The sequence below is a fragment of the Helicobacter cinaedi CCUG 18818 = ATCC BAA-847 genome (assembly GCF_000155475.1).
Taxonomy (GTDB): Bacteria; Campylobacterota; Campylobacteria; order Campylobacterales; family Helicobacteraceae; genus Helicobacter_C; species Helicobacter_C cinaedi.
Map to the genome: position 1 here is coordinate 621,038 of NZ_DS990391.1, position 115,343 is coordinate 736,380.

Below are 115,343 nucleotides of genomic sequence, written 5' to 3' on the forward strand. Positions count from 1 at the left end.
CTCGTTATGCTCAAAGATTCTAAGGATATTTATCGTGATGAGATCGACGAGTTTGTGTGCTCTTACACAAAAATTCCACTTGTGCATATAGAATCTTACACAACCCAAAACTTAGATTCTATTGCAAATAGACTTGCACATAAACTTAGACCTTATATTCAAGAGCTGTTGTAGTTTCTCTATCAAAATTCATTTTCTAAAATATTATCAAGCACACCACATACATATTCAGCAAGTTCAAGACTTATTATATAAGGTGGCATAAAATAAATCGTATTTCCTAAAGGACGCAACAACACACCCTTTTCAAGTGCTTGTTCATACACATACAATCCCGCCCTTGCAAACCTACACCCAATCAAATCAAATGCAAACACCATTCCACACACACGCACATTGCTTACCTTTTTATGCTTTGAAAGCATAGACCATTGCTTGGCTATGGCAGCACTTAAAGAACGATTGGAGAGTAGCGTATTGTCTTGCTCAAAAATATTGAGCACAGCATTTGCAGCAGCTATGGCAAGAGCATTACCCGTATAGCTATGGGAATGCAAAAAGCCTTTTTGTTCTTCATAAGGTGCATAGAATCCTTGATAAATACTATCACTTGTAACCACAACAGACAAGGGAAGATATCCACCTGTAATGCCTTTAGAAAGACAAAGAAAATCAGGCACGACATCACATTGTTCTAGGGCAAACATACTGCCTGTGCGACCAAATCCCACAGCAATTTCATCAAAAATAATATGAATATTATACTTTTGTGCCAACACACACGCCTCCTGCACATAAGCAGAAGGATACATATTCATACCTCCTGCGCACTGCAACAAAGGCTCAAGAATAAACGCACAAATGCGATGAGCGTGCTTTTTTAGAATCTGCTCCAATGCTTCAATCTCTCTGTGATAATCTCCATTTATTGTATTATCATTAGGATTCCACATACCCGATGGCACAGGCGTGTTTAAAGCTTCAAGTAAAAGAGGTTTATAAGCGCTTTTATAAAGCCCCACATCACCTACACTTAAAGCCCCTAAGGTTTCGCCGTGATAGGCATTTGCTAAGGATAAAAACGCATTTTTTTCTTTATTACCTGCGTTATAATGACTATGAAAACTCATTTTTAATGCCACTTCAACCGCACTTGAACCATTATCAGCATAAAAACATTTTTGCAAACTTTGTGGGAGCAAGGCACATAATCGCTTAGAATAAGTAATAATACCCTCGTGCGAGAATCCAGCCAAAATAATATGCTCCAGTTGCTCTAATTGCTGCACAATCGCAGTGTTAATAATAGGATTGCAATGCCCAAAAAGATTAACCCACCAACTACTGATACCATCAATAAATGACTTCCCATCAAAATCATACAAATACACACCTTTTGCTGATTGAATAGGGATAAGCGGTAATGTTTCGTGATCTTTCATTTGTGTGCAAGGATGCCAAATATGTGCCAAATCTAAAGCTTTTAAATCTAACATAGCTCCGCCTTATACAAAAATTTGGATATAATTTTACTCCACAATATCTAATTCCCCAATAAGGAATGCTATGCCCAACAAACCTTCGTTTAACCACGCTTCATCATTTGATGTGGGCTTAGATACACAATTAAAATCACTCAAAGATACACATAATTTCCGCACAATTACAGATTATCAACATAATGACATTTTTATCACTCCTTATGTCTCACACGCCTATCATTTACCACATAAACCCCTCATTAATTTTGCAAGCAATGACTACTTAGCTCTCTCATTAGATGCTACACTTGTCCAAGAATTTCTTAGCACACTTTGTGCCCAAGATATAGTTTTTTCTAGTGCATCTTCGCGTTCTTTAAGTGGAGGATTCCCTATTTATGACACTTTGGAATCTCATCTTAGCCAACTCTACGCACCCAAAAAAGCCTTGCTTTTTAACAGCGGTTATCACTGCAATCTTTCCTGTATTCAGGCATTAGGCACTCTTACACGCACGCTTTTTTTGCTTGATAGATTCTCTCACGCGAGTGTATTTGATGGGGTGCGTAACGCTCACTTTAAGCGCTTTAAACATAATGATATAGCTGCACTTGCAACGCTTGTTGAATCTTATCATCGTCATTATGAACGCGTGATTATTGTAACTGAAGGACTTTTTAGTATGGAGGGAGATTTTTGTAAAATTAACGACATAATACAACTCAAAAAAACTTACCCTAATGTATTTTTATATATTGATGAAGCCCATAGCGTGGGTGTATGTGGCAAAGATGGACTTGGGATAGCCTATGAATACATTGAGGAAATTGATTTCCTTGTGCTTACTTTTGGCAAAGCTTTGGCTTCTGTGGGGGCTTGTATGCTTTGTAATACAGCTCAAAGAGACTTTTTTGTCAATACTTCACGAGGGTTGATATACTCCACTGCCCTGCCACCAATTAATGTTGCGTGGAGTAGCTTTATATGGAGCAAAATACCTACCTTAAACCATAAGCGTGAAAAATTACAGCTTTTGAGTCATCATCTGTGTTTATCCTTGAAAGAAAAGGGCTACACAATAAGGGGTGAAGCACATATTATTTCGCTTATGTGTGGAGACAATCACTCCGCAATTAAGCTCTCTAAAAAGTTGCGTGAGCGTGGATTCTTTGCTCCTGCCATCAAAGAACCTACGATTCCTAAAGGAACAGCAAGAATCCGATTCTCTCTCAATGCCAATTTAGAATTAGAACACATATTTCAACTTGCAGAGGCACTATGAAATATAAATGGCTTCATAAAACCGCAAAAGATTCTTTCACAAAAGACTTAGTAATATGTATGGGTGGTTTTGGAAGTGAGCCTAGCCATTTTCAACATCTTTGTGCTTATGAATGTGATGTTATTATGTTTTATGATTATAGAGATATAAATATACTTAAATCCTATGATACACACGAAATTTTGTATCTCTTCCACAATCATTTTAGGCATATTTATCTTATCGCTTTTTCACTTGGCGTATGTGTGGCAAATGTTATTTTTGCACCGATATGGGGACGATTCACACGCACATTTGCTATTAATGGCACACCTCTAGGCATTGATAAAACTTATGGCATTCCTCCTACACTCTTTAGATATACAATCAAGCATTTTGATGCACAGCAATTTCGCACAGGATTATTAGGACATAGGCTAGAATCTCATTTTATCTTGCGTGAAAATCAAGCCTTACGCAATGAACTTGAAGTGCTTTATGAGTTTTCTCAATCAATACCATCACATCAACTACAAAAGTGGGAATATGCACTCATATCACATAATGATGAGATTTTCCCACCAGAGTCAAATAAACAATATTGGCTTTCTCAAGCTCTTCAAAACACGCGGATTCTATGGAGCAATGAGCCACACTTTGTTTTCTTTGGATTTAGCTCATGGGAAGAATTATGCCAACTATAAAAAAACCAAGAGTCGCTTCCAACGATTTTAATCTTATCTCCTTTTACAAAGCCCGATGCACCTATAATCAAAATAGCCCAATACAACACGCTATGAGATTTCATCTTCTAGACTTGCTTAAAAAGCACACAAATCGCAAATATTTTGATTCTATCTTTGAATTTGGTGCAGGAATGGGTGAGCTTACGACACTTGTATGCAAATCATTTGATTTTCAACGCTACATAACAAATGATTTTTACCCTTACGATATGGGTGCAGTGCTACACGATGAGAGAATTTCACACTTTGCTTTTGATATGACACAACTTTGCACTCATTCTCTTGCAACAGAGCAATTTGAACTTATCATCTCTAATGCTTGCCTACAATGGCTTGATTGCATCTCTACACTCACTACTTTAAAATCTATGATTGCTCGCGGTGGGATATTGGCATTAAGTAGCTTTGGACAAGACAATATGCACGAAATACGCAATATTACAGGCGTAGGATTACAATATGAAAGCTTAGATACAATACACACATTACTAGCACAAGATTTTAAAATCCTTGCTTTAGAATCTACCCATCATTATTTGCATTTTGATAATGCCCTTGAGGTTTTTAGGCATCTAAAATTAAGTGGTGTTAATGCTTTTGGCACAAGTAAGCCTTTTGCTCTCACAAAGACTATGCTCAAAGACTATTCCAAAAAATTTAATAATACACTCACTTATGAGCCTCTTTATATCCTTGCTCTCAAGCGTTAAGAAATAGCACATAAACGAAACACTATTGCCTTAGCAATAACCCTATAAAGTAAAAACCAAAATGTTTGAAAAAGAGATTAAAAAATGGGCTTAAGATTCTTAATGCTTACTAGCCTAGCGATAAAGTATGCCAAAAGACTTTAAAAGTTCATTCCCACACTTGCATTGATATTCAAAAGCGTATAAGCCCGCTCACTTCACTGCTTAAGCCAAAGCGTCCAAAATAGTCTTTATATTACATTTGGGCATTTACTCCGCCATAAAAGCTATGGGTATCTAGCATTGCTTATTGAGTAAAAGATGAGTTGGCAAAATCACTGAAAGATGATTTTGCTTCCACAGAATCTGTAAATCTTACATTATAAAAACCAAATCCAGAAAAACTAAAATGCAAAGATTCTAAAGACAAAGTGTAGCCTATATGTAAGCCCAGAGATGTGCCAAAGGTATTATACATACTTGCAGAATTAGCACAAGCAAACACTTCTCCGCTCTCTTTATATGCACCATGCATAACACCACTATAAGAGGGTAGCATCATAGGCTTGAAAACAACCTTGCTTACTTGAAAATCCTTGCTTATCCCACCTTGAATATATAAAATCGTTGTGTTGTAATCTGTATTAATGTTGTAATTTTGCCCTCCAATGATAGTTTTATTTGTCGTATTCAGTCCCATACCCACACTTGCTGTGCCAAGGATTGAACAATGTTTGAAGTCATAGTTTCCACTCCCACCCAGCGTGAAAGTGTGGCTATTGCGTTGCGTATAGGTATCATTAGCACCGACATAAGCATAATCCAAAAATCCCCCTAAAAGCAAGGAATTGCTTAGGCGATTTTTATAATGAAAACTCGTGCCTGTGCTTGAAGCTTTGTAGCTTTTGTGAGAAAATAAGGTATAGTTTACATTCATTATCATTTGTTGTTTTGCATTTTGGGTTAAAGAGAGTATGTCGGCTAGAATCTTGCTACTTATGGCGTTATCCACACTTGCAACTTTCACGGATCGTTTATAAGCCCTTAAAGCATTATAGCTTGGCATATCCTGCATAGGAGTAAGAGCAAAAGAGAGTGAGCTGAAACCTAGTGATTGTTGTGAATTAAAAGTATCCTGCACAGAATCGAGCGGGGCATTTTCAGCAAGGCTATCAATACTTGCTTGATATGAAGAGCTATTGGCATTTGTGATAGTCTCAAAGTAGTCTTGGTAGTCTTTTGAAAGGTTGGGGTCTTGGAAAACTCCCATAGTAGAATCCCCACTGTCACTTGGGCTAAACGCATCATTTTTAAGCGTCGTGCTATCATAAATAAAATCTAGGACATTGTTGCTCTTTGGCAAAATAGTGTCAAATTTACCAGTATAATTTTTAAGTGAGCCTAAATCAAGCTGTATGGTTTTACCCGCCGTAAGTAAGCTTCCCTCTCCACTATATAGGGACAAACTCTAGCGTGTCGCCTTGTATGTCATAGCTATTTGCTTCTAACTTGGAGTTGAGACTCCCGCTAAAGGCAATTTGCAGCTTTGCATTAGAATCTTGCGTGTAAGAGCCATTGATTGTAAGGGTATTTTGCGAAAGGTTAGTGATGGGCATAGCACCAAATCCCGCCATAACGATACCGCTTTCATTTTTGACTTGAGGGTTGGTGCTTATTTCACTGCCTCTTTCGATTATCCCTGATACTACGAGAATCCCACCATTTTGCAAGGTTATAGAGCTTGTGGCAAGTTTGGCATTGCTCGTGTTGCTACCACTCTCTACTTTGCCTAGCTGAATAATACCGCTATCCTTAGCTGTGATACCACCTATAATCGTGCCTAAATCTAGAATCTGCACTATGCCACCAGATTCTGCTGTGGCGTTTTTCTCTACTTTCGCAGTGCCACTTAGCTGTGCTAATCCACCATTTTTGGCTGTGAGATTATTACTGACTTCGCCTTTGAGAGGCATTTGATTTGCTAAGTTTGCTATTTTGAGCTACTTCTAATACGCCTTGCAAAACGCGTATCGCTCCATGATAGGTGTTATCCTTACCACTTAGCGTAAGTTTGCCTTGTCCTGTTTTTATTAAACCTGCTTTTTTAATGTCTTTTAGCTCTTCTTTAGGCGAGTTCCACGCACCCTCTATATACCATTTATCCTCCCATAATCGCTGATATATGTTGTTGCTAAACTCGCCACTTAGCCCCCCCCTTTGTATCAATGGTATAAAAGGCTTGATTCTCTCCCTCAAAATGCTCTACACTATTTTTATTCATACAATTGACATCAAGCCGTGCCAAGCCTTTTAGAGCCTTTTGCACATCTAAAATCCCCTGCTCAAAGACTTCTTCTTTGCTAAGTTTGATAATCGCTTCAGCATCATCGTGAGATTGATCTGTTTTGCTAAGATTATTGAACATGTTAGCAATCTCGCTTTCAGTATAGCCTAGCTTTTTCAAATCCGCTTTTACCTGCTCTCTATCTATCTTGCCATTTTTCATAGGTGGTTCATTATCAATATAAATGATATTATAGGAAGTGTATTTACCGCTTGGTGTTGGCATAGCTTTAATGGTAAGTTTTGGAGCGGTGTAGTTATTGTTTGCTGTGGTGAGTAGCACATCGGCAAGTCGCGATCCGCCTAAAAAGCCAAATTTCTGCTGCACGAGCATTGCCGCGCCGCTTACCATAGGCGTAGCTTGTGATATCCCACTCATCGCACAAAAATTCATCGGTGCTAGTCCCATTCTTATCCTGACAACAAGAAGTAGGGCTTTGCCCTGTGCCAAAATTCGCATTTGCAGAATCTATTTGACTCCCCGGAGCAGTGATTGCATAAAGTGCCGCACCTTTAAAAGCATTGCTAAAACTTGCCAATCCATTACACTCTGCTTGATTATTGCTTGAGCATTTCCCACTTAATATAGTCATATGCTTTGTTTTTTCATCAATGGTTATCCCCTGTGCGTCTAAAGCCCCCGCCACAAGCCACGCGCGGACGGCTTCATCATAGCTTGGGGCCACCGCTGTGGCAGCAGGGGTCATCTTGCCCTCATTCCCAGCTGCCATAACATTTAAAATGTCTTTTTCTTTAGATAAACGGATAAGGTGCAAGGTATCGTGTGGGGCTCTTCTGCCTGTGGAAGTTGCTTCTTGGTTAATTCTCCATTCTAAAAGCGTGTTGAAATAATAATCCGCACTAATTGTCTCGCTATTTTTATCAATGACAGCATAGCCAGAATCTGTATAGTAGCGATTATTGAGCGGATACCAATAGCCACCCAGCTATTATTAATAATTTTGACATTCCAATTCTTTACATCTTCATACAAATTGCCTGTGTAGCTTAGGCTTGGATTTTGTTTGCCAAGTCCATAATACTTGCCATTATACGCAATGCCGTGTGGATCTCTATCACCTTTCATCGCACCAATGGCGATACCAGCCACGTGTGTGCCGTGCTGTTCTAATATGCTAGAGCTACCATTGACTAGATCCACATCTTTACCGGCTAGACTTGGGTGAGTTGTGCTAAAGGCAGAATCTATGACGCCAAGATTCACGCCACTGCCATCTATGCCCGGACTATGCCCGGATTTTCCTTATAGGCTTCATCAAGGTTAATGAGCTTCCACGATTTTTTAAGGATATACATTATATCACTAGCACTTAGCCCAAATGGCATAAAGCTACACAAAAGGCTAATATATGCTTTTTCATTGATAAACCTCTAATTTTTTGCGAGATTCTAATCAAAAAAAAAAAAACGCCTTATCTACCAACACAACAAATCAGCAAGGTGCTTAAAGGCTACTAAAATCAACATATAAAAAGTATTTAGCAAAAAGTATAAAATAATTTAGCCCATTTGTGCGTATGCAGATTCGCAATCTTTATGAGCGTGTTCCACAATACGCACATAAAGGGCTAGTTCTTATCCTTATCCACAAGTTTATTTGCGCCAATCCAAGGCATCATCGCCCTTAGCCTACCGCCGACTTTTTCAATCTTGTGAGCGTTTAGATTCTTTCTCTCCGCATTCATTCTAGCATACCCAGCCTTTCGCTCTAAGATAAAGTCTTTAGCAAAGCGACCTTCTTGTATATCTGCTAGAATCTCTTTCATCGCCTTTTTAGATTCTGCGTTTATCACTCTAGGACCACTTACCATATCGCCGTATTCTGCGGTGTTTGAGATAGAGTAGCGCATATTTGCTAAGCCGCCTTCATAGATTAAATCCACAATGAGCTTTAGCTCGTGCAAACACTCAAAATACGCCATCTCTTCAGGGTATCCCGCTTCTACGAGCGTTTCAAACCCCGCTTTTACAAGGCTAGTTACCCCACCGCAAAGCACAGCTTGTTCGCCAAAGAGATCTGTTTCTGTCTCGTCTTTAAAAGTTGTTTCTATAATGCCACTTCTGCCACCGCCAATCGCACTTGCATAGCTTAGGGCAATCGCTTTAGCATCACCCCTACTAGTATCTTGCTCTACTGCGATTAGATCTGGGATTCCACCACCTTTTACAAACTCGCTTCTAACCGTGTGTCCGGGAGCTTTGGGTGCTACCATTATCACGCCTACACCTTTTGGAGCTTGAATCTGCCCGAAATGGATATTAAAGCCGTGTCCAAAGGCGATGATTTTATCTTCACTCAAATTTGGTTTAATATCTTGTGTGAATACATCAGCTTGCAATTCATCTGGGATTAGAATCATAATCACATCGGCTTCTTTTGTCGCCGCAGCTACTTCTAGCACCTTAAAGCCCTTTGCTTCAGCCTTAACCCAGCTAGAGCCGCCCTTATACAGCCCGATGATGACTTCTACGCCTGAATCTCGCAAGTTTTCCGCGTGTGCGTGCCCCTGACTCCCAAAGCCAATCACGGCTACCTTTTTCTTTTGAATAAGTCCTAAATCGCAATCTTTATCGTAATATACTTGTAATGCCATTTCATATTCCTTTCGTGGCAAACCACTTTTAAAGTTTAAGACTCAATTGTAGTTAAAACAAACTTAGTTATAATTAATACCGCAGCAAGTAAGCAAAGCCAAAACTCACAAGGGGGTAAATATGCAACACTCTAGCACGACACATACAATATCACAAGATTCTATAATAGCTCATCACGCACATTCTGCCGCATTACAACCTAGCCAAATGGACTTTGTATCAAGTATGATTTTACAACTCCTTGAAAGCGTGGATAAAGAGCTAAAAGATGCATTTATCGCGATTAAGCACAGCCTTGAAAATGCCGATAACGCTACACTCACACAGACGCTTTCTCACATTTCTAGCCAAGATAAAACACTATCCATTATCAAGGCTTTTACGCTTTATCATATGCTTTTAAATATCATTGAAGAGCTAAATCTAAGCGATTCTGCCACGCTTAATGCCCTGCCCCAAACTTTGCTAGATTTAAAAAATGAAGGCTATGATAAGCAAGATATTCTAAAAGTTTTACAAAATATCGCCTTTTACCCCGTTTTCACCGCTCACCCCACCGAATCTCGCCGCCGCACATTCCTTGAAGCCCATCACAAAATGAGTAAAAACATTAGAGATATTTTTAGCTCTAATGATTCTCAAGCACGATTTGAGCTTCTCTATCGCTTAAATCTATTATGGCACACACATTTGGTAAGAAGCGAAAAAATGGAGATTCTTTTTGAGCTTGATAACCTACTTTATATTATTGAAAGCTCCATTGTAGAATCTGCCACGCAAGTGCTTAGTGATATTCAAACCCTTATAGGTACAAGCTTGAAGCACTCTCCTATTATTCTAGGCAGCTGGGTAGGGGGCGATAGAGACGGGAATCCTTATGTCAGCAATGAGATTATGACAAAGGTGATGAAAACCGCCCATAGAGCGATTATAGAGATGTATATCAAAAAATGTGAAAAACTTATCCGTGAGTTATCGCTTTCAAGTGATTTAAAAGAGCCTAGTGCCGAGCTTTTGCAGTCATTACAATTAGAAAAAGAGCAGCTCCCGAGCACAGAATCCACACTCTATGCCAAGGAGCCTTTCCGTGCGAAGCTCTACCTTATCAAAAAGAAGCTCCAAAACCGCCTTATCGCCATTAACACCACAGATTCTGTGGACTTTACTTATAGCAACTCTAAAGAGCTTTTAGGCGATATTGATATGCTGATACGCTCTTTAGATTCTCTTTCAGCAAGTGGCTTGGTGGAGTTTTATAATCTCGTGCTTTTAGGTGGATTTCATCTTTTAAGGCTTGATTTTAGAGAGCATCGCGATGTGATTTTGAGTGCTACGAGTGAGATTTTTTGCCTGATTGGACTATGTGATAGCGATTTTAAGGATATGAGTGAGCAGAAAAAATACGAGATTCTAAACCTTGCTTTGAGTGCCAAAAAGCTTGATTTAAACACGATATTAGAAGAGCTTTCAGATTCTACAAGGCGGTTTGTGGGAGCGTTTCTAAGAATCGCGTGGGCAAAAAAGCATATTTCGGAATCTATCCTGCAAAGCTTTATTATCTCTATGAGCAGTGAGCCTAGCGATTTGCTCTGTGTGCTGTGGTTTGCTAAACAAAGTGGCTTGTGGAAGCCGGGCAAGAAAAAGGAATCTAAAAAAGGCAGGGCGAAAATCTCCATTGCTCCGCTTTTTGAGACGATTGATGATTTACAACACGCTAAACACACCATCAAAACACTCTATGCTAACGCCCATTATCAGCAATATTTACTTGATAATGACAATATACAAGAAATTATGGTGGGCTATTCGGATTCAAGTAAAGATGGAGGGATTTTTGCAAGTAATTACAATCTCTACTTTGCAATTGCGGATTTAATCAAACTCCAAAATGAGCTACCGCTTACCATCGCCTTTTTCCACGGACGCGGTGGGAGTGTGAGCCGCGGAGGAGGAAGCCTTGAAGAAGCCTTGCTTTCTGCTACTCCACAAAGTGTGTGTGGGGTGCTTAAAACAACGGAACAGGGTGAGATGATAAGTGCGAAATATTTAAATAAAAACATTGCTACAAAAAACCTTTCGAGTACGATAAGTGCGTTACTCAAAAAAAGTATGAATGATACATTTTGCATAGGCGGAGCTTGTGAGATAGACCCGCAGATGATGAAGCTCCTTGAGCCTATCTCACAAGTCTCTTGTGTGGCGTATCGTAAGCTTGTGTATGAAGACAAGGGCTTTATGACATATTTTAAACACGCCACGCCTATTGAATTTATACAGAATCTTAATCTTGGCTCACGCCCTAGCAAACGCAAGGATACACAGAGTGTGGAGGATTTACGCGCTATTCCTTGGGTGTTTGCTTGGACGCAAAATCGCTCCATTCTCCCGGCGTGGTATGGGCTAGGCAGTGCATTAGCCAGCGGGGATAAAAACGCACTCAAAGACTGCTATGCTAACTCGCTATTTTTCAAAACCACGATTGATAATATCTCTCAAGCTTTTTTGAAAGTAGATGTAGAGATAGCTAAGCTATATAATGAGTTTGTGCCAGATAAAACGATAGGGGATAGAATCTGGGAGCTTATCTATACGCAGTATCAGCTGACACTAGAGCATTTGCTCTATCTTAGAGGGGAGAATGCCCTGCTTGATTCTGAAAGTGAGATTAGGGAATCTATCCTGCTACGCAAACCATATTTAAGTGTGCTTAATCTCACGCAGATTGAGCTGATTAAGAAATACCAAACCTGCCATTATCCACAAGCACAAGAGCGACTGATGGAGCAGATTCACGCTACCATTGTAGGCATAGCTCAAGGCTTACGCAACACGGGGTGAAAGGATTATTTCCACATATCCCCAAACTTTTTATCCCATTCTTGTGGTGTGAATCTGCCCGTGCCACCTTCTGGGGTAAAAGTAAGTTCCCCAACCACAATTCTACCTTGGATATTATACAAATCAACTCTTAGATAAGGCGACATTATTAACATACGGGCAATCTCAAGCATAATGTTAAGGTGTTCGGGCTTATTTGGAATGATATTTGGAGGCTGATAAAGATATTTTATCGGCATAACATTCCAATTCTCATCAAAAATACTTCTTGTATGCTCCACAAATCTATCGGTATCCACTTGTATGTATTGTGTTTTACCAAAGCAGTGGATTTTATAATCACTTGGCACTTTAGCTTCCCCATCTGCGTTAGTCTCCAACAACATCTCCTCCACAAAGATTCTAGGCTCTATGTCTTTATAATGCCATTCTCTATAAAGTGTGTAAAAGTTTGTGTTTAAATGTGTTGTGAGTTTAGTCATAGCTTCATTAAAGCTTTTAGAATCTTTTAGAAAAGCAACTTTATCTTTGACTAAGACTACACCACCGCTATCGTGATTTGTCTTTAATACAAAGCTTTGTGGAAGTTTAGAGAAATCAATCTCATCTACACTTTTATAGATTCCATAGAGTTTTGGTAAGTATTGACATTCATTTGTATTAAAGAGTTCTTGTGTGAGTGTGTCAATAGGTTGGAAAAGCAGAGAATCTTTAGCAAGAAGTGAGTTTAGAATCTGTGTTGCTTGGTTAGGTATAGGATTTTGTGGTGTGTTTTGTGTGGTTTCTAGAATCTTGTCATATTGAGTGTGTAAGCACGAAATATCTTTGCTTGAATCTTGTTTGGATTCTAAAGTTTTAGATACTTCACCTAAAGGCTCAGCATGACAAATGGAAGTAGAATTTATGTTTTCATTTTCTTTATATTGTGTTGCTTGTGAAGTTTTATTGCTAGATTCTGTGTTATTTTGATTTGGATTGTAACATTCTTTATTTTGTGTTTGTGGGGAAATAGAAGTTGTTGTGTTTAAAGTAGGATCATTTTGTAAATCTATATTGTTTTGATTTAGGCTATAAGGTTGCCCCCCCCCCCCATAGTATAAGTAGTATTATCCTGTGTATTGTGAGTTGGATTAAAGTGTTGTAATGTGGTGGCAATGTAGATTCTAGCTTTGAGTTTATCTGCTAGGGCTGTATATATTGGATTTCTATCAAACAAGATTCTATGAATGATTTTTTCATTATTTTAAAATCTGGTGTATAGCCAAATATTTTTTTATGTCTTTTTATAAAGTAACTTTCATCATCTAGTTTAGCTAAAGCTTTTTCTTTTAACTTAACACGCATAGGGTGGATAAAGTCTTTATAAAGTGGATTGTTTTTAATAAGCTGTTTGAGTGTAGATTTTATTTGCATAGGGGGACTCCTTCGGGTGTGAAGTTGTGGAATGATATAGACTCTGCCCCATAAGGGAGACAGAATCTTGCAGCCAAAAAAGGGGTTGGGGGGATTACATCATTCCGCCCATACCTCCCATTCCACCCATATCAGGCATTGCAGGGACTGGCTTATCTTCTTTAATCTCATTAATTGTCGCCTCTGTTGTCAAAAGCAGACTTGAGACAGAAACCGCATTTTGCAACGCTATACGAGTAACTTTCAATGGATCAATAATGCCTTCTTTAAACATACTATCCACATGCTCACCCTTACTTGCATCAAAGCCATAGATACCGCCACTACCTTCCACTTCTTGCACTTTATTGACTACCACGCCCGCATCATATCCTGCGTTTGTAGCGATTTGTGCCAATGGAGCTTTAATCGCGCGTTTGATAATATCATAGCCAATCGCCTCATCGCCGCTAAGCTTTAGATTCACTTTCTTAGCCGCATGGATAAGGGCTACACCGCCTCCTGCTACAATGCCTTCTTCAACCGCTGCTTTTGTCGCTGCAAGCGCGTCATCTACGCGATCTTTTTTCTCTTTCATCTCTACTTCACTTGGTGCACCTACCTTAATAACAGCCACACCACCGCTAAGCTTTGCCAAACGCTCTTGGAGTTTTTCTCTATCATAATCACTTGTTGTGTTTTCAATCTCCATTTTGATTTGTGCGATTCTATCTTTGACATCTTTTGCTTTGCCTTTGCCATCAACGATTGTCGTATTATCTTTATCAATCACGATTCTTGCCGCACTTCCTAAATCAGCGATAGTAGCAGCCTCCAGCGTTTTGCCAAGCTCTTCGCTAATCACTTGCCCACCTGTAAGGATAGCAATATCTTGTAGCATTGCCTTTCTTCTATCGCCAAAGCCCGGAGCCTTAACTGCTGATACATTCAGCACACCACGGAGTTTATTGACTACCAAAGTTGTAAGTGCTTCGCCCTCAATATCTTCAGCAATGATAAGAAGTGGTTTGCCACTTTGCATAGTCGCTTCAAGCAAAGGCAAAATCTCTTTCATATTTGAGATTTTTTTATCTGTTAAAAGCACATAGGCATTTTCAAGCTGTGCTGTCATTTTATCTGTATTTGTTACAAAATATGCCGAAAGATAGCCCCTATCAAACTGCATACCCTCAACAACACTTAGCTCATCATTAATACCCTTAGCTTCTTCAACAGTGATGACACCATCTTTGCCGACTTTTTCCATTGCTTCTGCGATAAGTGAGCCAATGTTTTCATCAGAGTTTGCGGAGATTGTCGCTACTTGTGCGATGTCGCTTTTGCCACCAACTTTTTTGCTAATCTTTTTCAGCTCATCAATAATCGCCGCCACCGCCTTATCCATACCGCGTTTTACGGCAATAGGATTAGCCCCAGCTGTAATATTTCTTAAACCCTCTTTGTAAATGCTGTATGCAAGCACGGTTGCCGTAGTCGTCCCATCACCTGCCGCATCAGCGGTTTTACTCGCTACTTCTTTTACAAGCTGTGCACCCATATTTGCAATAGGATCAGCTAGCTCTACTTCTTTTGCCACAGACACGCCATCTTTTGTAATTGTAGGCGCACCATAGCTTTTTTGAATAAGGACATTTCGCCCTTTTGGTCCCATTGTTACCTTAACGGCATCGCTTAACTGCTTAATCCCTTCATACAATTTGTTTCTCGCTGAATCTGAAAAGTGAATTTCTTTTGCCATTTGCTACTCCTTATGTGTGATTTATTTTTCAATAACGCCCAAAATATCTTCTAGCTCTAAAACGATATATTCTTTAGAATCTAGCTTGATTTCAGTGCCTTTATATTTGCCAAACACGATTGTGTCATTCTCTTTCAATGCCTTGTCATCTTTGACTTTCGCACTTACAGCCTTTACAAGACCCATAAGCGGCTTTTCCTTAGCATTATCAGGAATGATAATACCTGAACTTGTCTTTGTATCTTCCTCGAGACGCTCTACAAGCACCCTTTCACCTAGAGGTTTAAACTTCATATCAAACTCCTTGTCATTATAAAATTATCAAAAATTTAGCACTCAATTTTTGAAGTGCGATAATTTTATATTAACTTGTTAAACAAGTCAATACTTTATATAATTTTTATAAAAAAACTTTAGTCTATTAAACTAAATTTAGTTATCATAGATTCTATAAACTATCACTTGTAAATCCCCAATCTCAACATAAAATTAAGAACTTAATAGCAAATATTCCTGTGCTTTTTCCCGTTCAAGCGGTGTGAGTGTATGCACCATAGAGCCGATTTTAACTTGATAGGATTTGTGAGATTCTGTTCTAGCATAGCTTAAGGCAATGCGTCCAGCTAGAATCTTATCTTCCGCACTTGCATTGCTCTCCACAATCCCAAGCGGTCCTACGCAATCAAGCAAAGTAATCTGCTCCATTTGCGGATTTGGCGTGGCAAGTTTAGCATTTTCCTCTTCATTCCTTGCAATGACACATCTCGCACCATTTTCCAGCACGAGATACCGCCCAACCTTTACCATCTCTATATCTTCAAACTGCATTTGACGATGCGAGATGAGATCCTTAATCTTTAACGCCACAGAATCTTGAGTGAGCAGACAGCCACCTCCGGGCTTTTCAAAATACTCAAACCCATACGCCTTAATCATTTCTAGCTGCCTTGTGCGTCCCCGCCCACTCACATCAAGCAATCTCTCTCTATCCACCCAGCCCATTTTTTCAGGGAAACTTGGCTCCAAAAGTTTGGCACTCATAGGACGCAAAAGCAGCTCATCAAGGGTTTGTGGCTTACTCTTATCGCTCCCATCACGGCTTAAGATTCTATCAAATTTAGAATCTAGCCCTATTTTTCGCACAAGAGACCTAACTTGATCTAAGGCTTCCTTGCGTTGGGATTTTGGACGCTGTCCTAGCACCTCACCACTAATGACAAAGTCCGCATTAACCTTAAGTAGATAATCAAAGGCATTGGCAAACATATTGGCGTGGCAATCAATGCAGGGGTTAAAATACTTGCCATAGCCGTATTTTGGCTTAAACAACACATCATTAAAAAAACTGCTGCCTTATATCAAGGACTTGTAGTTTCACATCAATCTGTGCTGTGGCGTTTTGAAAATATTCTAGCTTATCCTTATTCCCGCCAAAGCCGATGTTAAAATGCAGTGCAATCACATCAATGCCTTGATCTTTTAATAGTTTCATAGAGATGAGGCTATCACAACCTCCGCTAAAAAGTGCTAAAGCTAACATAGGGCAATAATTCTCCTTTTTTAAGTTGTAAGATTTTGGTTTTTACTTCCTTGATGAGTGTGCCTTTTTCCTGCAAACTCATCGCTTCAAAACGCGGTATTTGAGACAAAAACTGCGTATAAGCTTGAATAATGAATAATCTCAAATGTTCTTTAAGGGAGGGTAAATCATTTAAAGGCTTAATTTTTTCATTAATGGCAATGGCAATAAGCAGTGGGTGTTCTACCTCTTGTTGCAAAAGCTTGGCAAACTCTTCTCTTTTGTAAGCAAACAACGATATATCAATATATTCTAATGTAAAATCAATCCATCTAGGCTTTTCAAGCAAGGTTTTCACAAGCACAGATTCAGCAATCTCTTGCGTTGGGGCGGTAAAAGCAGGGGGAGTATGCAACACAGGGCGTTTTGAGCCGATAAGATGTGTAGGCAAAGATAGCAAATGTGCGAGTGTGGGCTTATACTCCTCTTGCAACACGGGGCTAAGTGTGTGAATAAACTGCGTAGATTCAGTTAATGCCTTCTCTTTCTCCAAAGGATTATTGAGATCATAACTTTTAGCAATATGGCTTAGGATAAAATCCACAAAACGCATAGGGTTAGCAAACATATCGCTAAGTTCATTTACCTGCTTATTTGCCACCATATCAGCAGGGTCAGCTCCATTAGCAAAAATCACAACACCCCCATCTTTGCCACTTGCGGCTAGAATCTTAGCTGCTTTAAAAGCTGCATTTATCCCTGCCTTATCGCCATCATAGCTTAAAATCACCTTTGGCTCCCCCTTGCTTAAAAGTGGCAAATGATCCTTTGTCAAAGCCGTGCCAAGTGTCGCCACGGCGTAGTCAAACCCCACTTGATGCAACATAATCACATCAAGATACCCCTCACATACAATGATTTTCTTTTGCTTATAAATCTTATCCTTTGCGATGTAGTAGCCATAAAGCAGTTTTGATTTATTAAAAATCTTGCTTTGTGGGGAGTTTATATATTTCGCATTTGCCCCACTCATCGTGCGTCCGCCAAAGCCCACAACCTTGCCACTAGGGGAATGAATGGGAAAAATAATCCTATCGCTAAACCTCGCATACTCCCTTGTAGAATCTTTGCCAATCACGCCATATTCCAAGGCTTCAGCCTTATTCAGCATTTTAGCATTAAGAAATTTGAGCGTTTCAAAGCTCGCCCCACAATAGCCCAAAGCAAACTTTTCAATGCTTGAGTTTGCCACACAGCGAGAGCTAAGATATTCTAACGATGGCTTATGATTTAAGAGATTCTTTTGATAAAAGCGTGCTATCTCATCAAGCAAAGTAAAATCGGGTTTTTTCTCATAGCTCTTTTCGTATTCAAGCGTGAAGTTCATAATCGCTGCGATTTTTTCCACACTCTCTACAAAACTTAGCTTTTCATACTCCATAAGAAACTTTATACTATCACCGCCCACACCGCAGCCATAGCAGTGATAGAATCCTTTTGCTGGGCTCACCACAAAGCTAGGCGTTTTCTCATCGTGGAATGGACAACACGCCACATAATTGCTTCCAACTTTTTTTAACTCCACAACCGAGCCGATAACATCAAGAATATCTATTGTTTGTTTGAGCGTTTCAATGGAATGTTTGCTAATCATTTTAGTGCTTTTCCTTAGAATCTTATAAATGCCAAAATCAGCAAAATTGTATAGAAAAAAGGCTTAGATTCTAAATTTTTTGAGCCAAATTTACAAGGCAAACATAATATCAAGTTATAAAATAAATGCTACCTATCCGCCCTTATCACACCAAAAGTTTAAAAAAATCTTGCCTATTATTCCAAAAATAATGATTTTTGCTATACTAAAGACACTTTTAATTTCACGACAAAAGGACACACAATGAAAATCACTTACACACTCACAGATGAATCCCCAGCCCTAGCGACCTACTCATTTCTGCCTATCGCAAAGGCTTTTCTTAATCACGCAGATATTCAAGTAGAGACTGCTGACATTTCGCTAAGTGCTAGAATCTTAGCGCAATTCCCGGAGAATCTAGCTCTAAATCAACGCGTAGAAGACGCCCTAAGTCAGCTTGGTGAGCTTGTCAAAACGCCAAATGCAAATCTCATTAAAACCCCAAATATCTCCGCTTCAATTCCACAGCTTAAAAACGCCATTAAAGAGCTTCAAGCAAAGGGCTATAATGTGCCAGATTTCCCCGATGAGCCAAGCAACGAGCAAGAAAAGGCAGTGAAAGAGAAATACCAAAAAGTGCTAGGCTCAGCAGTCAATCCTGTTTTACGACAGGGCAATTCCGATCGCCGTAGCACCAATGCGGTCAAATCCTACGCACAGAAAAATCCTTACCGCGTAACACCCTTTGATAAAAACTCAAAAAGCTGTGTGAGCTATATGAAAGAGGGCGATTTCTTTGATAATGAAAAGGCGGTGCTAATCGAATCTCCCACGACTGCTAAGATTATTTTCAAAGATTCTAGCGGGCAAAAGGTGCTAAAAGATGGGCTAAAGCTAGAGGCAAATGAGATTTTGGACGCCACCTTTATGGACGCACAAAAGCTAGGTGAGTTTTACACAGAGCAGATTGAATCTTGCAAAAAGCAAGGCATACTCTTTTCACTGCATTTAAAAGCTACGATGATGAAAGTAAGCGATCCAATCCTTTTTGGCTATGCGGTGAAAGCGTATTTTAAGGAGCTTTTTGATGAGTTTAAGGACGAGCTAGAAGCACTAGGTGTGAATGCCAATAATGGCGTGAATGAGTTGCTTACAAAGATAGAATCTAGCCCCAAAAAAGCGGCAATTCTAGCTAAATACAATGAGATTTTAGAGAGAAGTGCCAAAATTTCCATGGTAAATTCCGACAAAGGCATTACAAATCTACATATCCCAAGCGATGTGATTGTAGATGCCTCAATGCCTGCTATGCTAAAAAATGGTGCGAGATTATGGGATAAAGACGGCAAGGAATGCGATGCGAATGCTGTGATTCCTGATAAAACTTATGCGACTATTTATGAAGCCGTGATTGAAGATTTAAAGGCTAATGGAGTGCTAAACCCCGCTACGCTAGGCAGTGTTAGCAATGTAGGCTTAATGGCGAAAAAAGCCCAAGAATATGGCTCACACGACAAAACCTTTGTAGCCCCAAATGATGGCGAGTTTATTATTGTGGATTCTAATGACACAACTTTGCTTTCTCATAGCGTGAAAAAGGGCGATATTTATCGTGCTAATCAGGCAAAATTTGATGCGGTGCAAAACTGGATTGATTTAGGGATTGAAAGAGCGGATTTGACAGGGGATAAGGCGATTTTCTGGCTTGATGAAAAGAGGGCTAGTAATAAAATTATGATTGATTTAGTCAAAAAAAGGCTACAAGAAAAGGGCAAGGACATAGCTATTTTAGCCCCAAAAGAAGCGTGTTTAGAATCTTTACGCCTTATCCGCGCTGGTAAAAATGCCATCTCTATCACAGGCAATGTTTTGCGTGATTATTTGACTGATCTTTTCCCCATTTTGGAGCTTGGCACAAGTGCGAAAATGCTCTCAGTCGTGCCTATGCTAAATGGTGGGGCGATGTTTGAAACCGGAGCTGGAGGCAGTGCGCCAAAGCAGGTAGAACAGCTTGTGGAAGAAAATCATTTGCGTTGGGATAGCTTGGGCGAGTTTTTAGCCTTGCAAGCAAGCCTAGAGTTTTACGCGCAAAAGCAAAATAGCCCTAAGGCAAAGGTGTTAGCAGACGCGCTAGACTCGGCTACTTCACAATGGCTTGATAACAACAAAGCCCCTTCACGCAAAGTGGGCGAAGATGACAACCGCACAAGCCATTTTTACTTGGCGATGTATTTTGCTAGAGCGTTGGCAAATCAAAGCACAGATTCTAGTATTGCAGCATTCTTTACGCCTATTGCTAATGAGCTAGAATCTAAGCAAGATTCTATTAGGACTGAATTTAACTCCGCTCAAGGTGTGAAAGTAGATCTAGGCGGATATTATAAATTTGATGACAGCAAGGCTGAAAGCGTTATGCGACCAAGCAAGAGCTTTAATGCGGTGATTGAAAGGATTGCTAAAAAATAGTTTTTTTTAGCTAAAAAGCAATGCTAGATTTTACCTTGTTTGGTGCGTATTTGGGTGCTGTTATTACACTCATCATCACGCCCGGACCGGTTGTTGCCCTTGTGCTAAAAAATACGCTAAAAGGGCAAGATTCTAAAAGCAAAAGCACACAAGCCCTAAAGACAATCTGCGGGACAAATCTAGGCTCACTCATACTTATCGCTGTAAGCATTGTGGTGATTTTAGGTGTAGCTAAAGTTTCAGAATCTATGCTTGGGATTGTGAGTATTATGGGCTGTGGCTTTATAATCTATCTTGGCTCTAGCTCACTTTTGGGATTTTTTAAGCAAAGGAAATGTGGAGTTTCAGGACAGCCTTGCCATATTGAGCCTTTTCATATTGAGCGTAGCGAAATATCCCACAAATCTCATCAGGATTCTAAACCCAAAGGCTCTCAAAGCGAAGCCCCTTTAGAAAACGCAGTAAGCGGTAGTGAGCAAGCACGAAAAGCAAACTCCCTTAAAAGCACCAAAAAGACAACGCAAAACAAATATAGCCCTTTCTTACAAGGCTTATTCCTAAGCCTATCAAACCCCAAAGATATTTTATTTTTTATCGCCTTTTTTCCGCAGTTTTTGGGTATAACACACTCCATTTATCTTAGCCTTACAATCCTTACACTATCGTGGATAACCCTTGATTTTAGTTTGCTTCTTCTTATAAGCTACATTTCTCAAAAGATACAACTAGAGCGATTTGAAACACTCATAACAAAGCTTAACGACATCGTGCTTATAATGGTTGGAATCTTTGGTATTGTGTATGGAGTAATATCTTTGCAAAACTAGCATAAGCCCTAATCTCTATTTGTTTTACGCCAAAATATCAAGCAAATGCACCTCATCGCCCACACACGCAATATCATCAGCCACATCATATTCTACCACTGCCAAGCTCTCGCTCTCTTTAACAGATTCAGAATCTTTATGCGATTCTTGCTCGTTTTTTTTCTCCTGTTTATCATCAGGATCAATGGCTTTTGTCTCTTGTGCGGGGGCGACTTCTTGCACAGCTTTAAGTTTATCTACAAACTCTTGCATATTTGCATTGAGTGCAAAATCCACCTTTTGCATCGCATTTGCGTGTTGCATAGAGCCAACTTGGGAGTTTTGATTGATATAAGTAACATTTCCAATGGGACTAAGTGCCATATCCTCCTCCTTAGCTTTAAGCTATACATATCGTCTTTATGTCCTAACACATTAGCATTTATACGGCTTTTAAGCAAGGGTTATGCTAAGCATTCTTATTTTTCCTTGCAAATATGCACAAAAACGCTTATAATACCACTTCAAATTGAGCATATTTTAAGATTCTAAGAGGATAGAATGGCAAAAGATTCTAATGGCACAGAGCTAAACGCTGGAGATAATGTAAGCGTTATTAAAGATTTAAAAGTCAAAGGGGCTTCAAGCACCATTAAACGCGGCACGACAATTAAAAACATCAGGCTCACAAACAAAGATGATGAGATTGAAGCTAAGGTTAATAAATGCGGTGTGGTCGTGCTAAAAACCTGCTTTCTTAAAAAGATATGATTGAAAAATTCCACTCTATGACTCCCGCCACCCACCACAGCACAAAAGCCACAATACAATCTTTGTGTCTTTTTTTGTGTATAGGCTTATTATGTTTTGCTTTTCTTGGCTGTGATTTACACAAATCCCCGCGAGAAAAGGCTCAACAAGAGGCGATAGAAGGCTATATGCAAGGGCTATTTGGTGGAGATTTAGACAAATATCTACATTATTCTAGCTATGGCTTTGCCCTTCAATCTATGGGAAATGCCAACCTAGCCAATCTCTTTGTCGCAGCAGAATCCACGCGTGCAAAAATGCTAGGTGGTTATAAGCGTGTGGAGATTTTACACATTACACCAGATGAGATTGAGACGCAAGATTCTAAAGCTCAAAAACCCCAAGATTCTAGCTCCATAATGCCTACCGCAACCGCCCTTGTGAAAATCCACTTTGACAAAGTAGTAGTAGAATCTCAACTTCATCTTGTGAATTATGAACAAAATAGATGGATTATAAACTCCCAACTTAGCCTTGCTGATACCATAAGCTCACAGCTTCAACATTAAGATTGCTTCCCAACCTCCCACTTTAAACCCCTACTTTCTCATCAATTTGAGATTTTCTAAAGAAACTTCGCTTTGCTTGTTAAAATTCAAAATCCCCTAAAATCTCCCAGCAAGTGAGACAAAAAACGCCCTGCCACTCGCACGATAGTAGCTATAATAAGTGTGGTTAAAAAGGTTTGTGATATTTGAGCTTACATCAAAATGCTTATTTATCCGCCACCCTAAACGCAAATCCACAATAGCATAGCTATCTGTCGCTCCATATACACCACTTGGCGTAGGTGTATTGTTTGCGTTTTTATAGGGCTTACTTGCATATTCCACGCCAAAAGAGCCATAAAAAGCCTCCTTATCATAGTTAATCGCCCCATACGCTAAATGCGATGGAATCCCAGCGACCTTGTTACCAATCGTGGCAGATTCCACACTTTTTAAAATCTTAGAATCCATAAAAGTATAGGTTAAATGCACACTCAAACCATAGCCAAAAGGCAACATAAGAGAGCTTTCAATCCCTTGTATGCGATTTTTTCCAAGATTATCATACATTCCTTGCAAATTTTTATCCGCATAAGTGGTAGAATACTGCATAATCGCATTTGTCGTTGTATTATTAAAATAATACATTTTAAACGCTCCATAATCTTCACCCAAAACAATGTCCTGCTCAAAGCCCACATCAAAACTTATGACATTTTCAGGCTTTAAGCGCGCATTTCCCTTCACAGGTGTGCCATCCGTCAGCTTTCTATTACTAAACATTTGTGAGAAAGTCGGTACTTTAAAAGCCTGCCCAAATGATGTCTTAAACCGCGTTATATCGCTTGGAGCGTAGTTTAAAGATACCTTAGGGCTAAAGCTTTGCTTGGTATTTGTAGCGTAATTATTATCTTTATATATGCCATAGCCCCTCCAATAGTCATATCTCGCCCCGATATTTGTGCTAAAATGCTCCCCAAAGCTCCCTTGCCACTCGCTAAATACTCCCACACTTGCACTTTTTCCGCCTTGCGAAGTCGCCCTGCCCTGAAGTGCGGAGTTAAAATCTTTCCAATTTGCTATGTAGTCTTTTGTCTGCGTGTAAATATTGTGCCGATACTGCACACCGCTTAAGATTCTGTGATTTTCACTCACACTTGCAAGGTAGAGTAAATCAAGGTTATTTGTCTCATATTTATGATTTGTTTGTGAGCCTGCACCGCCATTTATGGTTGTATTGGCACTGTTAGGGGTTTGACCGCCATCGGGATTATTAAACTTATCCCACCCATCAATGCGTGAAAACTTCACTTCTATATGACTATCATTTGGTAGATAATGCTTATAGCCCACCGCACTCACTAGCTGATGATACTGCTCTTTGCCGATATGTCGCCCATAGAGAATAGGAGCTGGTTTGTTGTCATTCACATCGCTATTTTGCCCATAGCTTGGCTTGCCATCTTTGGTTAGAAATGTGCGTTGATTTTTATGATTATAGCTATACATATTCCACCGCACATAGCCACTCAATGTCCCCACATCGCCAATGTCATACTCCGCTTTCAAAGCACTATCATAAGTTTGATACGCCTGATTCCCCATATCGCCGATATTATACTTCATCGCTCCTGTGTTAGAATCTAGCGTAGGCTTCCCACCTTGATAGTCATTTATATTACTGACTACGACAGAATCTGCCGCATAGCCTTGTGAATTTGTCGTGCCAAAAGAGAGTTTCACTCGTAGTTTTTTCTCTAAAAACGCATCGCCCACACTCGCATATCCACGGAATGTATTCTTTGGGGCAAACTCCGTGCCTAGTGCGCTCCCATAGCCAAAACTCGCCCTTGTCTCAAAGGCTGTTGGCATACTTGTGATGAAGTTAATCGCCCCAGCAACCGCACCACTGCCATAAATATTTGAAAACGCCCCTCGCACCACCTCCACCTGCTCTATATCATCAGCACTCATCGCTGTTAGCATTTTGGTGTTGTTATTTATGTCATTTAGCATAATGCCATCAACCATTATCGCCGCACCGCTTAATCCGCGAATCTTCACGCCATCAAAGGTATCCATACCACGCGATTTACTCTGTTGCAGTCCCTCAAATCCACGCAATGTATCGCTAAATTTGTAATTTGGACGAAGATTGATTTGCCTTTGTGTAACTACGCTGACATTGCCCGGAGCCTCGTTGATAGGCGTATCCACACGCGAAGCACTCACTATGCTTTTATCCAATTTCACAGGGATTTCATCTTGTGCTAAAGATACACCTATCACGCTTAGTATCACAAATACTTTTAACTTCATCGTAATATCTTTTATGTAAAAACTAAAAAAGATATTACCACAATCATACTTTATTTACAATAGTAATACTAAAATGAGTGAGATTCCGCGGTAGCAATGACTAAAACACAATGTGTTAAATAATAAAATCTTAAATCACAAATTTGAAAAGATTCAAATTTTTTAAAAATTTTTAGGGCGAAAATGGCGGAGGATTAAAAATCCCACAAACGCACAAGAAAGCACCACAACAATTCCGCTAAAAGCCTCAAAATACCCAAATGGCTCACTCAAATTCCACACCTTTAAGCCAAAAAACTCAAATCCCATTACAAGCCCCCAAAGCCTATCACGCTTCAAAGTGTCGCCACCACAGCAGAGCAACGCTCACATAACACTCCATTTTCTACCACAAACTGCCAACACCGCTCACACTTAGCCATTTGTGCCTTGCGTATAGCAAAGCTATGTCCCTGCACTTCAAACTTCCCTAGCACATTCACATCTGCTCCATCTACACACCCCGCATATACACGTGAAACAATCAGCCACTTATCAAGCAGGGCAAAATCTTTTGGCAAAATAGGATCTCTACAATACACAATCTCCACTTCAAGCGAAGACTTAATACTTTTTTGCTTTTTAAGATTATCAAGCACTTCCCCAAAGCTCTCTCGCACATTTAAAAGCAAGGCAAAATCCACATCTAGATTCAAATCATACATATCTTTACACGCAAATCTTTTTAACTCAAAAATATCCTTGCATTCGCCCCCCAAATGATTATGTTTGATAGCTAAACTCGCGTGGCTAAAGGCTTCATTTGCCGTGTATGTCAGCACAGGGGCGATAAAATGTAGTAGCCTTTGAGAAAGTAGCACCATAGAGCTTAAAATCGCTCTCCTACGCACAGAATCTGCCCTGTCACAATACAAAATATCCTTACACAAATCTAAGTAGATTCCACTTAACTCATTGCTTAAAAAGTTCATCACCACTTGAAATGCCTTAGCAAAGTCATAGGTATCAAAGTAGCTATATGCGTCTTCAAACACGCTATCACAAGTTTGTAAAATCCATCTATCAATCGCCCCTAGCTCATCAAAACCCACCATTACACTTGGCTCAATGTCCGCATTAGCAAGTAAAAAGCGGATAGTATTGCGAATCTTGCGATACTGCTCTCCTACTTGCTTTAAAATCTCATCGCTTATATTTTGATCGCTTTGATACTGACTTAAAGCTACCCATAGACGCAAAATCTCACTGCCCTGCGTTTTTATAATCTCACTTGGGGCGATGACATTCCCCTTACTCTTACTCATTTTTTCGCCATTTCTATCAAAGGTAAAACCGTGGGTTAGAATCTGCTTGTAAGGTGCGATTTTACTCACCGCACAAGAGAGTAACAAAGAGCTTTGAAACCACCCTCTGTGCTGATCACTCCCCTCAAGATACATATCCGCTGGGTGTTCCCCCGCGTCATAAGCATTCTTAGTTTGATAATTATTTTTCAATACCGCACTCCAAGTGCTACCGCTATCAAACCACACATCAAGGATATGTTTGCTTTTGCTTAAGTTTTGTGCTAAATGCTTATGGCTCTGCGGGAGTAAGTCTTTAATCTCATAGCTCCACCACGCATCACAGCCCTGCTTTTCAAAAATCTCTGCCATAAACTCAAGCACTTCTATATCAAGCAAAGGTGCGTTTGTGTCCTTATCTACCAAAAAGGCAATAGGCACACCCCAATCTCTCTGCCGAGAGATACACCAATCGGGGCGATTTTCAATCATAGAGTAGATTCTATTTTTGCCATTTTGCGGATAGAATCTTACCTTGTCAAGCTCGCTTAAGGCTAATTCTTTTAATGTTTTACCTTGATAAAAAGGCTTATCAAGCAAAATAAACCACTGCGTTGTCGCGCGATAAATCACAGGCTTGTGCGAACGCCAACAATGCGGATAGCTATGCGTAATCACACTTTTTTTCAAAAGATTTGAACCTAGAATCTTAAAAATGCTCTCGTGTGTTTCAAAGATATTTTTCCCTACAAACTCTCCCGCATATTCCTTTGGCACAAGTCCCATAGATTCAACAAGTGGGCTAAAATTTCCCTTATCATCAACAGGCATAATCACAGGCAGATTATATTTTAGCCCGATATAGTAGTCATCTTCGCCGTGCCCGGGGGCTGTATGCACCGCTCCACTGCCCTCACTCATACTCACGTGTTCGCCTAAAATCACAAGTGAAGTCCTGCCATTTAGCGGATTAATGGCTTCAAGGTTTTCAAAAGCTTTAGCACTAAATTCTTGTGCGATTTCGCCAATACCTAGATTCTCCTTGCATTTGCTATGCAGGGCTTTTGCCACGATATAGCCATCAAGAGTAAGCACATAAGATTCATTTGGATTAAGTGAGATAGCCACATTTGCTGGGAGTGTCCAAGGTGTAGTCGTCCAAATGATAAGTTTGCCCTGTGGGATTCCAAGCTGGGATAATGCTGAATCTGCCAAGTTAAAAGATACAAAAATAGAATCTGATTGCTTCTCTTGGTATTCCACCTCTGCATCGGCTAAGGCACTCTCACAAGCCCAGCTCCAATAAATAGGCTTAGATCGTTCTGCCAAAAGCCCCTCTTTCACAAGGGCTATAAGCAAACGATAAATCTGTGCTTCAAAGGCAAAGTCCATTGTCTTGTAAGGATTGCTAAAATCCCCCAAAACACCCAAAGCTTGAAACTCTTCACTTTGAATCTCAATAAATTTTTGTGCGTGATTCCTGCATAGCTCTCGCAATTTCGTTTTTTCTAAATTATCTTTTTTAGTCTTGCCTATTTTTTGCTCCACTTGCTGCTCAATAGGCAGCCCGTGGCAGTCCCAGCCGGGCGTATAGCGGATATTTTCGCCCTTAAAATAATGATATTTCACAATAATATCTTTGAGAATCTTGTTTAATGCGTGTCCTATGTGAAGATGTCCGTTTGCATAAGGTGGTCCATCGTGAAGAGTAAAGCTTTTTGCACCCTTATTGGCATTTTTTAATCGCTCATAGAGATTATTCTCTTTCCATTGTGCGTAAGTTTGTGGCTCATTTTGAGGGAGATTCCCTCGCATTGGAAAAGTCGTTTGGGGTAAAATTAAAGTCTCTTTGTAGTCCATTGCTACTCCCTATTCATAAAAATACAAAAAGTAAAAATAAAGCTAGGATTGTAGCAAAAAATCCTAATTTTTGCCCCCTTTGTGTTAGAATATGCCACTTGCCGATGCTAGATTCTGCACTAGATTCTAAAAATATTAAGAGAAAGGATTAAAAATGAAATTTGTAAGCTTTGTGCCTTATGTGTGTGATTTGTATGCTAAAGATTCTGCCCTAGATGCGTTTGCCCTTTTTACCCAACCTTGTGAGCTTGGACTACTCATAGAAGATAGTAAAAATGGCGATAGAATCTACCCCTTTTCTAAACTCTTTGTGAGCGATATTCCTAGAATCTACACTGATATGCTGACATTTATTCAGTTTCACACACAAGAAATGCTAGATTCTATGCGGGAATATCACACCTGCCCTTATGCGTTTTCTATGTCGCAAGTTACACTTCTAGCCCCCATTCCTATGCCTAGACAAGATGTGATTTGCCTTGGCATAAACTACCTTGATCACGCTAGAGAATCAGCAGCTTTTAAAAAGGAGGTTTTTGATGAAAAGCGTGAAAATGCGGTGTATTTTAGCAAACGCGTGAATTACACCACGCCTCATAATGCCCCCATTGCAGCCCATAGCCATTTAACCCAAAAGCTTGATTATGAAGTAGAACTAGGTGTGATTTTAAAATCCCATCTCTATCAGCCTAAAACCAAGCAAGAAGCACTAGATTCTATCTTTGGCTACACAATTATTAATGATATTTCTGCTAGAGATATTCAACAAAGGCATAAGCAATGGTATATGGGTAAATCCCTGCAAGGCTCTCTGCCTATGGGACCTTGTGTGCTTTATGCTAAAGATGTGAATCCGCAGAATCTCACCATAAAAAGCTATGTCAATAATGAACTAAGGCAGGATTCTCACACTTCATTGATGATATGCGATGTAGCAAGTGCGTTGTATGAGCTATCGCATTATTGCCTATTACAAGCGGGAAGTATTATCTCTATGGGGACGCCAAGCGGTGTGGGTATGGGCTTTAACCCGCCAAGATTCTTACAAAAGAGCGATGAAGTGGTATGTGAGATAGAATCTGTCGGGAGTCTTAGAAATGTTATTGTATAGTGCAAGGCTCTTTTTGAAGTGGCATTTGCTCTAAAAGCTCTATGAGCGTATCGCGGATTTTTTGGACATTTTGATTGAGATTTAGCTCCAAAGCAGCGATGTGGGAATTTTGCTTCTTTGTGCTTATCTCTTCTGTGCTTAGGGCATTTAGGGCGTGAGCCATAGAATCTAGGCTAAAATCACTTGAGATAATGGCGTTATCATATTTTTCCGTAATGCTTTGCAAACTCTCAATGGGTGGCAAAAACAAGGCTAAACGCGATTGAATATATTCAAAAAATTTATTTGGGATTGTGGCAAAGAGATTGTGATTGTGCTGTGGAATGTATATAAAACCTATGTCATAATCATTCCCAAATGGCACTATTTGCTCCAAACTCACCGCGGGCAATACCCTGACATTACACCCCTGCTTTTGTAGCCTTAAAATGGCAGATTCTATCTTTTTACGATAAGGCTTTGTCCCACCTGTGAAAATAAAGTCCATACAAAACCGCTTATCAAGCTTTTGACACAAATAAATAATCTTATGAATATCGCGGTTTTTGTTTAACGCTCCGTGGTAGAGAATCTTAACCTTTTGGGGATTTGTGGGTGTGGGCTTAAGCTCATAATATGGGGGCAGTGAGAGTAAAAGCTCGGCTTTTAAGCCAAAATGTGTGCTGTATAGCTCACAAAATCGTGGCGATACGCTAAAGATTCTATCCGCCCTTTTAGCATAAGTTTCGCATAAATAAGTGTTAAATGCCTTAAAAAGTAGCCGCCAACGCAGTGAGCTTGTATTTTGCAATGGATAAAACTCCCTTGCGTCAAAGATAACGCGTGTAGATTGTGCTTCCTGCCTGTTGCTTTTAGAATCTAGCCGTTTAGAATCTTCTCGCTTAGAATCTAGTCCCGCAAACAGCACCGGCAAAAGTAATAAATCGTGGCAGATAATCACATCATACCTATGCGTTTTGATATGCTCCTTTACCACAAGGCGATTTTTGATAAAGCTTAGTCTATCCCACCGCCCACACATCACATCAAGCCATAATCGTAGCTCACCAAAAAAATTTCGCTTTTTATAGTAAGGATAGCTAAAGGTCGCAATATGTGGAATCTTAGGCATAGCACTGCCATCTTCATTATCAATCCCCATAACGCTTACTTCATACTTGCCCTGCTTTATCTCATCTTTGAGTGCTTCTAAGATTCTCATAGGACGCGGACAGGTTGAGATATTTGCCGCCGCTAGAATGAGAATATGCCTTTTCATATATTTTTGGTTTTGCTTATCGCTTTAGCTTTGAGTTTGCGTAATGGCGTCCATAAATGCCAAGATTCCTTCATACTCTTTCATCTCATCGCCCACTGCCCTAGCCTTTGCCCCAAGCTCTCTAAGATTCTCAATATATGCCCTATCCCCTGATACAAAATGCTCTAAAAGTGCTGTTGCTTTTTCTACATACTCTTTGAGCGAAAAGGCAAGGAGAGGGAGTTGGGATTCTTTAATAAGTGCAAATGCATTATCAAAGTCCGCCCGTGTTTTAAGTGAGCCATCTTTATTAGGGATACTCTGCCAAGCTTTAAGTGAGGTTTGAATGCCTTCAATGCGTTGCTCTTGTGGAATCTTACTTAAAGCGATACTTAGCCCACCTTTTGCCACATATTCTATGCGACTTTCGCCCTGTTCAAGCGGAAAGCTATCAAGCCATATATCAATGATATGCCCATAGATTCCACTATCTATATAGCCTGTGAAATGCATCCTTTGTAAAAATGCTTGAGCCTCTGCCTCTTGTGTAAAACAGCTTGTGATACACTCGCTTATAAGGCTTTCATTCCCCCCACCACAGGCTAGATAAATGCTTTGCGGATAGCGTTGCATTATCTCAATCACGCATTGCCAATATTCCTTAGAGTTGAGCTTTGTTAATCGCCCGATACTCCCTAAAATCACGCTATCTTGTGGAAACTCACTGCGGATTTGAGCGATTTTTTCTTTAGCTTGTGAATCTAGCTCGGGATTATAGAATCGCTCTAGCATTTTCACCGGCACACCATAAAACTCATAGCCCTCGTGAGAAATATGGCGTTTATTTTGACAAATATGTGTCATTTTAGAATCTACACAAGGCACATCATAGACAAAATTCCCGTGGGAATAATAAATCTGGCTCTTTGCACTGCGTGAAGCAAGGATAAAATCGCTTATACCATAGCCATTATTTGGGCTAAGGAGAATACTGATATTATCGGTATTTAACGCCTCTTTGATAGCAAGGGCTTTTTGCAAGTGGGAGTTATAAAAGCCTTGCGTATGAAAGCCTGATACTACATCAATCACAGGAATGCCAAGATTCTCATAAGATTGCACGATTTTTTCATCATCTACACTTTTTTCAAATAGCTTCATCGCATAGATTCTTATCTCATAACGCTCCTTAAAGGCTTGATTGCTTAAAAGGTTGCTTAAAAGGCTAAATTCCACTTTATAAGGGGAATTTGCAACCAGCCTATCACGCAAGATTCCTATGCGGATTTTATCCGTTGGCTGATGATTTGATACGCCATAAATGCCTTGATTTTTGGCAAAGCTCTCATAATGCCTAACTGCCACCCTATCAATATCCTTACAAAATCTAGCCCATTGCTCCTGCGTGTGAAAGTTATTCCCACATAGATGATACATAAAAAACTGCATATACATCGCCTCATCAATGCCCTCTATGCTACCTTTCTCAAGCATAGTATAAAACAGCTCTTTCCACACTTCATAGAGTTCTAGCCACGCGTGATGATTAAAAAAATGTGAAACATTCCAAAAACAATGCAGTTGCCAATTTAAAATACTGCGTCTGCGTTGGCTAGGGTAGGCAAAATATACTTCTTTGTTAAGTTGATTTTTTAGGGCATTAAGCATTATTGACATATCTACACCTAGATTCTCAAAATGCTTGATTATAAAATTTGCGTGTTCTAGTGAAAGCGGAAGGTTTATATCCACAAGGCAGATAAGTGAAATATATTCAAGTATAAGCCTATCAAAATTGCCCATATCTCGCAGAATTTTCGCCACCATATACAGCTCAATAAACAAAAGATTTTCAACATCGCTATTACCATCAACAAATAGGCTTTTTTGTGCCATTGTGATAAACACATCAAAACGCGTATCTTGTGATATATTCTCAAACTTTGTATATGTAGAAATATGCGTAAAAAGCAAAAGAGAGAGATACTCCACCCCACACAACACCCCCTGTGTCAGCAAAGTATAGATTCTCTCCCGCAAAAGCGTGATAAGCTCGGCTAATACAATCCTGCCATTTGAATGATTTGCAAGGAGCTTTATATCTGTATGCGTAAGGGAGCTAAATTCTTGCATAAGGGAATCTAAATGGGCTTTTGTAGAATCTTGCTGTATTGAAGCGATAATGATATGCAAAAACTCCATAAGCCTATCAAGCCGCTCTGTCTCATTTTGCTGTGTTTGGCGTGGCTCTATATTACTTGGCGTGGAATGTGGGGAGCTAGAATCTTGTGTTGCAAAATGGGCTTTTGTAGATTCTGCGGAATTGTGAGAGATGTGCTTTTTCATTCTTTAGCCCCTATGTCTTAAAATCCTTACTCTTTATCGCCACTTGATATTGTAAAGTTTTGCTTTATGTATCCGTGCCTTCATTGCTACATATTAGATTCTATATTTTCTTGTGGCTCTTTTTGTGAATCTTGGGGCTGATTGCTGTGAATCTCATCTTGTAAGAGATGAAGCTGTGGAGTTTCCCTATCAATAATCCACACATAAGAAAGCTCACCCAAACTTGCATAGGGCTTAACCTCAACGCTCAAATATCCATAATTTTCACGCACATTTTCCACCACACCCACAGGAATATTTTCCAAAAAGATTCCATCAAGTCCGCTTGTAAAGACCCTATCCCCTTTATGAATCTCAGTCCAGGGGATATAATCCACAAGCAAATTTCCACCTGAAGAGCCAGAGACTATCCCCATAACCCGATTCTGCCCAATATACACATCATAGTTACAATTCGCATTGCCGTTCAAAAAGCCCTCAACGCGTCCATTCTGCACCACTGCTACACCAAGGGCTGCATTATCTTTTACTATGCCAAAGATTCTATCTTCCAACGCCTCGCTCTTGCGATAGTTTGAGAGATTTGTATCAAGCCATACTCTATCTTTTTCCCCAAGCGTGGCAAAGGATATAATTCTAGCTAAGTGAAAATCACTCAAGCCGTGGATAAAGCCATCTTGTCCCACAATTTTTTGATATTTAACAAGTTCGTTTTTGAGATTTTGATTTTCAAGGGAAAGTTTGTCGTAGTCTTGAAGCTTTTGATTTAAAGATTCTATCTGTGCGGCTTGATCAAAATGCCTATTGTAGGTATCAGCTATGCTCTCCCCTGTGTTTAAAAAGAAAGTTTTAATATAATCGCTCACACCTAAAATCTTTGCCTGAATCCCCCTATCCACCTCCATAAGCACCAAAATAGAAGCAATAAAGATAATCCCAAAGACAAGGATTTTATACCGCATAATCCGCCTTAGTCAAAAGCAAGTTGCGTAAGTAGGTCTAAATCCTCCATTGCCTTACCTGTGCCTTTTGCCACACAAAGCAAAGGCTCTTCGCCCACATACACAGGCAATCGTACAATGTCTGAAAGATACTTATCAAGTCCGCGTATCAACGCACCGCCACCGGTTAGCACAATGCCATTTTCCACAATATCTCCTGCCAAGTCTGGCGGCATAGATTCAAGCACAGATTTAAGTGCATTGCTTATCTCTCGCAATTGATCTTTCATCGCCTCTCTCACATCTTCGCTTGTTAGCTCAATAGTGTTGAGTAAGCCACTCACCTGATCGCGTCCTCTCACCTGCATTACAAGGGGCTTTTCCATAGGGGAAGCAGAGCCAATTTCAATTTTTATCTCTTCACCCGTTCGCTCCCCAATTAAGAGATTAAATTTCTTTCTCACATAATCCATTACCGCCACATCAAGCTTATCTCCGGCAACCTTGATTGACTTGCTTATCACCAAACCACCAAGTGAGATAACGCCAATTTCTGTTGTCCCACCGCCGATGTCAATCACCAAATTCCCTTTAGATTCTTGAATCTGCAATCCCGCTCCAATAGCCGCTGCCATAGGCTCTTCTATCAAAAATACTTCTCTAGCCCCAGCACTCATTGCCGATTCTTTTACCGCCTTTTTTTCCACACCGGTTAAGCCATAAGGGACACAGACCATAATGCGAGGACGGATAAGGCTTTTTCTTTTATGAGCTTTCTCAATAAAATAGCGAATCATCTTTTCTGTCATATCAAAATCCGCTATAACGCCATCTTTCATCGGGCGAATGGCTTGGATTCCATCTGGCGTTTTCCCTAGCATATCCTTAGCCTCTTTTCCCACAGCAAGAATCTTGCCTGTGCTAAACCTGTCTGCCTGCACCGCAACCACAGAGGGTTCATTGATGATGATACCCTCTCCCTTAACCAAAACCAAAGTGTTTGCTGTCCCTAAATCAATTGCAATGTCTTTGGAAAAAGTCCCAATGAGTCTGTCCATCAACATAAAAACTCCTTAAAATTTTGCAAAATTTTGTGGCGATTATACTCTTTAACACCTTTGCTTAAGCTTTTATTTTTCTTAATTTAAGCTCCTTTTTGCAGATTCTTTCTTTTTTTTACCATAAGTGGGGCTTGTTTATCTGTAATACACTCTTTTGAAATGCTAATCTCATAGCCCTCAAGCTCTGGCAATTCATACATTAAATCAATCATCGCTTCTTCCATAATCGCTCTTAAGCCCCTAGCTCCCGTTTTCCTACTGATAGCAAGCTCCGCAATCGCCTCAATCGCCCCTTTGTCAAATTTCAAATTCGCACCATCAAGCTCAAAAATCTTTTGATACTGCTTCACAAGTGCATTTTTTGGCTTTGTGAGAATCTCAACCATTGCTTCTTTGGTAATAGGGGATAATGTGCTTATCATATGCAATCGTCCAATGAGTTCAGGAATAAGCCCATAGCTTATAAGATCATCAGGCTCAACATACTCTAATAATGCACTCTCTTCACTCTTACCCTTTTTCTCCCCGTGGAATCCAAGCACATTGCCACCTAAACGCCTTTTAATAATATCGCTCAAGCCATCAAATGCCCCGCCACACACAAACAAAATATCTTTTGTATCAATTTGTATAAAATCTTGATTTGGGTGCTTTCTACCCCCTTTTGGTGGAATATTCACCACACTACCTTCTATAATCTTAAGCAATGCCTGCTGCACACCTTCACCAGAAACATCACGCGTAATAGAGCGATTTTCTGAAAGCCTTGAAATCTTATCAATCTCATCAATAAACACAATACCTTTTTCTGCTTTTTTCACATCGCCATCAGCGGCTTGAAGCAAGCGTGTAAGGATATTTTCCACATCTTCGCCCACATATCCAGCTTCCGTCAAACTTGTAGCATCTGAAATAGCGATAGGAATATCTAAAAACTTTGCCAAAGTCTGTGCCATTAGCGTTTTTCCACTCCCTGTGGGACCGATGAGTAGAATATTTGATTTTGACAACTCTACTTCACGCAGAGCATTGCTTATTTGCTTTTCTCCTTGCAAGATACGCTTATAATGATTATATACCGCCACAGAAAAGACCTTCTTAGCAGAATCCTGTCCTATCACATATTCATCAAGCCTTGCCTTTAGCTCTTTGGGACTTGGAGCCACCACATCAAAGCCCTTGTCCTCGCCATTTTGCCCATCATTTTGGGTATTTTCTGCCATATATTCATTGATGATTGTGTTGCCTGTTATCAAGCAGTTCTTACAAATATACACTTCAGGTGTAACACCAGAGGCTATAACCGGATTATTAATGCTTTCTTTTGCTTTACAAAAACTACATTCTTTTACATTCATATCACTCACTTTGTGTTCCTTTATTAAGAGGGATACCGCGTGTATTTGAGAGGATAAACTCACAAATAGAGCGGCTTATTGGGTTTGGATTCTTATCTAGCTCCTGCTGGGCTAGTTCGCGTATTGGGGCAGTATGTGAAAATAGAATCTTATACAAATGGCTAATCTCATCAATCTCTTCACGAGTAAAAAGCTTACGCATACGATGTTTGTTTAATCCTCTAATATAAGCCCTATTTCCTTCTGCAAGGCAATAAGGTGGCAAATCCTGCGTCAAAACAGAGCCTCCTGCAACCATACAGCCAGAGCCGATTTTAACAAACTGATGCACAGGTGTTAGTCCGCCAATATTCACATAGTCTCCAAGCTCCACGTGTCCACCGAGCGTAGCATTATTTGCCAAAATGCATTCATTTCCAATCACGCAGTCGTGTGCAATATGCACATACGCCATAAAGAGATTCTTGTTGCCGATGATTGTTTTGCTATGTCCGCCGATCGTGCCGGGATTGAGCGTAGTAAATTCACGGATAAGATTCTCATCGCCAATAATGAGCTCTGTTTTTTCCCCTGCATATTTTAAATCTTGTGGTGGGACACCAACAGCGGCATTGTTAAAGACCTTATTGCCCCTGCCTAAAGTCGTCCAACCCGCAATATGCACATAATTGCCTATCACGCAATCATCGCCAATAACGACATTTTCATCAATAATGCAAAACTCGCCAATAACGACATTTTTGCCTATTTTTGCACCCTCTTTTATAATGCTCGTTTTACCAATGTTACTCATCTCTTCACCTCTTAGCTTTGGGCATCTGCAATCATCGCCTTGAGTTCAGCTTCAGATACAAGCTTATCATCAACAAAGGCTTTCGCTCCAAGCTGCCACACACTCCCTTTGTGCTTCAGCACTTTGAGTTCATACACAAGTCTATCACCGGGCACCACGGGAATGCGGAATTTTACATTATCAATTGTCATAAAATATACAATCTTATTTTCAGCTTCAGCAACATTATCGCCAAACATACTTACAAATGCGAGTAGTCCACCCGCTTGAGCCATTCCCTCAATCTGCATAACACCCGGGTAAATGGGTTTGCTTGGAAAATGCCCCAAAAATACCTCTTCATTAATCGTTACATTCTTATAAGCTTTAATGTAGCCATCTGGCTTTGTGTCATTACTATTACGGACAAGCTCCACCACCCTATCTACAAGCAGCATTGGATAGCGATGGGGCAGAATCTGACGGATCTTTTCAACATCCATTATTGGATTTTGTGTTTGCATTGACACTCCTTTTTGTGAAAAATTATTCGCTATTCTACCAAATTTTTTTAATATGTGGCGATAGCAAAAATACTACTTTCTTGAAAATACGCATCAATAAAAAGCTTCAAACTCCGCTCTATATGAGAATCAATCACAATAATGGGATTAAGACTATCCGCTCCACATAGCAGCCCACGCAACATAAGCTCATCTTCATAAGGTGGCGGATTATACACCATTTCTTGCGTGTTGGCATAGCTTGTTTTTAGTAAAAGATTGAGCGTTTGGATACTGATAAACACGCTATCATCGCGTTTAGCATAGCCCATTTGTATGCTTTGCATTTGAGAATGTATATCTTTGACATTTTGTTTGATATAAGTAATTGCCGCGGTTTTCACCATATTTTTGCCCCGAGATTGTGTAATCACATAAGAGCTTATGACTTTATCTCCATCAATACACACACTTCGCAAATTACGCCAAATAATCTTAGACTGCTTGTATAACGCATATTCCCTGCCCTGTGCTTCGCACTCATCACGGATTTCAAATACACGCTTTCTTTGCTCATTGCTCCCGGGGGCGATTTGTTTGCCAATATTACTCATCAGTTCAAGGGCGATTTGTTTTTGTGAATCTCGCTGTTTTATCAACGCATACTGACAGCCACAATATGTTTGTTTATACAATCTATCTTTGTTTGCCAACTCACTTTGGGCTTGTGTGCCGCCATTACTCCGCACATCAACCTTGATAAAATCCAGCCCATACCGCGAAGCAATCTCATCACCCTCTGCATAGAGAATCTGCTGCTCTTTTAATGGACTTGAAAGCAAGGTAGAAGTGAAAGATTCTATATTCATTTTATGAGCGACTTGAGCAGTTTTTTCTAATCGCATATCAAAACATTTCACACATCGCTCCCCTTTTTCTGGCTCATTTTCAAGCCCCTTAATATCAACAAACCACTTCTTTATCTCATATTCCCCTTCCAAAAGCGGAATATTGAGCATTTTACAGCTCCGCTCCACATCAAGCAAACGCAAATCATACTCACTTTTTGGGTGGATATTTGGATTATAAAAATACCCAACCATTTCGTGTTGCGGATAAATCTTTCTTAGCTCACTCAAAAAATAATGACTATCAACAGAACAGCAAATATGCACGAGCATTTTTTGAAGCACACTCATTTTCTATCCTTTGCCAAATACCAAAATGTCCCCACACCAACAACCGCCACAACAGCCAAAAATAATATCAAAATAATATCAAGCTCCATTTCTATCCTTTATCAAAAGTTTCATCATAAATCTAAGGGCGTATTATAGAATCTCAAGCGACAAAACGCCATTCCACCACTTAGATTCTAAATGTTTCATATGAAACATTTAGAATCTAAGTATCCACACACAACTTTTCAAATCCTACCTATAACAAACCATCTCAAACTTTCGCTTTTTTAGACTTTTGCGTTATCTCGCCATTTTCACGCTTGATTTTCTCTCGTAATTGTCCGCACGCCGCACTAATATCAATCCCCTTAGATTCTCGTATCGTGCAGAGCAATCCTTTTTTGACTAAAAAATCAGCAAAAGCCCTTACATCTTCCATAAGTGGGCGTTCAAATTCACTTCCCTCGTGCGGATTAAACAAAATAAGATTCACCTTTGCCTTAATCCCATTCAACAAAGCAAGGAGTTTTTTTGCAGCCTTTATATCATCATTCACACCCTTTATCATCAGGTATTCAAACATCACCCGCTTCCTGCTATCCACAGGAAAGGCTCTTACTTCATTCAAAACTTCAGCGATATTATATGCCTTGTTAATAGGCATAAGCTTGGAGCGGAGTTCATCGCTCACAGCGTGAAGAGAAATGGCAAGTTGCACACCAAGATTCAGCTCTCCTAGCTCTTTAATCTTTGGGGCGATGCCACTTGTAGAAATCGTCTGCCGCCTAGCAGAGATACTTAGCCCATCTAGCTCGGCTAGAATCTTGATAGCTTGAGACACATTAGCAAGGTTATGCAGCGGTTCTCCCATTCCCATATACACGATATTTACTCGCTTATTTGGGGCAATGTTTGAATCTCTTTTCATCATCACCACCTGCTCTACTATCTCCCCCGCATTCAAATTCCGCACAAACCCGCCCTTTGCGGTAAAGCAAAACGCACAGCCCACCTTACAGCCAATTTGACTAGAAAGGCACATTGTCCATTTTTCACCTTTCACAATTTCGCCACTCTCATCAAGCTCTTTACTCTTCATTTGGATAAGCACAGATTCAAAGGTATGCCCATCTTTTGTTTGAAACAAATATTTCTTACTCCCATCGCTACTTTTTTCAATTTGCACAGGTGTGATTTGTGAGATAATAAAATGCGATTGCAAATGCTCCTGCATAGCCTTAGAAATATTATCCATTAGAGCGATATTATTTTCATAGCGATGATAGAGCCAGTGATACACTTGCTTGGCACGAAACGAGGGGGAAAGCAAAGATTTTAGCTCATTAAGCGTATAAGCATAAAGACTTGGCTTAGATTCTAGAATCCCCACTACAGTCCCTTATGTTTAGCAAGATTTATAGAGATTTGTTGGATTAGCTCACTATGATGGGATAAAATCTCCTTGACTTTGTGATGATTTGCCATAAACTCATTATGTGCATTTTGATGTGTGTAATTACTCACGCAAAACACACCAAAACAAGGAATATTAAAATATTGAGCGACTTTCATAATGCTAAAAAACTCCATATTTTCAAGCAAGATTCCAGCTTTAGCAAATCGCAGGGCAAGATTCTCATCTGTGGTGATGTAATTTGAGCTATTGATAATGGCTTTGTTTGCAAATGTTTCATATGAAACATTTTCCTGCAAGATTCCACTTTGGATATGATTATCTAGCGGCGTGTAAGCTTTATCCTGCAAAAAGCTCAACTCGATTTGTGTCGCACTATCAGCAATATACAAATCAAAAAGCTTCACTTCCTTGCTATACGCCCCAGCACTGCCTATAAACACGAGAGAATCTACACTTTCCTTTTGACAGATTTGCATTAGCCCTATGGCACTCTCCACAAGCCCAACGCCTAATGACTTCGCAAAGCTAAAATCTTCTCCATTTCCAGCACAGACTATCATACGCCCACCCCCTATACTCTCACAGGAATCTTGCATTCAACAAGATATTGTTTCAAATCTGCTATGGCAATTTCTTTGTAATGAAACACACTTGCAGCTAATGCCGCACTTGCTCCAGATTCAAACACATCGGCAAAGTCCTGCATCTTCCCCGCTCCGCCACTTGCGATTAACGGCACGGGGATACTATCCGCCACAGCTTCTATCATCAATCTATCATAGCCATTTTTTGTCCCATCAGCGTCCATACTTGTAAGCAGAATCTCCCCTGCTCCCCTATCGCACACTTCTTTTATCCATTCAAGCAAGTTTTTTCCGCTATCTATCCGCCCACCATTAAGATAGACATTCCACGAGCCACTTGGCGATTTTTTCGCATCAATAGCCACCACGATACATTGAGAGCCAAACTTCTTAGCCCCTTCATTAATAAGAGCAGGATTCTTAATCGCCGCACTATTTAAGCTAACCTTATCACACCCCGCATACAACAAAGCCGATATATCCTCAAGCGATCCCACTCCGCCACCAACGCTAAAAGGGATAAATGTAACTTGAGCGATTTTCTCCACCACATCAAGCATTGTTTTGCGTTTTTCATAACTCGCAGAAATATCAAGCAGCACCAGCTCATCAGCACCCTCATCATTATATGCTTTTGCAATCTCCACAGGATCGCCCGCATCTTTTAAATCCACAAAATTCACACCCTTCACCACGCGTCCATCTTTGACATCAAGGCAGGGGATAATTCTTTTCGCAAGGCTCATTAAATTTAACTCCATTATCAATCAAAGAAATAATCAAATAGCAGATTCACATCTCACATAAAATCTTAAAATGTAGCATTTAGCGTGTATCATAGCCAAATACTCCTTAATAAAATAAAATATTTGCATATTTTTACTATAATTGATTTTTCTAAAATAAAGGTTAGGGCTTTGAGCAAATGCAGAATCTTGCACATCACGCCAAAAAGCGTTTAGGACAGAACTTTTTGCAAGATTCTCACTATATTCATAAGATTGTCCAATCCATTCCCACTTTGCCTATTCAGTGCGTTGAAATTGGGGTTGGCTTGGGTGATTTGACACAAGAGCTATTGAAAATAGAATCCTTGATAGCCTATGAAGTCGATTTAGACTTATGTTCTTTACTTAATGAAAAATTTTCTAAGCAAATAGAGAGTGGGCGATTACACATCATTTATGAAGATGTTTTAAATCGCCCATCACAACAAGCGTGGTTACACACACAAGAGTATAAGGTTGTCTCAAATCTTCCTTATTACATCGCCACACATATTATCGTGCGTCTTTTGCATGATAGATTCTGTCGTGGCTTTATCGTAATGACACAAAAGGAAGTCGCACAAAAGTTCTGTGCCAAAAGTGGTGAAAAAGAGTTTTGTGCTTTAAGCGTTTTAGTTGAGAGTTTAGGCACAGCAGAATTGCTTTTTGATGTGCCAAAGGAAGCATTCTCCCCTATACCCAAAGTAACCTCATCAGTCTTTGTGATACATAAAAATCCATTACAGGGAAATGCGGATTTCTCTCTCTGTGATTTGGAAGCTTTTTTAAAACTTGCCTTTTGCTCACCACGCAAAACACTTGCTAAAAATCTTTCTTTATCCTTTGATAAAAAAAGCGTTGAGTTAGCTTTAGAATCTGCAAATGTGAAGCCAAATGCAAGAGCACACGAAGTAAAGACAGAAAGTTTTCACCATATTTTAAACACTCTCAAAAAAGGAAATGATAATGGAGGACAAGAAAATGCAGGAGAAAGAAACAATGGAAAAAAAAACACCAGAGCAGAGCAGCCAAGTCAGCAGATTCAGTAAATTCACAGATAGATTCAAGAAAAAAAGCCCAGAGGAACAAGCCAATGATATGACTTCGGATTCTACAGAATCTAGCCAAAATCAAGCAAAGAATTTTCACAATCGCTTCAAGCAAAGAGATTCTAAAAATTACGCAAACACGCAGGGCAATGCACAAACTGACACGCAAAGCAATACAAATCAAGGGCAAAAAAACTTTGAAAAAAGACGATGGCAAGGCAAAAATCCCCACGCTCAACACAACAAAGCCCAAAATGATGAAAGCATAAATGGAATCCGCGAAGTAAGAGATGTAAATGAAAAAGGCAATCTAGGCTTACACAAAGATTTAAAAAGGGGTGTGGAAGCAAATGAGAAAATCCAACGCCAAAGCCTTAATGCCCACAACAAGCTTAATCTCAACACAAAAGCAAGTGTGCGTATCACACCACTTGGTGGGCTTGGCGAAATTGGTGGAAATATCACCGTGATTGAAACACAAGATTCAGCTATCGTCATTGATGTGGGTATGAGCTTCCCTAATGAAGATATGCACGGCGTGGATATTCTCGTGCCAGATTTTAGCTATCTTTTTGCGATTAAAGACAAGATTGCTGGAGTTATCATCACTCACGCACACGAAGACCATATAGGTGCTGTGCCTTATCTTTTTAAACTCTTACAATTCCCTATCTATGGCACACCACTGCCACTTGGTATGATAGGAAGCAAGTTTGATGAGCACGGGCTAAAAAAATTCCGCTCATTTTTCAAAATTGTTGAAAAACGCAAACCCATAAAGATCGGTGCATTTGAAGTAGAGTGGATTAATATCACGCATTCCATTATTGATGCTTCCGCCCTTGCCATACGCACAGAAGCAGGTGTGATTATCCACACCGGCGATTTTAAGATAGACCACACCCCTGTGGATAATCTCCCCACCGATTTACACCGCCTAGCTCATTATGGAGAAGAAGGCGTTATGCTCTTACTTAGCGATTCTACAAACTCCCACCGCAGCGGAGTAACGCCCAGCGAAGCAAGTGTAGGACCGACATTTGAGACATTATTCAAACAAGCCCAAGGGCGTGTAATTATGAGCACATTCTCTTCAAATATTCATCGCGTGTATCAAGCCATAACTCACGGGCTAAAATACAACCGCAAAGTCGCCGTCATTGGGCGATCAATGGAGAAGAATCTTGAACTTGCTAGAGAGCTAGGCTACATTGACTTGCCGCAAAATATTTTTATTGAAGCACACGAAGTGGAAAAATACCCTGATGAAGAAGTATTGATTGTAACAACAGGCTCTCAAGGCGAGACAATGAGTGCGTTATATCGTATGGCGACAGATGAGCATAGACATATTAAAATTAAGCCAAGCGATATGGTGATTATCTCTGCTAAAGCCATTCCGGGCAACGAAGGCTCTGTTTCCACCGTGCTTAATTTCCTTATGAAAGCCGGAGCGAAAGTGGCTTACCAAGACTTTAGCGAGATTCACGTAAGCGGACACGCCGCACAAGAAGAACAAAAGCTAATGCTACGACTTGTGAAGCCAAAATTCTTTCTGCCAGTGCACGGAGAATACAATCACATCGCTAGACATAAGCAAACTGCCATTGCTTGTGGGGTAATGGAGAAAAATATCCTGCTTATGGAAGATGGCGATCAAATAGAAGTCAATCCCAGCTATATGAAAAAAATCCGCAGTGTCAAAAATGGCAAAACATTTATTGATAATCAAATCAACCGCCAAATTGAAAATGATGTCGTGCTTGACAGACAGGCTTTAGCAAGTGATGGCATTGTGATTATTTCAGCTAAAATTAGCAAAGATCGCAAGATTTTGGAGACAAAAATCACAAGCTACGGACTTGTAGCGGACAAGGAAGATAAAGGCTTTGAAAAAGAGATGAATGACACACTTGAATTTGTGGTGAAAAACTTCAAGGTAGAAGGCTTTAATGCGAAGAATCTTGAAAATGAAGTGCATAACACATTCAAGCGACATATTTTCAAAAAAGTCAAAAAATATCCAACCATTGTGCCGATGATTTATGTCATCTAAATCCTTGAAATACTTAAAGGACGCATAATGAAAAGTCTCAATTACGCAGAGATTGCAAAAGAAGTGCTAGAGATAGAATCTCAAGCCCTGCTTGAAGCTATAAAACGCATAAATGGAGCGGAACTTGAAGCGATTGTAGAAAAGATTTTTCATTCTCGTGGGAAGCTTGTCGTATGCGGTGTAGGCAAAAGTGGGCTTATTGGTGTAAAAATCTCTGCCACGCTTTCAAGCACAGGCACACCAAGCGTTTTCTTACACCCCACAGAAGCACTGCACGGGGATTTGGGAATGTTACAAAAAGATGATATTCTCCTTGCCATTAGTTATAGTGGGAAAAGTGAAGAACTCCTTAGCATTATTCCGCATATCAAACGCTTTGGTAATACTATCATCACAATGAGCAGAGACAAGCTCTCGCCCTTATCCGCTTTGGGCGATTATTTTTTAGACATTAGCATTAAGCGTGAAGCCTGTCCACTTAATATCGCCCCTACAAGCTCCACAACGCTTACCCTTGCCCTTGGCGATGTGTTAGCCGTGTGCCTTATGAAAAGACGAGCATTTAAGGCGGAAAATTTTGCCTCTTTTCACCCCGGCGGAGCGTTAGGCAAACAGCTTTTTGTCAAGCTTAAAGACTTAATGCAAACGCAAGATTTGCCTATTATCCCGCCAGAAATGCCCCTATCTCAAGCTATTATCATTATGAGCCAAAAGCGACTTGGCAATGCCATTATTGCTAAAGATAATGTGATTTGGGGGATTTTAAGCGATGGGGATTTAAGACGCGCAATGATGAAGCAAGACTTTAGCTTAGAATCTCAGGTCGGTGCTTACGCTACACAAAATCCAAAAGTATGCGATACGCCCGATATTCTAGCCTATGATGCGCTCAAAATGATGGAAGATAATAAGATTCAGCTCCTTGTCATCACAGATAAGCACAGACACATACAAGGTGCAATACACTTGCATACGCTCATCAGTGCAGGACTGAAATAAGCCTAAACCAACAAAAAGGAGTGAAAATGTGGGAAAAAATAGATGAAATTTTTAAAAGCATAGAAGATATACGCGATGACATTAATATCTTGCTTAATATTGCTAAAATCTCGCTTGTGGATTATATTATGATTAAACGCGGCTCACAGGATATGCCCGAACATCTTAGCTTTGATTTACTCGCACAAATTGATGTTGAGATTGATAAACTTAAGGCACAAATTGATTCTCTTAACCGCTTAAAACGCGAACTGCTTGTATTCTAGATTCTAGGCTTTTAGGATTTGCAATACCCACAAAAACACCACTGCGAAAGTATTTTTGAGTTAGAATCGGGACTTTGCGAGACTTGTGCGAGAAGCTTACTTTAAGTAAGTGCCGAAACACAAGGTGAAGCAATCGCCGATTCTAGCCAAAAGACAACGCAGAATCTAACACAAAGATTCTATAAAACTCATCGGCAGCATTACTGAACTCCTTTGCGTGTAGAATCTATGTGGCACATACAAATGCTTCCATTGCAGATTCAAAGTATTAAATAAAATCAAATCCACATCTAATGTGCGGGGTGCGTTTTTAAATGCCCTTTTACGCTCACGCCCAAAGCGTCTTTCCATATAAAACATAAGCCCAAATATTTCTACCAAACTTAAATTACTCTCACACAGCAACACTACATTATAAAAGTCATTTTGCAGGGCAAAGCCAAAGGGCGGATTACGCCAAATAGGAGAGCTTTGCAAAACACGAATGCGTGAGTGTGAATCTAGCCAAGCAAAAGCAGATTCTAAAATCTCCACACTGCCCCTATTTTTCAAAGCCATATTTGAGCCAAGCCCCAAGACAAATACATTTCGACACGCCTTGTAAGAGCTAGATTTAAAATTTTTGTGTTTAAAAAACTTATATGTATAAGGATAGTGCTTTGAGCTTAGAATCTTCACGCCTTTCGTTACACCTTTCATTTCTTTACGCCTTGCCTTTGTATTTGTGAAAACATTATAGAATCTTAGCCCAAATTTACTTCACAAAGGATATAGATGAAAAAGATTCTTCTCTCTCTTAGCCTTATCTCTAGCTTTATTTCTAGTCTTGCTTTGGCGGCGAATTTTGAGCAAACCCTGCAAGAGACAATCAAATATAGCACCAAACAAAACGCAAAAATCCTAAAAATCCAAGATCTTAAATCCACGCCAAACATTAAACTCGTGCTGATTGAAGTAGGTAAAATGCAAGTGCCGATTTTTGCAAGTAGCGATGGACGGGTGGTTATAGGTGTGTCAAATGTCTTTTTCTCTAGCAATAATGAGGATATGGGAGCGGTAGGCTCACTCATTAAGCAAACGCAAAACGACACCCCCGATGATGAAAAGCTAAGCAAATTTTTTAAGCAGATTCCAAAAGATGACTACATCATTTTAGAATCTAAAAACAAAAATAGTAAAAAAATCACCTACATTATCTCCGATCCCAACTGCCCAAGCTGTCAAAAAGAGCTAAAAAACATTGATAAACACCTAGCAGATTCTAATGTCTATATGCTGATTGTGGGCTTTGTGGGTAAAGATTCACCTTTGAAGGCAAGTATGCTACGAGAAAGGGCAGCTGATATGAAAGATAATAAGCAAAAACTCGCCCTTTTGCAAGAAGTCTATACACCAAATTCCAAAGTGCCTTCAAGCTTTATTAATATTGATATCAAAGACACAATGCGTCTTAATCAAAAGACTATGGAAGCAGGCATTAAAAGTGTGCCTTTTATTTTTGAGAGTGAAAAATAAGGCTTAAAGCCCCAAAAACTCACCCCTACAAGATTCTATGCTTTTCACATTTCTTAGATTCTAAACTAGAATCTAAGCTTTTTGCCACAAACTTACCCTTGCTTTACACTTTTTATTCCAAGATTTAAAAGTTGTTTTTTGTAGGATTGATTTACCTTTCTACCAAAGGAATTTACACAAAAAAGACACTTATGAGAAAGTTATTCGTCAGTTTATTGATGATTGCAGGAATCAGTGTGAGCTGCTACGCTTTTGGCTCTGTGTTTGCTAATTTAAATCAAAACAATACTATAGATGGGTATGATGAGTTTGTTAAGATAGCTGAAGGTGGATATGAAGGGCGAGGTGATGGTCAAAGAGTGTTTGATGAGTGATATAGCAAATCGCTTAAAAAAATGAAAACTAAAGATTTTATCAAACTCATCAACGAACTAACAGCCACATACACGGAAAATATGGGAGCAAAAGCAGGGGAAGAAGCTTGCAATATTGTAGCGATGAAATATGTAAAAAAAGAATATGCTTACTACTTTGAACAATTTGATCATGAGCCTGATTCGTGGGCTTATACTATCTGCGATGGAAAAGACCCAATTGCAAAGTATATAACTGGCGAAGATGTTGATGAGTAAGTAACTGGTCTAATATCTTGTGATTCTAGCTTTTTCAAGCATAGAATCACAACCCTTTAGCTTTAAAATCGCGTAAAAATAAAATGGCAATATTACATAAAATTTTATGGGAGAATCTTATGCGGTATAAATTGATGATGTGCGGATTTAGCGCAATGTGTGAGGATATGCAGGAAATAAAAGATAGGCTTAAAGTCATTCCGGTAGAGCGAAGCAGACTTGAAAGCAGTGAATGCTATGTCTTTGACTTACACACTGCGGAGCGATATGCCATACTTCCAAGTGAAAAAGGGTGGATTATCAAAAAGGCAGAATCTAGCCAAGAAAGCTAATAAACCTAAGCAAGATTCTATAAAAACTCGCTAGAAAGATTCCAAATTTTCTATTCTTTGCAACTTTTGCTGATTTTGTAGAAAATTTTTATTATTTTTGTATTTTTTATTGCTACAATCAAAGGGCTTTTTAAGCCTTTGCAGCATTTTTTACAAGGAGTTTTTATGAATCATACAAAATACAAACGAGGCTACTTTATGCCCCCAGATTCTAACAAAGATTCTAAATCGTATTTAGAATGGAGCAAAAAAGAGCATATACAATCCGCACCTTTGTGGTGTAGCGTGGATTTACGCGATGGGAATCAAGCCCTAATCACCCCTATGAATTTAGAAGAAAAAATCACATTCTTTAAACTCCTGCTGCAAATTGGCTTTAAAGATATTGAGGTTGGATTCCCCGCAGCAAGTGAGACTGAATACCGCTTTTTACGCACCTTAATAGAGCAGAATCTCATTCCAAAAGATGTGCGTTTGCAAGTCCTTACTCAAGCAAGAGAACACATCATCAAACGCACTTTTGAAGCATTACAAGGCTGTCCTAATGCGGTGGTGCATTTTTATAACTCAACTTCCTACGCACAAAGGGAGCAAGTCTTTAGAAAGTCAAAAGAAGATGTGAAAAAGATCGCCATTGATGGGGCGTTGTGCGTGAAGCAAATCGCACAAGAGACAAAGGGCAACTTTGCCTTTGAATACTCGCCGGAGAGTTTTAGTGGCACGGAGATTGACTACGCCCTTGAAGTCAGCAATGCTGTGATTGATATTTTTAAGCCCACAAAAGAGCAAAAGTTTATTTTGAATCTTCCTGCCACAGTTGAGATGAGCCTGCCCCATATCTACGCACAACAAGTGGAGTTTATGAGTAAGAATCTTTTACATAGGGAAAATGTGCTTATATCCTTGCACCCGCATAATGACAGGGGCTGTGCGGTGGCGAGTGCGGAGCTTGGAATCTTAGCAGGGGCGGATAGGATTGAAGGCACACTTTTTGGTAATGGCGAACGCACAGGCAATGTGGATATTATCACCCTAGCGTTAAATCTCACCACACACGGGATAGATTCTAAGCTTGATTTTAGCAATCTCCCCAAAATTTGCGATGTGTATGAATCTGTAACCAAAATGCAAGTGTATGAACGCCAACCCTATGCCGGAAAGCTTGTCTTTGCTGCCTTTTCTGGCTCTCATCAAGATGCTATTGCAAAAGGTATGGCGTATCACAGAGAGAAAAATCTTAGCACTTGGAGTGTGCCTTATCTCCCGCTTGATCCGCAAGATGTGGGGCGAGTGTATGAAAGCGATGTGATACGCATAAACTCACAGAGTGGCAAGGGCGGCATTGCCTACATTTTGCACGAGCATTATGGGGCGAACTTACCGCCACTTTTTAGAGAGGAATTTTCCTACTATATTAAGGACATTTCGGATAAAGCACATAAAGAGCTTAGCCCAAGTGAGATATGTGCGATTTTTGAAAAGGATTTTGTGAATGTTGCGGAGTTTTTAGAGATAGGCGAGTTTGCTTTTGAGACAAAAGAAAATGAATGTGAAGTGCGTATAGAGCTAATAAAACCGCAAAAAATGAGTATAGATTCTAAAGGGAATGGGCGGCTTGATAGCGTGGCAAATGCGTTAAGAGAGCATTTAAATCTAAGCTTTGATATATTAGATTACAGCGAACACGCTTTGAAAAATGGCTCAAATGCTAAGGCGATAGCCTATGTGCAGATTGAATCTAATAGCAAGAAATACTTTGGTGCAGGGATTGATAATGATATTATCAAAGCTTCAGTGTATGCGTTAGTCAGTGCGTTAAATCGTGCGTATAAATCAAATCAACTTTAAAAAAAGGAGTTTCTATGCAAACACTACTTATTTTTTCACACACATTTTGGAAAGATTCTAAAGTCAATAGGGCGTTATTAGAATCTGCGAAGACACTTTCAAATGTGAAGATTCACAATCTCAATGAGACTTATAAAGATGGCGTGATAAATGCCGAAAATGAAGTGGCATTACTCAAAGATTCACAAAAAATCATCTTTCAATTTCCGCTATTTTGGTTTAGCACACCTGCGCTTATGAAAGAGTGGCAGGATAGGGTTTTAACACATATTTTATATGGTAAAGATTCTAAGCTACTGCAGGGCAAGAAGTTTCAAGTCATTACGACTTTGGGTGGGGCAAAAGAGAGCTATGATGGGCATCACGGATATAGCCTTAATACGATTTTAAGTCCGCTTACAAGTGCGTTTAAGTATTGTGGCTGCGAGATTCTAGAATCTTTTGCTATCTTTAGCGCGAAGGTAGATACACTGCCTATGCAAGAGTATTTAGAGACATTACAAAATGACAAACAACAATCAGTAAGGAGCAAAATATGGGAATGACAATGAGTCAAAAAATCTTAGCTGATAGAGCGAGATTAGAATCTGTCAAGGCAAATGATTTAATAAGAGCCAAGCTAGATATGGTGCTAGGCAACGACATCACCACGCCTGTGGCAATCAACGCCTTTAAACAAGCAAAATTCACGCAAGTTTTTGATAAAAATAAAATCTCACTTGTAATGGATCACTTCGCACCAAATAAGGACATAAAAGCCGCCACGCAAAGTCAGCAATGCCGCTGTTTTGCCAATGACTTTGATATTAAGCATTACTATGATGTGGGAAATATGGGGGTAGAACACGCCCTTTTGCCTGAACAAGGCATTGTAACAATCGGTGATTTGATTATAGGTGCAGATTCTCACACTTGCACTTATGGGGCGTTGGGTGCGTTTAGCACGGGTGTGGGCAGCACAGATATGGCTGTGGGTATGGCAACAGGCGAGGCGTGGTTTAAAGTCCCAAAGGCGATGAAGTTTAATCTCAAGGGCAAACTCCGCCCTTATGTGAGTGGCAAAGATGTGATTTTGCATATTATTGGTAAAATCGGCGTTGATGGGGCGTTGTATAAAAGTATGGAGTTTAGCGGAGAGGGGCTAAAAAATCTAACCATTGATGATAGGCTTTGCATTGCGAATATGGCGATTGAAGCGGGGGCGAAAAATGGCATTTTTGAAGTAGATGACATTACGATTGAATACGCTAAGGGACGCACGAGCAAGGAGTTTAGAATCTACAAGGCTGATGAAGATGCCGAGTATGAAGAAGTCTTTGATATTGAGCTAGATTCTATAGATCACACCGTGGCGTTTCCGCATTTGCCTGAAAATACCAAAGAAAGAGAGCAGTGGGGCGAGATAAAGATAGATCAAGTTGTCATCGGCTCTTGCACGAATGGTAGGCTAAGTGATATGGAAGTAGCAGCAAATATTCTAAAGGATAAAACAATAGCAAAAAATACGCGTTGCATTATCATTCCTGCTACGCAAAATATCTATTTAGAGTGCATTAATCGTGGGTATTTAGAGACTTTTATTAAAGCTGGAGCGGTGGTATCTACGCCTACTTGTGGTCCTTGCCTTGGCGGACATATGGGAATCTTAGCAGCAAATGAAAAATGTGTCTCTACTACAAATCGCAACTTTGTAGGCAGAATGGGACACACCACAAGCGAAGTGTATCTTAGCTCCCCTGAAGTGGCAGCAGCAAGTGCGGTAAGGGGGATTCTAAGCTCCCCACAAGATGTTATGTAATGTGGATTACTCGCAAAAGGAGATTAAGAAAATGAAAGCACAAGGATTTATCCATAAATATGGCGATAATGTAGATACTGATGTGATTATTCCCGCAAGGTATCTAAACACCGCAGATCATAGGGAGCTTGCAAGTCATTGTATGGAGGATATTGATAAGGATTTTGTGAAAAAGGTAAAAGTCTGCGATATTATGGTCGGCGGGTGGAACTTTGGCTGTGGGAGCAGCAGGGAACACGCACCTATTGCGATTAAGGCAAGTGGGATAAGCTGCATTATCGCAAAAAGCTTTGCTAGAATCTTTTATCGCAATGCGATTAATATCGGCTTAGCAATTATTGAATCTCAAGAGATAGCAGACTTCCTGCAAGAAGGCGATAGTGTAAGCATTGACTTTGATAAAGGTGAGATTATAGAATCTAAAAGCCAAAAAAGCTTTAGCACAACGCCCTTTCCGCCTTTTATACAAGAGATTATCAATGCAAATGGGTATTTGAACTGGATAGCGAAGAATAAGAAGTAGGGTTTGGGTTTTGTGGGTAAATTAGAATCTAGATTCTCAAGCAAATTCCGCACTTTGTCATTTTTGCAAGTGTGGGCAAGAGCTTCACTCGTGTGAGCCGTAGGCGAAAAATCTTTTTTGATTCTAATATTTTAGATACTTCAGCTAACGCCTCAGTATGACAATTTATAGATTCTAGATTCTAGTAATTGCTGTTAGGCTTTGTGAGTTTTTTATATTTTTTAAGGCAGGAGTTAGTTTTTTTAAACACACAAAAATACCAATGCGGAAGTATCTTGTGATGATTTTGTGGGTTGTCAAAGTGGAGGCGAAGGGAGTTTGCTGAACGCAAATGACCGAGCCAACACTGCAGACTCCCGCAAAAGCACACAAGAGACAACGCAGCAACAAAGGAGAGAGAATGAAAAAACAAATAGCAGTAATACAGGGCGATGGTATCGGCAGAGAAGTCATCACACAAGCCCTAAAGGTGTTAGATTCTATATCAAAAGTGTATAAGCACGAGTTTGTGTATAAGGAAGTCTTAGCGGGTGGCTGTGCGATTGATGCTTGTGGGGAGTGTTTGCCTAAGGAGAGTTTGGAAGTTTGTAAGAGTAGTGATAGCGTTTTGCTAGGGGCGGTTGGCGGTCCAAAATGGGATAAAGAGCCAAGCTATAACCGCCCAGAATCTGCCCTTTTAAGACTTAGAAAAGAGCTAGGTGTATTTGCTAATATCCGCCCAGCCACACTTCTGCCGGAGCTAAAAAATGCTAGTCCGCTAAAAAGCGAAATATTGCAAAAAGGCATTGATTTTGTTATCGTGCGTGAGCTTGTGGGTGGAGCGTATTTTGGTAGGCATTTGTGTGAGGAGAAAAATGGCGAAAAAGTCGCTATTGATGAGATGAGCTATACGCAATCTCAAATTGAATCTATCGCAAGAGTGGCGTTTCAAATCGCACAAAAACGCAAGAAAAACCTTGTGTCCGTGGATAAGGCAAATGTGTTGAGCTCATCGCGTTTATGGCGTGAAGTGGTGGAAAATGTGGCAAAAGACTATCCCGATGTAAGTCTAAGCCATATGTATGTGGATAATGCGGCAATGCAGATTTGCCGTGTCCCTAGTGCGTTTGATGTGATTTTAACGGAGAATATGTTTGGGGATATTTTGAGCGATGAAGCAAGTGTCATCACAGGCACCATTGGCGTAATCCCCTCTGCCTCACTCTCTCAAGACACTTTAGGGCTATATGAGCCAATCCACGGCAGCGCACCGGATATTGCCGGGACAGACAAGGCAAACCCCATCGGCACGATTTTATCCGTGGCGATGATGTTAGAGCTTTCATTTGGACTAAAGCAAGAGGCACAAGCGGTGCGGAATGCGGTGAATCTTGCTTTGAAAGAAGGCTATCGCACAGGCGATATGATGGATAAAGATTCAAAGCTGATAGGCTGTGAAAAAATGGGAGATATTATCAGCGGGTTTGTGGGCTAAATGAAACTTGATAGAGAATCTTAAACGCAAGAATCTTCCTTTTTGGGATTTAAGATTCTGCAAGTTTAGTCCAAAGCCTTATCTTGTATGGCCTTATATATCATCGTATTTGTCTTATGTGTGAAAAATGTATCATTACCCTTATGCGTATCGCTTAAAATCGCTAGAATCTTGCCCGGATAGGTCAAATCATCGCGTTGATAAAACATCTCTAAAAACTTCCCCTTGCTGACTTTGATATTACCTAAACTCGGATCAGCCAAATACACATAATGAGAATCTGCCCCTTTATACACGCTAAAATGCTCCATATCTCGCACATTGACATAAATAATCACTGGAATTTGCAATTTTGTCAATGTTTCAAAGTCTAAAGCCAAGCCCTGTGTGCGAAACCCCTTGCTTTGTGCAAAAAGTGCCAAATCGCTAAAAGAAAGATGAGCTTTTTCCCTTAGCTCATTATCTACTTCAATCTCACGCTTCTTATCTACGCTAATGCCCTTATGCGAAAGTAAAAAGTCCAAAATCTCACGCTCACTTACCTTAACATCATAAAAATAACTCATAACACTTGAGAGTGAAGCCGCCCCGCAACTATAATCATACTTTTGACGCGTGAGATTTTCATCTCTTAGTTCAATCCAAGAATGCAAAGGCTTTGTGATATAAAAGGGTTCATTATAGAGTGAGTGAGCCTTTGCCCCACTTGCAAAAAGCCACAAAAACAGCAAGATTCTAAAGTAATACATTAGATTCTATATGAAAGCATAAGCGAAAGCGTATCGCTTGAATAAAACGCACTCTTAAAACTCTCCGCACTTGCAAAAAGAATAAGACGGGATTTTATCTCATACGCCACACCAAAAATATAGCCCACAGATGAGCTTTGAGCTTGGATTCTATCATTGGCATAAGCTCTTGTGCTATATTGATACCGCACTCCAGCATTAATCGACACAAAGGGATTTATCGCAAAATACACCATTGGACTAAGAGAATACATATCAGCAAGGTTGAAATGAATATTTTCAAAATCTTGTGGAAGATTGAATCTTGCATTAGCTTGGAGCAAAAATACAAGCGAGTCAATCGTGTAAAAGCTAAGGGCAAAAGCCGAATATCCCTTGCCATACTGCCACATATTTTGTGTTTGGGATAAGTATGTTTTGTTTGCTACATCAGCACTTCCTCCAAGAAGTAAGGCGGGAAACTTTCCTTCTTGCTTTGCTTGAATGATAAAACCTAGTGCAAATGAGTTAAAATCTGCCCTTTGCTGTGTGCTAAAGCTATGATTTATTTCAAAAAGGCTTTGCTGCCAAAAAGCATTTAAAGTGCTAAAAATTTCTACTCTTTTCATAATGCCATAACGAGCTTGAAGCGAAAAATTTAAATAATCTTGATGTAGTTTGCTATGAATAGGCACACTAATGACACTGCTATTTTGCTGTGGTATTTGCACGACATCAAGCTGTGAATGATGAATATTAATATAGCTAAGATTCCCTAGAATCTTAAATTGCGAAGTTTTGGTAAAAATTTCATCAACACTCACTGGCTTGGCACAAAGCAGCAATGGAGCAAAGCCAAAAGAGACGATACTCCCTATAACACGCCTAAAGTCAAGCATAGACATTTTATAATCCCCTAAAGCCAAACTCCAGCATTCCTACAATATTACTAGAGCTTGGATAGCCCTGTGTGCCATCGCTATAATATGCACCATTAAGATTTTGATACTTGCCGATGAGTTTAGTGTAAAAGCTTATGCTATCGCTTAGATTCCGCACAAAGCCCACACTCGCACTTAACACATAGCTTTGAGAAGGGTCTTTCTTAATGTATGAGATTTTCTCCGCAATGGAATATGATGAATCCCCTGTACTAAAAGCATAACCCACAGAATACTCTAGCTTTGCGACATTTCCTAATGGCAATGCCCCTTCAATCTCCGCTCCAAGCAAACTAAGATTACGACTTAAGCCACTTTTGCTGTTGTGATTATTTTGCTCTGTGAGAATATTCACATAAAGTGGTGCATTCACTCCTGCGATATTTATACCAACCTTAACATATTGATCAGAAATCACAAAACCAGCAGATTCTGCAACGCCAAGCACTTGCGATGCTTTGCTCTGCCCTCCACCAAGGCGAACGCCAAAGGTCGTATGCACACGATTGAAAAACTCCCAGCCAAATTCACCGCCTAGATACGCTCCAAAACTGCTGATATTCTCGCCCCAAAAGTCATAATACACCCCGCCAATACCCGCCTGTCCAAAGAATTTAGAATCTTGAGAATCTGCAAGGGCTATATTATGAGTGCAAACAAATACGCTTGTAAGAAACAAAATCTTAGCTACTCGCATTTGTTATTACTCCTTATGATTTGATAGTTATTTGATAAACGCATTAAAGCCAAATATCACGCCCCAAATACAGCTAGAAATTAAATTTAAGATATATTTAGGGCTTTGAGAAAAAAATTCTAAAAACTCCCTGCCATAAGCTAAGGACATTAACTAAAATCCCAGCCCTAGCTCAACTCCAGCGATGTATTGCTCCTGTGTTTTTTGGGTAAGTAATGGGGCGGATTCAAAGTTTTGAATCTTGCCTTGAATCTTCATATAATATGAAAGCTTCTCATTCAAAGCATACACATAGCCTACACTCGCCCTGATTGTAGAGCCATTATCAAACTTTGCTTTCCCTTGAGATGTTTTATACCCTCCGCTAAAGATATAATCATACCCCGCACTATATGTAAGCCTAAGCTTTGGATTTATAAAGATTAATCCCTCTAACTCCCCACCTACTGAATGATACAAAAGCTTGTATAAATCATATCGTGAATCGCCAACATTAGGATTATAGCCCTCAAATGTATAGGCGAGATTCAAAAAAAGTGGGAGATTTTGGCTTAAAATATTTACTCCCACCTTTGGACGAAGCTCAAAAAATACACTTGCTGTGGGATTTTGTGTCGCAAAAAGAGCTTGTGGATTTGAAGTGTGTTGTGCCGCTCCAAGCAGTATGTTAAGCGTGAAATTAAAGCGTTGCTTTGGTGAAAACTCACTAAAGGCAAATCTCACATATCCACCAGAATCTTTAGAATCAAAATCCTTAGATTGATTAAGGTAGATTCCACCTATGCCTAGAGTGTATTGCGTCTTAGGACAGGTTTTGCAAAAGCTACAATCATCACTCTTTAAACAATGATAATACAAAGCACCATTTGTTGCTGCCACATAAGCACCAACTCCCGCAAAAGCGGGAGCAGTAAATAAGACTAATAAAGCAATTTGTCGTAAAAATAGCATATTAACTCCTAATCAAACCAACTTTTAACACGATCATATACTTCAAATCCGGCTGCTACACCTCCAATAATGGTAGCTGTCAATACCAATCCATCAACAAACTCTCCCTTAGTCTCCTTCATCTCATTTTCACTTAACACTGCTACATTAACATTTTGTGCTGTGCCAAAAAGAAGTTTAGAATCTGTTTTATTTAATGTGCTAGATTCTGCGATAAGAGAGCTTATACTCAAACTAGAAACTAAAGCCAATGAAACCAAAAACTTGTTCATAAGAACTCCTTTAATGAAAGATTTTTGTTATATTAAAAATAAATATAACGAAGTTCATTGTAAGTATTGAAAGTAAATTATGTTTTGTATAAGTTTTTTTGTTATGGATAGAAAGGTAACAAGAAGATTCTAAAAAGCGTGAAAATAGAATCTTAATCGCTCTTTTTGTGGTTTTTCTTAGATTCTAAAGCGAGGATTCCATAGGCGATAAAGCCTTTTTAGCGGTTTTGAGATGTAAATCACACATCTAAGTGTTTTACATCTTTGGCATGTTCTTGGATATAGGCTCGTCTTGGCTCTACCTCATCGCCCATAAAAAGTGTGAAAATCTCATCAGTATCCGCATCATTATCAATCTTCACACGCAAAAGTGTGCGGTTTGCCGGTGTCATTGTAGTCTCCCACAGCTGATCTGGATTCATCTCTCCTAAGCCTTTGTAGCGTTGGATATAGGCATCTTTTTTCGCACTTTCTTCAATCTTTTCTAAAAACGCAATAAGATCTTCGCCTTTTAAAAAGTCTAAATCCCTATCGGCGATTTTTTGATAAATAAATCGTGCTTCTTGGAAGAAATTATCCATAAACAAGCTATCATTAATGCCCAGCTCCACAAGCCCTACTTTTGTTTGCACATACAGCGTGATTTGCTCTTCACTTGTAATTTTATTTAAAATATTGCATTCTTTGGCTTGGAGATAAGATTCTATATTTTGACTAAGTTCATTTAAAGTGAGATTATCAAAACTATCATTTTCCACAAGATAACGCACCACATCAATCATAGGGTAGCGTTTCTCAAGCTCTTTTAGGATAGAGCGATAATGGGCGATGAATTTCAGCACTTCTAAAAGCTCTTTATTCCCAATGCCCTCAAAGCTAAAATTCCCAATACCATTTTCTACAAGATATTCACTCAACGCCCTTTCATCTTTGAGATAAATTTCTGTCTTGCCCTTTTTGTAGCGATAAAGTGGTGGCTGGGCGATATAGATATGTCCATTTTCTACTAAAGGTTTCAAATAGCGATAGAAAAATGTCATTAAAAGCGTTTGGATATGGCTACCATCTACATCAGCATCAGTCATAATAATGATTTTATGATAGCGGAGCTTTTCTATATTAAACTCATCTCCTATACCACAGCCAAAAGCAGTAATCATATTTTTAATTTCATCACTTTTTAGAATCTTATCAAGGCGAGATTTTTCCACATTGAGAATCTTCCCACGCAATGGCAAAATCGCTTGAAACGCTCTATCTCGCCCTTGTTTCGCACTACCACCCGCACTATCGCCCTCAACTAAATAAATCTCAGATTCACTAGGATCTTTACTTTGACAATCTGCTAATTTGCCCGGCAATGTCCCCACTGAAAAGCTTTCTTTCTTGTGTGTAAGATCTCGTGCTTTTTTTGCCGCTTCTCGCCCACGAGCTGCCATAATGGCTTTTTGCATAATGATTCTAGCTTCCGTTGGGTTTTCTTCAAAGAATTTAGCGAGTTTTTCATAAGTGAGCTTTTGGACAATAGGTTTTACAAACGCACTACCTAGCTTTCCTTTTGTCTGCCCCTCAAACTGCGGATCAATGACTTTTGTAGAGATAATGGCTACAAGCCCCTCACGGACATCATCACCTGTAACTTTAGAATCTTTCTCTCGTGCGTTGGCGTTGGCTTCAATATAATTCATAATCGCACGGCTTAGCCCCGCTCTAAATCCCGCTTCGTGTGTCCCACCATCAGGTGTTCTAATATTATTCACAAAGCTTAATACTTTCTCATCATAGCCCTCATTATAAGCTAGGGCAATTTCTACTTCAGTTTCCTGCTCTAGGGCTTCAAAGCTAATGATTAAAGAGACTAAGGGCTTTGTATTCACATCTTGGATAAATTGCTTTAAGCCCCCATCAAAATGATAAGATTCTTCTTGTCCTGTGCGTTCATCTTTAAAATAAATTGTAATGTTGTGATTGAGATAAGCCATTTCTTTAAATCTACGAGTAAGGATTTGTGAATCAAACTCTAGCACTTCCATTACCTCATCATCGGGGTAAAATTCTATAATCGTGCCGTGCTCTTTTGTCTCACCGATAATCTCTAGCTCACTTTGTGGAATCCCTTGTGCAAACTCTTGGCGGTAGATATGCCCATTTTTCTTAATCGTCATAATAAGCTTTTTAGATAAGGCATTTACCACAGATACACCTACCCCGTGTAACCCTCCAGAGACTTTATAAGTATCTTGGTCAAACTTCCCTCCAGCGTGAAGTGTTGTAAGCACAAGTGTGGCAGCAGGGAGATTTTCAGTTGGGTGAATATCTACGGGAATCCCGCGTCCATTATCCTCAATAATGGCACTACCTTCCATTGTGAGTGTAATATTGATTCTATCGCAATGCCCTGCCATAGCTTCATCTACGGAGTTATCCACCACTTCATAAATCATATGGTGCAAACCACCAGAGTTTGTATCGCCTATATACATTCCGGGGCGTTTTCGCACCGCTTCTAAGCCTTTTAAAACTTTAATATTACTTGCTTGATATTCTTTTTTTTCCATAATAAACTCCAAAGACAGATAAAAGTTGAGCTGTGTTCTTAGAGAATCACAGGCATAATCACAGTTGAGAAGTTTTCACTCATTACGATAAATGGGGTGTTTGACTCATTGATACAAAAGGTAAATTCATTTCCATCAATTTGTGAGAGAAAATCAAGGATATACTTAGAGTTAATCCCCAAAGTTAAAGATTCTATGCCTGTTTGTGCTTCAATCTGTGTGGAAGCTTCACCGCTTTCTTCATTCAAAGATTCAAAAAGCACTTCATTTGGTGAAAGTGTGATTTTGATGTTATTTGCAAGGGATTTGACAAATTGCAGGGCATCAACAAATTTATCTTTTGGTAAAAGAATCTTATACTTAAATTCTTTAGGAATAATTTTCTCATAATCAGGGAATTTTCCATTAATGAGCTTTGTGTAGAAAGTGTATTCATTGTTTTTCAAAATAAGATGTGTAGGGTTGTGATAAATCTCAAGATGATCTATAAAGAGCCTAGAAATTTCACTGATTGCCTTTTTAGGAATGATAAGAGAAAGGGCGTTAATAGATTGACTTTTATATTCAATCACAGCTAGGCGGCGTGTGTCAGTGGCGACAAAATTAAATCCATATTCTTTAATATCAAGCAAAGAGCCATTAAGCTCGTATTTTGGATTATTTGTATCTACTGCGGGATTAATCCTTTTTAGCGAAGTCAGGAATTTTTGAGCTTCTATGTTGATTTGTGCGTTATTATCATATTCTGGGAATCTAGGGAATTCATCGGCATTAAACATAGGGAGTTTTGTGCGTGAGCGTCCTTGTGAAATGTGAAGTGTGTCTTCTTTTGCTTCAAGGTTTATATCACCATCTTTTAATCGTTTAATAATATCTAGAATCTGCTTCCCATTTGCTGTGGCATTCCCTTGAGCTTGAGGCTGGATATTAATATGAGATTCAAGCCAAATCTCATAATCAGTGGCTTTAAGGATAAGCTTATCATCTTTTGCTTCAAAGCAGATGTGAGATGTGATTTGTGATCTATCTCTTTTATCAAGGAAATTTTGGCAATTTGTGAGTGCTGTTTCAAGCAAACTTTTGGGAAGTGAGATTTTCATAAAATGTCCTTTAAAATATAGATTTAAAAGTAGGGGTAGTAGTAGAAGTGAAAATGTGAAAAAGCACTTCTAAACCGCCTAGAGCTTTATTTGAATGTGTGAATAATGCGTGTAGCTATATCACAAAATTTCCCGTTGATTATAGCTAAAAATCCTTATTTTTGCCTAATTTTTCATACTTTTGGCGTTTTTGGTGTGGATAAAGGAGCAGATTCTTATTTTGTGTAACCCAACATTACAAGCTTTTGTTATAATCTCTGGTTCAACTTAAGAGAGATTAAAGGGAAAGTATGGATTTTAAAGTGAGCTTTGTAAGTGGTAGAATGCTTATAAAGTTTCAAGGGGCGTGCGATTACTCACTTGATAAGAAGTCTAAAGATTTTCTTTCTAAACTCATTAGTGCAAATGAAAGAATCACCCTTGATTTTTTGGAGATTACAAAGGTAGATTTTGTATTTTGTGCTTTTATTTATGGGCTTTTAGAGGGGAAAGATTATGAGATTCTAAACGCAGATAGTCAAGTGAAAGAAATTTTTCAAAGTATGGTTGAATCTCTGCCAAAGCTTGAAAATTCTAAGTCTAAATCACATTCTATGTTTTATGGTGCTTTATTTGATTTTGGAAAATTTTGTGAGAGATCCTACCAAAGTAGCCTTGATTTTTTAAATTTTTTCGGAATGTGTTCATTTTACTTTTTTCGCTCTTGTTGGAATCTTAGGCATTTTAAGCTTGGCTCTATAATGTATCATATTAATGAATCTGGCTTTAAAGCTTTGCCTGTGGCATTACTCACAGCTTTTATTGTGAGCTATGCTATTGCGTTACAAGGGGTGTTGCAACTAGAAAAAATGGGTGTACCTTTAATGAGCGTGGAGATTGTGGCAAAGCTCTCTTTGCGTGAAATGGGACCTTTTATCTTGGCTATTGTAATAGCTGGGAGAAGCTCATCATCTTTTGCCGCTCAAATAGGTGTGATGAATCTCACTGAAGAAAATGACGCGTTAAAAACGATGAATCTTAGCCTGTTTGATTATATCATATTACCTAGAATCTTAGCTCTAGTCATTATTATGCCTTTGCTTGTGTTTTTAGCTGATGCGGTAAGTTTATTTGCGTGTTTTCTTGCGATTAATATGCAAACAGGTTTAGATTTTATGCAGTATTTGGAGCGATTTTATGAGTATGTGGGGATTAATAATTTTTGGGTTGGTGTGATAAAAGCTCCATTTTTTGGTGCGGCAGTGGCACTTGTAGGGTGCTTTCGTGGGCTATATGTCAAGGGTGATACGGAATCTGTGGGGATTGAGACGACTAAGAGTGTAGTCAATGCGATTTTTTGGGTGATTTTAATTAATGCGATTTTTTCAATTATCACCACGGGGCTAAATATATGAATATTATTCGTGTTGAAGAGCTTTATACGCAGTATGGGGAGAATATTATTCACAATGGGATTAGCTTTGCTGTGAAAAAAGGTGAAATCTTTGGAATCTTAGGCGGTAGTGGCAGTGGCAAAAGCACCTTATTAAAAAATATGCTTTTTTTGGAGAAGCCTAGAAGTGGTAAAATTGAATTTTTTAATGAAAATATTTTGGACATAGCAGAATCTAAACGCGATAGAATCTTAAATCGCTGTGGCGTGATGTTTCAGTTTGGGGCGTTGTTTTCTTCTATGAATGTTTTAGATAATGTCGGCTTTTTACTTACTCAGAAAAGTCATTATGATAATGCCACAATAGAGCGTTTATCAAGAATGTGGCTTGATTTAGTAGGATTAGATTCTAAAGTAGTGGATAAATACCCCTATGAGCTATCTGGCGGAATGAAAAAGCGTGTAGCTCTCGCTCGGGCATTGGCATTAAGCCCTGATATTTTATTTTTAGATGAGCCTACAAGTGGGCTTGATTTACAAAGTGCGGAGCGGTTTGATAGGCTGATTTTAAAGCTCAAGGAAATTTTAAAGATCACCATTGTGATGGTAACGCACGATTTAGATTCTATAAAAGATAGTGTGGATAGGCTAATTTTGCTAGAAGATAAGGCAATAGTGTTTGAGGGAAGTTTAGATGAGCTTTACACCCAAAAGAAGCAGGGCTTTACTCAAGCTAAGATATTCTCTGGCAAAAGGGGAGAGCGATTTTGGCAGGATTTTGATGAGCGGAATTTGCATAAGACTAAGTTAAACTAGGAGTGAGATATGGAAAGAAATGTGCGGTATGTGTGGATTGGAGCGATATTTTTTATAATTTTAATCTTAATGATTCTCTTTGTGCTGTGGCTTAATCGCTTTGAGCTAGATTCAGCAAAATATACGCGATATTACGCATATAGTGCCGATGAGGTAAGTGGAGTAGGCACAAATACGCCTATTCACTATAAGGGTATAAGTGTCGGCAGAGTGCAGTCTGTGGGCTTTAAAGATATAAAAAGTGGGGTTATTGCTATTGCTATGCTTATAGATTCAAAGCTTGAGATAAAGCAAAATGCTAAAGTCATCGTGGCTTCACAGGGACTAGCAGGGGCAAATTATCTTTCACTCATTCAGGGTGAAGGCGAGACATTACAAGCTAATGAGCAAGGAGATAGGGTGATTATGCTTGATAAGGGAGGGTTGGATAAGATTCTAGGTAAGGCTGGGGAGATTAGTGAAGATATGACCGCCCTACTTGCTAATCTTAATCGCACTTTTAATGAAGAAAATCTTAATAATCTTACAGAGATGATAAAGGAGCTAAGAAGTAGCACAAGCTCCCTAGCAAGTCTTAGCGCACAAATGGATAAAAATATGAAAAATGGCGAATATAATGTGCGTGAAATTCTCACTCCTACGCTGTTGCAGTTGCAGGGGAGTTTGCAAGATATGAGTAGGTTTTTTAACACAGCCACGCGTTTTGTGGATAAGGTGGATAAAAATCCTTATGATAGCCTTTTTGGCAAACAAAATGACAAATCTAAATAAGGGGATTAAATGAGTAAAAAATATAGAATCTTAGGGCTTGGAATAGTAACTATACTTACGCTTAGTAGCTGTGTAGATGTGAAAATCGCCTCACAGATTCCAAAGGTAACATACTTGAGTTTGCAAAAGCTTCAAACTCAAGCAAATGACGCAAAGTGCAAGGCTAATAAAGGCAAAATCGGGCTATTGCAAGTGAATGCTAATGCACCTTTTAATGATACGGCTATTATTTTACACAACACACAAACACTGCAAATAAGTGAATTAGAGCATAAAAAGTGGGTAGATTCCCCAAACAAAATGTTAGAATCTAATCTCTTACAAGCCTTAGAGCAAAACTGCTTTCAAGTGGCAATCTCGCCCTTTGGCACACAAAAATTAAATAAGATTCTAAAACTTTCTTTGCTTGGCTTACAAGTGGTAGAAGATGGCGGTAAATACAAGGCACAAATGAGTGTGTTTTATGAAGTGCTGAATACTTCAACGACACAAAGTAGCAAAAGTGGCATTATCACGCAAGAAGTGGCATTGCAAAGCCTAGAAGATGAAAGCTTTGCTAAAAATTTTGTGAAAGCAAATGAGCTTGTGATAGACAAGCTCTTAAAGCAACTCTAAGAGCTTTCACATAGAATCTAGCTTATAGATTCTGCCCTTTGCCTATTCAAGAATAGAATCTTAGCTATCTCCCATAACATACCAAAAAAGAGCAGGATAAAAAATACACTTAATCTTGGGAAAAATATAAAATCTGCTATTAAGCCCACAAAGCTTAGGGCAAATAAAACATTATACTGCCAAAATAGCCCCAAAAGCATAAGGCTAAAAAGAATGATAAAAAACACGCGGATTTCCATTGCCTCCCAATCCCGAATAGCAATGCCATAAACAATGCTATGAAGATAACCATTTAGGGTTATATCGAGATATTTTATACAAAATACAATCATAGCACTAAAACAAAGCACAAGACAAAGTCTAAGATGTGTAAGGCTTTGATACTTAGAATCTGCCCCCGTGAGCTTTGAGAGAGCAAACAAAAAAAGCAAAATAAAAGAGATAACAAAATAGCTAGATAGAAGTGTCGTGTAGTTAGCATTATATGCAGACTCGCCCCAAAAGTGCAAATAAGATAAAAAAGGATAAATGCCCATAAATATGTTAAATAATACAAGCAAAAGCAAGGAAAAATACTCCATTTTGAGCCTTTGTAAGCTTAAGCTAAGAAAGAAGCCAAGTAACGACGCTACAACAGCCTTGACTAACGCAAATGTAATGTCATTAAAGAAAAGAATGAGAAAGATTAGCCCACTGATACTTCCGCATATCCATAGTTTAGAAAATAGCCTTATAAACTTCCCAAAGAAGCTTTCACTCTCACCAAAAAATCTCACGCAATAAAAGCCAATCATCGCAAAAATATAAAATGTAGCAGCATCTAAATACATAGCAAAATGGCCATTCACCAAATAACTCACTAAATAACATATCCATATTATGCCAAGAACCCCCGCAAACGCCCTTTGCCTTATATGCCATATTAAAAGCGGCAAAAAACAGAACAGGGCAGGTATGAGCGTTGCCTCTTTTTCAATATTTTTAAGGCGATAAAAGCGATCTGGAGATACACTTAAAACTATAATCAAATATGTCAAAACAATATACGCCGCTACAACAAGCCAGATTTTCATATATGTCCCGCTATATTGCCATAACCCCAAAAGTAGTAGCCCCATTCCACCATAAAACATATAAAGAAAGCAAACAAAATCTTCATAAGTATAGAAGAGAGTACCTATTACCATAGAACTAAAGCCTACAAGCAAAAATCCCGCACAGAAAAGCACAATGCTTAAAAGCATTGTTTTAAAATCTAGGCTAAATTGCTTTATATCCAAAATTTTTGTGAGATTTGGCACAAGGATAATGCTATAAAACAAGCTTATAAAAGTCCCCACCACAACAAGAAAAATGACAACAGATTTTACTTCATATTTTACTTCATACTCTATATTTTCAAACATTACCCGCACACACGCCATAATGATGACAAGAATCACAAGAGAGATGTAAAAATATTTTGGCGTAATAAAGCGGATAAAAAAGCTTGAAAAGTAAGAGAAGTTAGAATCTACGGAATGAGCAGATTCTTCTATCAATTCCTTATGCAAAGTCTTTAGCCTTTTAGCTGTGATTCTTACATTGAGTGCAAAAAGCACAAAGCCACCTATAAGGACAATAATTGCCATTATGATAACAATGCCATTGACAATGTTAGAATCTATAAAGCCAATCCATGGCAATATCGCCCCTAAGCTCCCGCCTAAAAACGCCACCAAAATGACTTGTGCAAAAATCACCCGCCAATATCTTTCACTCTCCATTAAGCTAAGGCTTTTAAATCTTATAAGATCATCTAGCTCAAATCTTAGCTCTCTAAAAAGCGTTGCCAAAGCCCTAAAAGGCGAAAGGATAGATTGTTTTAATGCCGACATAAGAGTTCCTTAAAAATGTGAAATGTTTAAGATATAGGGTGTGGATTATACATTAAGTGTTTAAATCTTTTTGTTGTTGCATAACTCTTAGAATCCCAATTATAAAGCGAGATTCTAGAATTTTACTTAGAATAAATGATTGAAAGTCCTACGCTTAAAGTATATCTTTAAGCGTGTAAAAATTAATCGCACGCAGTGCCACCTCTTAAAGCGTTGTAGGGGGTGAGCGGCACGACTGCGAACGATTTTTAAGGGGAGGGAGCGACTTCGCGTGCAGTAGCGAAGCTACAAACCCACACTTGCAAATATGACAAGATTCTAAAACTTTAAAAAGAGAGAAAATAAGAAACAAGATTAAAAAAGAAACAGATTCTAGAATCTAAGATTACCCTTATTCCCCTTGCTGTATTAAGCAAAATAAAGACTAGATTCTAATGCGTGGGGGGTTGGGCTATGCAGTCTTTGAAAATAAACTTATGCTTTTCTGGCAAAGATTCAAATATCGCTAAAGCCAAAGCCCGAATCTCCCAAAGGGCGGATTTTGAGCTTCTAAGGGATAGGAAATTTTGCAAACTTCTAGCATTGATAGAAAAGCTAAGCTCCGTGCGGTAAGATTCAGGCATAGCAAATTTAGCGATGTCATTGCTGATGTTTTCACTTAGAATCTGGCGTAAATTTTCTAGGGCGTGAATGGAGGCGTGATTCACCCTTTCACTACTTGTAAAAACGATAAACTTTTCCGCCCTTTGTGTGTTTATCTCATTTATAGGTAAAAAGCTAGGCTCATCTTTTAGCTCTTTTAGCGTGTAGCGGGAGCTTTTCACACTAAAGCTTGCCATACGATGTCGTGCGAGCTCTTGCAGACACGCCCTTGAAATGCCCTTGATATAAAAATTATAAGTTAAATGCTCTAAGGTGCTTGCGTGTTTAAATTTATTCCCTACTCTATCAATGAGTTCTATATCTTTCTCTCCGCCACAATCGCCCTTATCAAAGCTCTGCCAACAAGTGCGAATAGCATTACTACAAATATGCAGGGGCGTGTGGTGCAAAAGTGTGATGTCAATCTTACACGAGATTTTTTCTACCATTATGAATCTCCTTAAAATATTTCAACTTGTGCTAGAATCTTAACGCATTTTTAACTACACAAATACAACATCAAACAAAACACAAGGGCAAAAGATGATTTGGCTTGATATTATTGATCCAAAATATGTGCTGTTTTTTAAGTCTATTTTGCCAAGGCTCAAGGCTTTAGATTCAGTGATTGTTACCACGCGTGAGAGTAAGGACTATGATGAGTGCATTAGGCTTTTAAGGCTTTTTAAGATAGAGCATCATTGTATCGGTGGCTATGGTGGGGCGAGTAAGCTAGGTAAATTTGAATCTAGGCTTAATCGGCAAAAAGGCTTTTTGGAGCTATTTGCTAGATTAAACGAGATTCCAAAGGTTTTTATCACCGGAGCGAGTGTTGATGGGGTGCAGTGTGCGTATGGGCTAGGGATACCGGTGGTGCATTTTGCCGATACGCCAGTGGCTAATGAAAAATTCTCTTTAGAATCTATAACGATTTTATCCCGCCTGACACTTCCGCTTTCTCATCTTGTATTCCGCCCTTTTGTCGTGCCAGAGATTTGCTATACAAGCTTGGGGCTAAGCCCCGCTCAAGTGGTGGAATATGACTTTATTGATGTGGCGTTATGGCTAGATTCTATTCCTTTACATTATGATTTGGAATCGCCACAAAGGAGGGCGTTTTGCGAGAAGTTGGGGCTAGATTCTGCCTTGCCTATTATTTTGGTGCGTGAGGAAGAGTATAAGGCACATTATGTCAAGCACAAACTGCCCATTATTTATGAGAGCTTTGCCCTTTTAGCTAGGAGACTTAAGGCTAATGTGCTATGTATGCCTCGCTATGGCAAAGATGAGCTAGAATCTTGTCTCTCACAGCTCCCACAAGATTCAAAAAGTCGCTTTAAGATTTTACATCATAAGCTAGAGCCAAAGGATTTTTATCCCTTTGTTGATGTGCTTTTAGGCGGTGGTGGGACTATGAATCTAGAGGCGTGTTATCTTGGGATTCCTGTGATTTCTACTCGCTCACTTTTGCTTTTTCACGATAGATTTTTGCTTGATAATGCTTTGATGAAACACGCTAAAAGCACCACTGAAGCGGTGGATAAGATTATAGAGATTTTATCTAAGCCCCATTTATATGAAAGGCAAGATTCCCTTTTTGTTAAAAATGGTGTGGATACGGATATGTTTATCTCGCATATCAAAGCACTCGTGGAATCCCCTAAGCCTTCAAAATTTTAAATGCGTAACATACAATCTCCTTTCGTTTTAAAGTATGACAGGGAGAGTGTAGAAAATTATGTATGTAAAATCATTTTTGTCTCCTTATATTTGTATGGATTACAAATATAAGGATTAGTGAGAAATAATTGCCATTGTTGGATTTATTAGTTTTCCTTAATAGTGTAAAAATGGTGCGGATTGTATCAAAACTTTTTGATTTTCAAGCCCCAAAGGCATACACGCTCATATCCCACATCGGCACAAAAATCCCTAATGCCAAAAAGAGCAGTAAAATCCCCATAGTAAGGCTAAGGCTTGGCTCTATAAGGGATATAAGCATATCGGTTTTTTCAGTGGCGATTTCTTCAAAATGTTTAGCACATACTTCAAGCATTTCTGCTAGATTTCCGCTTTGCTCCCCGGCGTTAATAAGGGCTAGGGCAATATCATCAAGGGCGTTTTGCTCTTTTAAACTCACTGATAATGCTTTGCCATTTTTTACAGATTCTAGGGCGGATTCAAACTTTGCTTTAAGGGCAAGATTGCTTATGTCTTTGCTTAAAGCTAGGGCTAAGTCCATAGGCGTGGCGGATTTAAGCTGGATATAGAGCGAAAAGCTGTATTGATAATAAAAATGTGCTTTTATAATTGCTCCAACAAGCGGGATATGTAAGATATAGGCGTGAATCTTAGCCTTAAAATGCAAAGTATTTTTATACGCATACCCAAATAGAGCCACAGCACAAAGCACACATAGTGCAAAAATCAGCCCAAAGTCTATAAAAAATGTTTGCATAAAAAGCAGAATCCGCGTATAGATAGGCAGCTCAATTTGCATAGAGAGAAACATTTCTAAAAACTGCGGCAGCACAAACGCTACAAGCACCATAAATGCCCCCATAATGCTAAGAAACACGAGAATGGGGTAGAAAAGGGTGCGTTTGAGTTTATTTTTATTCTTATATTCCTTTGTGAGATGAGAACTCAGCATACTAAAAATTTCTTTCAATTCTCCGCTTTTTTCCCCTAAAGTTATCATTTGATAGCTCATATCGCCAAACACATTTCTATACTTTTTGAATCCAAAAGAGAGATTCTGCCCTAGTTGTAAGTGGTAGGCAATATCTTGTAAAATTTCTTTAAGCCTTGTATTTTTAGCATTATCCGCACATATTTGTATGATATGTAAAAGTGGCAGATGAGATTGTAGCATTGTGGATATTTGTAAAAACAGCATACTTATATCTTTTGTGGAGATATACCCCTGAAGCGAAAAAAATGCCGTGTGTTTGAATGTGTTCTTAAATGCGTTTTGTGTCTCACTCATAGCCGACATACCCTATATATCTCTTCAAAAGAGCTTAAGCCTTGAGCCAAAAGCTTTATGCCAACTTCAAACATACTTTCAAACCCGCCCTTTTTAAGCTCTTGTATAATCATCTCTTTATCCTGTGGGGCGGCAATGTGGCGTTGCAAAAGGCTAGAGTTTTCTAAACATTCAGCAATCAACAATCGCCCATCATAGCCCTGCATATAGCAATGCTGACAGCCACAAGCGGTGTAAAAACACGCCTTTTCATAAGGCTTTAGAATCTGCGTTTCAAGCTTGTAAGATTCAAATTTTTCATACATTTGCTTGAGTGAGAGTGGAATCTTACAATGAGGGCAGAGCTTTCGCACAAGCCTTTGAGAGATAAGCAGCCGCAAAGTAGAGCTTACAAGATAGTCCTTTGCACCCATATCAAGCAATCGCTCAATCACGCTTAGAGAATCATTAGCGTGAATGGTGGAAAGCACCAAATGCCCCGTTAAAGACGCACGCAAAGCAATATCAAGGCTATTTTCATCGCGTATCTCGCCAATCATCAAAATATCCGGATCGTGTCGCAGCAGGGCTTTGAGCGCATTAGCAAAGCCAAAATTATGCTTATCATTTATTAGCACCTGCGTTGTGTTATGTATGCGGTATTCTATGGGATCTTCAAGGGTGATGATTTTTTTCTGCGGGGATTTTATGGATTCTAAAATCGCATAAAGCGTGGTTGATTTCCCACTGCCTGTGGGACCTGAAAGCAAAATTAGCCCACTTGGGTAGTTAGCACAATGCGTGATAATCTCCATTTGCTTTTTTTGGAATCCTAGCTTTTCAAGTGTGGTAAGTGTGGCATTTTTATGCAAGATTCTAAGCACAAGGGATTCTCCGCTAAAAGAGGGCAGGACGGATAACCTTAAGTCAAAAGCCTTATTATCAAAAACTCGGCTAAAGCGTCCATCTTGGGCTTGTCGCTTTTGGTTTATATCAAGTTTGCACTCTAGCTTGAGACACGCAATGAGCGATTCAAAGACTATTTTTTGTAATGTCAAAATCTCTCGCAGCATTCCATCTGTGCGGATTCTAACGCAATGGATAGAATCTTGAGATTCAAAATGTATATCACTCGCCCTATGCTTAATACAAAGCTCTAAAATATAATCTAACAACGCAATAGCCGCCCTTTCATCATCATTATGCTGACTATGGCTTTTTAGCAAGGTAAGCAGATTTTGCTCAAGTTTATAAAAGCCTTGAAAGTCTGTGATGGATTCTAGCTGTGCTACAAAACTCTCGCTTGAAGCAAGGAAAAACTTTAAACTTTTATGCGGAAAAATGGAGCTAATATGATTTGTAATCAGCCCAAGCGGTGCGTTTTCACACGATATGGCGATAGACACGCTAGAATCTTGCATATCAAAAATAAGACATTGATGCTTTGCTATAAATTTAGAATCTAGTGCGAGTAGGCAAGACTCATTTAGTGTAATAGTGTGGAGATTAATAGATTCAAATGTGGAGGGATTCATATATGGGCTTTGTGTGGGGGTATGGGGCTATCTGTCTTGTAGGCTAAGGGCTGTAAAAGTGTGGAGTCTTGCTTGTTGGGCTTAGATTCTAATGGAGATTCTAAGCTTTGTGTAGAATCTTGCTTTTCTTGGGGAGTGGAATTTGTGTCGGTATCTGTTGAAGAGTCTTGCTTTGTGGAATCTTGTGGGGCAGAATCTTTTGTAGTATCTTTTGAATCTTGTGGCTTCAAATCAGATTCCTTTGTAAAGTTTATAATTTCTTCAATTTTATCTTGTTCTTGCTCTCTTGCGTCTAATCGCACGATATGCGGAGATATGATAATCACCATTTCTTGGGTTTCTTTAATATTTTTCTTATAGCTAAAGAGATATTTGATAAGCGGTATATCGCCTAAAATGGGGAGTTTGCGTAAAATCTGCCCTTCAGTTTTATCTATCAAGCCACCAAGGACTATTTTTTCGCCATCTTTAACCTGCACGAGAGATGAGAGCTGTTTGGTGGAGAGATTTGGCGGGGATTCTAGGGCGGTGGTTTGATTTTCAATAGAGATGTCTTTGGTTTTGGTGATTGATGGGTTAATCTTTAAAATGATTTTGTCATTTTTCACACTTGGCGTTACATCAAGCAAGATTCCTGCAAAGACAGAAGGGAAGGTTTGAGAAAGGTTTTGGATAGAAGTGCCTTGCGTGGTGGTTTGATAAGTGGTGTTTTGAAAGTAGCGAAGCACACTGCCAACGGATATAATGGCAGGTTGGTTATTGAGCGTCAAAACTTTTGGGTTAGAGACAGACTGCACCTTGCCATAGGTTTGTAAAAACTCAACAATGCGGTTAATGCTTACTCCTTGTGAAAAAATGCTTATAGCAAAATCGCCATTATTCACACCTGTAAGGGCATTATTAGAGCCTTCCGCATTTGGCGGGAGAGTTAAAAGATTGCCAAGTTTATAAAATTCATTCCAGTCTATGCCATAGGTTTGGTTATTGCTATGCTGAATATTAAAGATATATACATCAATCAGCACCTGCTTTTGAATCTTGTTATTAAGTGTGGCAAGGTAAGATTCCACGCGTTTAATCTGCTTTGGCGTGGCGGTGATGGTAAGCAGTCCTGCGGCTTTATTAATGATGATGTCTTTTTTATTTTTTAGCTCACTTGTTGTGGGTTGATAGCTATCGCCCGGAGTGTAGGCTACCCCGGCGATTTCATTTTGTAATTCGCCCCAAAAGTCAATCTCATCAATGCTATAAATTTTCGTCCCGCTTTTTCCCATAGTTTGTGTGTTTGATGTGGCTTTATTCATCGCCATTTTGTGGGCTTGAGATTCTATCTCAAAGTTTGAAAAGCCAAGCGGTGCGTTTGTGTGGGTATTATAAGGGGAGTGGGTTTGATTATCCTGTGAAAAGATGATGTCAGTATTGCTTGAGCCAACGCGTGTTGTGGCGATGTAGCTAATCTCAAAAGTCTTTGTGAGTAAAAAGCCAACTTGCAAGGTGTCTTTTTGCAAAGTGTAGTGAAAGTCATTGCTTTTTAAAAGGCTATCAAGGACTTGGATTAGCGGTTTATTGTTGATATGAATGGAAGTTTTCTTGCTATCAAGCATAGCTTTTGTTTGCTCTTGGAGATAGATGACATTAAGATGACAGATTGAGGCGATTTCTTCTAGGATTTTGCTTAAAGCGACATTGCTACCGGAGTGGATATTAATGGGGGTGCTACAAGCTAGGCTAGTTTGTAAAAATAAAAGCAGAATCCCGCATATCCGCAGAAGCACAGGGATTTGGTAAGGTTTTGATTGTTTCATATTCCCCACTTTTTGAATCTAGATTCTCTCAATGTTATTCCTTAGCGTAGCAAAATGTTTTTTTAGAATTTGGATTCTTTTTTCTTTAAGGGGGAGGGGCTTAAATTTGCAAGTGTAGCTTCGCTACTGCACGCGAAATCGCTCCCTCCCCCTTAAAAATCGTTCGCAGTCGTGCCGCTCACCCCTTACAACGCTTTAAGAGGTGGCACTGCGTACGATTTTATTTTATACGCTTAAGGTCGTGCCTTAAGCGTAAAAGCACTCACGAGTCTTTAGAATCTAGATTCTTAATTCTTAAGGCATTCCTTGATTTTACAATTTTACGCAAGATTGTAAATAATCACTTGCTACTTTTAAGCCTTTTATGTGGAATCTTGTAACTTTTTATGCTTGTGATTTTATGGCTCTAGCTGTTCTAGTGTGCCATTTAACGATAAGGCAAAGCGAGTGCTTGACTTTTGCAGGACAATGCCTTGAGAGTGCAGGGCGGTAATGGTGTAGCCATCTATCACATCGCCAAGCTTGTGCCACTGCCCATTCAGCAATGCTTTATTATTGATAATGGCTTGAAGCTCTAGATTCTGTGTTGAGTTGTGTTTGAAGGGGTTTGTTAGGGTTGGAATGGATTCTATCACGCTTTGTTTGGGGTTTTGCTCGGCATAGCTTGTGGTATAGCCTACAAGTAAAAGCACAAAAATGAGCCTATATTTTTTCATATTTATTCCTTTATTTGCTGTTGTGGCTTATGTGGTAAGGCTTGGCGAATATCCATAATCAGCAAATGAAAGTGGATTTGATTGTGTTCTTGTGAAGAGAGTTCTAAAGATTCTAGGCTTACAAAGTGGAGATTTTCTAAAAAGCTAAGCAAGTTTAGAATCTGCCAAAACTCCCCACTGCCCTCTATAACAAGGGCATTAAGTGTGGGGTGTGGGTGAAAGGCATTTAAGGTAAGATTTTCATTTTTAGCAAAATTGATAAGACTAGGGATAAGGGTAAAGGGATTTAAAAGCGGCTCAAGTGTAGTTGTGTGGCTAAGGCTTTGTTGCAATGAAAAGATTTCTTCTTGTAGGTTTTGGACTTCATTTGTTTGTTGTTGGTGCTGTGCTTTTGCCGATTGCATAGAATCTAGGGAGAGGGTAAGCTCGTTAAGCGTGTGGTTATGGATTCTAGATAGGGTGCTTTGGGTTTGCAAAAGTGGTAGATAGATAAACTCCATCATAATAAACACACAAAGTGCCATAATGGCGATAAAAAGCAGAATCTTTTCACGCTTTGTCTTTGTGGAGAGAAACTGCGTAATAGGGTTTAAAATCTTAGAAAACATTTTGCACCACGATGATGTGTGATTTGGCATTAGAATCCATAGAATCCAAAGGCTGTAAAAAAGCAGTTTGTGTGGCTTTGTTGAGTTTGGCTAAAAAGGCTGACACACTGAGTTTTGAATCTGCTTTGAGCTTTAGAGTAGCGATAAAATGGCTTTGAGAGAAGGCAAAGCTTATAGATTCTAGATGTATATCATTTGTGGCACATTGTGAAAAAATGTCCTCCATAAAAGCATAGCGTTTGGGGTAGCTCTGCTGCCACGATTCTAGCTCGTGCAAGGTGTGTGAAAGCTGGGCGTGTGTGAGACTAAGGGAGGGAATATCTGTGTCTTGTTGGGCTAAGTCTAGCGGGGCAAAAAGCGTTTCATTTTGCGTGTTAAGGGCTGTGATTTGGCTTTGCAAATGGTGGTTATACAATGCCAGTCCAAGGGGGATAACAAGCACACAAAGGATAGTGCTTAAAAGCAAAAGTGGCAAGAATCTTGCGTAAATGGAGGGCTTGGGGGTGAAGTTTGGCAAAGGGTTTATAGAAGATAATGTTAAATCTGCTTTGTATTTTTGAGTGTAGCTAAAGGCGAGATAAGCCCTAAAAGTGTAAAAATCAAAATCTTTGCTTTCATCTGTGATTTGGCTAAGGGGAAGTGGAGTGGGGAGATTTTGAGTAGTGTTACAAGCAAGGAGCGTATCTAGCAAAGCTATATCATCGCTAAAATAATACAGCGTGTCAAAGTGCTTATGATAGGCTTCTTGTAGGTAGGCAATAAGGGAGCTAAGATTTTCACATAGATTTATGTTTGGATTCGCATTTGGTTGAGTTAGGGCGGTTATCTTAAGGGCTTCTTTGAAAGTGGTGTTTTCAAAATAGCATAAATAGGGCAGAATAAGCACGATAAAATCCTTGTAGCAGGGCAGGGCAAGGGGCAAAAATATATCGCTTGTAAGAATGCGGGCTTTAAGATTCTTATCTTTTATGTGAAAAAAGCTCTCACACACGCATTTTTGCTCATCAAATAGATGTTCGCGTTCGCAAAAATAATGCGTATAAGATTCATTTGGCAAAGTAAGAATACCCTTCTCCCTTGCCCTATCATAGAGCAAAGCGGGAATATGGCTAGAATCTTTTTTATCTATCTCAATGGGGCTGTGAAGCAGGGCATTTGGGGGAAGTGAGATAATATCAAAAGAGCGATTTTTTGTGTTATGTGGTGTGTAAATGGTGCTAGAATCATAAGCATAAGTGCTGTGCGTGTCATTAAAATAAAGCGTTTTCATTGTGCTGATTTTAGACTAGATTCTAGCCCCACGCGTTGGGAATGCGTAATGGCAATGGCGAGTGCATCGGTAATATCAAGGGGTTTTATCTCACCTTTAATGCCCAGAATTTTTTTCACCATAAAGGCGACTTGGGCTTTATCCGCTTTGCCATTACCTGTGATGGCTTTTTTGACTTGTAGCGGGGTGTATTCAGCAAAGTTGCCTATCTCTTGGAGAATTTTTAGGCTCAACGCCCCGCGGAATTGTGCGAGTTTGATGACACTTTTGGGATTGTAGGCAAAAAATATATCTTCAATTGCCACTTCATCAATATGGTGAAGTTTTAGCACCATATCAATCCCCTCCACAAACTCCACGATTTGATGTTGCAAACTTCGCTCTTTAATCTTAATAATCCCCGCTTCTATGAGCTTTAGACTCCCTTTCAAATGCATATTTGCATCTGCCATTTGGATAATAGCATAGCCACAATTCCTGCTGCCCGGGTCTATACCTAAAATATACATCATTTAATCCAAATTAAAAGATTTTTTCATTATGATTTCGCTTCCGCTTTTTAAGGTCATCATCTTAAAAGATTTTTTGACTTTTCACATTTTATTCACATCGTGAAAGTAAAAATATTCATCTCACTTTAGGAAATAAATTGCATTTGGATAATATATTAAAAAAACTTAAAAATAAGCTATCGGATTTAGAATACAGCTCTTATATCTCCCTTATGGAATATGATGAAAGTGCCTCAAGGACAGACTTAGAAGTTTTTTATGTGCCTAATATATTTGTAGCAAATTGGATAAAAAGTAACTATTTAGAATCTATCGCCGATGCGTTTATGGAGGAAAATCCCAACGGAATCCGCCCAGAAATTCACATAAGAGTTAAAGAAAAAAATCAAAATGTGAAAAGTTTAAATTTCAATAAAATACCCACTCATTTTCAGCAAAATTTACTCTCTTTGAATCCATTTTATACTTTTGAAAATTTTGTCGTTGGCAAGTCAAATGAACACGCCCACACCATCGCAAAAGTTGTGGCTAGGCAACAAGCTTTGGCGTATAATCCTGTGTTGTTTTATGGGAAATCTGGGCTTGGTAAGACGCATTTGCTCCACGCCATAGGGAATGTTGTCAAAGAGCAGAATAAAAATGTGCTTTATACCACGGCTGAAGAGCTGCTCAATGACTTTATCAGCAAAATAAGGCGTGGGACTATGGATAGCTTCCGTGAGAAATACCGCAAATGCGATTATCTATTGATTGATGATGTGCAGTTTCTTGGTAATAGAGAGGGTGTGCAAGAAGAGCTACTCAATACTTTTAATGCTTTATATAGCACACAAAAGCAGATTGTGATGACAAGCGATAAGCCCCCAAAAGAGATTAAGGGGCTAGAAGATAGATTGCGATCGCGTTTTGAAGGTGGGGTAATGGCGGAGATTACAAATCCAGAGCTTGAGACGAAAATCTCCATTATTGAGCTTAAATGTCAAATCAATCGCATAAATTTTGATAAGGAAGTGATTGATTACATCGCTTCAAATATCTATGGCAATATCCGCCAGATTGAAGGGATTCTCTCCACGATAAATACGCATATGAGCCTATCCCCTGAAGCAAATGCCTTGAAAGTGGCTAAGAATGTATTGAAAAATTATCAAAATGAGCGATTGGAGGGCGTTACGCTTGATAATATTATCAAGCTTGTTGGCAAGGAGCTAAACATTAAGCCAAGTGAGATTCTAAGCAAAGAGCGAAGTCGCAAGGTGGCTTTTGCACGCAGGGTGGTGATTTACTTGGCTCGGGCTTTGACAATTAACTCTATGCCGATGATTGCAAAAGAACTCAATATGAAAGATCATAGCTCTGTGAGTAAAGCACTTAAAGCCATTGAAAGCGAGATAGCCACAGATTCAGCTACAAAAGGCATAATTGAGGAGTTAAAAAGCAAGATTCAGCAGACTATGGATAATGTTTAGGTTTGTTTGTTGATTTTGGGTGAGAGCGGGTTTAATTTAACTTGAGTGTGTGGATTATTTATGAGAGGTTATCATAGGTAGTGTAGTCTTTAGCTATACAAAGCTTTGGAGCGTACACATTATGTCAAGTGAAATAAAAGATAAAACAAGCCTAACAGATTCTGTAATATTCCAAACTGCCCTTTTTGCCACCGCTTCAATGACTGTGCTAGGTGGGACGATTATCGCACCTTCCATTCCGCATTTTGAAGAACAATTTAGCCAGATTCCGCATATTGATATGCTCTCCCGCCTTGTGCTGACACTTCCGGCGTTGTTTATTATGATTTTTGCACCTGTGAGTGGATTTTTGCTTGATAAGTATGGGCGATTGCGGTTTTTGTATCTGGCGATTTTTGTATGGAGTGTAAGTGGGGCGAGTGGATTCTTTTTAGAATCTAGTATTTATCTTATTCTTATCTCAAGGGCGATTTTTGGCATAGCAACGGCTTTTATGATGACTTCTGTAAGTGCGTTGGTGGGGGATTATTACCAAGGGGCAAGGCGTGAAAGGGCTTTAGGGTTGCAGGGCTTTTTTATGGCAGGGGGTGGAGCTGTATTTTTGGTGCTAGGTGGGGTGCTAAGCGATGTGGATTGGCGGTATCCCTTTTTGGTCTATACTTCGGGCTTTCTTATTCTGCTTATGGCGGTTTTTGTGCTATTTGAGCCACAACGCAATGTGCCTACTCCCGTCAGCAAGAATGAATCAAAGTTTAATTTTTTTAGATTCTTGCCTATTTATCTTTTTTCATTTTATGCGATGAGTATGTTTTATGTGATGCCTACCCAAATACCGCACTTTATCACGCATAATCTCAATAAAAGCGGGAATCTTATCGGTGTGAGTTTGGCGGTAAGCTCACTTTGCACGGCTTTTCTTTCACTTTTTTATGCGAGACTGCGTTCAAGATTCAGCGTTTTTGTGCTGTATTTTATCTCGCTTGGCAGCATTGGGAGCGGATTCTTACTCATAGGTATTGTGCAAAGTTATGAGATTTTGCTTTTTGCTCTTGTGCTTATTGGCTCTGGGCTTGGCATTATCCTTGTGAATAATAGCTCGTGGCTTTTAAGCGTAGCACAGGAGCGTGAAAGGGCTAGGGCAGCAGGATTCTTATCAGCAAGTGTGTTTATGGGGCAGTTCTGTTCGCCCTTTATCACACAGCCCCTTGTGCGATATGGCGGCATACCTTTTATGTTAAATCTTAATGGTATTATCTTGCTCTTAAGTGCGTGTATTTTTCTCATTTGGGATTATAAAAAGAAGCATTAGTTTAGATGAGTTTAGATGAGTTTAAAAACGCCTTAGCTTCTTCTATCACTTGTGAATCTTGGCTTATATCAATAAACTCAAACTCATTGCCACTCTGCCTTGTGCCGCTAAGTAAATCCCCACTGCTGCGGTATTGCAAATCAAGCTCGGCAATGTCAAATCCGCTTAGCGTTTGAGCAAAGGCTTGAAGTCTTGGGTTATCACTTTTGTGCGTATAAAGATAGCAATACCCCTTTAGCCCATTACGACTGACACGCCCTCTAAGCTGATGAAGTGTGGCTAGTCCTAGTCGCTCGGGTGCTACGATAACAATAGTTGAGACTTTTGGCAGGGAGATTCCCACTTCAATAAGCGTGGTAGCAAGAAGCAATGAGCCTTTGAGTGCAAACTCATCAATAACATCTTGCTTATTTTTATCCTTGCCTGAAGTGCAATACACACCTTCAAAATGTCGCTGCCAAAAACCCTGCCCTTCAGTGAGTGAGAGATAATCAAGGGTTTGGCTTTCTTCTACAAGGGGATAGACGATAATGGCTTGATTGCCCTTTGCTATCTCGTCTTTGAGATGGGCTAATAACGCCTTAAAGCCACTTTTATCAATAATGCGTGTTGTAATATCTTTTTTAAAGGGCAAGTCTTTAATCACGCTTAGATTAATAAATTGAGAATTAATCATCGCTAGGGTTCTGGGTATGGGCGTGGCGGAGAATTGCAAAGTATGCGGACGCGTTTTGTTTGTAGATTCAAGGGGCGTTTTAGAATCTCTCTTGTTTGTATCTGCCATAGAATCTGTTAATGCGTTTTGTAGGCTAAAGTCAAAAAGATTAGGTGTAGAATCTAGATTTTCTTGCCCTATTTTTTCTAAAATATGTCGCTCTTTGGTGCCAAAGCGGTGCTGCTCATCACTCATCACAAGGGCTAGATTTTCTAGTCTAAAATCTCTATAAAGCAAAGCCTGTGTGCCGATGATAAAATGTGAATCTTTTGCTTCTTGTGAGAGATTTGGGGTTTTTGAAGTGATTAAGTGGATTTTCACAAAGGGGGGCAATAAACGCTTGGCTTCTTCATAAAGCTGGGTGGCTAGAATGGTCGTTGGTGCCATAAGCACACTGGCATGTGGATAAGCACACATCACCGCACTAAAAATCACAACACTTTTTCCACAGCCCACATCGCCCATAATCAGCCGCCGCGAGGCAATGGGGGATTGTAAATCGTGGCGAATGTCTTTAATGGCATTTTGCTGCCCTTGTGTGAGTGTAAAAGGCAGGGATTGCAGGAATGAATCTATATCATTATCGCAGATAAAACGCGAGGGAGCTTGAATCTTCTTGCGAGAGAGCAGGAATAAATGCCGATAGATTTCTACAAATTTTAGGGCGTATAAATGTTTGGGTGAGAAGCCATTAGCTTGATGGAGGGCTACAAACTCGGCATTTGGGTGAAAAATCTCATAAATATCTTGGGCGATATGTTTGGGGAGAAAGGCTAGATTCTCCTGTGTGATAAGCATTTGAACGAGTTGTATCATCGTTTGGTTTTTAAGCAGTGTGGTTTTAAAGTGGGGCGTTATGGTATTAATCTCTGTAATCATCTTTGGCTGGATAAGGCTAAATCTGCCCTGATATAGCTCTAGCTTTCCCATAATGTAAAGCTCTTTATCTAACGCAAAAATTGCTTTGTGAAAGGGCTTTGCGTGGAATATAAGCAGCTCAATATCCTGCTTAAAATCACAAAGCCACGCGTGAATGCGAAGTCTGGCATTTTTACCAAAGCCTAGTGTGCTAAGAGAATGAATCTTAACGCGTAACACGGCATTTGTATGGGGAGTAATGGTTGTGCTTGGGGTGGTGTCTGTGTAGGACTTTGGCAGATGGTGGATAATAAAGTCAAGTATATCGCTTACTTTGAGCTTTTGAAGCTGATTGAGCGTGGTTTTATCAAGTGGGGGGAAGTGTAACATTTAATTAGAAACACAGAATCTTGCCATATCAAGTACGCGATTAGCATAGCCCCATTCATTATCACACCACGCCATAATCCGTGCCATCTTGCCATTTAATACATAGCTTAAATCCGGCACAAACACAACGCTATGCGGATTGCCTATAAAATCACTACTCACACCCTGCTTATAATCAATATCAATAATGCCTTTCATTGAATCTTGTGCGGCAGAAATAAGGCTTTGATGCAGATTCTGCGTGGTGATATGGCGTGAGAGGGTAAGGGTTATATCAAGTAATAAGATATTAGGCACAGGCACACGCACGCTATGTCCTGCGATTTTACCCTTCAATTCTGGCAAAAGGCGGATAAGCGTTCCGCTCGCCCCCGTGCTTGTTGGAATAATATTTTGTGCCGCAGCACGAGAGCGTCTTTTGTCGTTTGGATAGACACTATCTAGCAGGGATTGCTCATTTGTATAGCTATGTGTGATACAAAAGCTCATCAGCTCTATGCCAAAATCTTGGTTTAGAATCTTACAAAGTGGGGCAAGGGCATTAGCCGTGCAAGAGGCATTTGAAAAGATAGATTCACCGCTATATTGCGTGTGATTAACCCCTAGGGCAAAGGTTGGCATACCATCTGTGGGAGAGGCACAAAGCATTACTTTTGTTATGCCTTTTTGTTTAATGCCTTTTTTGCAGTGGTGGGCTAGTGTTTTAGAATCTAAGAATTTACCGCTAGATTCTAAGATCATATCCGCTCCAAGTGCGGCAAAATCAAGGTTATTAGGATTGCTTTGTGTGAGTGTATGAATGGGCGGGAGTCCTTCAATCTCTAGTGTGTTTTGCGAATATTTTACTTCAAGCCCCAAAGCCCCGTGTGTGCTATCTCGCTCCAAAAGATAGCTTAGAATCTCCCAATCGTGTATATCATTTATCGCTACAATGCGTATATCTTCACACATATCTTTACGAAGCAAACTTGCACGCAAGATACTTCTACCAATGCGTCCAAAGCCATTGATTGCGATGTTTATCATAGATGTCCTTGTGGGGTGGGATTACGCGTGTATTGTAGCATATTTGCTATAATGATGTTAAAAGATTAAGGGGGCGAATGTGGCAAATGGCGTGGTAAAAATGGGTGGAGATTCTATAAGTGTGGCGATTACAGGGGCAAGTAGCGGTATAGGTAGGGCGTTGGCATTAGAGTTTGCTAAAAATCATAAGAGCATTACTTTACACATTGCTGGGAGAAATGAGGCGAGATTACAAGAAAGTAAGGATCAGATTCTATTATGCAATCCCACTGCAAAGGTGCTTTTGCAATGCTTTGATGTGAGTAGCGAAAAGGCGGTGAAGCAGTGGTGTGAAAATATTTTTCAATCTCGTGTGGATATAGTAATTATGAATGCGGGTGTGGCTATGGGGGAAGAGCAAGGTGCGGCAAAACATAGCGAGATTTGTAAGATAAATGCACTTGGCGTGGCGTTTGGGAGTTTTTATGCGTTGGAATCTATGAGTAGGCAGGAAGTTATAAGCGGAAAAAGGGGACAGATTGTGCTTATAAGCTCTATTGCGGCGTTACTTGCCCTGCCAAATGCACCAAGTTATAGTGCGTCTAAAATCTTTGTGAAAACTTTGGGAGAAAGCCTATCTGTTGGGCAAAGTGAAGTGTGTGTTACAACCATTTGTCCGGGCTTTATTAGAACGCCACTTACGCAATTTATCCACCCTCTTATCCCACAGATGAGCGTAGAATCTGCGGTTAAAAAAATGTATAAAGTCATCATTAAGGGGAGGAGATTCTACGCGTTTCCTTGGTGGTTGGCATTTGGAGGGAGATTCTATGATATTTTGCCCTTTTGGTGTAAAAGAGCATTTGTCCGTATGTTTCACACAATGGGATCATTATAAATCACTTTGTGTGAGTGGGATTTGTAACCTCATTGGCTTTTGCTTTGGCATTGTGATAGAGCATATAAATTGCACTTTGCCACAAGTCTTCATTTATTGTTTTGAGTTTTAAATAGAGTTCAGAATCTTGCCCCTCCACAAGCTCCCATTTTGTAGATTCTGTATTTGTAGAATCTTTACTTGCTCGTTTGTAGAGTGTGCCTCCACCTGCTTGTTCATATTCATTAGAGAAACAATATTCATTGCTTACAAGCAATGGCGGTCTATTTAGGCGGCGGATAAATGTGAATCTATCCTCGCCAAAAGACGGATCAAGCAAGTCTCGTCCCATAGTGGTATTATGGACTTTCACTCCAGCCAAACCTGCTGCTGTTGGGAATATGTCAATATGCCCGCCTGTTTGCTTCATAATTTTGGCTTGTGGGAAGTATTTTGGCGAGTGGATAATAAGCGGGACCTGAAATTCGTGTAGAGATAAGTTTGAGTAGGTTGCTTCAACCGATGGAGAAACCTGCGACATTCCGTGATCACCTGTGATGATAAAAATTGTATTGTCATAATATGATGATTTTTTCGCACTTTCAAAAAACTTCTTCAGTGCATAGTCGCAAAATTTTAGGGCAAGATACTCTTGTTTGCTATCAAAGGCGTATTTTGCCAAATATTCATCATTTGGGATTGTATAATCAAGATCTGCAATCCCATCGGGGACGGTGAATGGAGTGTGGAAACTTGCAAGTTGGATAAGGCTTATAAAAGGCTCTTTTTGCGTTTCAAGCAGCACATTAGCTTCTTGCAAAAGATCGTGGTCTGAAATACCCCATACATCCATTCTAGGCGACTTCCAGTAGCCTTCATCATATATTGTTAGCCCTGAGATATTATTGCTCATCACCCCGCGGATATTTGCCCAATTCGCATTGCCACCAATCATATAGAGCTTTGTGTATCCATCAAAATTATTCCACACAAGATTTTGATCCATTGTGTATGGATCACGAGAACTCGTTTTAAAATACTCATTTACATCAGGTATGCCTGTAATGATAGAAAACATCGCTCTTGCAGTGGTTCTAGCCGAGGCATAGTAGTTTGGAAAATATAAAGATTCTGTGGAGAGTTGCTTAAGAAAGCGTGTCGTGTCTAACTCATCAAACATTAGCGAACTTTTATGGGTGCTCATAGATTCAATAACAATAATGACAATATTAGGCTTGTCCCCCACCCCAGCAGTTTGTGAAAAGCGATCGTATCTTATAGAATCTGCATTTGGATTTTGCACACCTAGATATTTTGCGGTGTTTGGGTATGCCTTGCGAGCTTGCTCTGTATTATCCACATAGAAGTTTTGTGGGCGAGTATCAGCGAGATTCTGTATAGGATTAAGCCCTAGAGCGGTGATTTGATTGTAACCAGAAAAATATGCTTCACTCCACCGCAATGGATAATAGACAATACCATATTGTCCATATATCAGTATAACAAGCACAAACAAAGTGGCGACTGCTGATGTTATTTTGTGTGAGAGGGCATTTTTTGCATATACCCATTTGTTAAGAATTGTCTTGGCACAAAGTGTGAGAATTGCAACAACAACTACAAGCACGAGTAAAAGCTTAATGACAGGGTAAGTCTGCCAAATCATACCTAGAGCTTCTTTTGTATCTTCTAAAAGCCCAACGGCAGCAAAATTAACACGCGAATTAAGATAAGCGTAGTGGGCAAAATCCGCAATGTAAATAAGAATATAAAAAGCAAATGCAATGACATAAAATCCTAATAAAAAAGGGCGGATATTGCCAAAAAACCTTGATAAAAATGGTGTAAAGAGAAACACAAGAAGTGGTAAAGACATAAATGCTGCAATGCGACCATCAAAACGCACACCAATATAAAAAGCCTTAGCTATATCCTCCCAAGAAAACGCCGATAGACTTTTCCATTGCCACGCTAAAAAGCCAATACGCAGGGTAATTGCAATAAGCCATAGGAATAGGAGAAATTTCAAATATATCCGTGTGTTTTTGGTAAGTATCAAGCTGTTTCCTTTATTTTTTGGAATAATTTTTTGCTAAAGATTCTTGATTCTTGCAAAGCTACAAAAGGCTATTTAATGCTTCTCTAATGCTTTCAACAGAGCGAGGTTCAATGAGACGCTCCCCCACTTCCTCTCCATTTTTGTAAAAAATAAGTGTGGGAATCTTGCGGATATTCAGCGTGTCTTTAAGCTCTAACTCCGTATCAAAGCCCACTTTGTAAAACTCAATCTTCCCTGCAAACTCTTGCTCTAAAATCTCAAGCATAGGATCAATATGCCGACAATCAGGACACCAAGGTGCTGTGAAATCCACCACCACGCACCCTTGTTGAATGACTTCATAAAATCGTGTTTTATCAATACTTTCTATCATTTTGCTCTCCTAAAACATAAAATACACTAAAAAATAAGTGCCACATAAAAGGATAATAAATAAAGCTAACGCAAGGATAAATGTCTTTGCCCCAAAGGATATGAATTTTTGCCAATCAATCTGTAAGCCAAGTGCGACCATCGCAAATACAAGCAGGAGCTTTGAGATAAATTGTGTAGATTCTACAATGAAAGGTGGAAAGTCAATAAAGGAGTTTAGCAAAATCACGCCCAAAAAGCCAAAGGCAAAATAGGGGATATAAAGTGTGCCTTTTTGTTTGCTATCACTTGAAGCAAAGATAAGATAAGAGATAATAAGTAAAAGCGGCACGAGTAGCACCACGCGAGTCATTTTCACAAGCAGGGCAACACTTTGAGATTCAGGCGAGATTGCTGCTGCTCCTACGACATTTGCTACTTCGTGTAAGCTCCCGCCGATGAAAATCCCCCATTGATAATCGCTTAATGGCAGAAGCCCACTATAATACACCAAAGGCAGGATAACCATACCCATAAGCCCAAAAATCACAATGAATCCCAACGCCACAGAGCTTTTGCTAGGGTGAGTTTTAAGTGTGGATTCTAAAGCGAGAATTGCTGCTGCTCCACATACCGCACTGCCAATGCCTACAAGCAAAGAAATTTCTCTATCAAGCTTTAAAGCCCTGCCGATAAAAATCGCAGAGACAAACACTACTGCCACCACAATTAAGGCAAGAAGAAAGCCTTTGAATCCAAGCGTGGCAAGTTCATTAAGCGTAATAAAAGAGCCATACAGCACAATGCCTAACCGCAGGAGCTTTTTAGCGCTAAAGTCCATACCTTTTTGGAGATGATAGGCTCTATTGAGTTTAGGGTAAAAGGGCGAGAGAATGCTGCCAAGCAAGATTCCAATAATGAGTGGGGAAAGAAAAGGTGTAAGTGTGGAGGAGATAAACATAGAGATAGCACTTAACACACTAAGCAGCACAAAAGCGTAAAAAAAGCCAATATTTTTCATCAATTTTGTCCTTTGTGTTTTATAAGATTCTAAAATTATGTTAAAAGCTTCGGGTTTAAATCAAACGCTAAGATTCTGCTTTAAATTTTAATGTTTGGGATTATAGCTGAAGTGAGTAGGATTTTGATAAAGTTGTTTGTAAGTGTCATTATGATTGAGAGGAGGTAGAAGCCAAACTTCAAAGCTTGTGTGAATACAAATATAAATAATGTGTTTAAAATCATTGGCTATAATACAGCTCCTATTAGTTTTAAAAGATAAAAAGAAGGGTGATGGATTGTGATGAAAAATACTTTAGCAATTGTTATGTATCACTATGTAAGGGATTTAAAAAATAGTAGATACCCTAGAATTAAAGGTTTTGATATAAGTGAGTTTAAATCTCAAATTGAATTTTTTAAAGCAAACTATAACATTATCACAATGGAGCAGTTAATTTCTGCTATTACCCCCCCCCCAGTAAATCTCAATGTAAATCTATAAAATATTCCATACCCACAGATTCTATAGATTCCTTAGAATCTTCTCACACAATAGATTCTTCCGCGATAGATTATTCAAAACTCCCTGAAAATCCCTTGCTACTCACTTTTGATGATGGCTATATGGATCATTATACAAATGTCTTTCCCATTTTGAAAGAGCATAAGATTCAAGGCTCGTTTTTTATGCCTGGACGCACCATTGCTGAAAATGCCTTGCTTGATGTGAATAAGATTCATTTTATCCTTGCATCCGCACCGCTAAATTCTTTATTAAATGATTTATTAGAGAAAATGGACTTTTATCGTGGGAGAGAGTTTAGCTATCCTAGTAATGATGAGCTTTTTAAGCAATATGCCAAAGATGAGCGATTTGATATAAAAGAAGTGATTTTTATAAAAAGAATCCTTCAAGCCGTTTTGCCAGAAAAACTAAGAAACATTATTGCCAGTGAGCTTTTTGCAAAGTATTTGGGCTTGGCTGAAGATCGCTTTGCTAGAGAGCTGTATATGAATTACGATCAAATCGCCCTTATGAAAAGAGAGGGTATGTTTATAGGATTCCACGGGTATGAGCATTATTGGCTTAGCACTTTGAGTGAATATGATATTCGCATAGATATGGCAAAGGGCTTAGAGGTTATCTCACCTTATATTGATAAAAATGCTTGGGTGTGCTGCTATCCATTTGGAAACTATGATGAACGAGTAGTAAAAATCGCAAGTGAAATGGGCTGCATACTTGGTGTAACCACGGAAGTGCGATTAGCTCACCTACAAAATGAGAATCCACTTTTGCTTCCACGGCTTGATTGCAATGACTATCCGCCTAGAAGTGAGAAATATAAGGTTATAGGAGGCTATTGTGAGTAGGGGAAAAACAAGTGCAAAGTTTGATGAGCTATACGAGATAAGATTAGCTACGCCTAATGATATAGATAATATTATGGCGTTTCTTAAAGAATATTGGGATAAAAATCACATTTTAGCAATAAATAGAGATTTTTTTGAATATGAATTTGGAGTGGGGGGTAGGGTTAATTATATTTTAGCGGTGAATAGGCAGACAGGTAAAATAGACGCGTGTGAGGGCATTTATATCTACTCAAAGGGTGATGATGATACAGAGCCTTTTGATATGTCTGGTGGTATGTTTCGCACAAGTCCAAATGCACTTTTGCCATTTTTGGGGCTAGAGATTTTATATCGCAAACGCTTTATGATGGGTGTAAAAATCCGTTCTTACATTGGTATTGGCTCGAATTTCAATACATCATATCCTTTGACAAAAAAATATTTCAAAGATGATACGGTGGGGCGATTAGAGCATTTTTATAGGCTAAATGATAAAAAAGAGTATAAGATTGCTCACATTACACATAAGACAATACTTGATATAGATTCTAAGGATCAAGCAGAATTAGTGCTATTTAGAGATTTTAAGCATATGTATGAAGTTTTTGATAATGAATCTTTTAAAAAGCATAATCCCTATAAATCTCCGTGGTATATCAACAAGCGATATTTTAATAATCCTGTATTTACATATAAGCTTTATGGCTTAGAATCTGACCTTGTGCTTGTATGTAGGGAAGTAGCGTATAATGGAGCTAAGGTTCTAAGAATAGTAGATATTTTGGGCGATAGGGAGCAGTTTCATAGAGCAGGTAAGGCACTTGATAGGCTTATGAAGCAAAATGACTATGAATATATAGATTTATATCAAAAAAATATCGATAGAGATGGGCTTAAAAAAGCTGGATTTATAGAGAGATTAGAAAAAGATACAAATGTGATTCCAAACTACTTTGCTCCATATTTGGCAAAAAATATAGAGATTTACTATCACGCCTATGGGGAAAATCTCTATATGTTTAAAGCCGATGGCGATCAAGATAGACCAAGTAGCGTAGATGTAGAGAATCTAGGCTATCGTTGTGTAAAACAATTAGATTCCATAAAGGATATTTCGCCTTTTTCAAAGGCTCAATATGACAAGGATATAGAATCTAAAGATTGTCATACTGGACATTTAGGCAAAGTATCCAAAAATCTAGAATCTAAACAAGATTTTTCGCCTATGGCTTGCGTGAGCGAAGCTCTTGCCCACACCTGCAAAAATGACAAGAATCTAGATTCTAAAAATCACGCAGCCCACACAAGCACAACACAAAACCAAAAATCCAAAAAAGAAAGCTAATCCACAATGACACCACTATTACAACAACTAACAATAAATCACATTCAAACCTTAACCGCACTCACTTACCCATATTTGTATGTGGATAGAATCACAGAGCTAAAACCCGGGGAATATGTCAAAGGCTATAAAAATGTAACCTTTAATGAGTGGTTTTTCCCCACGCATTTTAAAGATGATCCAATAATGCCGGGTATGCTTCAAATAGAGGCTTTGACACAGCTTTTCACTTATGTGTTTTTAACGCTCCCGGGTAATGAGAAAAAGCCTATAAATATATTAGAAGTAGATGGTGTGAAACTTCGTCAAAGAGTAGTCCCCGGGCAAAAGCTAGAAATGGAAGTAGAGACATTAAGCTGGAAAAGAGGGATAGGTATAGGCAAGGGCAAAGGTATGGTAGACAATAAAGTCGTGTGTGAAGGGCAGATAAAAATCTGTATGCCTGATATGTTAAAAAATATAGTCCCAAAGGAGCAAAAATGACTATGGATATACTTGAAATTCAAGAATATTTAGAAAATCGCTATCCATTTTTGATGATAGATTCTATATTAGAGGGTGAGGCGGGAAAATATATGGTCGCTAGGAAGAATCTTAGCATTAATGAATGGTATTTTGTGGGGCATTTTCCGGATAATCCGCTTATGCCCGGAGCCTTGCAGCTAGAGGCTATGTTTAATACCGCGGCATTATGCGTGATGACAATGCCAAATATGAAAGGCAAGAAGTCAGTTATCTCTAGGATTTCTAATGCAGTGTTTCACACAAGTGCCTTGCCCGGCGATGTGCTTTCTGTCCGTGCGGATTTGCTCTCTTACAAAAGAGGCGTGGGAGAGTGCAAGGCAAGTATTAGCTGTGAATCTAAGTGTATTTCTCAAGTGGATTTAACTCTAGCCATCCCGCAGGATTTAATCACATTAAAATAGGAGCAAATAAATGTCAATGTTAAAAAAACCCATAGTTGTATCAAAGGTGCATAAATATATAAAAGCATTAAAAAATAATGGTGGCAAGGTAGGCAAAACCCCTCGCTCAATCACGCTTAACTATCATAATGCTTGTAATTTTAAATGCACTTTTTGCTACTCAGAGGTAGAAAATAAATATAACAAAGAGCGTTTGGAGCTAAGTGAAATAGAGCGAATTGCAGATGAGGCACACGAGCTAGGCATTTGGGAGATTGTGCTTTTAGGTGGGGAGCTAACAATCAACAAGGAAAGTCTGCTAAAGCTCATTCAAGCGTTCAAGCCAGAGAGATTCCAAATGATACTTATCACAAATGGATATTTAATTACACCGCAATATGCTAAGGATTTAGCAGAAGCTGGATTAGACGCTATGGCAGTATCAGTAAGCGGTATGAACGCAGAGGAATTTAACAGAATACGGGGGGGGGGGCGAAGTATCAAAGACGCTCACCAAAGAGCTTTAAATGCGCTTGATTATGCAAGTGAAGCTGGTATGGCGGCTTTCCCTAATGTTATTTTTGGGCATTACAACGCAAAGGATCCGGATTTATTTGCCTTGCTTGATTATGCAAAGGCTAAGGGTTATACCTCTTATCTCATTATGGCTATGCCTTTTGGCTCTTTAAAGGAGGATAGAATGACCGCAGAAGATTTTAAAATACTTGATGGGATACGCAAGAATTATGATGTGGTGTTTAATACTTGGGATATGTATGATAAGACAAAAACTAAAATTAGTGGTTGTTGGACTGTGAATAGGACATATATCACGCCCCTTGGTGAAGTGCTTGTATGTCCGTATATCAATATATCTATTGGCAATATAAAAGAGCAGAGTTTAAAGGAGATTCTAGATTATGGATTTTCTATTAAATATTTTGGTGAGTTTAGCCCTATTTGCATAAGTGCGCATAATTTTAAATTTAGAGAGAAATTCTTGCCTGAAGATAGGACTATATTCACGCCATATAAGGCAAAAGAGATTTTTGGTAAAGAGGATTATATTGAGCAATGTTAAAAGATAAAAATATAGTCATAACAGGCTGCAATAAAGGCATAGGCAAAGCAGCACTAGAGCTATGTGCTAAAAATGGTGCAAATATTATTGCTATGAATAGAACACAAGATTCTGCCTCTCAAAAAGAATTAGAGAATCTAGTCAAAAAGCATAATGTGAATCTTGCTATGTTTTATGCTGATTTTTCTAATGAAGCAGAAGTTATGAATGCGGCTAATGAGATATTAAAGCTCAAAGTGGCACTTGATGGTATTGTTAATAATGTTGGCATTGTGGGAGATGCAAGGCTTTTTTCTATGACAAAGATAGAAGAGATAAAAGAAGTGTTTCAAGTGAATTTTTTCTCTCCCCTGCTTTTAACACAACGACTTTTAAAAAATATGATACGACATAAAAGTGGCTCTATTGTGAATCTTAGCTCTGTTGCCGCCCTTGATGGAATCCCGGGTTCTCTTGAATATGTCTCAAGTAAGACTAGTCTCATTGGTGCGACTAAAAAATTAGCAAGTGAATTAGCCCCATTTCATATAAGGGTAAATGCCCTAGCACCAAGCATTACAGATACAAATATGCCTATGCTAATGAGTGATTGCTTAAAGGAAAAAACAATTCAAAATGTCGCTCTAAAAAGAATGGCTACACCAAATGAAATAGCAGAAGTGATTGTATTTTTACTTTCAAGTAAAAGCAGTTTTATCAATGGTGAAGTAATACGAGTAGATGGAGGTAAGGCGTGATGAAAGAAGATTTAAAACATAGAATCTTAAGCAGTAAAAAACACATTTTGCAAATTGCGTATGATTGTCAAAAGAGTGTGCATTTAGGCGGGGCGATGTCTATTATTGATGTTCTTAGTGTGCTGTATTTGAAACATTTGAAATATGATTTTAAAAATCCAACTTGGGAATTGAGAGATAGATTCATATTAAGCAAGGGGCATTGTGCGGTAGCACTCTATGCTGTGCTTGTGGAATGTGGCATAGTAAAGCAAAGTGAAATGGATAGCTTTATGAGTAATGATAGTGCTTTTTGTGTGCATCCTGTAATGAATGTGAATCTTGGCATAGAGGCTTCAACGGGGAGTTTGGGGCAGGGCGTGGGTTTGGCTGTTGGCATAGCAAAGGCAGCAAAGATAAAGCAACAAGACTTTCATATCTATACACTTATTGGCGATGGCGAGAGTAATGAAGGGAGTGTGTGGGAAGTAGCGATGTTTGCAGCACATAATAAGCTAGATAATTTAACCATTATTTTAGATAAGAATAGTTGTCAAAGTGATGGATTCTCTTTCTCTGTGCTAGATATGGGGGATATGGCTAGAAAATGGGAGAGTTTTGGCTTTTATGTGGAGCAAATAAACGGACATAATATCGAGCAAATTGATAAGACTTTAGCAAAGAAGAATCCACAAAATATGCCACGCATTATTATTTCAGAATCTATCAAAGGCAATGGCATTTCATTTATGGAGAATAAGCCAGAATGGCATCATAATAGACTTACAAAACAATTTTTTGAACTCGCCTTGCAAGAATTGGAGGTGCAAAAATGAGTGCATTTACAAGTAAAGAAGCAAAAATGCTAAGTAAAATCGGCACAAGGGCAGCTTATGGAATGCTTTTAATGGAGCTTATTGCTAAGAATGATAATGTATTTGCTTTATCAGCGGATTTAGGAGGCTCATCAGGCTTGGGTAGAATGCGTGAAGTTATGCCACATCGCTTTATTAATACAGGTATAGCCGAACAAAGTCTTATCTCTGTATCTGCGGGATTAGCAAAAGAGGGATTAATCCCTTTTGCCTCTTCGTTTGCACCATTCATAACAGGAAGATGTTTTGACTTTATCCGTATGAATCTAGGCTATATGAATCTTAATGTAAAGCTTGTTGGGCTTGGCTGTGGTGTGGGTATGGGTGAGCTTGGACATTCTCACTATGGGTGGGAAGATATAGCTTTACTTAGAAGCATTCCAAATATGATTATTATTTCCCCAAGTGATTGCGGTATGATAAAAAAATGTCTTTATGCAGTAGCTTTGAGACAATCGCCTACATACATACGACTTACAAATACCCTTAATGTGCCAATTGTGTATGAAGAAGATTTTGATTTTGAGATAGGCAAGGCAATTACGCTAAAAAGTGGAGATGATGTTGCTCTTATTGCCACAGGTAGTATGGTGCATACTTCTCTCAAAGCAGTAGAAATATTAGAGCAAAATGGCATAAGCTGCTCTGTCATTGATTTACACACAATTAAACCACTAGATGAAGAGGCTGTGCTTAATGCGTGCAAGTCGCATAAACTTGTAGCAACGATTGAAGAGCATAGCATAATAGGTGGGCTAGGAGGTGCAATAGCAGAATTTAAAGCAAGAATAGGCTGTGATACTAGGCAAATAATCATTGGTTTGCCAGATTCTTATGGGCATACCGCTGATTATTCTTATCAGCTAGAAAAATACGGACTTTGTGCTACACAAATAGCACAAACAATACAATCTCATTTTAATTAATTAAGGAGGCTTAAATGCAAACATACAAATCGTGCTTTATGGAAAGTTTAAATATAGGTAAAGATGAAGTAGAAGGGCTATCATATCAAGCTATTCCAGCGTGGGATAGTGTAGGGCATATGGCTCTTATGGCAGCACTTGAAGAGGCTTTTAGTATTGAGCTAGAAACTGATGATATTATTGATTTTAGCTCATTTGAAAAAGGCATAGAGATTCTTAAAAAATATGGTATCAATCTTAAGTAAGTCCTAAAATGTTTTTTGACTTTGCAAGATTTGGCGATAGGGTCGCTGTGCTTGATGATGTGGGCAATTCTGTTACTTATAATGAGTTAGCAGAGTTTGCTTTGAGCTTAAGCAATGTGCTAGATAGGATAGAATCTAACAAAGCATTATGCGTGAATCTATGCGAAAACTCTATGGGAGCTTTAGTAGGCTATGCTTGTATGATTGAATCTTGCATTGTGCCTTTAATGGTAGATTGCAATTTAGATTCTAATACGCTAGATAAGCTTTTGCTTGATTATAGTCCAGAGTTTTTGTGGCTACCTGATAGGCTAAAGGATAGGTTTATACGCAGTGGTTTTAAAGAAGTGTTAGGACAATATTCCTACACACTTTTGCAATCCCCCACACTTTTGCAAACTTTAGGGCAGATTCCACAAAATGTAGGTTTATATAGTGAATTAGCCCTATTGCTTAGCACATCGGGTTCTACAGGTAGTTCTAAAATGGTGCGACAAAGCTATGAGAACTTACAAAGCAATACAGAATCTATTATTCAATATTTGCATATAGACAAAACACAAAGGGCGATTTTAATCCTGCCTTTGCATTATACATTTGGCTTATCAGTGATTAATACGCATTTGTATAGCGGGGCGATGATTTTATTAAGCGATAAATCGCTTATGCAAAAGCAGCTTTGGGAGTTTATCGCAATACAAAGGGCTAGCTCAATCTCTGGTGTGCCATACACTTATGAAATGCTAAAAAAGCTAAAGTTTTTTAATATGTCTTTACCTTATCTAAAAACTATGACACAAGCAGGTGGGAAGCTCTCAGTTGAATTGCATAAGGAATTTGCTACATTTGCCGAATCTAGCAATAAAGCATTTATCGTAATGTATGGACAAACAGAAGCTACTGCTAGAATGAGCTATCTTCCAAGTGAAAAGTCAATAGAGAAGTGTGGCAGTATAGGTGTGGCTATCCCTAATGGCGAGTTTTATTTGCTAGATTCTAAAGGTAATCGTATAGAGCAAGATAACACGCAAGGAGAGCTTATTTATAAGGGGAAAAATGTAACTTTGGGTTATAGTGAAAATCGTTTCAGTTTAGCTAAAAAAGATGAGTTTGGCGGTGTGCTACACACAGGAGATATAGCACAAAGAGATGGTGAAGGCTACTACTACATAGTGGGGAGAAAGAATCGCTTTATAAAAATGTTTGGCAGAAGAATAAACCTTGATGATATAGATTCTATTATAGAGGGCGAGTTTCAAGGGTTAGAGGCAAAATCTAGCGGAGTAGATGATATGCTTTATATTTTTATCACACAAGAAAGATGTGAAGAAGTTAAAAAGCTACTTTGTGATAGGCTAAAAATAGCCCCCACAGCACTAAAGGTTAAATACATAGAATCTTTGCCAAGAAGTAGCTCTGGCAAGATACTCTACTCTATGCTAGATAATATTGTGAAAAAAGAGTGTGGCAATGGAAAATAGTGATATTGATTATGAAGGCATTTTTAAGCTAGATCCTTATAGCCTTTGCAAAGAAGATAAAGAGAGATTATTAACACAAAATATTAGAGAGCTTTGCAGATTTCACTACAAACATTGTAATGAGTATAAAAGAATATTAGACGCATTTGGTGTTGGGAGTCTAGAATCTAATTGTCATACTGAGTGTAGCGAAGTATCTAAAGTTTTAGAATCTAATAAAGATATTTCGCCTTTTTCAAAGGCTCAATATGACAAGGGTATAGAATCTAGTAATTGTCATACTGAGCCTTTAGGCGAAGTATCTAATGTGGAATCTCAACAAGATTTTTCGTCTATGGCTCACACGAAACAAGCTCTTGCCCACACTTACAAAAATGACAAGAATCTAGATTCTTATTATAATGCACCATTTTTGCCCGTGCGACTATTCAAGCACTACGCATTAAAAAGCATAGAGAAAAGTGAGATTATAAAAACAATGACTTCTTCTGGCACAAGCAGACAGAGTGTATCGCAAATATTTTTAGACAAGCAAACTTCACTCAATCAAACAAAAGCACTATCAAGGATTATGCAAAGCTTTATAGGCAATAGTAGAATGCCTATGATTATTATCGATAGCTCTCACTTGTTGCAAAATAGAGCTATGTTTTCTGCTAGGGGTGCTGGGGTGCTTGGATTTTCTATGTTTGCTAGGGAAAAAATCTATGCACTTGATAAAGATATGAATCTCAATGTTGCTTTGATAAGGGATTTTATAGAGAAACATAAGGGCAAAAAGATTCTGTTATTTGGCTTTACATTTATTGTGTGGCAGCATTTTTATAATGAGTTAAAAAGGTTAAATCTCTTTTTAGATTTAAAAGATTCTGTTCTTATCCACGGCGGTGGCTGGAAAAAGCTCATTTCTCAAGCAGTGTCAAAAGAGCATTTTAAAAGTGAGTTAGAAAGTGTGTGTGGTGTGAGAAAGATACACAACTACTATGGTATGGTAGAGCAAACCGGTTCTATTTATATGGAATGTGAGTGTGGAGTTTTACACACGCCTATTTTTGCAGATATTATTGTAAGAAGATCTAGAGATTTTAGCATAGCAGATATGGACGAAGAGGGGATTTTAGAGCTTGTATCCCTTTTGCCACACTCATATCCGGGGCATATTATTTTAAGCGAAGATGTAGGCACAATACTTGGTGAAGACGACTGCCCTTGCGGTAGAAAGGGTAAATATTTTTCAATCAATGGGAGAATACAAAATGCTGAAATTAGAGGATGTAGCGACACCTATGAGCAAAAATAGCCTAGATTCTAACACTTCTTTACAATGCTTGTTTCCCATCTTAGATGAGGCGGAATTTTACAAACAATTAGATGAGCTAAAAAAGCTTCCTGTATTAAAAATTTTTGATAAGAGAGTAAGCGAGTTTTTACATAGACTCTCACTTCTCATAATGAGTGATAGTGAAGCAAAAAATTATGCTGATATCATCTCATTTGGCTTTTTTATCCGCAAAACAAATATAGAAAAGCTTAAAAAAGATTATAAGGATTCTTTGCGTAATAGAATAGGCAGGGGATTAAGCTTTCATATAGCACCATCAAATGTGCCGATAAACTTTGCATATTCTTTAGTGGCTGGACTACTCTCGGGCAATGCAAGTGTGATACGGGTATCTAGCAAGTTTTTCAAACAAACAGAGATTTTATGCAGACTTTTAGAGAATCTAAAAAGTCAATATGAGATGACACAATATATAAGAATTATACAATATTCACATTTAAAAGAGATAACAGACAAACTATCATCTTTAGCTGATGTAAGAGTGATTTGGGGTGGAGATACAACGATAAATAACATACGGCAAAGCCCCATAGCACCTCGTTGCGTAGAGCTATGTTTTGCGGATAGGTATTCTATAAGTGTGATAGATTCTAAATCGCTACTTAAGCTTAATGAGAGTGAGTTACAAACACTTGCAGGACATTTTTATAATGATACATATTTGTATGACCAAAATGCTTGCTCTTCCCCTAGACTTATCTTTTGGCTTAATAAGGATTATGCCAATGAAGCAAGGAATAGATTCTGGCATTATGTGTGGCTTAATATAAAAGATAGATATGAGCTTGAGAGCATTGTAGCCATAGATAAACTTATAACGCAATGTGATGTCGCCCTAAATATAGATAATGCAAAAATAGAGCATACACACGACAACCTTATCAGCAGAATCTATGTGCCATTGCTAGATGAAAGAGTGGAGAGCTATACCTGTGCGTGTGGGAGCTTTATAGAATCTAGCGGAGATTGTATAAAAGAAGTCTTGCGTATTGTTTCTAAGCGATTTCAAACTTTGACTTATTTTGGTGTAGATTCTCAAACTATACTTGAAGAGATTGCTGCTCTTGGGATTTTGGGGATTGATAGAATTGTGCCTATTGGCAAAAGTAGTGATTTTTCACTAATATGGGATGGATATGATATTATCAATACGATGAGTAGGGTTATTGATGTGAGATAATAGAGTATTGCTTAATAGAAGTGGTGGCTCGAGGCGGAATCGAACCACCGACACGGAGATTTTCAGTCTCCTGCTCTACCGACTGAGCTATCGAGCCATACAAAAAAGAGTGCGGATTATACTCTGCTTGGTTTGAAATTTGGCTTAAAAAGTGTGAGAAATATTAAAAATAGATTCTATTTAACATCTCTTTTTTATGAAAAATATGAATTTTCATAGTAGCAGTATTAAATTTTGTTGAGTTAAAATGGCTCGTAGTTAGAATGAAAACAAGGATACTTTACACTTAATTTACAAAATTTATGCAAATATTACTTCAAATTTGGATTTTTTACTATATAACCCCAAATTCATTGTGCGATACCAAGTAAGCACATTATTTTAGAATCTGAAATTGAGGGTTAAATGTTAAAAAGTGTGAGTGGAAAGATTGCTATCACAATCGTGGCATTGCTTCTTGTGTCGTTTGCATTGTTGTCTTTGGCGAGTTTCTCTCTTGCTAAATCCAGCATTGTTACAAGCGTGGCACACGGCAAACAGGAGAGTGTGAAAAATGCGGAGAACTTTATCAACGCATATTTTGAATCTAAACTTCACTTCGTAGAATAGATGGCACAGGATATTGCCCAAAGTGGCGATATGTCTTATGGTACAGTTGCTAAGAAGTAGAATATGCTTTTAAGCTCACTCCGCATCTTGATGTACTATACATCGGCTATGAAGCTGATGGATTGTTGATTAAAACAGATATTCAGTCAAAAAATAAAGCTTATATCCTTGATAAAAGCAAAGGCTTTGATTCTCGCACACGCGAGTGGTATCAAGCAGCTAAAAAGACAATGGAATCTGGACTTTCACGACCTTTTAATGATATCACAACAGGCGAGTTGATTACTACGGATTTTAGCCTACTTGTAGTAGATGGTAAGCTCGTGGGTGTCATAGGGGCAAATATATTTCTCAAAGATTTACAGCACGATTTTGTATCGCTTAAAACAATATCGTTGGCTTTGATGATAGAGGCAATTATAATATCGTGTATTCTGATGAAAAAGTGCTATTTTCGCAAGATTCACAAAGAAATGAAGTATAGATTTTCTATATATATACTCATACACCCAAAACGCCTAACACTCCATCGGAAATTATCCATTATACCTATAGTGGCATAGAAAAAATGGCAGTGTGTATTCTTAATGACCAAAACTGGCTCCTCTGCTCGACGAATTTTGAAGAATATTTTGAGCAGGAGTTATATTCACTTTTGATGTCTCAAGTTGGGTTGTTTTTTTTGTCGTTGTTGTGATTGTGGCGATTGTGTTGTATTGGATTGTGGTGTATCAGCTACACCATATCAAAAATATCACGCAAAGACTTTTAAGCTTTTTTGACTTCATCAATTATAAGACTAAGGATACGCCACTTTTAGATTTGCAGACACAAGATGAGTTTAGCGTGATGGCAATGGCGATTGATGAGAATATTACAAACACTAACGAATCGCTTTCAAAAGATAAACAAGCTATCGCTCAAACGCTAGAAGTTGTCAAAGCCATAGAATCTGGCAATATGACAGCACGGGTGAATGTGAAGCCCACTAATCTACAGATTAAAGAGTTTGGCGAGATTTTGAATAAAATGTTAGCCGTATTAGAATCTAAAATAGGTGCGGATATGAATATGATTTCTGCGGTATTTGCAGCGTATGAAAGACTTGATTTTACTCACTCTGCCAGTGCGGTAAGTGAGATTAACGCATCTATGCATAGCGTGAGTGAGCAAACTACAGAAGCTACCGCTCAAGCCCAAGATATTAAAAATATTGTGAGCATGATTCAGGATATTGCCCAGCAGACAAATCTCTTAGCACTTAATGCCGCTATTGAAGCCGCTCGTGCTGGGGAACACGGACGGGGCTTTGTGGTTGTGGCTGATGAGGTAAGAAAACTTGCTGAAAAAACAAGCAAATCGCTAGGCGAGATTGAAGCAAACATTAATATGCTTGTGCAAAGTGTCAATGAGATTTCAGAAGCAGTCAATGAGTAGACTTTGGGACTGACACAGATTAATGATTCTATTAATCAGATTCAGATGATTACGCAAGAAAATATCCAAATCGCGGACTTGACAAATGGCATTGCAAGTGAGATTTAAGCCGATGTGCAGAAAAAGAAATTTTAACTTACCCTAGATTCTACAAAGCATAAGGCGTTGTAGAATCTTAAACTTTAGGGTTGTGGCGACTGCCACACAACCCTTTTATTTTTTGACATCTTCTCTCTTGACAAACACTAGGTGTTAGGCTTTATAATATCGCTCTTAAAGATTTTATATGTTTGTCTAAACCCGCTTGTTAGCATTTTTCATAGACAAATATTATAGAATCTTAGCTATTTTACTACCCAAAGGAATTTTTATGCTTTTAGAAGAAAACTTAGCCCAAGCCAACAATGGGCAAAAAATCACCGCAAAAGGCTATGCAGTTACGCACAAAGATGATACATTTAAGCCATTTAGCTTCACTCGCCACGCAATGGGTGAGAATGATATTTTACTTGAGATTCTGTATGCTGGAATCTGCCATAGCGATATACACTCCGCTAGAAGTGAGTGGAAAGAGGGAATTTATCCTATGGTCCCCGGGCACGAGATAGCCGGGCGTGTGGTAGCTGTGGGCAAAAATGTGAGTAAGTTTAAGATCGGCGATTATGCGGGGGTTGGCTGTATGGTGAATTCCTGTGGGGAGTGTAGTGCTTGTAAGCAAAGCCAAGAGCAGTTTTGCGAGAATGGCAAGGCGGTTTTTACCTATGATTGCCTTGATTGCTTCCACGATAATGCCCCAACCTATGGCGGCTACTCAAATAATATCGTTGTGAGTGAAAACTTTGCGATACAAGTGCCGCACAATGCCCCGCTGGAGAAAGTCGCTCCACTGCTTTGTGCTGGGATCACCACTTATAGCCCCTTAAAATTTAGCAAAGTAAAAAAGGGCGATAAAGTCGCAGTAGCGGGATTTGGCGGACTTGGGCTTATGGCGGTGAAATACGCCCTGTATCTTGGGGCGGAAGTGAGTGTCTTTGCACGAAATACACTTAAAGCACAAGAAGCTAAGAATCTAGGCGTGAAAGCCCTTTACACAAGTGCGAGTGAATGCAAAGAGCGATTTAACTTTATCATATCTACCATTCCTACGGCTTATGATGTCAATAGCTATGTGGATTTGCTGAAATTTGGCGGTGAGATGGCGATTGTGGGGCTGCCGCCTGTGGAGCTAAAAACGCATATTGATGTAACAAGGCTTGTTTTTTCTGCGGGGAAAAAGGTGTATGGCTCACTCATTGGCGGCATAAAAGAGACGCAAGAAATGCTAGATATTTCCGTGCAGCAGGGAATCTACCCTGAAGTAGAAATCATTAGTGTAAAGGACATTGACAAAGCATATAGCAATCTTACAAGCGGGAAGGCAAGATTCCGCTATGTGATTGATATGGGAAGCTTGGAGGGGGAGTAAAGGCACAGCAAAGATTCTAGCAGAATCCTTGCTATTTGGTATATTCTACCCAAAGCATATTGATACATTTTATTTAAGACAAAGGCGTTTAATGATTACACAAGATAATTTACAAGAAGTGCTAGAGATTTTGGGGTTTGAATCTCTCTCTACGGGGGGGGGGGGCAAAAAGCCAAAATTTAAAAGTCTAGAGTCTAAAATAGCAGAATCCAACAAGCTAGAATCTAAACAAGCACATATCTACACAAAGACCATAAACTCCTACATAATGCAAGTGGATTTTGCTAACCAAAAGCTTATTTACCCACAAGGGATAAAGATACACGACACCACGACTTCAAACTTCTCTCACCCTGAAAATTTTGTAGTCTTTGAATGTGTGCATAGATTATTAGAAAAAGGCTATAAAGCAGAATCTTTAGAGCTAGAGCCAAGATGGCAGCTAGGCAGAGAAGCAAAAAGTGGCAAAGCCGATATTCTAGTATATGATAATAAAAATGCCTCTTACTTACTCATAGAGTGCAAAACCGCAGGAGAAAATACCAAAAACAAAAGCGAATTTAGCAAAGAATGGGAGAGAATGCAAAATAATGGCGGACAACTTTTTAGCTATTTTCAGCAAGAAAAATCCACAAAATTTTTGTGCCTTTACGCCAGCGATTTAGAAGCAGAATCTAAAAGCATAAAATATCAAAATTACATTATCCAAGCCTTTGATAATGACGAATACTTGCAAGAAAACGATATAGAAAAATCCTACAAAAAAGCAAGTAATAACACCGAGCTTTTTGCAGTATGGAAAGAGAGCTATGAATTGCAATTTTTCACGCAAGGCATTTTTGAAAATGATGTGAATGCTTATAAGATTCTAGAGACAACCCCCACTTTTTCTAAGCTAAAAGAGCTAAAAGAAGAGGGTAAATACCACGAGTTTGCTAAGATTTTACGCAAACATAATATTTCAGGCAAGGAAAATGCCTTCGATAAACTTGTAAATATCTTTTTATGTAAAATCTATGATGAAAGCTTTAATAAAAACAATCTTAAATTTGGTTATTTTGGCGTTATGGCAGATACTTATGCGAGTATGCAAGATAGGCTAATGCTCCTTTACAAAGAAGCGATGAGTGAGTTTTTGGGCGAGGAGATTACCTTTGTCTCTAATGATGATATAGAAAAAGCCTTTAAAAAACTTCACGCAAACGATTTAAAAGCCCAGATTCAAAAGCATATCAAAGAGCTTAAATTCTACTCCAACAACGACTTTGCCTTTTTAGAAGTGCATAATAAAGAGCTATTCTTACAAAACGCCATAGTGCTAAAAGAAATTATCGAGCTTTTTGCTCCCTACAAACTCACGCAAAATTCCACCAATCAATTCTTGGGCAATCTTTTTGAGCTTTTCTTACAAAAAGGTATGAAGCAAGATGAAGGGCAGTTTTTCACCCCGATTCAAATTTGTGAATTCATTATGTATTCCTTACCGCTAGACTCTATGACAAAGGCTTCTAAGCCTTTAAAAGTGCTTGACTTTGCTTGTGGGGCAGGACATTTTCTAAACACTTATGCAAACGAACTGAAACGCTACATTAAGCAGGATTTGCAAGAGCATTACAAACAAATTTATGGCATTGAGAAAGAATACCGCTTAAGTAAAGTCGCAAAAGTCTCTTCTGCAATGTATGGACAAAATGAAATCAATATCCTTTATGCAGATGCCCTTGCCACACACGAGCTAGAAAATCCCAAAACAGATAAAGGCAATAAGCAAAAACCCCAAATCAATAACCACAGCTTTGATTTACTTATCGCTAATCCCCCTTATTCTGTTAAAGGCTTTTTAGAGACCTTGAGTGCTAAATCCAAAAAGATCTACACGCTTTTTACTAATGATATAAATATAGAGACAAATAACGCCATTGAATGCTTTTTTATAGAGAGGGCAAACCAGCTTTTAAGAGATAATGCAAAAGCCGCCATTATCCTGCCAAGCTCTATTTTAAACAAAGATGGCATTTATAAAAGCACAAGAGAGATTTTATTTGCTAATTTTGATTTTATCGCTATTGTAGAGTTAGGCTCTCAAACTTTTGGGGCGACAGGCACAAATACCATTATTCTATTTTTACGCAAAAAGGAAAATTACACACCAGAAAATACAACCATTTCGCAAGATTATAGCAATATCAAAAACTACATAGAAAGCGGCAATTTATTACGCAATGAAACCTATAAAAATTATGTTAAAGCCTTTAATGCCTATTGTGATTTTAGGGGCTTTGATAAAGGGGAGTATGAGAGCTTTTTAAATGGGAGTTTAGAATCTCAACTTGTCATTATGAGCGTAGCGAATAATCTCAAAAAACACAATAGAGATATTTCGCCTATGGCTCAATATGACAAAAATTTAGAATCTAATCATAATTTAGACAAAGCCCCAAGTGAAACCAAAGACACAGAACAAAATATTAAAAGCCCTCAAAGCACAACACAGCTTTTAGGGCTAGATACTTTTAAAGAATACCACGCCGCCTTTAAAGAAACAAGCGATTATAAAAAGCTAGTAGAATCCAAAGCTTATAAAGATTCTAAAGACAAAGACACCTTAACGCATAACGCCTTTTTAGCTTACGCAAGAGCGATAGAAAAAGATAAATTACTCTATTTCTCTCTAAGTTTCAATCAAGCCCCTATCATCATCAAAGCCCCAAATGATAACAAAGAGCAGAAAAGATTTTTAGGCTATGAATGGAGTAATCGCAAAGGTGATGAAGGCTTAAAAGAGCTAAATAGTCCCTACCTTAGCCCCCTTTTTGAAAGGGATAATCCGCAAAATGAAAACAAACTAGCCCACCTTATCCGCCAAGCATTTTTAGAAATCTCTAGTCCTATTCCGCAAGACTTAAGCCCCTATGCTTTTAAGGCAAAACTCATAGATATGCTAGACTTTAGCAAAGTAGATTTTAATAAGGCTATAAGTTTAAATCCTATCAATTCACAAGGCGAGGGCAAGGCACAGAATCCTTTTGAAAATTGTAAATATGAGTTAGTAAAGTTAGAATCTGTTTGCAAAATGTATCAGCCACAAACTATTACAGCAAAAGAAATTTTAGAACAAGGACAATATAAAGTTTATGGTGCAAATGGCGTAATAGGATTTTACGATAAATATAATCACAAAGATGCTGAAGTAGCAATGACTTGCAGGGGTGCAACTTGCGGAACTATTAACTTTACAGAACCAGAATCTTGGATTACAGGTAATGCGATGATAATAACGCCATTAGAAAAAAACCTTATATTAAAAAAATTTTTAATTTATATTTTGCCGCTGTCAAACATAAAAAGCGTTATTACAGGTGCGGCTCAACCTCAAATCACAAGAACTAATTTGTCGCAACTAAAAATTCCCTTGCCACCTTTAGAGATTCAAACTCAAATCGTAGCAGAATGTGAAAAAGTAGAAGAGCAATATAACACCATAAGAATGAGTATAGAAAAATACCAAGAGTTGATTAAAGCGATTTTAGTCAAATGCGGTATTATTGCAAATACTGATGAATCTATCGGGGGGGGGGCAGTAGAGACTTCATCACTTCCTTGCTAGATTCTATACAAGAGTTAGAATCTAAGCTAGATTTTGACCTTTTGACTAGTTGTATCAACTCCGCCCCTTGTCATACTGAGCGTGAGCTAGTATCTACAAATACAGAATCTAACCCTGTCATTTTGAGCAATAGCGAAAAATCTAAAAATAAGCTAGATTTTTCGCCTTTTTCAAAGGCTCAAAATGACAACCTAAAAACCCTTTTAGATTCTATCCCCACCCCACCACCGCAAGGATGGGATACAATCAAGCTCGGCCAAGTATGCGAAATTATAAGAGGAATAACATACGACAAAACAGAGCAAACAACGGAAAAGACACAAAATATAGTATTAACTGCGGATAATATTACCCTTAACAACACCTTTGAGCTTTCAAAAATGATTTATCTTAAGCAAGATTTTATAGGAGATAAAAATAAAATTTTGCGAAAAAATGATATTTTTATGTGTTTTTCAAGTGGAAGCTTAAAACATATAGGAAAAGTGGCTTTTATAGATAAAGATACCGAATACTATGCTGGAGGATTTATGGGAATTTTAAGAAGTCGTTTTAATGCAAAATTTGTTTTCTATACTATTGCAAATGATGATTTTAAACAAAAACTTGAAAATTCTGCAACAGGTTCAAATATCAACAATTTATCAGGCAAAATTAACGACTTGAAAATCCCCCTCCCGCCCCTTGAAGCACAAGAGAAAATTATATCCGTTGTTGAAAAGATAGAATCCACCATCAGCCTTTTAGAGTGCCACAAGCCAGAATCTAAAAATAGCGAGATTTTGCAACACTTTTTGCAAGGGTAGTAATAAGCATAGCATTATGTCCTAAGCAAATGCTTATGTATAATATCATTAAAAATCTGTTGTGGTTTAAAAATCTTATGTATTGTAGAATCTAAGTGAAATAAGAGACAGAAATCCTTGGAAAAAATTTTATGATTTAGCAAGGCTATGGCTAGAAAAGTCAAATCAAAAGCAAAATCAGGTGGCAAAATGTTTGATAGTATGTTTAATGATATAGGAGCATTTTGGTATATTGTGCTATTTGTAGCTTCTATCTTTGGTGGGCTTGTAGGCTCACTCTCTGGTGGGGCTGGAATGATAACTATGCCCTTGCTTTTGTTGAGTGGATTAAATCCGCTTCAAGCCCTAGCGACAAATAAGCTTCAAGCCTGTGTGGGTTCATTCACCGGAGCGGCTCATTATTATAAGGGTGGTTTGGTGGATTTGGGGCAAAGTCGCATTTGCATTGCCATAGCGGTGATATTTTCTGGCTTGGGGGCTTTTGCTGTGCAGTTTGTATCGCTTGAGATTCTATCTAAAATCCTGCCTTTTGTGATGATTCTTGTAGGAATGTATTTTTTGTTTTCACCAAAGCTAAGTGATAAGGATAGGGCAAAATCCCCGTGTCCATTTTTGCTCTATATGTCCTGTGCAGTGGCAAGTGTGTATGGTGGGCTTTTGGGTGTGGGGATAGGCTCTTTTGTGCTGATGATATTTGTTAGTATAGCAGGTTACGGCTTGAGTAAAGCCCTAGCACACTCTCGCGTTCTTGTTTTTAGTGGCAATCTCTCTTCTACTTTGCTTTTTATCATAGGTGGGAATGTGCTGTGGATTCTAGGTATATTAATGTGTGTGGGGCAGATGATAGGAGCGACTTTGGGAGCGAAACTTGCCATAAAACACGGAGCGATTATCCGCCCTGTGGTGATTTGCCTATGCTTTATTATATCTATAAGGCTGATTATTAAAGGGTTTTTTTAGTGTTAATCTTACTCATTTTTTAGGGCAAGTGAGACAAAGAGTTCGCCCCTCTCTTTATAGGAGCTAAATTGATCCAAACTTGCCGCAGCGGGGGATAGCAAAACGACATCTTTAGAGGCATCTTTAGTGTCTGGTGCGCGTTTGGTATGGATTTTACTCATAGCGTTTGTGAGATTTTCACATTTTGTAAGGGGGATACCATACTGCTTTGCCAAAGTAGCTAAACGCTCTTCATTTGCCCCAATGCTAAAAATCTCAATATCCGCTCCCTGCATAGATTCAAAAAGAGGCGTGAGATTTGCCCCTTTATCATCACCGCCTAAGATAAGCATAAGGTGAGTGTTAGCATAGCGTTTGATAGCCTGAATCGTAGCATCTACATTTGTGCCTTTGCTATCATCAACCCATAGGCGATTATGCTTATCATAAAACTCTTCAATCCTGTGTTTGCCTATGCTAAAGCTATTGAGCCGCTTAATATCATCAGCTCCACAAGCAAGTTTAGCAATGCTTAAAGCAATCACGCTATCAAGCAAAAAAGGCTCTTTAAAGACAATATCTTGCAGGGCGATAGAGCATTTTTGGGCGAGATCAAGGCTAGATTCATAAGTGATAAGATTGCCTTTGTATTGGGCTACTATCTTATGATTAACAAATTGTGCGGGGATAATGGCGTGAGTTAAATTATCCATAATTGTAAGCGGACTAAGCTTATCGCTAATGTAGTTTTCAAAACTGCCGTGCCAAGTGATATGATCTTCTTTCACAGGCAAAAGGGCGTAGATTCTAGGATAGGCTTTGTGTGTGTAGTGCAGGGTAAATGAGCTTGTCTCAAGCACCCATATTTTTGTGGCTTTGTTTTGATACAAAAGGGCTAAGGGTGTGCCGATATTCCCTCCGCTTTGTGCGTGATAAGGCTCTAAAAGCAAAGTTGTCATTTCAGTGGTGGTCGTTTTACCATTTGTGCCACTTATCCAAATGCTTAAAGGCGGATTTGCTTCCTTTTTTAAAAGCGTGTCAAAGTAATCATACTCACTTATAAGATTTTGTGCCCTTTGCACGAGCTGATGATAGGGCGGAATGCCCGGACTTAGAATCTCAATATCACTAGATTCTGGTTCAAAGGCATTTGAAGGGAGCAGGGCATTGCCAAAGCCATCTGTGCTTATAGTTTCAAACTTGTCATCATAAATATTAAGCTTATGTCCTTGATTATTAAGGAAGCTCACAAGTGGCGTAGTGGTAACCCCATAGCCAAAAATACTGATACGCATAGATGTTCCTTATAGATTCTTAGATTTTTAGCGGATTTTAAGGCTAAGAATGGCGATGAGATTTGCTAAAATCGCAATAATCCAAAATCGCACAATAATTTTATTTTCCGCCCAGCCCCGCACTTCAAAGTGATGATGAATAGGTGCCATAGCAAAGATTCTTTTCTTTCTATATTTATAGCTCCCCACTTGTAAAATCACCGATAATGCTTCAATCACAAAAATAATACCAATGAGTAAGAGCAGAATCTCATTACTTGAAATAATTGCCATAAATGCGATGAATGCCCCAAGGCTAAGGCTTCCACTATCTCCCATAAAGACTTGAGCCGGGTGGCAGTTATACCACAAGAATCCAAAAAGCGCACCAATTAGGGCTACTGATAAAATAGCTAATTCCCCACTATCCACGACTTTGGGCCATAAAAGATAGCCAGAAAATCCTGCGTGTCCAGCCACATATACAAAAATGGAGAGTGAAAATAACGCACAAATGCTAGGCACAGTAGCCAAGCCATCAAGTCCATCGGTGATATTGACCGCATTGCTTGTGGCTAAAAATACAAGTATCCAAAATCCCAATGCAAGGACAGGGATTCCAGTGATTTTAAACGCACCTAAATCAAAAAGCGGATATTTCATAAATGGCACATAAAGATTTGTATTATGCCCGATATATAAAAGAGCAGAAGTAACAAGCAGTGCCACAACAAAGAGTAAAAAGAACTTCATCTTAGCACTCATTCCCGCGTTGCTTTTTGCTGATATTTTCATATAGTCATCTCTAGCTCCAATGAGTGCAAAGCTCACAATACAAAATAGCCCAAGCAACACATAGGGATTAAAAAGATTTGCACAGAGTAAAGAGGCAAAGAGCATACTTACAATAAAGACAATTCCGCCCATTGTGGGGGTGTTTTTCTTACCTTCGTGTGCGGCTACATAAGTGGATATGGGTTGATTAGCCTTTTTTGCCTTTGCCCACTTGATGAAACAAGGCATAAGCAGCACAGCACTTCCAAAGGCGAGAAAAAATGCCATTCCCGCACGGAAAGTAATGTAGGAGAAAATATTAATCCCAAAATGTTGGTAAAGCCAATAGAGCATATTTGAATCCTTTGGTAGTTATGTGAATCTCACATAAAGCTAGGGAATTTGATTTGGTTGGTGAAAGATTTTTGATTTTAGCTACAATTAGTTAATTTCAATCAAATATTAAAGGAAAGACAATGAAAGCGATTCTTGTGATTACTGATGGGATAGGTTATAGCCATAAAACAACACACAACGCTTTTTATCACGCTAAAAAGCCAAACTATGATTATTTATTTGAAAATGTGCCTTATGGTATGATTGATACATTTGGCTTGAGTGTGGGGCTGCCGGAAGGGCAAATGGGAAACTCGGAAGTGGGGCATATGTGTATTGGCTCGGGGCGGATTTTGTATCAAGATTTAGTTAGGATTGCAAATGCCATTACAAGCGGTGAGTTGGCTCAAAATCCTGCGTTGCTTCAAGCGGTGGCAGATTCTAGCGTAGTGCATTTATGTGGGTTGTTAAGTGATGGTGGGGTGCATTCACATATCTCGCATTTTAAGGCTTTGATAGAGATTTTATCCATTCAAGGCAAAACTATCAAGCTTCATCTTATCACTGATGGGCGAGATGTCCTGCCACAGAGTGCGTTAGGGTATTTAAGCGAGATAGAAAAGCTGTGTAATGAAAAAGTAAGTATCGCAAGTATTTCAGGGCGATTTTATGCTATGGATAGGGATAAGCGGTGGGAGCGAGTGCAACAAGCCCATCAAAGCATAGCACAAGGCAGGAATCCTAGCTCCATTTCTCCGCAAGAGTATGTTAAGAATCAATATAATGAAGGGATTTTTGATGAGTTTATTATCCCGGCGAGTTTTGGCGGATATAAGGGTATGGAGGCAGGAGAGGCTTTTATCTTTGTGAATTTCCGCTCTGATAGGGCAAGAGAGATTGTAGAATCTTTAGGCAATCCACAATTTAGTGAGTTTGAGCGGGAGTTTATCCCACTATCTATCGCCACGATGACAGAATATGACGCGACATTTCCCTATCCCATACTTTTTCCCAAGCAAAAGGTGCAAAATACCCTTGCAGAAGTCATTGCCACAAATGGTTTAAGGCAGTTTCACACCGCTGAAACAGAAAAATACGCACATGTTACATTTTTCTTTAATGGTGGGCGGGAAGAGCCCTATCCCAATGAAGAGCGTTGCCTTGTGCCTTCACCTAATGTGAAGACCTATGACTTGCAACCGGAGATGAGTGCGAATGAAGTGGGGCAATGTGTGCTAGGGGCGATGGAAAAGGGCTATGATTTTATTGTTGTGAATTTTGCTAATGGCGATATGGTAGGGCATACGGGCAATTTTGAAGCGGCGATTAGGGCTGTTGAAGCGGTGGATTATGAGCTTGGCAGGATTATAGAATCTGCTAAGGCAAATGACTATGCGTTATTTATCACAAGCGATCACGGCAATTGCGAAGAGATGAAAGATGATAATGGCAATATGCTGACAAATCACACAATCGGGCAGGTATGGTGCTTTGGAATGATTAATGGAGTTACACATATCGCTAATGGTGGATTAAATAATATCGCCCCAAGTATCCTAAAGGCGATGAATCTACCTATACCGCAGGAGATGGACAAGCCATTGTTTTAGATTCTAGCCGCAAGGACAAAATGGCATATTTTGAGTTAAGAAAAGACGAGTATATATGGCGATAGGAATATCTAAGCTTAAGTAGGATATTGCAAGTTTAGAATCTGCTATAATACGCACTCTAAAATCGTAAAAGTAACGATTTTGCTACAATACAAACTTTAATCACAAAAGGCGAGTAAAATGTATCCCCTAAACCTCCCCGAAGAAGAGCTAAAGCACAAAGTCGCCACCGATTTTTTCAGCCCAAACCCACAGAGTGAAAATATAAATCTAGACAAAGAGCAAAAAGCCCTTTTAAAACATCTAGATTCTACACAGATTCTAGGACGCATTGACTTTTGCATAAGTTATAACGCAAAGACACTTTTTCAGCCTATAAACTTCCTGTGGGCAGAAGCCAAAAAAGGCAATAGGGCAGATATTATAGAATCTTTTATCCAGCTAATCCTAACCATAGGCAAGGAAAAAACCTATGAAAACAACCTCCCGCCCCTTTTCTTAGGGGCTTACGATTGCGAGAAAATCGCCTTTATCCCCTACCACGAGCTAGATTCTATCTTTACACAAAATGACTTTAATTGGAATGTAACCCCAAGTAAGCACGACACAAAAGAGTTTAAAACACTCTACACCAAAACAAAAGAACTTTTAGAATCTAAAAAGCTACAATTTAACTTCAAAAGCGACTATAAAGAATTGCAATCTTTCATACGCCTAAACTTCACGCTAAATAATGAAAACATCGCCAAAATCCCCATAACCAAAAACAACTTCACCACCATTTATCAAAAATGGCTTTTAAGCGTAGCCCCAAGCATTGGCATTGATTGGAATCTCGCTAAAAACGCAGGGATTTTAGACGCAGATTTCTACCTAGCGGATTTATTAAGTGCTGAAAATCAAAGCCTATTAGATAAACTTTTTGTCGTGCTAAAACAAACGCATTATGAGTTTAATAAAACCACCACATTTATGGGGACACAGCAAAAAGATACCGCAAGTTTTAATGATAATCAAAAAGCCCACACAGCCTTTTGGAATCTCTATGAACGCCCACCAAAAGAAGAGTATTGGAGCTACATTATAGATAGGCGAGATTTGCTAGTCCCTAGCGATATCAGGGAGAGAAAGGGAGCATTTTTCACCCCGCAAATTTGGGTTAGCAAAGCCCAAAGCTACCTAGCAAAAGCCTTAGGTGAAAACTATCAAAGCGAGTATTATATATGGGATTGTGCCGCAGGGACAGGCAATCTGCTTACAAACCTTACAGAATCTCACAGGCTCTATGCTTCTACCTTAGATATGGCTGATGTAGAGATTATGCAAGAATTATCAAGCAAAAATGCCCTGCACCTACTGCCAAAGCATATTTTTCAATTTGACTTTTTAAACGATGAGTTTTTTGACAAGCCTTGTGAGAAACACGCCACCCCTTCTCATACTGATTCCACCCCCCCCCCCCCATTTGTCATACTGAGCGTGAGCTAGTATCTAGCCAAACGCCCAAAAGTGCGGCTTCTAAAGATGATTATTTTAAAGGCTTTGTAAATCCAAACTGCGAAGATTGTAAAAAGTCTAAACTTCCCCCAAAATTACAAGAGATTCTAAAAAATGATGAAAAACGCAAAAAGCTTATCATCTTTATCAATCCTCCCTATGCGGAAGCGGCAAGCACCAGAACAACTACTAGTTTCAACAATGAAAACAAAACAAATGTTAGCAATCAAACTTTAATTTCTCAGCGATATATGAAAGATTATAATAAGTCTGTTAGGGAACTTTTCGCGCAATTTTTTATAAGAATCTACAATGAGATTCCACACTGCCACCTAGCTGCCTTTTCAACGCTTAAATATGTCAATTCTAGTAATTTCATAAGGTTTAGAGAGAGCTTTCAAGCAAAGTTTCTAAAAGGCTTTATTGCTCCAGCTTACACCTTTGATAATGTCAAGGGCAATTTCCCCATAGGCTTTTTAGTATGGGATTTAAGCCAAAAAGAATAAAACATAAGAATTTTTGCTAAAATTCAAGCAAAAAAGGAGTAAAAAATGACTTTGATACTAGAAAATGTAGATACAAGCATCTTGCGTGTTATAGAATCTTTGCAAGGATTAAATAAAGACTTGCAAATAGAAGTGCAAGATGAATGCCCTATTTGTAAAGCCCACGACTACACGCCAAGCAAAAAGGCAGCAAAAAAGCTAAAAAAATCGCTTAAAGAGATTGAGAAAAAACGCAAGAAAGGCACGCTAAAATCTTTTGACAGCATAGAGGAGCTAAAAGCGGAGCTTCTATCGTGAAATACACAATCACTTATACAAAAGCTTTTAAAAAAGACTTTAAAAAGTTAAGCCCAAAAGACCAAGAGCATACGCTAGAGATTCTCACACGCCTTGCTAATGGTGAGAGCCTAGAGCCAAAATACAAAGACCACGCACTTAAAGGAGAGTATGCAAATTGTAGGGACTGCCATATCCGCCCTGATTTAGTGCTGATTTATCGTTACAATGATGACTTTTTAGAACTAGTGGCAATGCGTATTAGTAGCCATAGCGAAGTGTTTTGATTTGATAAAAGGAGTAGAAAATGACTTTGATATTAGAAAATGTCAAGCAAGAGTTTTTAGATGACTTTAAAGCCCTAGCGGATAAGACACAAGCACATCTAAGCATAGAGCAGACAAAAACCGATGACTTCCAGCAATTACGCGAAGCTATGTTGCAGGATTTAAAAAAGCCAGAAAATAAAGCCGTGTTTGAAAGGCTTAAAGATAAATGAGATATTTAAGCTTACAAGAAGTGCAAATAATGTACGATGATATTATCAATGAAATAGGCGGACTAAGTGGGGCAAATCCTAAGCAAATCGCCCTTTTAGATTCTGCACTGACACAAATCCAAAATGATGATTATTACCCAAGCTTTATAGATAAGCTTACCCATTTAATGTTTGCCTGTGTGAAGTTCCACCCCTTTGCAGATGGCAATAAACGCACCGCACTTTACATAGCAAAAGCCTTTATCAAGCTAAACCGCCCAGATTCTCTCCCTACTGATTTCTACCAAAAGTTAGAAGATGTTATCGTTAGCGTAGCAAGTGATAAGCTAAGCAAAGATGAGTTAGCACAGATTCTAAGCGATATGCTAAAAGGCGTTAAATGAAAAGCAGCATAATCTTAGATATTTTTGATGAAAACGGGGCGAGTTTAGGGAAAAAGCGATTCTATACAACACATTCAAAACAGCAGAATCTAAATCAATGGTTAAAAAACTTTATAGACACAAACAACAAGGAACTATGTGCGATTTGTTGTATTGGAACAGATTTTCAGCATAATAACTTTTGCAACATTAACTTTTGGGATTCTATTAAAGGGGTAGGTAACGCAAAAGGCATTTCAAAATTTAAAATCACACCAAATAATCTTATCCCAACAAGCATTTATTTCTCCGTCCGTCATTGTATCAAAGCCACTTGGATAAATGATAGAGACCAGTTTCTAGCCCCTAATAAAAAATGGGAAAAGGACGAGGAATTTCAAAACGACTGCCTTATTTTTATGCTTTTTCACGGACAAAATAGAATTACTGCTAAAGAGGGTATAAATCACTTTATCCCCTTTAGCGAAAAAGATTTAAACGCTGGGGAAGCCTTTGAAAGCCACTTTATGCTTGAATTTATACAAGGTAAAATAAAACTAGATTCCACTTGTCATACTGATTCTACCCCTTGCCATACCGACTCTACCCTTTGTCATACTGAGCGGAGCGAAGTATCTCACACAAAATCTAAAAGAGATTTTTCGTTTGCTACGCAAATTCAAAATGACAATACTCACACTTGCAAAAACGACAAAACAAAATCCAAACTCTTGCAACAAAGTCTTTTTAACGATGAGCAAGACTTTATCCCCACAAAGCCACTTGAATTTGGCGATGAAGCAAAAGAAGTGCTACAAGTAGGAAAAGAGCTTTTTAAGCACTACCACGGACAAGCAAAAGATTCTAAAGACTATAACGCAAACGCCGCACTCTATGACATTAAAGCCCACTTTCAAGGCTTTAATGATAAGGGTAAAATGAACCCACCCCAAAAAGCCGATGATGAAGCCTACAAAGAAAAGCTAGGCATACTCAACTATGCCCTAAAAAACTTAGCCA

At 38.9% G+C, this 115,343-nt stretch carries 109 protein-coding genes, 1 tRNA gene and 5 pseudogenes (2 of these 115 running past the window's edge); 60 read left to right on the top strand and 55 right to left on the bottom strand.

Annotation, left to right across the window (positions count from 1 at the left end; genetic code table 11):
- Window positions 1-174 carry the 3' end of an ATP-dependent dethiobiotin synthetase BioD gene (gene bioD, locus HCCG_RS03260; protein WP_015453887.1) on the top strand. The gene continues 453 nt to the left of window position 1, outside the view, so 174 of the gene's 627 nt are visible here — the last part of the coding sequence; its start codon lies beyond the left edge, outside the window; it ends in the stop codon at window positions 172-174.
- An 8-nt stretch (window positions 175-182) separates the two neighbouring features.
- Here bioD and HCCG_RS03265 read toward each other — a convergent pair whose 3' ends face one another.
- On the bottom strand, window positions 183-1,496 hold the full coding sequence (locus HCCG_RS03265) for an adenosylmethionine--8-amino-7-oxononanoate transaminase (protein WP_002956002.1): 1,314 nt from the start codon (window positions 1,494-1,496) through the stop codon (window positions 183-185).
- A 112-nt stretch (window positions 1,497-1,608) separates the two neighbouring features.
- On the opposite strand from HCCG_RS03265, the gene HCCG_RS03270 reads away from it, so the two are divergent.
- From HCCG_RS03270 to bioC, 3 genes are read left to right on the top strand one after another with little or no spacing between them, the layout of a single operon-like run.
- Window positions 1,609-2,763 (top strand): aminotransferase class I/II-fold pyridoxal phosphate-dependent enzyme, encoded by a 1,155-nt coding sequence (locus HCCG_RS03270; RefSeq protein WP_002956003.1) that lies wholly within the window; start codon window positions 1,609-1,611, stop codon window positions 2,761-2,763.
- A complete protein-coding gene (locus HCCG_RS03275; protein ID WP_002956004.1) occupies window positions 2,760-3,446 on the top strand; it encodes a pimeloyl-ACP methyl esterase BioG family protein in 687 nt (228 codons plus the stop codon). Before HCCG_RS03270 ends, HCCG_RS03275 begins: the two co-directional genes overlap by 4 nt.
- Complete coding sequence (gene bioC, locus HCCG_RS03280; RefSeq protein WP_015453889.1) at window positions 3,434-4,198, top strand: malonyl-ACP O-methyltransferase BioC; 765 nt, start codon at window positions 3,434-3,436, stop codon at window positions 4,196-4,198. Before HCCG_RS03275 ends, bioC begins: the two co-directional genes overlap by 13 nt.
- A 286-nt stretch (window positions 4,199-4,484) precedes the next feature.
- Here the strand turns inward: bioC and HCCG_RS03285 are convergent, their stop codons facing one another.
- The 8 genes from HCCG_RS03285 to ilvC all read right to left on the bottom strand — a co-directional run bounded on the left by HCCG_RS03285 (window position 4,485) and on the right by ilvC (window position 9,135).
- Window positions 4,485-5,642 (bottom strand): autotransporter outer membrane beta-barrel domain-containing protein, encoded by a 1,158-nt coding sequence (locus tag HCCG_RS03285; RefSeq protein ID WP_002956006.1) that lies wholly within the window; start codon window positions 5,640-5,642, stop codon window positions 4,485-4,487.
- Complete coding sequence (locus tag HCCG_RS03290; protein WP_015453890.1) at window positions 5,629-6,150, bottom strand: hypothetical protein; 522 nt, start codon at window positions 6,148-6,150, stop codon at window positions 5,629-5,631. The genes HCCG_RS03285 and HCCG_RS03290 overlap by 14 nt, the downstream gene beginning before the upstream one ends.
- A complete protein-coding gene (locus HCCG_RS03295) occupies window positions 6,125-6,403 on the bottom strand; it encodes an autotransporter-associated beta strand repeat-containing protein (RefSeq protein WP_015453891.1) in 279 nt (92 codons plus the stop codon). The genes HCCG_RS03290 and HCCG_RS03295 overlap by 26 nt, the downstream gene beginning before the upstream one ends.
- Window positions 6,369-6,872: a hypothetical protein gene (locus HCCG_RS03300; RefSeq protein WP_197557768.1), complete on the bottom strand. Its 504-nt coding sequence runs from the start codon at window positions 6,870-6,872 to the stop codon at window positions 6,369-6,371. Before HCCG_RS03300 ends, HCCG_RS03295 begins: the two co-directional genes overlap by 35 nt.
- Complete coding sequence (locus HCCG_RS12505; protein ID WP_041321735.1) at window positions 6,778-7,251, bottom strand: S8/S53 family peptidase; 474 nt, start codon at window positions 7,249-7,251, stop codon at window positions 6,778-6,780. Before HCCG_RS12505 ends, HCCG_RS03300 begins: the two co-directional genes overlap by 95 nt.
- Before the next feature lie 101 nt (window positions 7,252-7,352).
- Window positions 7,353-7,745, bottom strand: coding sequence for a S8 family serine peptidase (locus HCCG_RS03310; RefSeq protein WP_015453894.1), 393 nt, complete (start codon window positions 7,743-7,745; stop codon window positions 7,353-7,355).
- An 11-nt stretch (window positions 7,746-7,756) separates the two neighbouring features.
- Window positions 7,757-7,879, bottom strand: a complete 123-nt coding sequence (locus HCCG_RS12810) for a hypothetical protein (protein WP_267891762.1) — start codon at window positions 7,877-7,879, stop codon at window positions 7,757-7,759.
- A 230-nt stretch (window positions 7,880-8,109) separates the two neighbouring features.
- A complete protein-coding gene (gene ilvC, locus HCCG_RS03315) occupies window positions 8,110-9,135 on the bottom strand; it encodes a ketol-acid reductoisomerase (RefSeq protein ID WP_002956007.1) in 1,026 nt (341 codons plus the stop codon).
- A gap of 121 nt (window positions 9,136-9,256) precedes the next feature.
- On the opposite strand from ilvC, the gene HCCG_RS03320 reads away from it, so the two are divergent.
- Entirely contained in the window at window positions 9,257-11,974 is a 2,718-nt protein-coding gene (locus HCCG_RS03320; protein ID WP_002956008.1) for a phosphoenolpyruvate carboxylase, read from the top strand.
- Between the two features lie 5 nt (window positions 11,975-11,979).
- On the opposite strand, the gene HCCG_RS03325 is transcribed toward HCCG_RS03320, so the two are convergent.
- Window positions 11,980-12,708: an ATP-grasp fold amidoligase family protein gene (locus HCCG_RS03325; RefSeq protein ID WP_326544423.1), complete on the bottom strand. Its 729-nt coding sequence runs from the start codon at window positions 12,706-12,708 to the stop codon at window positions 11,980-11,982.
- Here HCCG_RS03325 and HCCG_RS12815 point away from each other — a divergent pair.
- Window positions 12,650-12,778, top strand: coding sequence for a hypothetical protein (locus HCCG_RS12815; RefSeq protein ID WP_267891760.1), 129 nt, complete (start codon window positions 12,650-12,652; stop codon window positions 12,776-12,778). The two genes, HCCG_RS03325 and HCCG_RS12815, sit on opposite strands and share 59 nt — an antisense overlap.
- 378 nt (window positions 12,779-13,156) lie before the next feature.
- Here HCCG_RS12815 and HCCG_RS03330 read toward each other — a convergent pair whose 3' ends face one another.
- The 5 genes and pseudogenes from HCCG_RS03330 to dnaG form a co-directional block, all read right to left on the bottom strand.
- On the bottom strand, window positions 13,157-13,387 hold the full coding sequence (locus HCCG_RS03330; protein WP_002956011.1) for a hypothetical protein: 231 nt from the start codon (window positions 13,385-13,387) through the stop codon (window positions 13,157-13,159).
- A 94-nt stretch (window positions 13,388-13,481) separates the two neighbouring features.
- Window positions 13,482-15,125, bottom strand: coding sequence for a chaperonin GroEL (gene groL, locus HCCG_RS03335; protein ID WP_002956012.1), 1,644 nt, complete (start codon window positions 15,123-15,125; stop codon window positions 13,482-13,484).
- A 30-nt stretch (window positions 15,126-15,155) separates the two neighbouring features.
- Window positions 15,156-15,419: pseudogene (gene groES, locus HCCG_RS03340) on the bottom strand (co-chaperone GroES); the annotation flags it as partial.
- Between the two features lie 195 nt (window positions 15,420-15,614).
- Window positions 15,615-16,665: pseudogene (locus HCCG_RS03345) on the bottom strand (argininosuccinate synthase domain-containing protein).
- Window positions 16,643-18,298, bottom strand: coding sequence for a DNA primase (gene dnaG / locus HCCG_RS03355; protein WP_002956015.1), 1,656 nt, complete (start codon window positions 18,296-18,298; stop codon window positions 16,643-16,645). The pseudogene HCCG_RS03345 and the gene dnaG overlap by 23 nt, the downstream one beginning before the upstream one ends.
- Window positions 18,299-18,541: 243 nt before the next feature.
- Here dnaG and HCCG_RS03360 point away from each other — a divergent pair, with 243 nt between their 5' ends.
- Together HCCG_RS03360 and HCCG_RS03365 are read left to right on the top strand one after the other, a co-directional pair.
- Window positions 18,542-20,746 (top strand): NADP-dependent isocitrate dehydrogenase, encoded by a 2,205-nt coding sequence (locus HCCG_RS03360; RefSeq protein WP_002956017.1) that lies wholly within the window; start codon window positions 18,542-18,544, stop codon window positions 20,744-20,746.
- A 20-nt stretch (window positions 20,747-20,766) separates the two neighbouring features.
- The gene (locus tag HCCG_RS03365; RefSeq protein ID WP_002956018.1) at window positions 20,767-21,573 is read left to right on the top strand and encodes a LysE family translocator; all 807 of its coding nucleotides are present in this window, start codon (window positions 20,767-20,769) and stop codon (window positions 21,571-21,573) included.
- Between the two features lie 24 nt (window positions 21,574-21,597).
- Here HCCG_RS03365 and HCCG_RS03370 read toward each other — a convergent pair whose 3' ends face one another.
- Window positions 21,598-21,936, bottom strand: a complete 339-nt coding sequence (locus HCCG_RS03370; protein ID WP_002956019.1) for a hypothetical protein — start codon at window positions 21,934-21,936, stop codon at window positions 21,598-21,600.
- A 177-nt stretch (window positions 21,937-22,113) separates the two neighbouring features.
- Between HCCG_RS03370 and HCCG_RS03375 the strand changes: the two genes are divergently transcribed.
- Both HCCG_RS03375 and HCCG_RS03380 read left to right on the top strand, forming a co-directional pair.
- On the top strand, window positions 22,114-22,323 hold the full coding sequence (locus tag HCCG_RS03375) for an alkylphosphonate utilization protein (RefSeq protein ID WP_002956020.1): 210 nt from the start codon (window positions 22,114-22,116) through the stop codon (window positions 22,321-22,323).
- A complete protein-coding gene (locus HCCG_RS03380; RefSeq protein WP_230197844.1) occupies window positions 22,320-22,871 on the top strand; it encodes a hypothetical protein in 552 nt (183 codons plus the stop codon). The genes HCCG_RS03375 and HCCG_RS03380 overlap by 4 nt, the downstream gene beginning before the upstream one ends.
- 96 nt (window positions 22,872-22,967) lie before the next feature.
- Here the strand turns inward: HCCG_RS03380 and HCCG_RS03385 are convergent, their stop codons facing one another.
- The 3 genes from HCCG_RS03385 to ileS all read right to left on the bottom strand — a co-directional run bounded on the left by HCCG_RS03385 (window position 22,968) and on the right by ileS (window position 28,312).
- Window positions 22,968-25,169 carry a TonB-dependent receptor gene (locus tag HCCG_RS03385; protein ID WP_002956022.1) on the bottom strand — a complete coding sequence of 734 codons (2,202 nt, stop codon included), beginning with the start codon at window positions 25,167-25,169 and terminating at the stop codon, window positions 22,968-22,970.
- Window positions 25,170-25,331: 162 nt separating this feature from the next.
- Window positions 25,332-25,478 (bottom strand): hypothetical protein, encoded by a 147-nt coding sequence (locus HCCG_RS12155; RefSeq protein ID WP_165815292.1) that lies wholly within the window; start codon window positions 25,476-25,478, stop codon window positions 25,332-25,334.
- Window positions 25,479-25,504: 26 nt separating this feature from the next.
- Window positions 25,505-28,312, bottom strand: a complete 2,808-nt coding sequence (ileS, locus tag HCCG_RS03390; protein WP_002956024.1) for an isoleucine--tRNA ligase — start codon at window positions 28,310-28,312, stop codon at window positions 25,505-25,507.
- A gap of 154 nt (window positions 28,313-28,466) precedes the next feature.
- On the opposite strand from ileS, the gene HCCG_RS03395 reads away from it, so the two are divergent.
- A complete protein-coding gene (locus tag HCCG_RS03395; protein ID WP_015453902.1) occupies window positions 28,467-29,423 on the top strand; it encodes a fumarylacetoacetate hydrolase family protein in 957 nt (318 codons plus the stop codon).
- On the opposite strand, the gene HCCG_RS03400 is transcribed toward HCCG_RS03395, so the two are convergent.
- From HCCG_RS03400 to hisF, 11 genes are all read right to left on the bottom strand, one after another.
- Window positions 29,413-30,681 carry a glycosyltransferase family protein gene (locus HCCG_RS03400; RefSeq protein ID WP_002956026.1) on the bottom strand — a complete coding sequence of 423 codons (1,269 nt, stop codon included), beginning with the start codon at window positions 30,679-30,681 and terminating at the stop codon, window positions 29,413-29,415. The two genes, HCCG_RS03395 and HCCG_RS03400, sit on opposite strands and share 11 nt — an antisense overlap.
- A gap of 24 nt (window positions 30,682-30,705) precedes the next feature.
- On the bottom strand, window positions 30,706-33,006 hold the full coding sequence (locus HCCG_RS03405; RefSeq protein ID WP_015453903.1) for a hypothetical protein: 2,301 nt from the start codon (window positions 33,004-33,006) through the stop codon (window positions 30,706-30,708).
- Window positions 33,007-33,092: 86 nt separating this feature from the next.
- Window positions 33,093-33,968 carry a rod shape-determining protein MreC gene (mreC, locus tag HCCG_RS03410; RefSeq protein WP_015453904.1) on the bottom strand — a complete coding sequence of 292 codons (876 nt, stop codon included), beginning with the start codon at window positions 33,966-33,968 and terminating at the stop codon, window positions 33,093-33,095.
- A gap of 8 nt (window positions 33,969-33,976) precedes the next feature.
- The gene (locus tag HCCG_RS03415) at window positions 33,977-35,011 is read right to left on the bottom strand and encodes a rod shape-determining protein (RefSeq protein ID WP_002956029.1); all 1,035 of its coding nucleotides are present in this window, start codon (window positions 35,009-35,011) and stop codon (window positions 33,977-33,979) included.
- A gap of 80 nt (window positions 35,012-35,091) precedes the next feature.
- A complete protein-coding gene (gene clpX / locus HCCG_RS03420; RefSeq protein ID WP_002956030.1) occupies window positions 35,092-36,366 on the bottom strand; it encodes an ATP-dependent protease ATP-binding subunit ClpX in 1,275 nt (424 codons plus the stop codon).
- A gap of 1 nt (window position 36,367) precedes the next feature.
- Entirely contained in the window at window positions 36,368-37,159 is a 792-nt protein-coding gene (lpxA, locus tag HCCG_RS03425; RefSeq protein ID WP_002956031.1) for an acyl-ACP--UDP-N-acetylglucosamine O-acyltransferase, read from the bottom strand.
- 11 nt (window positions 37,160-37,170) lie between these two features.
- Entirely contained in the window at window positions 37,171-37,662 is a 492-nt protein-coding gene (gene fabZ, locus HCCG_RS03430) for a 3-hydroxyacyl-ACP dehydratase FabZ (RefSeq protein WP_002956032.1), read from the bottom strand.
- Window positions 37,663-37,709: 47 nt separating this feature from the next.
- Window positions 37,710-38,840 carry an epoxyqueuosine reductase QueH gene (locus tag HCCG_RS03435; RefSeq protein WP_014667471.1) on the bottom strand — a complete coding sequence of 377 codons (1,131 nt, stop codon included), beginning with the start codon at window positions 38,838-38,840 and terminating at the stop codon, window positions 37,710-37,712.
- A gap of 253 nt (window positions 38,841-39,093) precedes the next feature.
- Complete coding sequence (gene rlmN, locus HCCG_RS03440) at window positions 39,094-40,212, bottom strand: dual-specificity RNA methyltransferase RlmN (RefSeq protein WP_002956035.1); 1,119 nt, start codon at window positions 40,210-40,212, stop codon at window positions 39,094-39,096.
- Window positions 40,212-40,799: a 5'-methylthioadenosine/S-adenosylhomocysteine nucleosidase family protein gene (locus HCCG_RS03445; protein WP_002956036.1), complete on the bottom strand. Its 588-nt coding sequence runs from the start codon at window positions 40,797-40,799 to the stop codon at window positions 40,212-40,214. Before HCCG_RS03445 ends, rlmN begins: the two co-directional genes overlap by 1 nt.
- A gap of 11 nt (window positions 40,800-40,810) precedes the next feature.
- Window positions 40,811-41,569, bottom strand: coding sequence for an imidazole glycerol phosphate synthase subunit HisF (gene hisF / locus HCCG_RS03450; protein WP_002956037.1), 759 nt, complete (start codon window positions 41,567-41,569; stop codon window positions 40,811-40,813).
- A gap of 179 nt (window positions 41,570-41,748) precedes the next feature.
- On the opposite strand from hisF, the gene rsmA reads away from it, so the two are divergent.
- The 4 genes from rsmA to HCCG_RS03470 are packed head-to-tail and all read left to right on the top strand — an operon-like array spanning window position 41,749 to window position 45,960.
- Window positions 41,749-42,639, top strand: coding sequence for a 16S rRNA (adenine(1518)-N(6)/adenine(1519)-N(6))-dimethyltransferase RsmA (gene rsmA, locus HCCG_RS03455; RefSeq protein WP_002956039.1), 891 nt, complete (start codon window positions 41,749-41,751; stop codon window positions 42,637-42,639).
- The gene (locus HCCG_RS03460) at window positions 42,557-44,695 is read left to right on the top strand and encodes a ribonuclease J (protein ID WP_015453905.1); all 2,139 of its coding nucleotides are present in this window, start codon (window positions 42,557-42,559) and stop codon (window positions 44,693-44,695) included. Before rsmA ends, HCCG_RS03460 begins: the two co-directional genes overlap by 83 nt.
- Before the next feature lie 27 nt (window positions 44,696-44,722).
- A complete protein-coding gene (locus tag HCCG_RS03465) occupies window positions 44,723-45,694 on the top strand; it encodes a KpsF/GutQ family sugar-phosphate isomerase (protein ID WP_002956041.1) in 972 nt (323 codons plus the stop codon).
- A gap of 26 nt (window positions 45,695-45,720) precedes the next feature.
- A complete protein-coding gene (locus HCCG_RS03470) occupies window positions 45,721-45,960 on the top strand; it encodes a DUF2443 family protein (protein WP_002956042.1) in 240 nt (79 codons plus the stop codon).
- Between the two features lie 165 nt (window positions 45,961-46,125).
- Here the strand turns inward: HCCG_RS03470 and folK are convergent, their stop codons facing one another.
- On the bottom strand, window positions 46,126-46,659 hold the full coding sequence (folK, locus tag HCCG_RS03475; RefSeq protein ID WP_014667632.1) for a 2-amino-4-hydroxy-6-hydroxymethyldihydropteridine diphosphokinase: 534 nt from the start codon (window positions 46,657-46,659) through the stop codon (window positions 46,126-46,128).
- Window positions 46,660-46,734: 75 nt separating this feature from the next.
- On the opposite strand from folK, the gene HCCG_RS03480 reads away from it, so the two are divergent.
- The 10 genes and pseudogenes from HCCG_RS03480 to leuB all read left to right on the top strand — a co-directional run bounded on the left by HCCG_RS03480 (window position 46,735) and on the right by leuB (window position 54,082).
- Window positions 46,735-47,475, top strand: coding sequence for a DsbA family protein (locus tag HCCG_RS03480; RefSeq protein WP_002956044.1), 741 nt, complete (start codon window positions 46,735-46,737; stop codon window positions 47,473-47,475).
- Window positions 47,476-47,666: 191 nt separating this feature from the next.
- A complete protein-coding gene (locus HCCG_RS03485) occupies window positions 47,667-47,849 on the top strand; it encodes a hypothetical protein (protein ID WP_002956045.1) in 183 nt (60 codons plus the stop codon).
- A gap of 21 nt (window positions 47,850-47,870) precedes the next feature.
- A complete protein-coding gene (locus tag HCCG_RS03490; protein ID WP_002956046.1) occupies window positions 47,871-48,107 on the top strand; it encodes a hypothetical protein in 237 nt (78 codons plus the stop codon).
- A gap of 119 nt (window positions 48,108-48,226) precedes the next feature.
- Window positions 48,227-48,439, top strand: a complete 213-nt coding sequence (locus HCCG_RS03495; RefSeq protein WP_002956047.1) for a hypothetical protein — start codon at window positions 48,227-48,229, stop codon at window positions 48,437-48,439.
- A 165-nt stretch (window positions 48,440-48,604) separates the two neighbouring features.
- Window positions 48,605-50,287: a 2-isopropylmalate synthase gene (locus HCCG_RS03500; RefSeq protein ID WP_002956048.1), complete on the top strand. Its 1,683-nt coding sequence runs from the start codon at window positions 48,605-48,607 to the stop codon at window positions 50,285-50,287.
- A 14-nt stretch (window positions 50,288-50,301) separates the two neighbouring features.
- Window positions 50,302-50,832, top strand: coding sequence for an NAD(P)H-dependent oxidoreductase (locus HCCG_RS03505; protein ID WP_014667477.1), 531 nt, complete (start codon window positions 50,302-50,304; stop codon window positions 50,830-50,832).
- The gene (gene leuC / locus HCCG_RS03510; RefSeq protein ID WP_002956050.1) at window positions 50,823-52,085 is read left to right on the top strand and encodes a 3-isopropylmalate dehydratase large subunit; all 1,263 of its coding nucleotides are present in this window, start codon (window positions 50,823-50,825) and stop codon (window positions 52,083-52,085) included. Before HCCG_RS03505 ends, leuC begins: the two co-directional genes overlap by 10 nt.
- 31 nt (window positions 52,086-52,116) lie before the next feature.
- On the top strand, window positions 52,117-52,608 hold the full coding sequence (leuD, locus tag HCCG_RS03515) for a 3-isopropylmalate dehydratase small subunit (protein ID WP_015453906.1): 492 nt from the start codon (window positions 52,117-52,119) through the stop codon (window positions 52,606-52,608).
- A gap of 258 nt (window positions 52,609-52,866) precedes the next feature.
- Window positions 52,867-52,992 (top strand): annotated as a pseudogene (locus tag HCCG_RS13020) (cysteine synthase family protein); the annotation flags it as partial.
- Between the two features lie 16 nt (window positions 52,993-53,008).
- Window positions 53,009-54,082: a 3-isopropylmalate dehydrogenase gene (gene leuB, locus HCCG_RS03520; RefSeq protein ID WP_002956053.1), complete on the top strand. Its 1,074-nt coding sequence runs from the start codon at window positions 53,009-53,011 to the stop codon at window positions 54,080-54,082.
- Window positions 54,083-54,147: 65 nt separating this feature from the next.
- Here the strand turns inward: leuB and HCCG_RS03525 are convergent, their stop codons facing one another.
- From HCCG_RS03525 to dnaN, 7 genes are all read right to left on the bottom strand, one after another.
- Entirely contained in the window at window positions 54,148-54,831 is a 684-nt protein-coding gene (locus tag HCCG_RS03525; RefSeq protein WP_014667480.1) for a C39 family peptidase, read from the bottom strand.
- Window positions 54,831-55,715 carry a hypothetical protein gene (locus HCCG_RS03530; RefSeq protein ID WP_002956055.1) on the bottom strand — a complete coding sequence of 295 codons (885 nt, stop codon included), beginning with the start codon at window positions 55,713-55,715 and terminating at the stop codon, window positions 54,831-54,833. Before HCCG_RS03530 ends, HCCG_RS03525 begins: the two co-directional genes overlap by 1 nt.
- A gap of 1 nt (window position 55,716) precedes the next feature.
- The gene (locus HCCG_RS03535) at window positions 55,717-56,448 is read right to left on the bottom strand and encodes a hypothetical protein (protein ID WP_002956056.1); all 732 of its coding nucleotides are present in this window, start codon (window positions 56,446-56,448) and stop codon (window positions 55,717-55,719) included.
- Between the two features lie 153 nt (window positions 56,449-56,601).
- Entirely contained in the window at window positions 56,602-57,399 is a 798-nt protein-coding gene (locus HCCG_RS03540) for a hypothetical protein (RefSeq protein ID WP_002956057.1), read from the bottom strand.
- An 8-nt stretch (window positions 57,400-57,407) separates the two neighbouring features.
- Entirely contained in the window at window positions 57,408-57,671 is a 264-nt protein-coding gene (locus tag HCCG_RS03545) for a hypothetical protein (protein ID WP_002956058.1), read from the bottom strand.
- Window positions 57,672-57,910: 239 nt separating this feature from the next.
- Window positions 57,911-60,229: a DNA topoisomerase (ATP-hydrolyzing) subunit B gene (gyrB, locus tag HCCG_RS03550; protein WP_002956059.1), complete on the bottom strand. Its 2,319-nt coding sequence runs from the start codon at window positions 60,227-60,229 to the stop codon at window positions 57,911-57,913.
- 38 nt (window positions 60,230-60,267) lie between these two features.
- Entirely contained in the window at window positions 60,268-61,329 is a 1,062-nt protein-coding gene (gene dnaN / locus HCCG_RS03555; protein WP_002956060.1) for a DNA polymerase III subunit beta, read from the bottom strand.
- Between the two features lie 290 nt (window positions 61,330-61,619).
- Here dnaN and HCCG_RS03560 point away from each other — a divergent pair, with 290 nt between their 5' ends.
- The 4 genes from HCCG_RS03560 to HCCG_RS03575 are packed head-to-tail and all read left to right on the top strand — an operon-like array spanning window position 61,620 to window position 64,903.
- Window positions 61,620-62,723 carry an MlaE family ABC transporter permease gene (locus HCCG_RS03560; RefSeq protein ID WP_002956061.1) on the top strand — a complete coding sequence of 368 codons (1,104 nt, stop codon included), beginning with the start codon at window positions 61,620-61,622 and terminating at the stop codon, window positions 62,721-62,723.
- Entirely contained in the window at window positions 62,720-63,517 is a 798-nt protein-coding gene (locus HCCG_RS03565; RefSeq protein WP_002956062.1) for an ABC transporter ATP-binding protein, read from the top strand. The genes HCCG_RS03560 and HCCG_RS03565 overlap by 4 nt, the downstream gene beginning before the upstream one ends.
- Window positions 63,518-63,526: 9 nt before the next feature.
- Window positions 63,527-64,288 carry an MlaD family protein gene (locus tag HCCG_RS03570; protein WP_002956063.1) on the top strand — a complete coding sequence of 254 codons (762 nt, stop codon included), beginning with the start codon at window positions 63,527-63,529 and terminating at the stop codon, window positions 64,286-64,288.
- Window positions 64,289-64,297: 9 nt separating this feature from the next.
- Window positions 64,298-64,903: an ABC-type transport auxiliary lipoprotein family protein gene (locus tag HCCG_RS03575; protein ID WP_002956065.1), complete on the top strand. Its 606-nt coding sequence runs from the start codon at window positions 64,298-64,300 to the stop codon at window positions 64,901-64,903.
- A gap of 17 nt (window positions 64,904-64,920) precedes the next feature.
- Here the strand turns inward: HCCG_RS03575 and HCCG_RS03580 are convergent, their stop codons facing one another.
- Window positions 64,921-66,780, bottom strand: coding sequence for a hypothetical protein (locus tag HCCG_RS03580; protein WP_002956066.1), 1,860 nt, complete (start codon window positions 66,778-66,780; stop codon window positions 64,921-64,923).
- 431 nt (window positions 66,781-67,211) lie between these two features.
- Complete coding sequence (gene thyX, locus HCCG_RS03585; protein WP_002956067.1) at window positions 67,212-67,871, bottom strand: FAD-dependent thymidylate synthase; 660 nt, start codon at window positions 67,869-67,871, stop codon at window positions 67,212-67,214.
- A gap of 94 nt (window positions 67,872-67,965) precedes the next feature.
- On the opposite strand from thyX, the gene HCCG_RS03590 reads away from it, so the two are divergent.
- The gene (locus HCCG_RS03590; protein ID WP_002956068.1) at window positions 67,966-69,102 is read left to right on the top strand and encodes a DUF354 domain-containing protein; all 1,137 of its coding nucleotides are present in this window, start codon (window positions 67,966-67,968) and stop codon (window positions 69,100-69,102) included.
- Between the two features lie 202 nt (window positions 69,103-69,304).
- Here the strand turns inward: HCCG_RS03590 and HCCG_RS03595 are convergent, their stop codons facing one another.
- From HCCG_RS03595 to ruvC, 7 genes are all read right to left on the bottom strand, one after another.
- Complete coding sequence (locus HCCG_RS03595) at window positions 69,305-70,411, bottom strand: type II secretion system F family protein (RefSeq protein WP_014667488.1); 1,107 nt, start codon at window positions 70,409-70,411, stop codon at window positions 69,305-69,307.
- Window positions 70,408-71,925, bottom strand: coding sequence for a GspE/PulE family protein (locus HCCG_RS03600; RefSeq protein WP_002956070.1), 1,518 nt, complete (start codon window positions 71,923-71,925; stop codon window positions 70,408-70,410). Before HCCG_RS03600 ends, HCCG_RS03595 begins: the two co-directional genes overlap by 4 nt.
- Window positions 71,922-73,730, bottom strand: coding sequence for a pilus (MSHA type) biogenesis protein MshL (mshL, locus tag HCCG_RS03605; RefSeq protein WP_014667491.1), 1,809 nt, complete (start codon window positions 73,728-73,730; stop codon window positions 71,922-71,924). The genes HCCG_RS03600 and mshL overlap by 4 nt, the downstream gene beginning before the upstream one ends.
- Window positions 73,731-74,128: 398 nt before the next feature.
- Window positions 74,129-74,446: a hypothetical protein gene (locus HCCG_RS03610; protein ID WP_002956072.1), complete on the bottom strand. Its 318-nt coding sequence runs from the start codon at window positions 74,444-74,446 to the stop codon at window positions 74,129-74,131.
- Between the two features lie 2 nt (window positions 74,447-74,448).
- Window positions 74,449-75,084, bottom strand: coding sequence for a hypothetical protein (locus HCCG_RS03615; protein ID WP_002956073.1), 636 nt, complete (start codon window positions 75,082-75,084; stop codon window positions 74,449-74,451).
- On the bottom strand, window positions 75,044-76,324 hold the full coding sequence (locus HCCG_RS03620; protein ID WP_002956074.1) for a hypothetical protein: 1,281 nt from the start codon (window positions 76,322-76,324) through the stop codon (window positions 75,044-75,046). Before HCCG_RS03620 ends, HCCG_RS03615 begins: the two co-directional genes overlap by 41 nt.
- Complete coding sequence (ruvC, locus tag HCCG_RS03625; protein WP_172580145.1) at window positions 76,321-76,833, bottom strand: crossover junction endodeoxyribonuclease RuvC; 513 nt, start codon at window positions 76,831-76,833, stop codon at window positions 76,321-76,323. The genes HCCG_RS03620 and ruvC overlap by 4 nt, the downstream gene beginning before the upstream one ends.
- Before the next feature lie 146 nt (window positions 76,834-76,979).
- Between ruvC and dnaA the strand changes: the two genes are divergently transcribed.
- On the top strand, window positions 76,980-78,305 hold the full coding sequence (gene dnaA, locus HCCG_RS03630; protein WP_230197846.1) for a chromosomal replication initiator protein DnaA: 1,326 nt from the start codon (window positions 76,980-76,982) through the stop codon (window positions 78,303-78,305).
- A gap of 121 nt (window positions 78,306-78,426) precedes the next feature.
- Window positions 78,427-79,614 (top strand): MFS transporter, encoded by a 1,188-nt coding sequence (locus HCCG_RS03635; RefSeq protein ID WP_002956078.1) that lies wholly within the window; start codon window positions 78,427-78,429, stop codon window positions 79,612-79,614.
- Between the two features lies 1 nt (window position 79,615).
- Here the strand turns inward: HCCG_RS03635 and HCCG_RS03640 are convergent, their stop codons facing one another.
- Complete coding sequence (locus tag HCCG_RS03640; protein ID WP_002956079.1) at window positions 79,616-81,577, bottom strand: DEAD/DEAH box helicase; 1,962 nt, start codon at window positions 81,575-81,577, stop codon at window positions 79,616-79,618.
- Window positions 81,578-82,603 (bottom strand): type I glyceraldehyde-3-phosphate dehydrogenase, encoded by a 1,026-nt coding sequence (locus tag HCCG_RS03645; RefSeq protein ID WP_002956080.1) that lies wholly within the window; start codon window positions 82,601-82,603, stop codon window positions 81,578-81,580. It abuts the gene before it with no gap.
- Between the two features lie 79 nt (window positions 82,604-82,682).
- Between HCCG_RS03645 and HCCG_RS03650 the strand changes: the two genes are divergently transcribed.
- Window positions 82,683-83,480, top strand: coding sequence for an SDR family NAD(P)-dependent oxidoreductase (locus HCCG_RS03650; RefSeq protein ID WP_014666154.1), 798 nt, complete (start codon window positions 82,683-82,685; stop codon window positions 83,478-83,480).
- Between the two features lies 1 nt (window position 83,481).
- On the opposite strand, the gene HCCG_RS03655 is transcribed toward HCCG_RS03650, so the two are convergent.
- The 3 genes from HCCG_RS03655 to HCCG_RS03665 are packed head-to-tail and all read right to left on the bottom strand — an operon-like array spanning window position 83,482 to window position 86,890.
- Window positions 83,482-85,518, bottom strand: a complete 2,037-nt coding sequence (locus HCCG_RS03655; protein ID WP_014666155.1) for an LTA synthase family protein — start codon at window positions 85,516-85,518, stop codon at window positions 83,482-83,484.
- Window positions 85,519-85,576: 58 nt separating this feature from the next.
- On the bottom strand, window positions 85,577-85,891 hold the full coding sequence (locus HCCG_RS03660) for a thioredoxin family protein (protein ID WP_002956083.1): 315 nt from the start codon (window positions 85,889-85,891) through the stop codon (window positions 85,577-85,579).
- 9 nt (window positions 85,892-85,900) lie between these two features.
- Window positions 85,901-86,890 carry a YeiH family protein gene (locus tag HCCG_RS03665; RefSeq protein ID WP_014666156.1) on the bottom strand — a complete coding sequence of 330 codons (990 nt, stop codon included), beginning with the start codon at window positions 86,888-86,890 and terminating at the stop codon, window positions 85,901-85,903.
- A 282-nt stretch (window positions 86,891-87,172) separates the two neighbouring features.
- On the opposite strand from HCCG_RS03665, the gene HCCG_RS03670 reads away from it, so the two are divergent.
- The 13 genes from HCCG_RS03670 (at window position 87,173) to HCCG_RS03735 (ending at window position 98,323) form a co-directional block, all read left to right on the top strand.
- A complete protein-coding gene (locus HCCG_RS03670; RefSeq protein ID WP_230197848.1) occupies window positions 87,173-87,373 on the top strand; it encodes a hypothetical protein in 201 nt (66 codons plus the stop codon).
- A gap of 65 nt (window positions 87,374-87,438) precedes the next feature.
- On the top strand, window positions 87,439-88,245 hold the full coding sequence (locus tag HCCG_RS03675; RefSeq protein WP_268257954.1) for a polysaccharide deacetylase family protein: 807 nt from the start codon (window positions 87,439-87,441) through the stop codon (window positions 88,243-88,245).
- On the top strand, window positions 88,238-89,572 hold the full coding sequence (locus tag HCCG_RS03680; RefSeq protein ID WP_015453174.1) for a hypothetical protein: 1,335 nt from the start codon (window positions 88,238-88,240) through the stop codon (window positions 89,570-89,572). Before HCCG_RS03675 ends, HCCG_RS03680 begins: the two co-directional genes overlap by 8 nt.
- 6 nt (window positions 89,573-89,578) lie before the next feature.
- The gene (gene fabZ / locus HCCG_RS03685) at window positions 89,579-90,055 is read left to right on the top strand and encodes a 3-hydroxyacyl-ACP dehydratase FabZ (RefSeq protein WP_002956088.1); all 477 of its coding nucleotides are present in this window, start codon (window positions 89,579-89,581) and stop codon (window positions 90,053-90,055) included.
- Entirely contained in the window at window positions 90,052-90,498 is a 447-nt protein-coding gene (fabZ, locus tag HCCG_RS03690; protein WP_002956089.1) for a 3-hydroxyacyl-ACP dehydratase FabZ, read from the top strand. The genes fabZ (HCCG_RS03685) and fabZ (HCCG_RS03690) overlap by 4 nt, the downstream gene beginning before the upstream one ends.
- A 10-nt stretch (window positions 90,499-90,508) precedes the next feature.
- Window positions 90,509-91,558 (top strand): radical SAM/SPASM domain-containing protein, encoded by a 1,050-nt coding sequence (locus HCCG_RS11660; RefSeq protein ID WP_002956090.1) that lies wholly within the window; start codon window positions 90,509-90,511, stop codon window positions 91,556-91,558.
- Window positions 91,552-92,295: an SDR family NAD(P)-dependent oxidoreductase gene (locus HCCG_RS03705; protein WP_002956092.1), complete on the top strand. Its 744-nt coding sequence runs from the start codon at window positions 91,552-91,554 to the stop codon at window positions 92,293-92,295. The genes HCCG_RS11660 and HCCG_RS03705 overlap by 7 nt, the downstream gene beginning before the upstream one ends.
- Window positions 92,295-93,110, top strand: coding sequence for a transketolase (locus tag HCCG_RS03710; RefSeq protein ID WP_015453176.1), 816 nt, complete (start codon window positions 92,295-92,297; stop codon window positions 93,108-93,110). The genes HCCG_RS03705 and HCCG_RS03710 overlap by 1 nt, the downstream gene beginning before the upstream one ends.
- Window positions 93,107-94,075, top strand: coding sequence for a transketolase family protein (locus tag HCCG_RS03715; protein ID WP_002956093.1), 969 nt, complete (start codon window positions 93,107-93,109; stop codon window positions 94,073-94,075). Before HCCG_RS03710 ends, HCCG_RS03715 begins: the two co-directional genes overlap by 4 nt.
- Before the next feature lie 14 nt (window positions 94,076-94,089).
- Window positions 94,090-94,320: an acyl carrier protein gene (locus HCCG_RS03720; RefSeq protein WP_002956094.1), complete on the top strand. Its 231-nt coding sequence runs from the start codon at window positions 94,090-94,092 to the stop codon at window positions 94,318-94,320.
- An 8-nt stretch (window positions 94,321-94,328) separates the two neighbouring features.
- On the top strand, window positions 94,329-95,801 hold the full coding sequence (locus tag HCCG_RS03725; RefSeq protein ID WP_002956095.1) for an AMP-binding protein: 1,473 nt from the start codon (window positions 94,329-94,331) through the stop codon (window positions 95,799-95,801).
- Entirely contained in the window at window positions 95,791-97,101 is a 1,311-nt protein-coding gene (locus HCCG_RS03730; protein ID WP_015453177.1) for a LuxE/PaaK family acyltransferase, read from the top strand. The genes HCCG_RS03725 and HCCG_RS03730 overlap by 11 nt, the downstream gene beginning before the upstream one ends.
- Entirely contained in the window at window positions 97,058-98,323 is a 1,266-nt protein-coding gene (locus HCCG_RS03735) for an acyl-CoA reductase (RefSeq protein WP_015453178.1), read from the top strand. Before HCCG_RS03730 ends, HCCG_RS03735 begins: the two co-directional genes overlap by 44 nt.
- A 21-nt stretch (window positions 98,324-98,344) precedes the next feature.
- Here the strand turns inward: HCCG_RS03735 and HCCG_RS03740 are convergent.
- A tRNA-Phe gene (locus HCCG_RS03740) sits at window positions 98,345-98,420 on the bottom strand.
- 308 nt (window positions 98,421-98,728) lie between these two features.
- Between HCCG_RS03740 and HCCG_RS03745 the strand changes: the two genes are divergently transcribed.
- The 7 genes and pseudogenes from HCCG_RS03745 (at window position 98,729) to HCCG_RS03775 (ending at window position 107,207) form a co-directional block, all read left to right on the top strand.
- The gene (locus HCCG_RS03745) at window positions 98,729-98,932 is read left to right on the top strand and encodes a hypothetical protein (protein WP_002956099.1); all 204 of its coding nucleotides are present in this window, start codon (window positions 98,729-98,731) and stop codon (window positions 98,930-98,932) included.
- Window positions 98,933-99,054: 122 nt separating this feature from the next.
- Window positions 99,055-99,495: a PDC sensor domain-containing protein gene (locus HCCG_RS03750; RefSeq protein WP_015453179.1), complete on the top strand. Its 441-nt coding sequence runs from the start codon at window positions 99,055-99,057 to the stop codon at window positions 99,493-99,495.
- 391 nt (window positions 99,496-99,886) lie between these two features.
- Window positions 99,887-100,477 (top strand): annotated as a pseudogene (locus HCCG_RS13025) (methyl-accepting chemotaxis protein); the annotation flags it as partial.
- 262 nt (window positions 100,478-100,739) lie between these two features.
- Entirely contained in the window at window positions 100,740-101,834 is a 1,095-nt protein-coding gene (locus HCCG_RS03760; RefSeq protein ID WP_002956101.1) for an NAD(P)-dependent alcohol dehydrogenase, read from the top strand.
- Window positions 101,835-101,925: 91 nt separating this feature from the next.
- Window positions 101,926-105,441, top strand: coding sequence for an N-6 DNA methylase (locus tag HCCG_RS03765; RefSeq protein ID WP_034547992.1), 3,516 nt, complete (start codon window positions 101,926-101,928; stop codon window positions 105,439-105,441).
- The gene (locus HCCG_RS03770) at window positions 105,435-106,247 is read left to right on the top strand and encodes a restriction endonuclease subunit S (RefSeq protein ID WP_015453182.1); all 813 of its coding nucleotides are present in this window, start codon (window positions 105,435-105,437) and stop codon (window positions 106,245-106,247) included. The genes HCCG_RS03765 and HCCG_RS03770 overlap by 7 nt, the downstream gene beginning before the upstream one ends.
- 147 nt (window positions 106,248-106,394) lie before the next feature.
- Window positions 106,395-107,207: a TSUP family transporter gene (locus tag HCCG_RS03775; protein ID WP_230197851.1), complete on the top strand. Its 813-nt coding sequence runs from the start codon at window positions 106,395-106,397 to the stop codon at window positions 107,205-107,207.
- A gap of 8 nt (window positions 107,208-107,215) precedes the next feature.
- On the opposite strand, the gene murD is transcribed toward HCCG_RS03775, so the two are convergent.
- Together murD and mraY are read right to left on the bottom strand one after the other, a co-directional pair.
- The gene (gene murD, locus HCCG_RS03780; RefSeq protein WP_002956105.1) at window positions 107,216-108,481 is read right to left on the bottom strand and encodes a UDP-N-acetylmuramoyl-L-alanine--D-glutamate ligase; all 1,266 of its coding nucleotides are present in this window, start codon (window positions 108,479-108,481) and stop codon (window positions 107,216-107,218) included.
- A gap of 27 nt (window positions 108,482-108,508) precedes the next feature.
- Complete coding sequence (mraY, locus tag HCCG_RS03785) at window positions 108,509-109,588, bottom strand: phospho-N-acetylmuramoyl-pentapeptide-transferase (protein WP_002956106.1); 1,080 nt, start codon at window positions 109,586-109,588, stop codon at window positions 108,509-108,511.
- Between the two features lie 122 nt (window positions 109,589-109,710).
- Between mraY and gpmI the strand changes: the two genes are divergently transcribed.
- The 7 genes and pseudogenes from gpmI to HCCG_RS03825 form a co-directional block, all read left to right on the top strand.
- Window positions 109,711-111,180: a 2,3-bisphosphoglycerate-independent phosphoglycerate mutase gene (gpmI, locus tag HCCG_RS03790; protein ID WP_002956107.1), complete on the top strand. Its 1,470-nt coding sequence runs from the start codon at window positions 109,711-109,713 to the stop codon at window positions 111,178-111,180.
- Between the two features lie 183 nt (window positions 111,181-111,363).
- Window positions 111,364-113,186, top strand: a pseudogene (locus HCCG_RS03795) (hypothetical protein).
- 45 nt (window positions 113,187-113,231) lie between these two features.
- The gene (locus HCCG_RS03805; RefSeq protein WP_015453184.1) at window positions 113,232-113,483 is read left to right on the top strand and encodes a hypothetical protein; all 252 of its coding nucleotides are present in this window, start codon (window positions 113,232-113,234) and stop codon (window positions 113,481-113,483) included.
- Entirely contained in the window at window positions 113,480-113,749 is a 270-nt protein-coding gene (locus HCCG_RS03810) for a type II toxin-antitoxin system YafQ family toxin (RefSeq protein WP_015453185.1), read from the top strand. The genes HCCG_RS03805 and HCCG_RS03810 overlap by 4 nt, the downstream gene beginning before the upstream one ends.
- Before the next feature lie 20 nt (window positions 113,750-113,769).
- Window positions 113,770-113,961, top strand: a complete 192-nt coding sequence (locus tag HCCG_RS03815) for a hypothetical protein (protein ID WP_014666183.1) — start codon at window positions 113,770-113,772, stop codon at window positions 113,959-113,961.
- Window positions 113,958-114,344, top strand: coding sequence for a type II toxin-antitoxin system death-on-curing family toxin (locus HCCG_RS03820; RefSeq protein WP_015453186.1), 387 nt, complete (start codon window positions 113,958-113,960; stop codon window positions 114,342-114,344). Before HCCG_RS03815 ends, HCCG_RS03820 begins: the two co-directional genes overlap by 4 nt.
- Window positions 114,341-115,343, top strand: the 5' portion of a protein-coding gene (locus tag HCCG_RS03825; protein ID WP_015453187.1) for a hypothetical protein. Its footprint extends 47 nt past the window's final position; only the first 1,003 of its 1,050 coding nucleotides appear in the window; the start codon lies at window positions 114,341-114,343; its stop codon lies off the right edge, out of view. The genes HCCG_RS03820 and HCCG_RS03825 overlap by 4 nt, the downstream gene beginning before the upstream one ends.

Coding starts and splice junctions, on each gene's coding strand:
- HCCG_RS11660 (WP_002956090.1), top strand. CDS start 90,509: ATGTCAATGTTAAAAAAACCCATAGTTGTATCAAAGGTGCATAAATAT.
- HCCG_RS03445 (WP_002956036.1), bottom strand. CDS start 40,799: ATGATAGTCTGTGCTGGAAATGGAGAAGATTTTAGCTTTGCGAAGTCA.
- HCCG_RS03395 (WP_015453902.1), top strand. CDS start 28,467: ATGAAATTTGTAAGCTTTGTGCCTTATGTGTGTGATTTGTATGCTAAA.
- HCCG_RS03730 (WP_015453177.1), top strand. CDS start 95,791: ATGGAAAATAGTGATATTGATTATGAAGGCATTTTTAAGCTAGATCCT.
- HCCG_RS03820 (WP_015453186.1), top strand. CDS start 113,958: ATGAGATATTTAAGCTTACAAGAAGTGCAAATAATGTACGATGATATT.
- HCCG_RS03590 (WP_002956068.1), top strand. CDS start 67,966: ATGATTTGGCTTGATATTATTGATCCAAAATATGTGCTGTTTTTTAAG.
- HCCG_RS03725 (WP_002956095.1), top strand. CDS start 94,329: ATGTTTTTTGACTTTGCAAGATTTGGCGATAGGGTCGCTGTGCTTGAT.
- HCCG_RS03575 (WP_002956065.1), top strand. CDS start 64,298: ATGAGTAAAAAATATAGAATCTTAGGGCTTGGAATAGTAACTATACTT.
- hisF (WP_002956037.1), bottom strand. CDS start 41,569: ATGAGCCTTGCGAAAAGAATTATCCCCTGCCTTGATGTCAAAGATGGA.
- HCCG_RS03610 (WP_002956072.1), bottom strand. CDS start 74,446: ATGAAAAAATATAGGCTCATTTTTGTGCTTTTACTTGTAGGCTATACC.
- HCCG_RS03400 (WP_002956026.1), bottom strand. CDS start 30,681: ATGAAAAGGCATATTCTCATTCTAGCGGCGGCAAATATCTCAACCTGT.
- leuC (WP_002956050.1), top strand. CDS start 50,823: ATGGGAATGACAATGAGTCAAAAAATCTTAGCTGATAGAGCGAGATTA.
- HCCG_RS03460 (WP_015453905.1), top strand. CDS start 42,557: ATGGAGGACAAGAAAATGCAGGAGAAAGAAACAATGGAAAAAAAAACA.
- ruvC (WP_172580145.1), bottom strand. CDS start 76,833: ATGTATATTTTAGGTATAGACCCGGGCAGCAGGAATTGTGGCTATGCT.
- HCCG_RS03320 (WP_002956008.1), top strand. CDS start 9,257: ATGCAACACTCTAGCACGACACATACAATATCACAAGATTCTATAATA.
- HCCG_RS03805 (WP_015453184.1), top strand. CDS start 113,232: ATGACTTTGATACTAGAAAATGTAGATACAAGCATCTTGCGTGTTATA.
- dnaN (WP_002956060.1), bottom strand. CDS start 61,329: ATGAAAATCTCACTTCCCAAAAGTTTGCTTGAAACAGCACTCACAAAT.
- HCCG_RS12155 (WP_165815292.1), bottom strand. CDS start 25,478: ATGGGATTTGAGTTTTTTGGCTTAAAGGTGTGGAATTTGAGTGAGCCA.
- HCCG_RS03405 (WP_015453903.1), bottom strand. CDS start 33,006: ATGAAAAAGCACATCTCTCACAATTCCGCAGAATCTACAAAAGCCCAT.
- HCCG_RS03715 (WP_002956093.1), top strand. CDS start 93,107: ATGAGTGCATTTACAAGTAAAGAAGCAAAAATGCTAAGTAAAATCGGC.
- HCCG_RS03485 (WP_002956045.1), top strand. CDS start 47,667: ATGAGAAAGTTATTCGTCAGTTTATTGATGATTGCAGGAATCAGTGTG.
- HCCG_RS03470 (WP_002956042.1), top strand. CDS start 45,721: ATGTGGGAAAAAATAGATGAAATTTTTAAAAGCATAGAAGATATACGC.
- folK (WP_014667632.1), bottom strand. CDS start 46,659: ATGAAAGGTGTAACGAAAGGCGTGAAGATTCTAAGCTCAAAGCACTAT.
- HCCG_RS03380 (WP_230197844.1), top strand. CDS start 22,320: ATGATTGAAAAATTCCACTCTATGACTCCCGCCACCCACCACAGCACA.
- HCCG_RS03615 (WP_002956073.1), bottom strand. CDS start 75,084: ATGCCAAATCACACATCATCGTGGTGCAAAATGTTTTCTAAGATTTTA.
- ileS (WP_002956024.1), bottom strand. CDS start 28,312: ATGGACTACAAAGAGACTTTAATTTTACCCCAAACGACTTTTCCAATG.
- HCCG_RS03815 (WP_014666183.1), top strand. CDS start 113,770: ATGACTTTGATATTAGAAAATGTCAAGCAAGAGTTTTTAGATGACTTT.
- mreC (WP_015453904.1), bottom strand. CDS start 33,968: ATGCGGTATAAAATCCTTGTCTTTGGGATTATCTTTATTGCTTCTATT.
- HCCG_RS03535 (WP_002956056.1), bottom strand. CDS start 56,448: ATGCGAGTAGCTAAGATTTTGTTTCTTACAAGCGTATTTGTTTGCACT.
- HCCG_RS03525 (WP_014667480.1), bottom strand. CDS start 54,831: ATGTATTACTTTAGAATCTTGCTGTTTTTGTGGCTTTTTGCAAGTGGG.
- HCCG_RS03360 (WP_002956017.1), top strand. CDS start 18,542: ATGAAAATCACTTACACACTCACAGATGAATCCCCAGCCCTAGCGACC.
- HCCG_RS03595 (WP_014667488.1), bottom strand. CDS start 70,411: ATGAGTGAGACACAAAACGCATTTAAGAACACATTCAAACACACGGCA.
- fabZ (WP_002956089.1), top strand. CDS start 90,052: ATGACTATGGATATACTTGAAATTCAAGAATATTTAGAAAATCGCTAT.
- HCCG_RS03545 (WP_002956058.1), bottom strand. CDS start 57,671: ATGAACAAGTTTTTGGTTTCATTGGCTTTAGTTTCTAGTTTGAGTATA.
- HCCG_RS03760 (WP_002956101.1), top strand. CDS start 100,740: ATGCTTTTAGAAGAAAACTTAGCCCAAGCCAACAATGGGCAAAAAATC.
- murD (WP_002956105.1), bottom strand. CDS start 108,481: ATGCGTATCAGTATTTTTGGCTATGGGGTTACCACTACGCCACTTGTG.
- HCCG_RS03300 (WP_197557768.1), bottom strand. CDS start 6,872: ATGGTAAGCGGCGCGGCAATGCTCGTGCAGCAGAAATTTGGCTTTTTA.
- leuD (WP_015453906.1), top strand. CDS start 52,117: ATGAAAGCACAAGGATTTATCCATAAATATGGCGATAATGTAGATACT.
- clpX (WP_002956030.1), bottom strand. CDS start 36,366: ATGAATGTAAAAGAATGTAGTTTTTGTAAAGCAAAAGAAAGCATTAAT.
- HCCG_RS03370 (WP_002956019.1), bottom strand. CDS start 21,936: ATGGCACTTAGTCCCATTGGAAATGTTACTTATATCAATCAAAACTCC.
- HCCG_RS03665 (WP_014666156.1), bottom strand. CDS start 86,890: ATGAAAAATATTGGCTTTTTTTACGCTTTTGTGCTGCTTAGTGTGTTA.
- rsmA (WP_002956039.1), top strand. CDS start 41,749: ATGCAGAATCTTGCACATCACGCCAAAAAGCGTTTAGGACAGAACTTT.
- HCCG_RS03540 (WP_002956057.1), bottom strand. CDS start 57,399: ATGCTATTTTTACGACAAATTGCTTTATTAGTCTTATTTACTGCTCCC.
- HCCG_RS03620 (WP_002956074.1), bottom strand. CDS start 76,324: ATGAAAACGCTTTATTTTAATGACACGCACAGCACTTATGCTTATGAT.
- HCCG_RS03720 (WP_002956094.1), top strand. CDS start 94,090: ATGCAAACATACAAATCGTGCTTTATGGAAAGTTTAAATATAGGTAAA.
- dnaG (WP_002956015.1), bottom strand. CDS start 18,298: ATGATTAGCAAACATTCCATTGAAACGCTCAAACAAACAATAGATATT.
- thyX (WP_002956067.1), bottom strand. CDS start 67,871: ATGGTAGAAAAAATCTCGTGTAAGATTGACATCACACTTTTGCACCAC.
- HCCG_RS03765 (WP_034547992.1), top strand. CDS start 101,926: ATGATTACACAAGATAATTTACAAGAAGTGCTAGAGATTTTGGGGTTT.
- HCCG_RS03745 (WP_002956099.1), top strand. CDS start 98,729: ATGTTAAAAAGTGTGAGTGGAAAGATTGCTATCACAATCGTGGCATTG.
- HCCG_RS03565 (WP_002956062.1), top strand. CDS start 62,720: ATGAATATTATTCGTGTTGAAGAGCTTTATACGCAGTATGGGGAGAAT.
- fabZ (WP_002956032.1), bottom strand. CDS start 37,662: ATGCAAACACAAAATCCAATAATGGATGTTGAAAAGATCCGTCAGATT.
- HCCG_RS03480 (WP_002956044.1), top strand. CDS start 46,735: ATGAAAAAGATTCTTCTCTCTCTTAGCCTTATCTCTAGCTTTATTTCT.
- HCCG_RS03490 (WP_002956046.1), top strand. CDS start 47,871: ATGAAAACTAAAGATTTTATCAAACTCATCAACGAACTAACAGCCACA.
- HCCG_RS03365 (WP_002956018.1), top strand. CDS start 20,767: ATGCTAGATTTTACCTTGTTTGGTGCGTATTTGGGTGCTGTTATTACA.
- HCCG_RS03670 (WP_230197848.1), top strand. CDS start 87,173: ATGAAAAATACTTTAGCAATTGTTATGTATCACTATGTAAGGGATTTA.
- gyrB (WP_002956059.1), bottom strand. CDS start 60,229: ATGGAAAAAAAAGAATATCAAGCAAGTAATATTAAAGTTTTAAAAGGC.
- HCCG_RS03415 (WP_002956029.1), bottom strand. CDS start 35,011: ATGTTGATGGACAGACTCATTGGGACTTTTTCCAAAGACATTGCAATT.
- HCCG_RS03385 (WP_002956022.1), bottom strand. CDS start 25,169: ATGAAGTTAAAAGTATTTGTGATACTAAGCGTGATAGGTGTATCTTTA.
- HCCG_RS03705 (WP_002956092.1), top strand. CDS start 91,552: ATGTTAAAAGATAAAAATATAGTCATAACAGGCTGCAATAAAGGCATA.
- HCCG_RS03570 (WP_002956063.1), top strand. CDS start 63,527: ATGGAAAGAAATGTGCGGTATGTGTGGATTGGAGCGATATTTTTTATA.
- HCCG_RS03635 (WP_002956078.1), top strand. CDS start 78,427: ATGTCAAGTGAAATAAAAGATAAAACAAGCCTAACAGATTCTGTAATA.
- HCCG_RS03435 (WP_014667471.1), bottom strand. CDS start 38,840: ATGAGTGTGCTTCAAAAAATGCTCGTGCATATTTGCTGTTCTGTTGAT.
- lpxA (WP_002956031.1), bottom strand. CDS start 37,159: ATGAGTAACATTGGTAAAACGAGCATTATAAAAGAGGGTGCAAAAATA.
- HCCG_RS03275 (WP_002956004.1), top strand. CDS start 2,760: ATGAAATATAAATGGCTTCATAAAACCGCAAAAGATTCTTTCACAAAA.
- HCCG_RS03265 (WP_002956002.1), bottom strand. CDS start 1,496: ATGTTAGATTTAAAAGCTTTAGATTTGGCACATATTTGGCATCCTTGC.
- HCCG_RS03330 (WP_002956011.1), bottom strand. CDS start 13,387: ATGCAAATAAAATCTACACTCAAACAGCTTATTAAAAACAATCCACTT.
- leuB (WP_002956053.1), top strand. CDS start 53,009: ATGAAAAAACAAATAGCAGTAATACAGGGCGATGGTATCGGCAGAGAA.
- HCCG_RS03600 (WP_002956070.1), bottom strand. CDS start 71,925: ATGAATCCCTCCACATTTGAATCTATTAATCTCCACACTATTACACTA.
- fabZ (WP_002956088.1), top strand. CDS start 89,579: ATGACACCACTATTACAACAACTAACAATAAATCACATTCAAACCTTA.
- HCCG_RS03560 (WP_002956061.1), top strand. CDS start 61,620: ATGGATTTTAAAGTGAGCTTTGTAAGTGGTAGAATGCTTATAAAGTTT.
- HCCG_RS03580 (WP_002956066.1), bottom strand. CDS start 66,780: ATGTCGGCATTAAAACAATCTATCCTTTCGCCTTTTAGGGCTTTGGCA.
- HCCG_RS12505 (WP_041321735.1), bottom strand. CDS start 7,251: ATGGCAGCTGGGAATGAGGGCAAGATGACCCCTGCTGCCACAGCGGTG.
- mraY (WP_002956106.1), bottom strand. CDS start 109,588: ATGCTCTATTGGCTTTACCAACATTTTGGGATTAATATTTTCTCCTAC.
- HCCG_RS03495 (WP_002956047.1), top strand. CDS start 48,227: ATGCGGTATAAATTGATGATGTGCGGATTTAGCGCAATGTGTGAGGAT.
- HCCG_RS03735 (WP_015453178.1), top strand. CDS start 97,058: ATGCTGAAATTAGAGGATGTAGCGACACCTATGAGCAAAAATAGCCTA.
- ilvC (WP_002956007.1), bottom strand. CDS start 9,135: ATGGCATTACAAGTATATTACGATAAAGATTGCGATTTAGGACTTATT.
- HCCG_RS03530 (WP_002956055.1), bottom strand. CDS start 55,715: ATGTCTATGCTTGACTTTAGGCGTGTTATAGGGAGTATCGTCTCTTTT.
- bioC (WP_015453889.1), top strand. CDS start 3,434: ATGCCAACTATAAAAAAACCAAGAGTCGCTTCCAACGATTTTAATCTT.
- groL (WP_002956012.1), bottom strand. CDS start 15,125: ATGGCAAAAGAAATTCACTTTTCAGATTCAGCGAGAAACAAATTGTAT.
- HCCG_RS03710 (WP_015453176.1), top strand. CDS start 92,295: ATGAAAGAAGATTTAAAACATAGAATCTTAAGCAGTAAAAAACACATT.
- HCCG_RS03640 (WP_002956079.1), bottom strand. CDS start 81,577: ATGTTACACTTCCCCCCACTTGATAAAACCACGCTCAATCAGCTTCAA.
- HCCG_RS03290 (WP_015453890.1), bottom strand. CDS start 6,150: ATGCCTCTCAAAGGCGAAGTCAGTAATAATCTCACAGCCAAAAATGGT.
- HCCG_RS03465 (WP_002956041.1), top strand. CDS start 44,723: ATGAAAAGTCTCAATTACGCAGAGATTGCAAAAGAAGTGCTAGAGATA.
- HCCG_RS03775 (WP_230197851.1), top strand. CDS start 106,395: ATGGCTAGAAAAGTCAAATCAAAAGCAAAATCAGGTGGCAAAATGTTT.
- HCCG_RS03660 (WP_002956083.1), bottom strand. CDS start 85,891: ATGATAGAAAGTATTGATAAAACACGATTTTATGAAGTCATTCAACAA.
- HCCG_RS03645 (WP_002956080.1), bottom strand. CDS start 82,603: ATGATAAACATCGCAATCAATGGCTTTGGACGCATTGGTAGAAGTATC.
- HCCG_RS03505 (WP_014667477.1), top strand. CDS start 50,302: ATGCAAACACTACTTATTTTTTCACACACATTTTGGAAAGATTCTAAA.
- HCCG_RS03500 (WP_002956048.1), top strand. CDS start 48,605: ATGAATCATACAAAATACAAACGAGGCTACTTTATGCCCCCAGATTCT.
- HCCG_RS03375 (WP_002956020.1), top strand. CDS start 22,114: ATGGCAAAAGATTCTAATGGCACAGAGCTAAACGCTGGAGATAATGTA.
- gpmI (WP_002956107.1), top strand. CDS start 109,711: ATGAAAGCGATTCTTGTGATTACTGATGGGATAGGTTATAGCCATAAA.
- mshL (WP_014667491.1), bottom strand. CDS start 73,730: ATGAAACAATCAAAACCTTACCAAATCCCTGTGCTTCTGCGGATATGC.